Source organism: Marivita sp. GX14005, assembly GCF_023370775.1.
Taxonomy (GTDB): domain Bacteria; phylum Pseudomonadota; class Alphaproteobacteria; order Rhodobacterales; family Rhodobacteraceae; genus Marivita.
In genome coordinates this window covers 1063331-1178673 of the sequence record NZ_JAMCCQ010000001.1, presented here as the reverse complement: position 1 = coordinate 1178673, position 115343 = coordinate 1063331, and the positions used below count along the sequence as shown (strand labels likewise).

General features: G+C 60.9%; 91 protein-coding genes, 1 tRNA gene and 1 pseudogene (2 of these 93 running past the window's edge). 35 read left to right on the top strand and 58 right to left on the bottom strand.

Translation table 11 applies throughout. The features are described 5' to 3' along the window. Together M3465_RS05810 and mutL are read right to left on the bottom strand one after the other, a co-directional pair. Positions 1-681 carry the 5' portion of a DNA recombination protein RmuC gene (locus M3465_RS05810; protein ID WP_249500753.1) on the bottom strand. It extends 486 nt beyond the left edge of the window, so 681 of the gene's 1167 nt are visible here — the first part of the coding sequence; it begins with the start codon at positions 679-681; its stop codon lies off the left edge, out of view. Next, entirely contained in the window at positions 678-2507 is a 1830-nt protein-coding gene (mutL, locus tag M3465_RS05805; RefSeq protein ID WP_249500752.1) for a DNA mismatch repair endonuclease MutL, read from the bottom strand. Before mutL ends, M3465_RS05810 begins: the two co-directional genes overlap by 4 nt. Before the next feature lie 110 nt (positions 2508-2617). Between mutL and M3465_RS05800 the strand changes: the two genes are divergently transcribed. The 4 genes from M3465_RS05800 to M3465_RS05785 are packed head-to-tail and all read left to right on the top strand — an operon-like array spanning position 2618 to position 5776. After that, entirely contained in the window at positions 2618-3544 is a 927-nt protein-coding gene (locus tag M3465_RS05800) for an AEC family transporter (protein WP_249500751.1), read from the top strand. Positions 3545-3556: 12 nt separating this feature from the next. After that, on the top strand, positions 3557-4387 hold the full coding sequence (gene fghA / locus M3465_RS05795) for an S-formylglutathione hydrolase (protein WP_249500870.1): 831 nt from the start codon (positions 3557-3559) through the stop codon (positions 4385-4387). Then, positions 4384-4851, top strand: a complete 468-nt coding sequence (locus tag M3465_RS05790) for a YaiI/YqxD family protein (protein WP_249500750.1) — start codon at positions 4384-4386, stop codon at positions 4849-4851. The genes fghA and M3465_RS05790 overlap by 4 nt, the downstream gene beginning before the upstream one ends. A gap of 10 nt (positions 4852-4861) precedes the next feature. Continuing rightward, entirely contained in the window at positions 4862-5776 is a 915-nt protein-coding gene (locus M3465_RS05785; protein ID WP_249500749.1) for an ornithine cyclodeaminase family protein, read from the top strand. A 12-nt stretch (positions 5777-5788) separates the two neighbouring features. Here M3465_RS05785 and M3465_RS05780 read toward each other — a convergent pair whose 3' ends face one another. Genes M3465_RS05780 through M3465_RS05770 form a run of 3 tightly spaced genes read right to left on the bottom strand, consistent with a single transcriptional unit; the run spans position 5789 to position 8460 of the window. Beyond that, positions 5789-6637 (bottom strand): C40 family peptidase, encoded by an 849-nt coding sequence (locus M3465_RS05780; protein ID WP_249500748.1) that lies wholly within the window; start codon positions 6635-6637, stop codon positions 5789-5791. Beyond that, positions 6634-8016, bottom strand: coding sequence for a leucyl aminopeptidase family protein (locus tag M3465_RS05775; RefSeq protein WP_249500747.1), 1383 nt, complete (start codon positions 8014-8016; stop codon positions 6634-6636). Before M3465_RS05775 ends, M3465_RS05780 begins: the two co-directional genes overlap by 4 nt. Before the next feature lie 60 nt (positions 8017-8076). Further along, positions 8077-8460, bottom strand: coding sequence for a hypothetical protein (locus M3465_RS05770; RefSeq protein ID WP_249500746.1), 384 nt, complete (start codon positions 8458-8460; stop codon positions 8077-8079). A 145-nt stretch (positions 8461-8605) separates the two neighbouring features. Between M3465_RS05770 and M3465_RS05765 the strand changes: the two genes are divergently transcribed. Beyond that, on the top strand, positions 8606-9256 hold the full coding sequence (locus M3465_RS05765; RefSeq protein ID WP_249500745.1) for a carbonic anhydrase: 651 nt from the start codon (positions 8606-8608) through the stop codon (positions 9254-9256). A 9-nt stretch (positions 9257-9265) separates the two neighbouring features. Here M3465_RS05765 and M3465_RS05760 read toward each other — a convergent pair whose 3' ends face one another. Next, complete coding sequence (locus tag M3465_RS05760) at positions 9266-9592, bottom strand: hypothetical protein (RefSeq protein ID WP_249500744.1); 327 nt, start codon at positions 9590-9592, stop codon at positions 9266-9268. A gap of 145 nt (positions 9593-9737) precedes the next feature. Here M3465_RS05760 and M3465_RS05755 point away from each other — a divergent pair, with 145 nt between their 5' ends. Next, entirely contained in the window at positions 9738-10121 is a 384-nt protein-coding gene (locus M3465_RS05755; RefSeq protein WP_249500743.1) for a cupin domain-containing protein, read from the top strand. A 42-nt stretch (positions 10122-10163) separates the two neighbouring features. Here the strand turns inward: M3465_RS05755 and M3465_RS05750 are convergent, their stop codons facing one another. Beyond that, positions 10164-11186, bottom strand: a complete 1023-nt coding sequence (locus tag M3465_RS05750; RefSeq protein ID WP_249500742.1) for an aspartate-semialdehyde dehydrogenase — start codon at positions 11184-11186, stop codon at positions 10164-10166. A gap of 97 nt (positions 11187-11283) precedes the next feature. Next, positions 11284-12153, bottom strand: coding sequence for an LOG family protein (locus M3465_RS05745; RefSeq protein ID WP_249500741.1), 870 nt, complete (start codon positions 12151-12153; stop codon positions 11284-11286). Positions 12154-12317: 164 nt separating this feature from the next. On the opposite strand from M3465_RS05745, the gene dapD reads away from it, so the two are divergent. Both dapD and M3465_RS05735 read left to right on the top strand, forming a co-directional pair. Further along, positions 12318-13145 carry a 2,3,4,5-tetrahydropyridine-2,6-dicarboxylate N-succinyltransferase gene (gene dapD / locus M3465_RS05740; RefSeq protein ID WP_249500740.1) on the top strand — a complete coding sequence of 276 codons (828 nt, stop codon included), beginning with the start codon at positions 12318-12320 and terminating at the stop codon, positions 13143-13145. Positions 13146-13155: 10 nt separating this feature from the next. Then, positions 13156-13500, top strand: a complete 345-nt coding sequence (locus tag M3465_RS05735) for a DUF8846 family protein (RefSeq protein WP_249500739.1) — start codon at positions 13156-13158, stop codon at positions 13498-13500. On the opposite strand, the gene M3465_RS17140 is transcribed toward M3465_RS05735, so the two are convergent. Further along, complete coding sequence (locus M3465_RS17140) at positions 13497-14576, bottom strand: Hint domain-containing protein (RefSeq protein WP_249500738.1); 1080 nt, start codon at positions 14574-14576, stop codon at positions 13497-13499. The genes M3465_RS05735 and M3465_RS17140 overlap by 4 nt on opposite strands. Next, the gene (locus M3465_RS05725) at positions 14573-16165 is read right to left on the bottom strand and encodes a Hint domain-containing protein (protein ID WP_249500737.1); all 1593 of its coding nucleotides are present in this window, start codon (positions 16163-16165) and stop codon (positions 14573-14575) included. The genes M3465_RS17140 and M3465_RS05725 overlap by 4 nt, the downstream gene beginning before the upstream one ends. A 272-nt stretch (positions 16166-16437) precedes the next feature. Between M3465_RS05725 and dapE the strand changes: the two genes are divergently transcribed. From dapE to M3465_RS05705, 4 genes are all read left to right on the top strand, one after another. After that, the gene (dapE, locus tag M3465_RS05720; protein ID WP_249500736.1) at positions 16438-17586 is read left to right on the top strand and encodes a succinyl-diaminopimelate desuccinylase; all 1149 of its coding nucleotides are present in this window, start codon (positions 16438-16440) and stop codon (positions 17584-17586) included. After that, positions 17583-18011: a GNAT family N-acetyltransferase gene (locus M3465_RS05715; protein ID WP_249500735.1), complete on the top strand. Its 429-nt coding sequence runs from the start codon at positions 17583-17585 to the stop codon at positions 18009-18011. Before dapE ends, M3465_RS05715 begins: the two co-directional genes overlap by 4 nt. A 48-nt stretch (positions 18012-18059) precedes the next feature. Continuing rightward, positions 18060-20345, top strand: a complete 2286-nt coding sequence (gene rnr / locus M3465_RS05710; RefSeq protein ID WP_249500734.1) for a ribonuclease R — start codon at positions 18060-18062, stop codon at positions 20343-20345. A gap of 112 nt (positions 20346-20457) precedes the next feature. Then, positions 20458-21774: a lytic murein transglycosylase gene (locus M3465_RS05705; protein WP_249500733.1), complete on the top strand. Its 1317-nt coding sequence runs from the start codon at positions 20458-20460 to the stop codon at positions 21772-21774. Between the two features lie 33 nt (positions 21775-21807). On the opposite strand, the gene M3465_RS05700 is transcribed toward M3465_RS05705, so the two are convergent. From M3465_RS05700 to M3465_RS05680, 5 genes are all read right to left on the bottom strand, one after another. Then, the gene (locus tag M3465_RS05700; RefSeq protein WP_249500732.1) at positions 21808-22290 is read right to left on the bottom strand and encodes an RNA pyrophosphohydrolase; all 483 of its coding nucleotides are present in this window, start codon (positions 22288-22290) and stop codon (positions 21808-21810) included. 52 nt (positions 22291-22342) lie between these two features. Continuing rightward, a complete protein-coding gene (locus tag M3465_RS05695) occupies positions 22343-23683 on the bottom strand; it encodes a S41 family peptidase (RefSeq protein WP_249500731.1) in 1341 nt (446 codons plus the stop codon). Next, the gene (locus M3465_RS05690) at positions 23680-24786 is read right to left on the bottom strand and encodes a murein hydrolase activator EnvC family protein (protein ID WP_249500730.1); all 1107 of its coding nucleotides are present in this window, start codon (positions 24784-24786) and stop codon (positions 23680-23682) included. Before M3465_RS05690 ends, M3465_RS05695 begins: the two co-directional genes overlap by 4 nt. A gap of 23 nt (positions 24787-24809) precedes the next feature. After that, positions 24810-26327: a 2,3-bisphosphoglycerate-independent phosphoglycerate mutase gene (gpmI, locus tag M3465_RS05685; protein WP_249500729.1), complete on the bottom strand. Its 1518-nt coding sequence runs from the start codon at positions 26325-26327 to the stop codon at positions 24810-24812. A gap of 78 nt (positions 26328-26405) precedes the next feature. Continuing rightward, positions 26406-27008, bottom strand: a complete 603-nt coding sequence (locus M3465_RS05680) for a CDP-alcohol phosphatidyltransferase family protein (protein WP_249500728.1) — start codon at positions 27006-27008, stop codon at positions 26406-26408. A gap of 144 nt (positions 27009-27152) precedes the next feature. On the opposite strand from M3465_RS05680, the gene M3465_RS05675 reads away from it, so the two are divergent. The 3 genes from M3465_RS05675 (at position 27153) to M3465_RS05665 (ending at position 30707) form a co-directional block, all read left to right on the top strand. Continuing rightward, entirely contained in the window at positions 27153-28358 is a 1206-nt protein-coding gene (locus M3465_RS05675) for an ABC transporter substrate-binding protein (protein ID WP_249500727.1), read from the top strand. A gap of 74 nt (positions 28359-28432) precedes the next feature. Next, positions 28433-30076 (top strand): ABC transporter permease, encoded by a 1644-nt coding sequence (locus tag M3465_RS05670; protein WP_249500869.1) that lies wholly within the window; start codon positions 28433-28435, stop codon positions 30074-30076. Then, positions 30069-30707, top strand: a complete 639-nt coding sequence (locus M3465_RS05665; RefSeq protein WP_249500726.1) for an ATP-binding cassette domain-containing protein — start codon at positions 30069-30071, stop codon at positions 30705-30707. The genes M3465_RS05670 and M3465_RS05665 overlap by 8 nt, the downstream gene beginning before the upstream one ends. Here M3465_RS05665 and M3465_RS05660 read toward each other — a convergent pair. Further along, positions 30692-31483, bottom strand: coding sequence for a WecB/TagA/CpsF family glycosyltransferase (locus M3465_RS05660; RefSeq protein WP_249500725.1), 792 nt, complete (start codon positions 31481-31483; stop codon positions 30692-30694). The genes M3465_RS05665 and M3465_RS05660 overlap by 16 nt on opposite strands. A gap of 253 nt (positions 31484-31736) precedes the next feature. Here M3465_RS05660 and M3465_RS05655 point away from each other — a divergent pair, with 253 nt between their 5' ends. The 6 genes from M3465_RS05655 to M3465_RS05630 all read left to right on the top strand — a co-directional run bounded on the left by M3465_RS05655 (position 31737) and on the right by M3465_RS05630 (position 39145). Further along, positions 31737-32861, top strand: coding sequence for a Gfo/Idh/MocA family protein (locus tag M3465_RS05655; protein ID WP_249500724.1), 1125 nt, complete (start codon positions 31737-31739; stop codon positions 32859-32861). Beyond that, the gene (locus M3465_RS05650) at positions 32849-33781 is read left to right on the top strand and encodes an NAD-dependent epimerase/dehydratase family protein (RefSeq protein WP_249500723.1); all 933 of its coding nucleotides are present in this window, start codon (positions 32849-32851) and stop codon (positions 33779-33781) included. Before M3465_RS05655 ends, M3465_RS05650 begins: the two co-directional genes overlap by 13 nt. After that, on the top strand, positions 33778-35031 hold the full coding sequence (locus tag M3465_RS05645) for a glycosyltransferase (protein WP_249500722.1): 1254 nt from the start codon (positions 33778-33780) through the stop codon (positions 35029-35031). Before M3465_RS05650 ends, M3465_RS05645 begins: the two co-directional genes overlap by 4 nt. Next, a complete protein-coding gene (locus tag M3465_RS05640) occupies positions 35028-35996 on the top strand; it encodes a glycosyltransferase family 2 protein (protein ID WP_249500721.1) in 969 nt (322 codons plus the stop codon). Before M3465_RS05645 ends, M3465_RS05640 begins: the two co-directional genes overlap by 4 nt. A 13-nt stretch (positions 35997-36009) precedes the next feature. Beyond that, on the top strand, positions 36010-38118 hold the full coding sequence (locus M3465_RS05635; protein ID WP_249500720.1) for an NAD-dependent epimerase/dehydratase family protein: 2109 nt from the start codon (positions 36010-36012) through the stop codon (positions 38116-38118). A 127-nt stretch (positions 38119-38245) separates the two neighbouring features. Beyond that, a complete protein-coding gene (locus tag M3465_RS05630) occupies positions 38246-39145 on the top strand; it encodes a CpsD/CapB family tyrosine-protein kinase (protein WP_249500719.1) in 900 nt (299 codons plus the stop codon). On the opposite strand, the gene M3465_RS05625 is transcribed toward M3465_RS05630, so the two are convergent. From M3465_RS05625 to katG, 16 genes are all read right to left on the bottom strand, one after another. Beyond that, on the bottom strand, positions 39139-40473 hold the full coding sequence (locus M3465_RS05625; RefSeq protein ID WP_249500718.1) for a Wzz/FepE/Etk N-terminal domain-containing protein: 1335 nt from the start codon (positions 40471-40473) through the stop codon (positions 39139-39141). The two genes, M3465_RS05630 and M3465_RS05625, sit on opposite strands and share 7 nt — an antisense overlap. 139 nt (positions 40474-40612) lie before the next feature. Beyond that, entirely contained in the window at positions 40613-41542 is a 930-nt protein-coding gene (locus tag M3465_RS05620; protein ID WP_249500717.1) for a hypothetical protein, read from the bottom strand. 6 nt (positions 41543-41548) lie between these two features. Further along, the gene (locus tag M3465_RS05615; protein WP_249500716.1) at positions 41549-46105 is read right to left on the bottom strand and encodes a MupA/Atu3671 family FMN-dependent luciferase-like monooxygenase; all 4557 of its coding nucleotides are present in this window, start codon (positions 46103-46105) and stop codon (positions 41549-41551) included. Between the two features lie 3 nt (positions 46106-46108). Next, positions 46109-47128, bottom strand: a complete 1020-nt coding sequence (locus M3465_RS05610; RefSeq protein WP_249500715.1) for a glycosyltransferase family 2 protein — start codon at positions 47126-47128, stop codon at positions 46109-46111. A gap of 2 nt (positions 47129-47130) precedes the next feature. Then, a complete protein-coding gene (locus tag M3465_RS05605) occupies positions 47131-53589 on the bottom strand; it encodes a type I polyketide synthase (protein ID WP_249500714.1) in 6459 nt (2152 codons plus the stop codon). Positions 53590-53682: 93 nt separating this feature from the next. Next, entirely contained in the window at positions 53683-55041 is a 1359-nt protein-coding gene (locus M3465_RS05600) for an oligosaccharide flippase family protein (RefSeq protein WP_249500713.1), read from the bottom strand. Next, the gene (locus M3465_RS05595) at positions 55038-55916 is read right to left on the bottom strand and encodes a glycosyltransferase family 2 protein (RefSeq protein ID WP_249500712.1); all 879 of its coding nucleotides are present in this window, start codon (positions 55914-55916) and stop codon (positions 55038-55040) included. Before M3465_RS05595 ends, M3465_RS05600 begins: the two co-directional genes overlap by 4 nt. A gap of 78 nt (positions 55917-55994) precedes the next feature. Then, entirely contained in the window at positions 55995-57704 is a 1710-nt protein-coding gene (locus tag M3465_RS05590) for a hypothetical protein (RefSeq protein WP_249500711.1), read from the bottom strand. Between the two features lie 10 nt (positions 57705-57714). Then, entirely contained in the window at positions 57715-59418 is a 1704-nt protein-coding gene (locus tag M3465_RS05585) for a hypothetical protein (RefSeq protein WP_249500710.1), read from the bottom strand. Further along, entirely contained in the window at positions 59411-60277 is an 867-nt protein-coding gene (motA, locus tag M3465_RS05580; RefSeq protein WP_249500709.1) for a flagellar motor stator protein MotA, read from the bottom strand. The genes M3465_RS05585 and motA overlap by 8 nt, the downstream gene beginning before the upstream one ends. A 21-nt stretch (positions 60278-60298) precedes the next feature. Continuing rightward, entirely contained in the window at positions 60299-61399 is a 1101-nt protein-coding gene (locus M3465_RS05575) for a flagellar basal body P-ring protein FlgI (protein ID WP_249500708.1), read from the bottom strand. After that, complete coding sequence (locus tag M3465_RS05570; protein WP_249500707.1) at positions 61396-62400, bottom strand: flagellin; 1005 nt, start codon at positions 62398-62400, stop codon at positions 61396-61398. Before M3465_RS05570 ends, M3465_RS05575 begins: the two co-directional genes overlap by 4 nt. Before the next feature lie 11 nt (positions 62401-62411). Further along, positions 62412-63851 carry a flagellar hook-associated protein FlgK gene (gene flgK, locus M3465_RS05565; protein WP_249500706.1) on the bottom strand — a complete coding sequence of 480 codons (1440 nt, stop codon included), beginning with the start codon at positions 63849-63851 and terminating at the stop codon, positions 62412-62414. 24 nt (positions 63852-63875) lie between these two features. Continuing rightward, complete coding sequence (locus M3465_RS05560) at positions 63876-65177, bottom strand: flagellar hook protein FlgE (RefSeq protein ID WP_249500705.1); 1302 nt, start codon at positions 65175-65177, stop codon at positions 63876-63878. 101 nt (positions 65178-65278) lie between these two features. Further along, a complete protein-coding gene (locus tag M3465_RS05555) occupies positions 65279-66106 on the bottom strand; it encodes an OmpA/MotB family protein (protein ID WP_249500704.1) in 828 nt (275 codons plus the stop codon). Between the two features lie 167 nt (positions 66107-66273). Then, positions 66274-68481, bottom strand: coding sequence for a catalase/peroxidase HPI (gene katG / locus M3465_RS05550; protein ID WP_283254905.1), 2208 nt, complete (start codon positions 68479-68481; stop codon positions 66274-66276). A 119-nt stretch (positions 68482-68600) separates the two neighbouring features. Between katG and M3465_RS05545 the strand changes: the two genes are divergently transcribed. Both M3465_RS05545 and M3465_RS05540 read left to right on the top strand, forming a co-directional pair. Beyond that, complete coding sequence (locus M3465_RS05545; RefSeq protein ID WP_283254904.1) at positions 68601-69509, top strand: hydrogen peroxide-inducible genes activator; 909 nt, start codon at positions 68601-68603, stop codon at positions 69507-69509. A 32-nt stretch (positions 69510-69541) separates the two neighbouring features. Beyond that, positions 69542-70591, top strand: coding sequence for a glycosyltransferase family 2 protein (locus M3465_RS05540; protein WP_249500703.1), 1050 nt, complete (start codon positions 69542-69544; stop codon positions 70589-70591). A 1-nt stretch (position 70592) separates the two neighbouring features. On the opposite strand, the gene M3465_RS05535 is transcribed toward M3465_RS05540, so the two are convergent. Beyond that, a complete protein-coding gene (locus M3465_RS05535; protein ID WP_249500702.1) occupies positions 70593-72029 on the bottom strand; it encodes an oligosaccharide flippase family protein in 1437 nt (478 codons plus the stop codon). Positions 72030-72167: 138 nt separating this feature from the next. On the opposite strand from M3465_RS05535, the gene M3465_RS05530 reads away from it, so the two are divergent. Then, on the top strand, positions 72168-72389 hold the full coding sequence (locus M3465_RS05530) for a hypothetical protein (protein ID WP_249500701.1): 222 nt from the start codon (positions 72168-72170) through the stop codon (positions 72387-72389). Positions 72390-72397: 8 nt separating this feature from the next. On the opposite strand, the gene M3465_RS05525 is transcribed toward M3465_RS05530, so the two are convergent. The 7 genes from M3465_RS05525 to M3465_RS05495 all read right to left on the bottom strand — a co-directional run bounded on the left by M3465_RS05525 (position 72398) and on the right by M3465_RS05495 (position 84313). Beyond that, a complete protein-coding gene (locus M3465_RS05525; RefSeq protein ID WP_249500700.1) occupies positions 72398-73087 on the bottom strand; it encodes a sugar transferase in 690 nt (229 codons plus the stop codon). Between the two features lie 177 nt (positions 73088-73264). Beyond that, positions 73265-74206, bottom strand: a complete 942-nt coding sequence (locus M3465_RS05520; protein ID WP_249500699.1) for a sulfotransferase — start codon at positions 74204-74206, stop codon at positions 73265-73267. Then, positions 74203-75036 carry a formyltransferase family protein gene (locus M3465_RS05515; protein ID WP_249500698.1) on the bottom strand — a complete coding sequence of 278 codons (834 nt, stop codon included), beginning with the start codon at positions 75034-75036 and terminating at the stop codon, positions 74203-74205. Before M3465_RS05515 ends, M3465_RS05520 begins: the two co-directional genes overlap by 4 nt. Then, complete coding sequence (locus M3465_RS05510) at positions 75033-75803, bottom strand: PIG-L deacetylase family protein (RefSeq protein ID WP_249500697.1); 771 nt, start codon at positions 75801-75803, stop codon at positions 75033-75035. Before M3465_RS05510 ends, M3465_RS05515 begins: the two co-directional genes overlap by 4 nt. A gap of 113 nt (positions 75804-75916) precedes the next feature. Further along, the gene (locus M3465_RS05505; RefSeq protein WP_249500696.1) at positions 75917-77083 is read right to left on the bottom strand and encodes a glycosyltransferase family protein; all 1167 of its coding nucleotides are present in this window, start codon (positions 77081-77083) and stop codon (positions 75917-75919) included. After that, entirely contained in the window at positions 77058-79130 is a 2073-nt protein-coding gene (locus M3465_RS05500) for an acyltransferase family protein (protein ID WP_249500695.1), read from the bottom strand. The genes M3465_RS05505 and M3465_RS05500 overlap by 26 nt, the downstream gene beginning before the upstream one ends. Then, the gene (locus M3465_RS05495) at positions 79127-84313 is read right to left on the bottom strand and encodes a PQQ-dependent sugar dehydrogenase (protein WP_249500694.1); all 5187 of its coding nucleotides are present in this window, start codon (positions 84311-84313) and stop codon (positions 79127-79129) included. The genes M3465_RS05500 and M3465_RS05495 overlap by 4 nt, the downstream gene beginning before the upstream one ends. 700 nt (positions 84314-85013) lie before the next feature. Here M3465_RS05495 and M3465_RS05490 point away from each other — a divergent pair. From M3465_RS05490 to M3465_RS05475, 4 genes and pseudogenes are all read left to right on the top strand, one after another. Beyond that, entirely contained in the window at positions 85014-86192 is a 1179-nt protein-coding gene (locus M3465_RS05490) for a hypothetical protein (protein ID WP_249500693.1), read from the top strand. Between the two features lie 46 nt (positions 86193-86238). After that, positions 86239-86361, top strand: a pseudogene (locus M3465_RS17045) (NAD(P)-binding protein); the annotation flags it as partial. Positions 86362-86832: 471 nt separating this feature from the next. Further along, entirely contained in the window at positions 86833-87837 is a 1005-nt protein-coding gene (locus tag M3465_RS05480; protein WP_249500866.1) for a GMC oxidoreductase, read from the top strand. After that, a complete protein-coding gene (locus M3465_RS05475) occupies positions 87834-89117 on the top strand; it encodes an O-antigen ligase family protein (RefSeq protein WP_249500692.1) in 1284 nt (427 codons plus the stop codon). Before M3465_RS05480 ends, M3465_RS05475 begins: the two co-directional genes overlap by 4 nt. 7 nt (positions 89118-89124) lie before the next feature. Here the strand turns inward: M3465_RS05475 and M3465_RS05470 are convergent, their stop codons facing one another. From M3465_RS05470 to M3465_RS05450, 5 genes are all read right to left on the bottom strand, one after another. Further along, the gene (locus M3465_RS05470) at positions 89125-92847 is read right to left on the bottom strand and encodes a LamG-like jellyroll fold domain-containing protein (RefSeq protein WP_249500691.1); all 3723 of its coding nucleotides are present in this window, start codon (positions 92845-92847) and stop codon (positions 89125-89127) included. Between the two features lie 625 nt (positions 92848-93472). Beyond that, positions 93473-94711 carry a glycosyltransferase family 4 protein gene (locus M3465_RS05465; protein WP_249500690.1) on the bottom strand — a complete coding sequence of 413 codons (1239 nt, stop codon included), beginning with the start codon at positions 94709-94711 and terminating at the stop codon, positions 93473-93475. Then, positions 94704-95666 carry a glycosyltransferase family 2 protein gene (locus tag M3465_RS05460; protein ID WP_249500689.1) on the bottom strand — a complete coding sequence of 321 codons (963 nt, stop codon included), beginning with the start codon at positions 95664-95666 and terminating at the stop codon, positions 94704-94706. Before M3465_RS05460 ends, M3465_RS05465 begins: the two co-directional genes overlap by 8 nt. Then, positions 95647-96495: a sulfotransferase family 2 domain-containing protein gene (locus M3465_RS05455; protein WP_249500688.1), complete on the bottom strand. Its 849-nt coding sequence runs from the start codon at positions 96493-96495 to the stop codon at positions 95647-95649. The genes M3465_RS05460 and M3465_RS05455 overlap by 20 nt, the downstream gene beginning before the upstream one ends. Then, a complete protein-coding gene (locus M3465_RS05450) occupies positions 96492-97400 on the bottom strand; it encodes a glycosyltransferase family 2 protein (protein WP_249500687.1) in 909 nt (302 codons plus the stop codon). The genes M3465_RS05455 and M3465_RS05450 overlap by 4 nt, the downstream gene beginning before the upstream one ends. A gap of 147 nt (positions 97401-97547) precedes the next feature. Here M3465_RS05450 and M3465_RS05445 point away from each other — a divergent pair, with 147 nt between their 5' ends. Further along, a complete protein-coding gene (locus tag M3465_RS05445; RefSeq protein ID WP_249500686.1) occupies positions 97548-98327 on the top strand; it encodes a hypothetical protein in 780 nt (259 codons plus the stop codon). Positions 98328-98355: 28 nt separating this feature from the next. Then, complete coding sequence (locus M3465_RS05440) at positions 98356-99189, top strand: family 16 glycosylhydrolase (RefSeq protein ID WP_249500685.1); 834 nt, start codon at positions 98356-98358, stop codon at positions 99187-99189. Between the two features lie 12 nt (positions 99190-99201). On the opposite strand, the gene M3465_RS05435 is transcribed toward M3465_RS05440, so the two are convergent. Genes M3465_RS05435 through M3465_RS05425 form a run of 3 tightly spaced genes read right to left on the bottom strand, consistent with a single transcriptional unit; the run spans position 99202 to position 103796 of the window. Further along, a complete protein-coding gene (locus tag M3465_RS05435; protein WP_249500684.1) occupies positions 99202-100425 on the bottom strand; it encodes a polysaccharide biosynthesis/export family protein in 1224 nt (407 codons plus the stop codon). After that, complete coding sequence (locus M3465_RS05430) at positions 100422-102746, bottom strand: GumC family protein (RefSeq protein WP_249500683.1); 2325 nt, start codon at positions 102744-102746, stop codon at positions 100422-100424. The genes M3465_RS05435 and M3465_RS05430 overlap by 4 nt, the downstream gene beginning before the upstream one ends. Before the next feature lie 51 nt (positions 102747-102797). Beyond that, on the bottom strand, positions 102798-103796 hold the full coding sequence (locus tag M3465_RS05425) for a sulfotransferase family protein (protein ID WP_249500682.1): 999 nt from the start codon (positions 103794-103796) through the stop codon (positions 102798-102800). 221 nt (positions 103797-104017) lie between these two features. Here M3465_RS05425 and M3465_RS05420 point away from each other — a divergent pair, with 221 nt between their 5' ends. Beyond that, positions 104018-105208, top strand: coding sequence for a glycosyltransferase family 2 protein (locus M3465_RS05420; protein WP_249500681.1), 1191 nt, complete (start codon positions 104018-104020; stop codon positions 105206-105208). A 12-nt stretch (positions 105209-105220) separates the two neighbouring features. Here the strand turns inward: M3465_RS05420 and M3465_RS05415 are convergent, their stop codons facing one another. Genes M3465_RS05415 through M3465_RS05395 form a run of 5 tightly spaced genes read right to left on the bottom strand, consistent with a single transcriptional unit; the run spans position 105221 to position 110179 of the window. Beyond that, positions 105221-106219, bottom strand: coding sequence for a glycosyltransferase family 2 protein (locus M3465_RS05415; protein WP_249500680.1), 999 nt, complete (start codon positions 106217-106219; stop codon positions 105221-105223). Positions 106220-106234: 15 nt separating this feature from the next. After that, entirely contained in the window at positions 106235-106981 is a 747-nt protein-coding gene (locus tag M3465_RS05410) for an SDR family oxidoreductase (RefSeq protein ID WP_249500679.1), read from the bottom strand. Further along, positions 106978-108312, bottom strand: coding sequence for an FAD-binding oxidoreductase (locus M3465_RS05405; RefSeq protein WP_249500678.1), 1335 nt, complete (start codon positions 108310-108312; stop codon positions 106978-106980). Before M3465_RS05405 ends, M3465_RS05410 begins: the two co-directional genes overlap by 4 nt. Continuing rightward, the gene (locus tag M3465_RS05400; RefSeq protein ID WP_249500677.1) at positions 108309-108731 is read right to left on the bottom strand and encodes a GtrA family protein; all 423 of its coding nucleotides are present in this window, start codon (positions 108729-108731) and stop codon (positions 108309-108311) included. Before M3465_RS05400 ends, M3465_RS05405 begins: the two co-directional genes overlap by 4 nt. Further along, positions 108728-110179 carry a UbiA family prenyltransferase gene (locus M3465_RS05395; protein WP_249500676.1) on the bottom strand — a complete coding sequence of 484 codons (1452 nt, stop codon included), beginning with the start codon at positions 110177-110179 and terminating at the stop codon, positions 108728-108730. Before M3465_RS05395 ends, M3465_RS05400 begins: the two co-directional genes overlap by 4 nt. A gap of 342 nt (positions 110180-110521) precedes the next feature. Here M3465_RS05395 and M3465_RS05390 point away from each other — a divergent pair, with 342 nt between their 5' ends. After that, the gene (locus tag M3465_RS05390) at positions 110522-111451 is read left to right on the top strand and encodes a glycosyltransferase family 2 protein (protein WP_249500675.1); all 930 of its coding nucleotides are present in this window, start codon (positions 110522-110524) and stop codon (positions 111449-111451) included. Beyond that, complete coding sequence (locus M3465_RS05385; protein ID WP_249500674.1) at positions 111448-112353, top strand: glycosyltransferase family 2 protein; 906 nt, start codon at positions 111448-111450, stop codon at positions 112351-112353. Before M3465_RS05390 ends, M3465_RS05385 begins: the two co-directional genes overlap by 4 nt. A gap of 34 nt (positions 112354-112387) precedes the next feature. Here the strand turns inward: M3465_RS05385 and M3465_RS05380 are convergent. Next, positions 112388-112474, bottom strand: a tRNA-Leu gene (locus tag M3465_RS05380). A 149-nt stretch (positions 112475-112623) separates the two neighbouring features. On the opposite strand from M3465_RS05380, the gene M3465_RS05375 reads away from it, so the two are divergent. Further along, complete coding sequence (locus M3465_RS05375) at positions 112624-113604, top strand: complex I NDUFA9 subunit family protein (protein WP_249500673.1); 981 nt, start codon at positions 112624-112626, stop codon at positions 113602-113604. Positions 113605-113619: 15 nt separating this feature from the next. On the opposite strand, the gene M3465_RS05370 is transcribed toward M3465_RS05375, so the two are convergent. From M3465_RS05370 to M3465_RS05360, 3 genes are all read right to left on the bottom strand, one after another. After that, positions 113620-113886 carry a DUF6455 family protein gene (locus M3465_RS05370; RefSeq protein WP_249500672.1) on the bottom strand — a complete coding sequence of 89 codons (267 nt, stop codon included), beginning with the start codon at positions 113884-113886 and terminating at the stop codon, positions 113620-113622. 22 nt (positions 113887-113908) lie between these two features. Next, positions 113909-114157: a DUF6455 family protein gene (locus M3465_RS05365; protein WP_249500671.1), complete on the bottom strand. Its 249-nt coding sequence runs from the start codon at positions 114155-114157 to the stop codon at positions 113909-113911. A gap of 78 nt (positions 114158-114235) precedes the next feature. Beyond that, a complete protein-coding gene (locus M3465_RS05360) occupies positions 114236-114961 on the bottom strand; it encodes a M48 family metallopeptidase (protein ID WP_249500670.1) in 726 nt (241 codons plus the stop codon). 132 nt (positions 114962-115093) lie between these two features. On the opposite strand from M3465_RS05360, the gene M3465_RS05355 reads away from it, so the two are divergent. After that, positions 115094-115333 carry a DUF8831 family protein gene (locus tag M3465_RS05355; protein WP_249500669.1) on the top strand — a complete coding sequence of 80 codons (240 nt, stop codon included), beginning with the start codon at positions 115094-115096 and terminating at the stop codon, positions 115331-115333. Here M3465_RS05355 and M3465_RS05350 read toward each other — a convergent pair. After that, positions 115330-115343, bottom strand: the end of a protein-coding gene (locus M3465_RS05350) for a DUF167 domain-containing protein (RefSeq protein WP_249500668.1). It continues 241 nt past the right edge of the window; only the last 14 of its 255 coding nucleotides appear in the window; its start codon lies off the right edge, out of view; its stop codon occupies positions 115330-115332. The two genes, M3465_RS05355 and M3465_RS05350, sit on opposite strands and share 4 nt — an antisense overlap.

Here is a 115343-nt window from a genome sequence, read left to right as displayed (position 1 = left end):
TTGGGCCGCGCGCGTCGCCTGCTCGGCCGTTTCCGAACGGCGCAACTGCTCATAGGCTTCGAGCGGGAATTTGCTGTCTATGGCGATCGGCCCCGGCGGGTTGGGCAGGTGAATCAGGCAATCGGCCCGTTTGCCGTTCGAGAGCGTGGCCTGCAGATCGTAGCTGTCCTTCGGTAATGCCTTGCTGACGATATCGGTGAGCTGGATTTCCCCGAACGCGCCGCGGGTCTGCTTGTTAGAGAGGATATCTTGCAGAGATAGCACGTCGCCCGACAATTTGGTGATATTGTCCTGCGCCTTGTCGATGCTTTGCAGCCGTTGCTGTAGATCGCCGAGCGATTGCGCGGTGCGGCGCGCCGACCCTTGCAGGTTCTCCGTCATCTGCGATTGCACCTGCGCCAAGCGGCGCTCCATCAGTTGGAGCATGGCCGTCTGGCTCTGCGCCTGCGCCTCGCTGACATGCGTCAGTCCGCCGGAAAGCCGCTCCTGCCCGTCGCTGAGCGCCTGAACGCGCTGGCCGACCTGCGCGAGTTGGTAGACCAATGGTTCCGCCAGTTTCGCAGCGCGGCGTGCTGAAAGCACGGACAGGAAGAGAAGCCCCAGAACCGCGGCCATCAGCGCCAGCGCGGCAAGCACGAGCGGGTTCGAAAGATCGAGCGCGGTATCACCAATCTGAATCATGTCCGTCCGAACAGCCTTTCGATATCGGCCAGCTTGAGTTCCACATAGGTGGGCCGGCCGTGATTGCATTGCCCGGAATAGGGCGTCGCTTCCATCTCGCGCAGCAGCGCGTTCATCTCCTCGGCCCTCATCGCCCGGCCCGATCGGATCGAGCCATGACAGGCCACACGGCTCAATATCGCCTCGATCCTGTCTTCAACCGCTCGCGAACGCCCGTTATCGTCAAGCTCATCAAGCACATCGCGCAGCAACGCGTCCGCATTGATCTGGCCCAGAATGGCAGGGGTTTCCCGCACCACGACGGCACCGTTCCCGAATGGTTCTACCACAAGACCCATACGATACAAATCGTGAACATTCTCTAAAAGCCGATCGCAATCTGCTTGGCTCAACTCCACAACCTCGGGAATCAAAAGAGCCTGCGCGGATACGCCGGTCTCGGCCATCTGCGCTTTCAGTTTTTCGTAAACGAGCCGTTCATGCGCGGCGTGTTGATCGACGATCACGATCCCGTCTTCGGTCTGTGCGATAATGTAATTTTCGTGCACCTGCCCGCGCGCCGCGCCGAGGGGCAGAGCGGTGCGCGGCGCTTCGGACTGGCCTGTCTCCTCCACGACGCGGCCGCTAAAGCTTTGGGCCATTTCGGAAAAACCGGGCGCTTGCGCCGCATAGGCCGTTTGTTTCGCGGCGAAATCGGGGCGGTCCATCTGGTAGATGCGCGGCTCGCCCGCTGGCTCCGGGCGCATCGCACCGAGCGTGGCTCCGGCGACGGTGGTCGAGGCGCGATGGCCGGCGTCTGCAAGCGCGTGGCGCAGGCCCGAGACGACCAGGCCGCGCACCAAACCCGGCTCCCGAAAACGGACTTCCGATTTGGCCGGATGGACATTGACATCGACCTTGCGCGGATCGCAATCGATGAAGAGCGCGACCGCCGGGTGCCTGTCGCGCGACAGGAAATCGGCATAGGCACCGCGCAGCGCGCCGATCAGGAGCTTGTCCCGCACCGGGCGCCCGTTGACGAAGAGGAACTGCGCGACCGCCGCGCCGCGCGAATAGGTCGGCAAACCGGCCAGCCCCGTCAGGCGGACGCCCTCGCGTTCGGCATCGATTTGAACGGCATTCTCGACGAAATCGCGCCCCATCACCTGCCGCAAACGCTCGCCCAACGCTTCGAACAGATCACCGCTTGCCGCATCGGCCCGAAAGGTCACGCGCCCCTCGCCGCCACCCGAGACATCGCGCAGCGTGAACGCGATAGAAGGCTCGGCCATTGCAAGGCGCTTGATGACGTCCGAAATCGCCTGCATCTCCGCTCGGTCGGACCGCAGAAACTTCAAGCGCGCCGGGGTGGCGTGAAACAAATCGCGCAGCGAAACGACCGTGCCGCGCGTCAGCGCTGCCGGTTTGATCGGTGCGACGGCCCCGCCGGAAACGGCGATCTCCGCACCCTCGCAGCCGTCGGCACGGCTGGTGATGCAGAGCCGCGCGACCGCACCAAGCGATGCGAGCGCCTCACCGCGAAAGCCGAAACTGTGGATGTCGAGCAAATCCGAACCGTCGATCTTGGAGGTGGCGTGCCGCGCCAGGGCGAGCGGCAATTCCTCGGGCGGGATACCGCAACCGTCATCAGAGACGCGAATGGATGTCTTGCCGCCGTCGGCGACAGCCACCTCGATCCGCGTCGCGCCGGCATCTATCGCGTTCTCCACCAGTTCCTTGACGGCGGAGGCCGGGCGCTCCACAACCTCGCCGGCGGCGATCCGGTTGATGGCGCTTTCCTCAAGCTGTTGAATAGATGCGCGGATATTGGGGCTGTGGGTGTTCATGCCACGAGATGTAGCATGGCGGCACCGATTCTTCCAAGGGGCACCGCGCGAGATCCGCTTCGGCCAGCGCTCTGCATTGACCCGGCATACCGGGCTGCTAACAGTCTGTCATGCTTGACGTTCTGCTCCAGACGCTTCCTTTCTTCGCGCTGATCGCGCTTGGCTATGGTGCGGGCCGCATGGGTTTCTTCCCGCCGGACGCGACAGCCTATCTGACGAAATTCGTTTTTTACTTCGCGCTGTCCGCGATGCTCTTTCGATTCTCGGCCACGCTGTCGCTCGATGCGATCTTCGAGCCACGCCTTGCTGCCGGGTATCTCTTTGGAACGGCGCTGGTCTATTGTCTTGCCGTCGTCGCGGCGCGTCTGCGCGGCATGTCCCTGCCGGTCGCAGCCATCGAAGGGCAGGTCGCCGCGATCGGGAATACCGGGTTTCTGGGCGTTCCCATGCTGGCCCTCTTGATGGGGCCGGAGGCGGTCGGGCCGATCATTCTTGTCCTGACCATCGATCTCGTGGTGTTTTCGTCCTTGCTCGTCATTCTCGTCGTCGGTGCGCAGGAGGGGCGGCTGTCTCTCTCAGTGCTACGGCCGGTCGGTGCCGGGTTGCTCAGAAACCCGATGATCGTGTCGATCCTTCTCGGTTTCGCAGTCTCAACCAGCGGTGCCGTGCTTCCCGTTCCGGCCGATACCTTCCTGGCGATCCTCGCCGCTGCGGCCACGCCCGGCGCTCTTTTCGCCATTGGCGCATCGCTGTCGGACAAATCGGCCGAGCGTCTGAGCACCGCCGCATGGCTCAGCTTCTGCAAGCTTGCGCTGCATCCGCTGGCCGTTTCCATCGGGGTTTATACGCTTTTTTCGGCCGATCCATATAAGGCTGGAGTTGTCGTTGCAGCGGCGGCCTTGCCGGTGGCGGGAAACGTCTTCATGCTGGCGCAACATTACCGCGTCGCGCCGCAGCGCGTGTCCGCCGCGATCCTGATTTCCACGACGTTGAGCATCGTGACGGTGTCGTTCGTAATCTCACTCGTTTCGCAATAGAAAGGGCGCATGATGAAAACCGTATCGGAAAACAAGGCTTTTGGAGGCGTTCAGGGCGTCTATACGCACGGCTCCGAGGCGTGCGGCTGCGACATGACCTTCGGCCTTTACCTTCCGCCGCAAGCCACGCTGCATCCCGTTCCGGTTCTTTGGTATCTGTCGGGCCTGACATGCACCCATGAGAACGCCATGACCAAGGCCGGCGCGCAGGGGTTCGCCGCCGAAGCGGGGTTGGCGCTGGTCTTTCCCGATACATCGCCGCGCGGCGACGATGTGGCCGATGATGACGCCTATGATCTGGGCAAGGGCGCGGGGTTCTACGTCAATGCCACACAAGACCCCTGGGCGCCGCATTACCGGATGTGGGACTACATTGCCGAGGAGCTGCCGAAGCTTGTTGAGCGCAATTTCCCCATCGAGCCCGAGTTGCAGGCCATCACCGGGCATTCCATGGGCGGCCACGGAGCCTTGACGCTGGTGATGGCCGATCCCGGCCGGTTCTCAAGCGTGTCGGCCTTTGCCCCCATCGCCAACCCGAGCCAAAGCGAATGGGGCCAAAAACAGCTTTCCGCCTATCTGGGCGAGGATCGGGACGATTGGGCGCGGCACGATGCGACGCGGCAGATGGAGGCGGCAGGATTCGACGGGCCGGTGCTGATCGATCAGGGCGGAGACGATCAATTCCTCGATCTGCTGAAACCCGAAGCCTTGGCACAGGCAATGACCGCGCGGCGGCAGGATGGGGTGTTCCGAATGCAAAAGGGATACGACCACTCCTATTTCTTCGTTTCGACCTTCATGCCCGACCACATCGCGTTTCACGCCGACGCGCTTGGCCTGTGAGCCGAATTTTCGTCGATGCCGATGCCTGTCCGGTGAAGGCAGAGGTCGAGCGCGTCGCAACCCGGCACCGGGCACCGGTTTATCTGGTGTCCAATGGCGGCTTGCGCCCGTCGCAAAATCCGTTGGTCCAGATCGTCGTCGTTCCCGATGGGCCGGACGTGGCCGATATGTGGATCGCTGAACGCGCCGGGCCGGGTGACGTGGTGATCACCGCCGACATTCCGCTGGCGGCCCGCTGCGTCGAGTCCGGGGCCCGCGTGCTCAAGCCGAACGGTGAAGCGCTGAGCGCGCGCAATGTCGGGCAGGCGCTCGCAACGCGCGATTTGATGACCGATCTGCGCGCCGCCGACCCTTTCCGTCAGGGCGGTGGGCGCGCGTTTTCAAAGGCAGATCGATCCCGTTTCCTCGATGCACTGGAACGGGAGTTGCGCAGCGCGGCGCGCGAGGCGCCGAGAGACACCTGAAAGGACAGCCATGAGTATCGAGATCATCCCCTTTTCCGAAGGCGAGGCGCAGCTGGATTGGCTCGAACTGACCGAGGCCATCGCCCGCGGGCACAATCTTCCCAAAGCCGAAATTTCGGACGGGTTTCTTTATCGCCGCAGCGACACGTTGCTGAACCGGGCGGCATGGATCGACGGGCTCGGTCTTGCTGTCAAGTCGGCGACGATCTTTCCGGGCAATGCGGAGCGGGGCGCGCCGACCGTCAATGGCGGCGTTTCGCTGTATTCCGATGCCGATGGCACGCTTGAGGCCGTCGTCGATTTTCACCTCGTCACGAAATGGAAAACCGCCGGTGACAGCCTGCTGGCGGCGCAGCTGTTGGCACGGGCCGATAGCGCTGTGATCCTGATCGTCGGCGCAGGGACAGTCGCGCATTCGCTGATCGAGGCTTATGGCGCGGCCTTCCCGACTGCACGGTTCGTGCTGTGGAACCGTACGGCTGAAAAGGCGCGCGCCCTTGCAGGGCAATATGACGGAATCGAGGTGGCCGAGGATCTTCCGAAGGCCGTCGCCGCAGCCGATATCGTCGCTTGCGCCACCATGTCGACGGAGCCGGTTCTGCGCGGAGAGTGGCTGAGTCCTGGCACCCATGTCGATCTGATTGGCGCCTATCGGCCCGACATGCGCGAAGCCGACGATGCCGCCCTGCGCCGCGCGCGGATTTTCGTGGACAATATCGACACGACCGCGGGGCATATCGGCGAGTTGAAAGACCCGCTCGCGCGGGGGGTGTTGCAGCGCAGCGATATCGTGGCCGATTATTACGATCTGGATCGGTTCGTTCGCCGTTCGGAAGAAGAGATCACGCTGTTCAAGAATGGCGGCGGCGCGCATCTCGATCTGATGGTCAGCCGCTACATTCTCGACCGTTGGCGCGCGCGGTAGGTCGCGGCGGTTCTAGTGCAGCCGCGCGTGCCGCGTGACCTTACCGTCCCCCTGCGCTTCGATTCTTGCGAGCGCGGGTTTCAGCGGCTCGAACGCCACCGCCATGTGATGCGCATTCGCGTGCAACAGGCTGTCCGGCCCGGCGATCCACCCCACATGACCTTCCCAGAACAGGATATCACCGCGTTCCAGCGGCGTTCCGGCAGGCAGCGTTTCGCCGAGCGATTTTTCCTGCTGATCGCTATCGCCCGGACAGGCGATGCCGCAAGCATGACAGGCGATCTGCACGAGGCCCGAACAATCGATGCCGAAAGCCGAATTGCCACCCCAGAGATAGGGCGTTCCAAAGAGCCGTTCCGCCACTGCGACAGGGTCCCTCTCGGGCGGGTCCAGAGGCGCGATATGCGATGCGGGCACGTAAAGATCGCGTCCGCCGCCGTCGATGGTGGCCCAGCGCCCCTCCAGTTCGATCACAGAAAGCTCCGCACCGAGGGAAAGCGCGAGACCCTGCCCTTCGGTCGCTTTGAAATCAGGGCGCGGCAACGCGACTGTGTGCCGGTTGCGGACCCTATGTGACGGCGCGGCGCGAACCGGGGTCAGCAGATCTGCGTTGATATAGCCGGCATAGCCATCGCGCCTTGCGAAACCGAACGCTTTGCCGTCTGCGCGGTCCAGAACGCAGAACACTTGCCCCCACAAAAGCTCCCGCTCCCGATTGCCGGCCGCATTGCGAAGCGCGGCCACGGGTGCTTCGGTGACGCGAAACTCCTCGCCTTCGGTATAATTTTCGGCGTCGACGTGGCCCTTCAGGCTTGAATGAGCGACAGCCCCATTCGACCAGAGATCCCGTTTGTCGGTCATAGCGACAACACTTCAGGCAATGCGTCGAAAATCGCCCGCGCCCCTTGTAGCGCGCCGCCCTTGGGCTGCGCCGGCGCGGCGGTCGGGGTCCAGCCGTAGATATCGAAATGGACGTAGCGGTCCTTGTCCTCCACGAACCGGCGCAGGAACAAGGCTGCGGTGATCGATCCGGCGAAACCGCCTTTCGGCGCGTTGTCCAGATCGGCGATACCCGGCTCGATCATGGTCTCGTAGGGATCGTGGAACGGAAGTCGCCAGACCGGATCGGCCATGCCGCGCGCCGCTTTGTCGAGCAACGTGGCGAGGCTATCGTCATCGGTGTAGTAGGGCGCGATATCGGGGCCAACGGCGACGCGCGCAGCGCCCGTCAAGGTGGCCATCGACACGATCAAATCCGGCGCTTCCTCCGATGCAAGGGCCAGCGCATCGGCGAGCACCAGCCGGCCTTCGGCATCGGTGTTGTTGATCTCGACAGTCAACCCCTTGCGCGAGGTCAGAATATCCTGCGGACGGAAACTGTTGCCGCTGACAGCGTTTTCGACCGCCGGGATCAAGACCCGCAACTGCACTTCCAGACCGCAGGCCATGATCATCTGCGCCAGCGCCAGCACATTCGCCGCGCCGCCCATGTCCTTTTTCATAAGGCCCATGGACGAACCGGGCTTGAGGTTGAGCCCTCCGGTATCGAAACAGACTCCTTTGCCCACAAGAGTCAGGCGCGGCCCCTTTTGGCCCCAGCGCATGTCGATCAGGCGTGGCGCGCGGTTCGATGCGCGGCCGACCGCATGGATCATTGGAAAGTTCTGCTCGATCAGCGCATCGCCGGTGATCACGGTAAGCGCTGCGCCATAGGTCTCGGCCATATTGCGGGCGGCGATCTCCAACTCGTCCGGCCCCATGTCAGACGCGGGCGTATTGATGAGATCGCGGGCGGTGAACTCCGCTTCGGCCATGTATCTCACGCGGTCCGCATCTATGCCTTCAGGCGCGATCAGCTTCGGCATAGCCGCATCGCTCTTGCGGTAGCGGTCGAACTTGTAAGCCGACAGGAGCCAGCCGAGCGCTTCCTCTTCGGTGCGATCCCCGAGGGCGGTTTCCATCCGGTATGTGCAGGGCGCAAGCCGGGGAAGCGCAGCCGCAAGGGCGAACCTGCCCCGCTTCCGCTGCCGCGCCGTTCCATACCCGGCCAGCGCGAATTCCGGGCGCCCTGCGGCATCGTAACTCACAAGCGCAGTCCCAATATCACCCTTGAACCCGCTCGCTGCCACCCAATTCCGGACACGGTCGCCCTGCTCCTTGAGCCAATCGTCCAACTGGTCCGCATCTACAAGGTGAAGCGGAACGGCATCGGCGCCGCCTGGGGCGAAATCTACTGTCATGGCATCCTCATTCATCGCTTGGCGCGAACCTACGCTGATGCCGCCGCGCTGCAAGCCCAATCAAATGGAAAGATCCACGCCCAGTTCCGCGCAGGAGATCGCCAGTTCACCGCTGCGCAGAAGGCGGCACAAGGTCGCCGCGAGCGCTACCCCTTCGCCGCGATCCACGCAAACCAGAACGTCACGGGCGATCGCGGCCACCCCTTGCAACCCGATCTGCTCGGCAACCGGGATGAGGCCCCGCACCGATTTACGAAGCGCGATTTCCTCGCCCTCGGCATATTGCGCGCGGATCTGCGATAGCCGGACGGCCATATCCTCCAGCGCGCGGCAGACGATGTTTTCCGCCACGCTCGGCCCCAGATCACGACTGAGCATGTCAAGGACATCCTCGTCGAAATACGCGGTATCGCGCGGATGCAATATGGAAACCTGCTGCACCATGATGTGACTCCTTTCTCACCCCGACCTTGGATGAGGCATCGCAGCCAAGCCTTACCATCCGGTAACCCGCCGCTTTGTTTTTCGCTCGAAATTCGATCAAATCCGCACTATCGCAGGTCGAAAGAACAATCGGAGACCGCGATCCATGGATTCAGCAAAGCCGTTGCCTGCTTATCTGGTTCAAAGATATCACGGCTGGAAGGCGACCACGTATCACGACAACAGCGCGTGGTACAAAAGGCTCGCGAACGAAGGCCAGCGGCCGCGCGCGATGGTCATATCCTGCTGCGACAGCCGGGTGCATGTGACGTCGATCTTCGGTGCGGACCAGGGCGAATTCTTCATCCATCGCAATATCGCGAACCTGGTGCCGCCCTATGAACCGAACGGCGACCGCCACGGCACCTCCGCCGCCATCGAATACGCGGTCACCGCGCTCAAGGTGGCGCATCTGCTCGTCCTCGGCCATTCGAATTGCGGCGGCGTTCAGGGATGCCTCGATATGTGCTCCGGCAAGGCGCCGGAACTGGAGGAAACCTCAAGCTTCGTCGGACGCTGGATGGACATTCTCCGCCCTGGCTACGACCGCGTTGCGGATGTGCGGCCCGAGAGCGATCAGGTTCGCGCGCTGGAGAAGGAATCGGTGATTGTCTCGCTTGAGAACCTGATGAGTTTCCCCTTTATCGCCAATGCGGTGAAAGACGAAACGCTGACGCTTCACGGTCTGTGGACCGATATCGGCGAAGGCAGTCTTGAGCATTACGAACCGGCGTCGAGAACCTTCAAGCCGGTGTAGGACGATAATTCAACGCGACAGCGTCGCGGTCGAGCCGGAATGGTCGCTGCGCAGTTTCGGGCGGCCGAGACGATCGGCAAGGCGCGCGAGCGGTGTGCCGAGCGTTGTTCCGGTACAGATCGCGGTGCCGTTTTCGTCGATCAGGACAAGATGGCCGGATCGGAACGCGATCTCGTAGCCCTTGGATTTTAGCCGCCGGCAAAGATCGCCCCAGCTTGTCGCAGATTCGAAATGGCGCAACAGAAAGGTGCGCAGCAGCATCGCGGTTTCCGAATCGAGCGGAGCCGGCAAGGCAGCCGATCCATCGGCGTGGAACGTCCCGGAATGTGCAGTCATGACATCACCTGTGGTTCAGCTTCGACCATCGAAAAACGCTGCGCGCCGATTGAGGCAGAAATTGGGCACGGACTGCTCGCCCACTTTCGGGGAACCGGGTTTGCCGCGCGACTGTTTCCCCATCGTCACAGTGAGGAGGCATCGCATGACGGTAATGGCTCGGAAACTTGGGCCAAAACAGGCTCGGAAACTCGACGCGGCGCGGATCTTTGGTGACAGCCTCTGGGACGGGTCGGTCGATGGCACGGTGCTCGGGTGCGATGCGACGATCCTTTTCGTATCCGCCGAGCCGGGCGAAGGACCGTCATGGCACCTGCATCCCTATGACGAGATCTTCATCATCACCGAAGGATGCGCGTCATTCACCGTCGGGGACGAAAAAATAGACGCGACGGTCGGCGATGTGGTGATGGGGCCGGCGCATGTGCCGCACAAGTTTCACAACTCGGGCAGCGGAACCCTGCGCAGCATCGATATTCACCTGAGCCGCGAATGGATTCAAACCGATCTGGACGATCCGGAGGCATGAACGCGTATCGCGCCCGGAAGCAGGCCGGGCGCGATAGGAGTGTCAGCCCTTCTTGAGAACCTCGCGGCCTAGCGTTTCGGCAATCTGAACCGCGTTCAGCGCCGCGCCCTTGCGCAGGTTGTCGGACACGCACCAGAGGTTGATGCCGTTATCGATGGTCGGATCCTGCCGGATTCGGCTGATGAATGTCGCGAAATCGCCGACGCATTCCTTGGGCGTGACGTAGCCGCCATCCTCGCGCTTGTCGATCACCATGATGCCGGGAGCCTCGCGCAGGATATCGCGCGCTTCATCCTCGTCGAGGAAGTCTTCGAACTCGATATTGATCGCCTCGGAATGGCCGACAAAGACCGGAACGCGCACGCATGTGGCCGTGACCTTGATCGCCGGATCGACGATCTTTTTCGTCTCGGCGACCATCTTCCACTCTTCCTTGGTCTGCCCGTCCTCGAGGAACACGTCGATATGCGGGATCACGTTGAAGGCGATGTCCTTGGGATAGACCTTGCGCTGATAGTCGTCGGTCGGGTTATAAACTGCCTTGGTCTGGTCCCACAGTTCATCGATCGCTTCCTTGCCGGAGCCGGAGACCGACTGATACGTGCTGACGACGACGCGCTTGATATTCGCACGGTCATGCAGCGGCTTGAGCGCCACGACCATCTGCGCGGTTGAGCAGTTCGGATTGGCGATGATGTTCTTTTTCGAATAGCCGTGGATCGCGTCCGCGTTGCACTCGGGCACGATCAGCGGCACGTCCGGGTCGTAGCGGTACAGCGAGGAATTGTCGATTACCACGCATCCCGCCTTGGCCGCCACGGGCGCGTATTTCTTGGTCGCGTCCGAGCCGATGGCGAAAAGCGCGATATCCCAGCCCGAAAAATCGAACGTATCGAGATCCTGCGTCTTCAACGTCGTGTCGCCGAAGCTGACCTCCGTTCCGAGGGACCGGCGCGATGCAAGCGCGGCGATCTCATCGACGGGGAACTGGCGCTCGGCCAGGATACTCAGCATTTCGCGGCCCACATTTCCGGTGGCGCCAACAACAACGACTCTGTAGCCCATGTGGCTCTCCTTTCATCTGCCCCGCGAACGCGCGTCGCGGGCGGGGTCGAGCGTGGCTCATACAGGAAGGCCGCGCAGGACGAAAGGGGGCTTGCCCTCAACCGGTTTTCGCATCATCGCGCTGGGGGCGGCCCGGGATCTCCTCGCGCGGCGGAGCGGGTTGCCAGTTCTCGATCAGTTCCACCGCTTCGGCCGCGCTTTCGACGAAACGGAAGAGATCGAGATCCTCCTCACTGATCGTGCCAGCTTCGGCCAGCGCCTGCCAGTTGATGATCCTCTCCCAGAAATCCCGCCCGAACAGAAGGAACGGGACCCGCTCCATCCGTCCGGTCTGGATCAGGGTCAGCGTCTCGAACATTTCGTCGAGCGTTCCGAAACCGCCCGGAAAGATGCAGATCGCCCGTGCGCGCAGCAGGAAATGCATCTTTCGAATGGCGAAATAGTGGAAGTTGAAACTGAGATCCGGCGTCACGTATTCGTTCGGAGCCTGCTCATGCGGCAGCACGATCCCCAGCCCGATCGACTGCCCGCCCACGTCCATCGCGCCGCGATTGCCGGCCTCCATCACGCCCGGCCCACCGCCGGTGACGATGACGAACTCCTTGCCGCCCCGGTCCATGGACTTGCGCGTCATCAGGCGGGAAAACTCGCGTGCCTCGTTGTAGAAATGCGACAACTCGGCGAGCGTTCTGGTGCGGGCCTGATCAGCCTCGGAGGGCCGCGGGATACGTGCGCCGCCGAACAGCACGACCGTGCTTTCGATCTGGTGCGCATCCATCACCATTTCCGGTTTGAGCAGTTCAAGTTGAAGCCGCACGGGGCGCAGCTCTTCGCGGCACAGGAAATCGTCGTCTGCAAAGGCCAGTCGATAGGAGGGCGACCGCGTCTGCGGCGTATCGGGAACGTCGCTTGCGGTGCTGCGGTCGCGCCCTGCGTCGCGGAAAGGGCTGTTGCGCTGATCGTTCATTCGGGTCTTTTCCTCGTATGTGATCTTTCACACGTAAACCGACGCGGCCAACATGACCAGTGATGGCGCCGGTCAAGGCCGGATCGACGCGGCGCTGATCCGTTGCGATTTGCCCCGCCCCCTCTTATAGGGAAGCGAACGTCACTTACGCTTGGGAACTCCGCATGTCGAACGCACAGCTTGAAACCGCCATCGAAGCCGCCTGGGAGTCCCGAGACAGCATCACCCCGGCAACCACGGGCGAAACGCGCGAGGCCATCGAGGATACGCTCGATGCGCTCGACAGCGGCAAGCTGCGGGTGGCCGAGCGGCAGGACAATGGTGATTGGCATGTGAACCAGTGGGCCAAGAAGGCGGTGCTTCTGGGCTTTCGCATCAAGGACATGGAGCAGCAGGACGGCGGACCGCAAGGTGGTGGCTGGTGGGACAAGGTGGACAGCAAGTTCGCCGGCTGGGGCGACAACCAATGGAAGGCCGCCGGTTTCCGCGCCGTGCCGAACTGCGTCGTCCGCAAGAGCGCCTATATCGCGCCGGGCGTCGTGCTGATGCCGTCCTTCGTAAATCTCGGCGCTTATGTCGATGAGGGCACGATGGTCGATACATGGGCGACCGTGGGGTCCTGCGCGCAGATCGGAAAGAACGTGCATCTGTCGGGTGGCGTCGGAATCGGCGGCGTGCTGGAGCCCATGCAGGCCGGCCCGACCATCATCGAAGACAATTGCTTCATCGGCGCGCGCTCCGAAGTGGTCGAGGGGTGCATCGTGCGCGAAGGATCCGTTCTCGGCATGGGCGTGTTCATCGGCCAGTCCACGAAGATTGTGGACCGCGAAACCGGCGAGGTCATGTATGGCGAGGTGCCGCCCTATTCCGTCGTGGTTGCCGGCTCGATGCCGACCAAGAACAACATCAACCTTTACTGCGCCGTGATCGTGAAGCGGGTGGACGAGCGCACGCGCTCCAAGACCGGCATCAACGAATTGCTGCGCGATTAGGGCCGGGCGCATGAGCGACGGGGCGAAAGCTAAGAAGCCGCAGCATGTCTATACGCTTGTGGTCGAGCTTGGTCGCAAGACCGGCGACGGGCTGCCTGACGGGGCGACGGGCGCCGCGCTCATGTGTTATGCCAGCGGTGTCGATGAGGCGGAGGCCGTGCGCGAGACCGTGGCGATCCTCAAACAGGCCGACATGGCGCCGCTCGATGTGACGGGCTATGGCACGCGCGAGGATCGCGAGGCGCAGGGCCACGAGATCGGCGCGGACGAGGCGGAGCTCATGCAGCAGGCGCTCGATGACAACGCGGTGATCGTGGCGCAGGTCACGCCGCATTTCGACGAAAGAGAAAGCTAGGCAGCGCGTGCCTCGGCAAGCGTGATCGCCTCGAAGGCTCGCAAGACCTGATATCCGGCGCGGTGATGTTCCGGCAATAGCGCGCGTGGCAGCCCGCCAAGGACCGACGCGTCCAGAAGCGCGGTATCGCGGCGCATCCGGCCGATATAAAGCGATTCCAGTGCCGCGCCCGATGTGCGCACGGCGTCATGGTGCGGCAGAAGGATCTGGTGATAGCGGGCAAAACGCGGCGCCGGTTCGAACCGCGCGGCATAGCCGTCGACCAGCGCGGTGGCGGGGATCAGCACCTCTTCGCGCCCGAAAAGGTATTCGACCTCCGGCCCGTTGACGAGCAGGCGCTGATGGCGGGAAACGACCACATCCTGTTGCAGGCCGAAATAAGGCGCACGCAGGCGGATGGGGCGGAACGAGCCAAGCGCGGGAACCTCGCGCGCCGCGGTATGCAGGACCGGCACCAGTGCGCCGCCCGCGGCACGCACCACATCGCCCTGCCTGAGCGACATGACAAGTCGCGGCCCCTGCGCGGTTTCCAGCGGCACCGAAGGCGCAAGCGACGGCATCGGGCCGACCGGCTCGATCCGGCTCGACAGGGCGACGAAAATCACATCGGGATCGATCTCCGTCAGACCTTGCGGATGGGTCAGCGCAACGAGATCGGCGAGCAGCGGCGCACGCGGCATCGTGAAATCGCGCGTCAGCACGAGATCGGTTTCCGGCCGCGCCACGACCAACCGGCCCAACCCCTTGGCGACATCCCAACTCAGCGTGACCTGAAGCGTGTCCGTGCGCGCTTCGCGGCCGCGCTCGATCACCTCATGCACCACGTCACCGCCTTGCGCGATCACGCAGACGACGCTGCCATGGGGCGTGGACATCAGCGAAAAACTCGCCCCGCCCCCATCGCGTCGCGCATAGGACAGGAGCCGTTGCGGCCGCGCATCCGGCGACAGCCGCGTCTCAAGCAGGATCGAGCCCGTGGGAACGCAGGCGCGTGAGCTTCGCCGCAATGCCTCCGCCGCGTCCTCGCGCAACCATGGAGCGCGCGTGCTGCAATCGAGCAGCGCAAACCAGCTCACGCGGCGGCCCCGATGAACATCGCGGCTTCGTGCCGTTTCAGGATCTGCCGCGCCGCATCGCCATAGCCTTCGCCGGTCTCCGGGTCGAGTTCGGGGAAAAGCTGCACAAGTTCGGTTATGATGTCCTCCTCGAACGCGTCCATCGTTTGCGGGCCGGGCAGGAAGCTCTCGGTGGCAAGACCGTTGGCCATGATGATCTCGTGCCGGTCGAACAGGAGATGCACATAGGTGACGCTGCCCCCCTCGACCGATTGGACGTTTCGCCCATCGATCAGATGTTTCGCTGCGACCAGCACCTCGGGCGTTCCGAAAACCAGATCGGCCAGCGGATCGCGCATGAGGATGCGGTGCTGCGGAGAGAGCATCAGATTGGCGTGTTCGCCGAAGGTTCCCGCCGCGACCCGCACAGGCGCGAAGGTTCCCGTTGCCGCGACAGTGCGCTGGCCGATCCAGCGAAGTGGCTGAAACCCGTTATCCATCGTCCAGACCAGATCGCCGGGCTCCAGCCGCTCCACGCGCTTTTGCCCGGCATCCGTGCGGATCATGGTTCCGGCCACGAAACACGGCACGGTCGCGATGGTCACGAACCCGGTATCGATCTCGCCGCTCGCGCTTTCGACCTCGTAGGTGAAATTCACCGTCTCGAAATCTGAATCCGAGGTGACCGAAAGCGTGCCAGCAGGCGTCAGTGTCACGACCTGACCTGTGTTCAGCGTGACGCTGTCGCCGGGCGTCACGGCAATGCCGTTTATATGCGTTATGAAAAGCGCGCTGCCGGTGTTGTTTATGTCGTTTGACAGAACGTCGATCGTCTTGGTGCTGTTGGTGTAGATATTGAGGCTGTCGGCCTCGGCGATCAGATCGGTCTGGATCGAATCCGCAGCAATGAGAAGGTTGGAATCGTAATTCGAATCCACCACGTCCGCGATGCCGATACGGATCGAATTCACCTGCCCCGGGATGACGTTCATCTTCATCGTCAGGGTAACGGTGAAGCCGTCCATCTCGGTATTGTAATCGTCATTCGCGTTGCTGATGAACAGGTTGGAATTGTCATCCTCGTTCAGGTTCGCCGGGTCTACATCGCCATTGCCGGGCAGGATATTGACCTGCGTTCCGTTCACCCATACGCCGACGAAATCCTGATACACGTCATCCGTGAATTCGGGATATTCCTCCGAAGAAAACACGAAACGCATGGTCATCGTGTCTTCATCGGGGATGAAATCGACATCGAGATAGGACGCGTCGTAGGTATTGGTTCCGGCTGCGGCGTTGAAATCGGAATTGTTGTTCTGACCGCTCGTATTGGTGCCGGTCTGCTGGCTGATGTTCGGATCGTTTCCGCCCCACCACCAGGGACCGGGCGAACGGGTAAACGCATCCGCGCGGCCGGTGGACAGAATCACGCCCGTATCTCCCGGCGTCACACCCGGAGACAGCGCGTCGCCATCCTCGTAGATCGCCGAGGATCGGTTGTCGCCGGTATAGCTGGCGTTCACCACCGAAACGCCATTGCCGAAAATTGCGTTGGCCATGTCCATGGCGCTGGCATTGGTGATGTAGGTAAGCTCTGCTGCGGTCGCCATTGCTGCCTCGGTTTCGTCGGGGCACGTGTCAGGCACGGGGCTGTTGCAAGGCCGGTGTGTTCACCGTGCCGCGCTGCCCTTTTCGTTACCTGTCTGCCTCAAGACTTTATTGTTTGTTAACCAATGGCTAACACGGCCCCAGGGCATCTGTCATCTCCACCAGCCGCCATATGTGGCATAGGCCAGCCCGAATTGCGCCTTTTCCGCCACATTTGCCCTCGCGTGTTAGCGCGGATACTCCTGAGCCGAAACATCCCAGGAAGGGCCGCGCCATGCCGCATATCGATCCCGTAGAGCTGACCGCAGCGCTCGTTCGCTGCCCCTCGATCACACCCGAAGAGGGCGGCGCGCTCGCGCTCTTGCAGGAGCTTCTGGAACACGCGGGTTTCGCCTGCACCCGCGTCGATCGCGGCGGGATTTCCAACCTCTTCGCACGCTGGGGTGATATGGGCCATCCGCGCAGCTTTGGGTTTAACGGGCATACCGATGTCGTGCCTCTGGGCGATCCGAAGGACTGGACGAAACCGCCCTTCGGAGCCGAGATCGACGGCGGGTTCATGTATGGGCGCGGCAGCACGGATATGAAATCCGGCGTTGCCGCCTTTGTCGCCGCCGCGGTGGATTTCGTGCAGAATACCCCGCCGGACGGGTCCATCATCCTCGCGATCACCGGGGACGAGGAAGGCGATGCGACCGACGGCACCGTTGCGCTGCTCGACTGGATGAAGGCGCAGGGCGAGAAAATGAGCGTTTGCCTTGTCGGAGAGCCGACCTGCCCCGACCATATGGGCGAGATGATCAAGATCGGGCGGCGCGGGTCGCTTTCGGCGTGGTTCACCGTGACGGGCAAGCAGGGCCATTCCGCCTATCCGCACCGCGCGCTGAACCCGATGCCGGCGATGGCGCGGCTGATGGATGTGCTGTCCTCGCATGAACTGGATCAGGGCACCGAACATTTCGACGCCTCGACGCTGGCGGTCGTGACCATCGACACCGGAAACGGCGCGACCAACGTGATCCCGGCGCAAAGCCGTGCTTGCGTGAATATTCGGTTCAACGACGCACATAGCGGCGCGGCGCTCTCGGACTGGCTGCGGGCCGAGGCGGCGAAGGTGGACGAGGCATTCGGCACGAAAACGCAGGTCGAGATCAAGATCTCCGGCGAGAGTTTCCTGACGCCGCCGGGCGCGCTGTCGGAACTGGTCTCTGCCGCCGTCGAGGCGGAAACCGGCGTCACACCCGCGCTGTCCACCAGTGGCGGCACGTCGGATGCGCGGTTCGTCAAGGATCATTGCCCGGTCGTCGAATTCGGGCTTGTCGGCAAGACGATGCACGAGGTCGATGAACGCGTTTCGGTGGAACAGATCGGCCAGCTCAAGGCGATCTATACGCGCATCTTGACGGAGTATTTCCGCGCATGAGCGTGACCGTCACCCGCCCCGCCGATCCGGCCCCCTGCTATGCGCTGCGCCACACCGTCTTCGTCGAGGAACAGAACGTGCCGCCCGAACTGGAACGCGATGCGCTGGATGCAAGCGCGATCCACCTTCTGGCGAGCGTTGAGGGCACCCCGATGGGGGCCGCTCGCATCGTGTTGACCGGCGACACCGGCAAAATCGGCCGCGTTTGCGTTCTGCCCGAAGCGCGCGGCACCGGCCTCGGTGCTTCGCTCATCCGCGAGGCGCTCCATATCCTGAACGCGCAAACCGGAATCACCCGCGCAGTGCTTGGTGCGCAGCTCAGCGCCCTGACGTTCTACGAAAAGCTGGGTTTCACAGCCTATGGCGAGGTGTTCGACGATGCCGGAATCGATCATCGCATGATGGAATATCGCCTGCCCGACTGAGCCCATTTTCGCCATGACGCGCCTTTTCGCCCGTGCTACGCCAAGGGCATGAGCAAACTGCCGAGCAAGAGCGAGATCCTCGACTGGATCTCCGCCAACCCGACCCTCACAGCAAAGCGCGAGATCGCCAAGGCATTCGGCATCAAGGGCGCGGCGCGGATCGACCTGAAACGCCTGCTCAAGGAGCTTGAGGCCGAGGGGCATCTGGAGAAGCGCAAGAAAACCTATCGCGATCCCGACCGGCTGCCCCCGGTGAGCGTGCTCCAGATCAAGGAGCCGACCGTGGACGGCGATATCTTTGCGCAGCCGCTGGAATGGCATGGCGAAGGGGTGGAGCCGATCGTGCTCTACATTCCCCGTGCCAGCGATCCCGCGCTGGGCGAAGGCGACCGCATCCTCGCGCGACTGACGGTGGTGCACGAGGAAGACCACAATTACGAGGCGCGCCTGATCCGGCGCATCGGGACAAACCCGCGCAAGATCGTCGGCATCTTCAAGAAAGGCTCGGATGGCGGGCGGATCCTGCCCATCGACAAGGGCGCCGACAAGGAATGGACCGTGGCCGCCGACGCGATGGGCGGCGCCAAGGATGGCGAGTTGGTGGAGGCCGAACAGGCCGGCCCGGCGGGCCGCTTGGGCCTGCCCCGCGCGAGGATCGTCGAACGTCTGGGCGATCCGTCCGAGCCGCGAGCGGTATCGCTCATCGCGATCCACCAGCACGGTATCCCGGACACGTTCCCCGACGATGTGATCGCCGAAGCCGACGCGATGAAGCCCGCCGGGCTGAAAGGGCGCGAGGATCTGCGCGAGTTGCCGCTCTTCACCATCGACCCGGCCGATGCGCGCGACCATGACGATGCGTGCTACGCCCATCCCGACGATGATCCGAAGAACGAGGGCGGGCATGTCATCTGGGTCGCCATCGCCGATGTCGCGCATTACGTCACGCCGGGATCGGCCCTGGACCAGGAGGCGCGCAAGCGCGGCAATTCCACCTATTTCCCCGACCGTGTCGTGCCCATGCTGCCCGACCGGCTGTCGGGCGATCTGTGCTCGTTGCACGAGGGCGTGCCGCGCGCCTGTATCGCGGTGCGTATGGTGGTTGACGCACATGGCGAAAAGCTGAGCCATCGCTTCGTGCGCGGGCTGATGCGCTCGCCCGCCTCGCTGAACTACCAAGAGGTTCAGGCCGGCATGGACGGCGCCCCGAATGACAAGGTCGGGCCGCTCATGGACGATCTGATCCGCCCGCTTTATGGCGCCTATGGCGCTCTGGCCGAAGCGCGGAGGAGGCGCCAGCCGCTGGAGCTCGATCTGCCGGAGCGCAAGATCGTGCTGGACGAGAAAGGCAAGGTCGTTTCCGTCGATTTTGCCGAAAGGCTCGACGCGCACAAGCTGATCGAAGAATTCATGGTGCTGGCCAATGTCTGCGCCGCCGAGACACTGATCGCAAAGCGCCAGCCGCTGCTGTTCCGCGTGCACGAGGAACCGCCGCCCGAGAAACTCGAAAGCCTGCGCGAGACCGCCGATGCCTCGGGCTTCACGCTCGCCAAGGGTCAGGTGCTGAAAACCGCGCATCTGAACAAGCTGCTACGCGATGCGGAAGGCACGGATGAGGCCGAACTCATCAACCTCGCCACGCTGCGCTCGATGACGCAGGCCTATTACAACCCGTCCAATTTCGGTCATTTCGGCCTCGCGCTGAAAAGCTACGCGCATTTCACTTCGCCGATCCGGCGCTATTCCGATCTGATCGTCCACCGCGCGCTCATCACCGCGCATGGCTGGGGCAAGGACGGGCTGAGCCGCGACGATATCGAGCGGCTGGAGGCCACCGCGCAGCATATCAGCGACACCGAACGTCGCTCCATGATGGCGGAGCGCGACACGACCGACCGCTACCTCGCCGCGTTCCTGTCGGATCGCATCGGTGCCGAATTCACCGGCCGTATCAGCGGCATCGCGCGGTTCGGCGTGTTCGTGAAACTGGACGAAACCGGTGCGGACGGGCTGATCCCGATCCGGTCGCTGGGCGGCGAGTATTTCCATTTCGACGCCGATGCCGCCACGCTGATGGGGGCCGATACCGGCACGCTCATCTCTTTGGGCCAGCGCGCGCGGGTGAAGCTGATGGATGCCGCGCCGGTGACGGGCGGTATCGGGTTGCAACTTCTCACGCTCGAAGACGAGGAATTGCCCGGCGGTTCCGGCAAGGGCCGCATGGGGCGCGGCAGCCGCAAATCGAAAGGCGGGCCGAAGCGCAGCGCGGCGAAAGCCAGGAAGAAGGACGCCAAGACCAAGCGCAAGGTGAAGCGGCGGCGCTCGAATTCCTGACTTGGCGAAGCCTTGCTTGGCCCCGCGTTCCGCGCTTTGGAAATGCGTCTGATCGCTGTAGACTGCCCGGAAAGTTCGACAAACGGACAAGAGCAGAGAGGATCCGGAGATCATGCGCGTTCAGGCCATTACCGCTATGTTGACCATGTTGATGAGCGGGCAGGCTTTCGCCGGTCCGGTCGACAGTTCGATCCGGCCGTCCAGCCGAAGCGCGCCGGACAAGGTCGCACTGGCCGCTTACGTCGCTCCGCAAATCTCCCTGCGCCCGACCCCGCGACCCGCGCAGGCGCTGGCCGTTCCGCCAGACACTCAGGCGGGATTCGACGCCTGGATCAAGGCGTTCCGCACCCGCGCGTTGGATCAGGGCATCGCGCCGCATGTCTTCGACACCGCCTTTGACGGCGCGCGCTATGACCCGGATGTAATCAAGCGCGACCGGAACCAGTCGGAATTCACCAAGACGATCTGGGACTACCTCGACAGCGCGGCGTCGGACGCGCGGGTGCGCAATGGCAAGGCCGCGCTGGCCCGGCACAGTGCGCTGCTCGACCGGATCGAAGCACGGTTCGGCGTGGACCGGCAGGTCGTCGTGGCGATCTGGGGGCTGGAATCGGCCTATGGCACGTTCCGCGGATCGAATCCGGTGGTCTCTTCGCTTGCGACGCTGGCCTATGACAGCCGCCGCGGGGCGTTCTTCGAAAGCCAGCTCATCGAAGCGCTGCGCATCCTGCAAAGCGGCGACGTGACGCCTGACAACATGACCGGAAGCTGGGCCGGCGCGATGGGGCATACGCAGTTCATTCCAACCTCTTACCAGACCCTCGCCGTCGATTTCACCGGCGATGGCAGGCGCGACATCTGGTCTGACGATCCGGCCGATGCGCTTGCCTCCACCGCGAATTATCTTGCCAAGAATGGTTGGATCAAGGGCGCGCCATGGGGTGTCGAGGTCCAGCTGCCGGTCGGGTTCGACTATACGCTCGCCAACCGCGAGACGAAGAAGATGCCGTCGGACTGGGCCAAGCTGGGCGTTGTCGGGGTTGATGGTGCGCCGGTCCGGGATCATGGCGCGGCGTCTGTATTGCTGCCGGCGGGCGCGAAAGGCGCGGCGTTCCTCATCTTCAAAAATTTCGACGTGATCGAGACCTACAACACCGCCGACGCCTACGTGATCGGGGTCGGCCATCTGGGCGACAGGATCATCGGCGGCGGGCCGATCCGGTCGGATTGGCCACGCGAGGATCGCGCGCTCAGCTTCGACGAACGGATGGAAATGCAGCGCTTGCTGACAGCCAGGGGGTTCGACACGCGCAAGATCGATGGCAAGATCGGCCCCCTGACGATCAACGCGGTGCGCTCGTTTCAGGCCTCGATCGGGCAGGTTCCCGATGGCTACGCGTCCCTCGCGATCCTGAAACAGCTACAGTAACGGCCCGTCCAGACCGGGTCCGCGTTGGCGGCTTCAGAAATGATGCTGAAACGCGGTCAGAACTCGGTCATAGACGTGGCGTTTGAACGGAACGATATGGTTGATGAGCTGATCGGGGTCCATCCATTTCCAGCGGCTGAACTCCTGATGCTCGGTCGCGATATCGACCTGATCGTCACGGCCGTTGAACCGCATCAGAAACCATTTCTGCTCCTGCCCGCGATAGCGTCCGTTCCATAGCTTGCCGACAAGGTCAGGCGGCAGATCATAGGGAATCCAATCCTTCGTCTCCGCCTCGATATTGACGAGGTCGGCTGTGACGCCGGTTTCTTCCCAAAGCTCGCGCAGGGCCGCGTCCCGCGGCGCTTCGCCCCGGTCGATGCCACCCTGCGGCATTTGCCAGGCCGGTCCGGGGTTATCGATGCGCTGTCCGACGAATACATGGCCGTCCCGGTTCACCAACATGACCCCGACGCAGGGGCGATAGGGCAAGCGGGTGATATCGTCAGCGCGCATGGTCGGAGCCTTTTCGAAACGGCGCGGGGATGGCCCCGCGCCGGGATGGTCGTTACTGATCCTGCGGCGCGAGCGCCGTCAATCCCTTGAGAATATCGATCGCATAGGCGAGTTGATAATCCTCCTCGCGCAGCTTTGCCGCCGCTTCGGCCTTGGCGCGATCTTCCTCGATCTGGCGCACCTCGTCTTCGGTCAAGCTGTCATTGTCGAGCCTTCCGCGCAGGTCGGCTTCGGATCGGTTGAAGACAGTGTTCTCTTCCTCCTCCTCTTCACTGGCGACCGGGGTGCGAGGTTGCTCGACCACGATATCCGGGGACACGCCCAGCGCCTGGATCGACCGACCCGATGGCGTGTAATAGCGCGAGGTGGTCAACCGCATTGCCCCGTCACCGCGCAGCGGCATGACCGTCTGGACAGACCCCTTGCCGAAGCTCTTGGTGCCAACAACGATGGCGCGGCGGTGATCCTGAAGGGCACCGGCCACGATCTCGGACGCGGATGCCGAACCGCCGTTGATCAGCACCACGATGGGTTTGCCCTCAGCCAGATCGCCGGGCGTCGCGTTGTAACGGTCGCCATCCTCCGGGTTGCGCCCGCGTGTCGAGACGATCTCGCCCTTGTCGAGAAACGCGTCGCTCACCCGGATCGCCTGGTTGAGCAGCCCGCCCGGATTGTTGCGCAGATCGAGAACGATGCCTTTGACATTCTCCATCCCGCCGGCCGCTTCGATCTGTTCGTTGAGCCCTTCCTCAAGATTGGGAAAGGTCTGATCGTTGAACGTCGTTACACGCAGCACGACGGCATCGCCCTGAAGCCGCGAGCGCACGGCGGTCAGGGTAATCGTGTCGCGCACGATGGAGACGTCGAATGGCTCCGCCTCGCCTTCGCGCACAACGGTGATGAGAATTTCCGATCCGACGGGACCGCGCATCAGATCGACGGCTTCGTCGAGCGTGAGACCCAGCACCGATTCGCCATCGACGTGAGTGATGAAATCGCCCGCTTCGATCCCAGCCGCCGCAGCCGGGGTTCCGTCGATCGGAGAGACGACCTTGACGAAGCCATCTTCCTGCGTGACCTCGATGCCGAGCCCACCGAACTCGCCACGCGTCTGAACCCGCATGTCATCCGCATCGTCCGGCGAGAGGTAGCTGGAATGGGGATCGAGAGAGGTCAGCATCCCGTCGATGGCCGCCTCGATCAGATCGCCCTCATCCACCTCTTCGACATATTGCGAGCGGATACGCTCGAAAATATCCCCGAACAGGTCGAGTTGCTCGTAAACGCTGGTCGAACGCGCGCTTTCCTGCGCGATCAGCGGCCCGACCAGTTGGGTCGTGGCAATCACGCTGGCCAGCGCGCCGCCGGCTGCCGCCATCACTATCTTTTTCATTCGATAAGTTCCTTGTCGTCTGCAAACCACCCAAGCGGATCTTCGGGCGCATCCCCTTGCCTGACCTCTATATAGAGCGTTTCGGACAAGGCTGCGCCAGCCCTTTCACCCATTGGTGATCGAATGTCGTTCTGGCTCCCTTCGGGCCCGCCCATGAGGCCGACCGGGCTGCCCTCGGGCAGAACCTGCCCGGTTTCGCCGAACACGGTATCGAGGCCGGCGAACACGAAAAGAATATCCGGCTCGGGTTCGAGGATCGTCACCAATCCATAATCGAGCAACGGGCCGCGATAGCGGATCGTCGCCGCAGTCGGTGTCGTGACGAGCGCGTGTGGCCGAGTCGCGACCAGCACCCCGGGGCGGGTCACACCGGCCGCATCGGTTTCGCCGGCACGGCGCAGGATTTCGCCTGTCACCGGAAGCGGCAGGCGGCCCTTGCGCCCGCGCAGCGCATCGAGATCGAGGGAAGCCTCGTTCTCGGAAATCTGGCTGAGGCCGGCCGCGAATCCGTCGAGCGTTTCGCTCGCCGCGATGAGAAGCGCCGTGCGCACGGAATCCTCTGTGAACTTGCGCGGCAGATCGGTGCGATCCGCGACAGCCTGGCTCAGCGCTGTGCGGGCGGCCTGAACATCGGTAAGTCCCTGCCGCAGCGTATCGGCAGCGTCCTGTTGCAACTGTCGCAGGGCGATCGCTTCCTCGACATCGTTGCGCAGGCCCTTCGCTGCATCGGACAGCGCAGGCGTCACCGACGCCATGAGCAACCCGGCCCGCGCCGCACCGATGGGGCCATCGGGATGAACGAAGGTCTGTGGACCGGCCTCGGGACCAAGCGACGAGAGCGCCGCAAGCAGTTTCGTCACCTCGCCGTCGCGCGCATCGAGATTGCGGCGCAATTCGGTTTCCCGGATCGACGCGGCGCGCAGGCCGGCGCGCATGGCGGCAAGCCCTGTCTCGAAGGCCTGCACCGTCTCGGTCAGCGCGCGAACACGGTCGCGGGCGGTCTCGGCCTCGTCTAGCTTGATCGTTGCGGCTTCCAGCTCTGCCATTGCCGCGCGCGCGGTTTCCGCCGGGGTTTCGGCCAGCGCGGGTGTCGCAAGGATCATGCCCGCTATAGCTGCCGCGAGCCTCATGCGCGGATCAGGCTTTTGCCGGTCATCTCATCAGGCTTCGGCAGGCCCATCAGGTCGAGCAATGTCGGCGCCAGATCGGCCAGTCGCCCATTTCCCAACCGCGCACCGTCCGGCCCGCCGAACAGCACCACGGGCACCGGGTTGGTCGTATGTGCCGTATGGGGCGTGCCGGTCTCAGGGTCGATCATCGTTTCGCAATTGCCATGATCCGCCGTCACGATCATCGCGCCCCCCGCCTTTTCGAGCGCGTCCAGAACGCGGCCCAGCCCGGCATCGACCGCCTCGCACGCCTTGATCGCGGCATCGAGATCGCCGGTATGGCCGACCATGTCGGGATTGGCGTAGTTGGTGACGATGAGGTCATATCCTTTCTCGATCGCCGCAACGAAAGCCTCCGTCACCTCATCGGCCGACATTTCGGGCTGAAGATCGTAGGTCGCCACGTTCGGGCTCTTCGGCATGAAACGGTCTTCACCTTCTTCCGGCGTCTCGCGGCCGCCGTTCAAAAAGAACGTCACATGGGGATATTTTTCCGTCTCCGCCAGCCTGAACTGTGTCTTGCCGTGCTTCGACACCCAAGCGCCCAGGGTGTTGGCGATTTCCTTCTTCGGATAGGCCGAACTCATGTATTCATTGTGGGATTGCGAATAATCCACCATACCGAGCAGCGCGGAAAGCTCGGGCTTTTCGCGCGCGAACCCGTCGAAATCGGAAGCCCCGATCGCAGCGAGTATCTCGCGCGCGCGGTCGGCGCGGAAGTTGAGACAGAACACCCCGTCACCCGGCTTCAGACCGTCGTAATCGCCGATGACACGCGGTTCGATGAATTCATCCGTCTGCTTGTCGTCATAGGCGTCCTGCACCGCCGATACGGCATCTTCCGCCGCGATCCCGTCGCCGAGCATCATTGCATTATAGGCGCGTTCGACCCTGTCCCATCTCGTGTCGCGATCCATCGCGAAGTAACGGCCGATCACCGTTCCGATCCGCGCGGCTTCGGGCAGGCTTTGCGCAAGATCCCTCATGAACCCTTCCGCCGAACTCGGCGCTACATCGCGCCCGTCGGTGATGGCATGGACGATCACGTCAAGGCCCTGATCCGCCAGAAGCTTCACCGCCGCCTTGATATGCGCGATATGGCCGTGCACCCCGCCATCGGAGACCACACCCATCAGATGCGCCCGGCCACCGGCCTCTTTCACGCTGGACGCGAAATCGAGGATGGCCGGGTTTTCAAAAAACGATCCATCCTCGATGGCAAGATCGATCTGCCCCAGATCCATCGCCACGACGCGCCCGGCCCCGATATTCGTATGGCCGACCTCGGAATTTCCCATCTGCCCCTGCGGCAACCCGACATCCGGTCCGTGCGTGGTCAGGCGCGCGGAAGGGCAAGTGTTCATCAGCCAATCCATGGTCGGCGTTTTCGCCAGCCGCGGGGCGTTGCCATTTTCATCGTCGCGCAGGCCCCACCCGTCGAGGATGGTCAGCACCACGGGTTTGATACTGCTCATAACGCGCCTTTCCGCTCGATGATCGCTTTGCAGGCGGTGTAGCAGAGCGCTCCCGCAATGTGGAGAGGGCGCGCGGTTTCAGGTAAAGACCCGCCACCCGGCCAGCCACCGGGTCAGCGTGGTCACGAAACAAAGCGCGGCAAAGATATAGGCCAGTTCCGCAAAGGCACCGGGCCAGAGGCACATCGCGACAAAAACGGCGATGGTTTCGGTGCCTTCGGTCAAACCACCCAAGTAGTAGATGCCCTTTCTGGGATACTGGTCCGACCTCAGCCCGCGTCGTTCCGCGATGATCGAAAACGCCAGAAACGACGACCCGGTGCCGACGAAACTTGCGATAAGCACCGCAGCCGCAAGCGCGTTCGCCGAGTCGTGCAGCGCAAAGCCCAGCGGAAAAAGCGCGTAGATCATGAAATCGAGCGCGATATCGAGAAAGGCACCCCGGTCTGTTGGCGCCGTGCGCCGCGCGACCTCGCCGTCGATCCCGTCGGCAATCCGGTTGAGCGCAAGGCAAAAAAGGGCGAGCCAGAACGCCCCGCCCCAGAGCGCAGCAACCGCGACGAGCCCGGCTGCGAACCCGGCGAGCGTCACCTGATCGGCGCGCACGCCACGCGTCACAAGCCCTTGCGCGGGCCGCGAGAGCATGCGCCGGACAAATGGAAGGATCGTCGCATCGAGCATTGGCACCTGCAGATTTCCGCGTCAAAACAGGGCTTAGCGGGCCATGCCCGGCGCGTATACTGAAATCTTGCACACTTGCTTGTCATTTGACCTGACGCCCCGGCGCTGCTTTGAACGAACGAAAATTGCAAAGGAGCGCCCCGGATGCGCCATTTTCTCATCGCCGCCCTGACCGTGCTGATCGCTTTTCCCGCCTTTGCAGATCCGGACCCGGCCGATTGGGACAGCGTGACAACACAGGCGCGCGGACAAACGGTATATTGGAACGCATGGGGCGGATCGGACACGATCAACGCTTTCATCGACTGGATCGGCACACGCGTTCAGGAGGAGTTCGACGTGACGGTCGAACATGTCAAACTGTCCGACACCGCCGAAGCGGTCACGCGGGTTCTGGCCGAAAAATCGGCCGGAAAGGATGAGGGCGGCGCTGTCGATCTCATCTGGATCAATGGCGAGAATTTCGCCGCGATGAAGGCGCAAGATCTCCTGTTCGGCCCCTGGGTCGAAGCGCTGCCGAACTGGACGAATGTCGATGTGTCGGGCAAACCCGCCGTAATATCGGATTTCACCGTTCCGACCGACGGGCTCGAAGCTCCCTGGGGCATGGCGCAGGTCGTGTTCTACCACGATACCGCGCGCCTGCGGACCCCGCCCAAATCCATGCGCGCGTTGTTGGATTATGCACAGGCGAATCCGGGGCGTTTCACCTATCCCCAGCCGCCCAATTTCCTTGGCTCGACCTTCCTCAAACAGGCGTTGATCGAATTCGTGCCGGATACGGAGATCCTCCAACAGCCCCTCAACCCCGCTGAATACGATGCGGTCACCCGGGAGTTCTGGACTTTTCTCGACACACTCGCCCCGAACCTCTGGCGAAAGGGGCGCGCCTATCCGCAGAACGAGGCGCGCCAGATTCAGTTGATGGCAGACGGGGAAATCGATCTTGCAATCAGCTTCAACCCCAACGAAGCCTCGAACGCGATTGCGAACTTCCAGCTGCCCGATACCGTTCGCAGCTATGTGTTCGAGGCCGGCAGCCTTGGCAATGCGAGTTTCGTGGCGATTCCCTATAACGCCAATGCCAAGGCCGGCGCGATGGTTCTGGCCAATTTCCTCATCTCGCCGGAGGCTCAGGCGCGGATGCAGGATCCGAACGTATGGGGCCTTGGGACGGTGCTTGATCTCGACAAACTCGGCGATGCCGACCGCGCGCGGTTCGATAAGCTGGATCTCGGTATCGCGACGCTGCCGCCCGATGCGCTCGGGGGCACGCTGCCCGAGCCGCATCCGAGTTGGATGGTGCGTCTTGAGGAAGACTGGATCGAGCGGTTCGGCGTCGCGCGGTAACAGGTCCGGTGAGGTGGGGTGAAACAAAACGGCCGGCGCTGTTGCATTGGGCGCCGCTCGCGACGCTTGCGGTCATGCTTGTCCCTGTGCTGGCCGGTCTGCTCGGAACCCTCGGTCCGGCCTTCGGCTACCTGCCGGCGCTGGGCGGAACCGCGCTGACCCTCGATCCCTTTCGGGATCTTGCGAACACTCCGGGAATCGGCCGTGCCAGCCTCCTCAGCCTGACGACCGGTTTCGCCGCAACGGGCCTGTCGCTTTTCATCGTTGCACTGATCTGCGCCGCGTGGAGCGGCACGCGCGCGTTTCGCGCCATCGAACGCGCCTTGTCGCCGCTTTTGGCCGTGCCGCACGCCGCCGCCGCATTCGGGCTGGCGTTTCTGATCGCACCTTCGGGGTGGATGGCGCGCATCGTTTCACCTTGGCTGAGCGGATGGGTGCGGCCACCCGATTTGCTCGTCCTGCAGGACCCATTCGGCATCTCGCTCACCGCGGGATTGGTGGTCAAGGAAATCCCCTTCCTGCTGTTGATGACCCTCGCAGCCTTGAGCCAGATCCGCGCGGATCAAACGCGGCGCATCTCGAACGCGCTGGGCTATGCGCCGGTGACCGGCTGGTTCAAGACCGTCTTCCCGCTGGTTTACGGCCAGATCCGATTGCCGATTTACGCCGTTCTGGCGTTTTCCATGACGGTGATCGATGTCGCGCTGATCCTCGGACCGACGACACCGCCGCCGCTTGCCGTGCAGATCCTGAAATGGATGAACGATCCCGATCTTTCGATGCGGTTTCTGGCCTCCGCCGGTGCGGTCTGGCAACTTGCGCTTGTCGTTCTTGCCCTGCTTTGCTGGCGCACGCTTGAATGGCTCGCCGCGCGGATTGGCCGCGCGTGGGTCCGTGCGGGATCGCGTGGTGGCGCGACCGGGGCTTTGAAAGCCGCCTCGCTTCTTGCCGCAATCTTGGTCGCGGCTGCGATTGTCTTCGGGCTTCTTGGTCTTTTGATCTGGTCTGTTGCCGGCTTCTGGAGCTTTCCGAACGCTCTGCCAGACAGTTTCACGGCGCGCACTTGGATGCGACATGCGACGGGTCTCTGGCCTGCCATCACGGAAACGCTCCTGATTGCCGCGATCGCAACTGCCGTGGCGCTGTTTCTCACGCTCGCCTGTCTCGAAGCCGAAGAGCGGCACGGGATAAAGCCGAGTACGCGCGCGTTGTTGCTCTTGTATCTGCCGCTGATCGTGCCTCAGATCGCCTTTCTTTCCGGCCTCCAGACACTTGCGATCTTCACCGGCCTTGACGCGGGTCGGACATCAGTCATTTTCGTTCACATTATCTTTGTCCTTCCATACGTTTTCCTGTCCCTCGGCGATCCGTTCCGCTCTTGGGATATGCGATACGGGTTGGTCGCGCGCGCGTTGGGCGCGTCGCCGGACGGGGTTTTATGGCGCGTGCGCTTGCCGATACTACTGCGACCCATCCTGACCGCCGCCGCTGTCGGCTTCGCGGTGTCCGTCGGGCAATTCCTTCCCACCCTTCTGGCGGGCGCCGGGCGCGTCCAGACGCTGACAACCGAAGCGGTCGCGCTCGCCTCCGGCGGCGACAGACGGGTGATTGCGGTCTATGCCCTCACCCAGACGGGCGCTGCATTTCTGCCCTTCGCCATCGCGATCTTCGTTCCGGCCATTCTCTGGCGCAATCGACGGGGGCTGCGCCATGTCTAGAGCCGGGCTGACACTGGAGCGGGTGGCTATACGGCACGGCACGCGAAAGCTTGTCGAAATCGACACCCATGTCGGTCCCGGCGAAACCCTTACCGTTATGGGGCCGTCCGGTTCGGGGAAATCGACGCTCCTTTCTTTTCTCATCGGCAGCCTCGATCCGAGTTTCGCGGCGCAAGGGCGTGTTCTTTTGGACGGAACGGACATCACCGAAACCAGCCCCGAATATCGGCGCATCGGTATCCTGCTGCAGGACGATCTTCTTTTTCCTCATCTGTCTGTCGGCGAAAACCTTGCCTTCGGCCTTGACACGACACGCCTCCCCCGGGCCCGGCGGCGGGAGCAAATTGAACACGCATTGGACGATATCGGCCTGTCGGGTTTCGCCAATCGCGATCCAGCGACGCTTTCCGGCGGCCAAAAGGCACGAATCGCGCTGATGCGCATGCTTCTTTCTGAACCCAAGGCGTTACTATTGGATGAACCCTTTTCGCGTCTCGACGCGCAGCGCCGTGCACAGATCCGCGAGCTCGTATTCGAGCGGGCGCGGGCGAAGGGGTTGCCGGTTTTGCTCGTCACGCATGATCGCGAAGATGCCATCGCCGCAGGCGGGCGTGTTCACTCATTGGACTGAACCGGATTTTCTTTCGCTTCATCTTGCGCGAATCTCAGCCTAAGCGCATGCAGAGTTTCTGCGGGCAGGATCGCGAAACATCTGGCATAGCGGGGCACCAGCCGCGTCGGTTGCGATAGCGCGCGCCACAGCCACTCCATTGCAGTTGCCCGAACCCAACGCGGCGCGCGCCGTTGATGCCCGGCGAAGAAATCGAGCCCGGCGCCGATGGAGGCGAATCCCGCGCGCGGGAGCCTGCGCGCCGCATGAGCGGCAAAAACCTCCTGTTTCGGTGCGCCCAGCGCAATAAAAACCAAATCGGCTTCGGCGTCTTGCAGGGCTTCGATCAGCTGTTCGGCATCCTCTCCCTCCGGGTCGAACCCCATCGCCGGCGAGATCGCGGCAACCACGCACGCGCCGGGAATCCGGGATTCCAGAAAATCCCTGGCAGCGGCCAGCGCCGTATCGGTGCTGCCGACAAGGGCAATCCTCTTGTTTTGAGCCGCCGCGATACGAACAAGCGGCAAAATCGCGTCCGATCCGGGGATCAGTTCGACGGGCCGCGCTGCAAGGCGCGACAGCCAGACGACCGGATTGCCATCGGCGGTAATCAGATCCTGCGCGGCATAGGCCTTTCGGAACGACACATCGCTTCGCAGCTTGACGAGGTGATCGAGATTGAGCGTCGCGAGGCAGAACCCTCGGCCCGCCGCAAGCCGGGCGGCGACAGACCGCTCCAGCTCGCTCCAATCCGTGACATTGACCCGCAGATCGTACCCATCGCCCCAGAAACGCATCAACGGCCTCGTTCGTTGAGAATTTTTGAAGTTTTGGCCACGCATGGGACCAAATCGCGACGAGAGCGCTGCAAATTCAAGACAATTCGCAGCAAACCGCCGAATTGGCCTGAGATTTTCGGGATTTGTCGAATTGTCACCATTATTGTCCGGTCAAACACGCCAGAATATGCACAGAGAAGCCCGGTGATTCCGAAACCTGCCGCCAGTCGATTGTCCCGAAGCGGCCGCCCTCTGACGGGGGTGGCCTGAGATGGGCGTGGTGTCGATCATCGGTTGCGGTTTCGTCGCCGATCTCTACATGCGCTCGCTTCGGGCGATGGAGGGGCTCACCGTGGCGCGGGTGTTCGATCGCGATGCCGAGCGGCTGGCCCGGTTCTGCGACTATTGGAACGTGCCGCGCGCCGCCGGCCTCGACGAACTGCTGAACGCCCATCCGCCGGATGGAATCGTTCTCAACCTGACCAATCCGGCCTCCCATTTCGACGTCAACATGGCCTGTCTGAAGGCCGGTTGCCATGTCTATTCCGAAAAACCGCTGGCCCTCGATCTCGACGACGCCAAGACGCTCTGCAGAGAGGCAAAGGCGGCACGACTGATGCTGGCTTCGGCACCCTGCAGCGTTCTCGGCGAAGCGGCGCAAACGATGGGATATGCGCTGCGCACGGGGATCGCGGGAACGCCGCGTCTGATCTACGCTGAACTCGATGACGGTTTCGTGCCGCAGGCTGCTTACCGCCAATGGCTGTCCGAGACCGGCGCGCCTTGGCCCTTCGAGGACGAGTTCCGCACGGGCTGCACGCTGGAGCATGCCGGCTATTACCTCGGCTGGTTGATCTCATGGTTCGGATCGGTGCGCAGCGTCACCGCAGCCTCGGCGCAAACCATACCTCACAAGGAAGGCACGGGGCCATTCGCACCCGATTTCGCAACCGCGACGCTGTTTTTCGAAAACGGCCCGGTCACCCGGCTGACCTGCTCGATCGTGGCGCCGCATGATCATCGTATCCGTATCGTCGGAGACAAGGGCGTTCTGTCCTGCAACGCGGCTTGGGACAATGGCGCGAAAGTGCGCTTTGCAAAGCGCCTCACAATCCGCCGCAGGCTGCTCGAGTCGCCTTTGCCAAAGCGCATTCGGCTGCCGCAACCCACCCATCCGAAGGTCGCGCGCTGGGGCGCAGCGGCGATGAACTTCATGCTTGGCCCGGCCGAGATGCTGGAGGCGTTGCGCGATGGACGGCCCTCGCGCTTGTCGAGCGAATTCGCGTTGCACATGACGGAAGTGACCCTCGCCATACAGAACGCGGGCGATATGACCGGTGCGCAGCGCATGACAACGCGCTGCGATCCGATGGAGCCGATGTCATGGGCGATGTGAAGCGACTCCTGATCACCGGTGCGTCCGGCTTTATCGGAAGCCGAACGGTTGCCGCCGCAATGGTCGTCGGTTGCGAGGTCGTTGCGGTTCAGCGAATGGTCGGCGAAAGCCGGCAGCATATAAGCCATGCACCGATTGATCTGACGGCGCCAGACGCGCGCGAAAGGCTCACTGAGGCTATGGCGGGCTGCGACGCGGTCATACATCTCGCGGCCGCCATGTCGAACGACGCTGCCGCGCATGAAAGCCTGACCCTGGGCAGCACGCGCGCGCTCCTCGGCGCGATGGAAGACGCGCATGTAGGGCATCTGACGCTCGCAAGTTCCATTGCCGTTTTTGACACTGCGAGAATCCCGCCCGGCGGCGCATTGAGCGACGATTGCCCTCTCGTCGATCCCGTTTTCCCACGCGATGCCTATTCCGGCGCGAAACTCGCGCAAGAGAACATGGCGCGGGCCGCACCTTTGGATAGCCTTGCGATCCTGCGACCCGGCATTGTCTATGATACCGGGCGGCTGATGAACGCGCATCTTGGGCCGGCTGTCGGCCCTGCGCTGCTTCGCTACGGCGCAAACGATCGGCTACCGATGTGCCATGTCGACCGATGTGCGGCGGCGTTGGTGCAGGCGGCACTGGCGCGGACAAGCGGATGCTACGCCGTGCTCGACAGGGTTTTGCCGACCCGCGATCAGGTGATCTCCAACATGCAGAAGGATGGTTGGCCTCGGATCGTATTCCCGCTGCCCTGGCAGCTTTTGCGCGGTGCCGGAATGGTTGCCGGTCTCTGGAAGGCCCGTCCGGGTTTGCTGCGCAAGGACGTTTTGCGCCATCGCGCCGTTCCGATGCGATTTCGCATGACGACCCCCGCAGCGTCGCGCGACTGGCCGAATCCCGCACCTGACTGGGGAGGACGTTCGTGAGCCTTCCGAAACTCGCCTATCTAACCGGAGAATACCCGCGCGCGAGCGATACCTTCATCCAACGCGAAGTTGCGCATTTGCGTGCACTGGGACACGACGTGCTGACCTGCTCCATCCGAACCACCGGGGCGGAACACCTGGTCGGGGATGAACAAAGACGCGAACACGTGCGCACGTTCAAGGTTCTCGCGGCTGCGCGCAATCCGCTGAGCGTCTTGAAAGCCCATGCGCGGTGGATGCGAACGCCGCGCCGTTACCTTTCGGCGCTTCGGTTGACATGGACGACCTCGCCCAAGGGCCTGCGCGGGAGGCTTTACAACCTGATCTATTTCGTAGAGGCCGGCGTGCTGGCCGCGCATCTCGATGACGAGGGCGTTACGCATCTGCACAACCATATAGCGAAAGCGTCCTGCACCGTGGCGATGCTGGCCGGCGCGCTTTCCGGGATCAGGTGGAGCTTTACCATTCACGGACCGGATATCTTCTTCGAACCACTGCATTGGCGGATCGACGAAAAGGCCGCGCGCGCCTCATTCGTGGCATGTATCAGCCAGTTCTGCCGCTCCCAACTCATGTGTTTCACCGATGCACGGCATTGGGATCGCTTCCATATCGTGCATTGCGGTGTCGATCCCGAGCGTTATGAACCGCGCCCGCGAAATGGTATGACGATCCTGTTCGTCGGTCGCCTCGCACCGGTCAAGGGCCTGCCGATCCTGCTCGAAGCGGTCGCCCGGCTGGCCGATTCCTACCCCGATCTTCAACTCGACATCATCGGCGACGGACCCGACCGCGTCGCGCTCGAGGCGGAGGTGGCGCGGCGTGGCCTGGACGAACGGATCGCGTTCCTCGGCTACCGTTCACAATCGGAGGTCGCTGAAGCGCTTGCGGCTGCGGATATCTTTGCATTGCCGAGCTTTGCCGAAGGCGTGCCCGTCGTGCTGATGGAGGCAATGGCCGCCGGTCTTCCGGTGCTGGCGACGCGCATCGCCGGGATACCGGAGCTGGTCGAGGACGGCGTGAGCGGACGGCTTGTTGCGCCGGGTGACGAGAACGCGTTTGTCGATGCCTTGAAAGATCTATTGGGCAATGCCGAACGGCGTGCGGCCTATGGCACCGCCGGTCGCGCCAAGGTTCTGGCGGAATTCGACGCGCGCCGCGAGGCGCAATGGCTCTCGACGCTGATTTACCGATATGCGGAAAACGGCACCTGCCCCGGACTGCGCCCCGATTGTGAGAAGAGCGCATGAGTGTCGATGTCGTTCTCATCGGGCGCAACGAAGGCGCGCGGCTCGTTGCCTCGCTCGCCTCCGTCATGCCGCAGGCGCGGCGTGTCGTCTATGTCGATAGCGGATCGACCGATAACAGCGTGGAGGCCGCTCGCACGGCAGGGGCCGAAGTGGTGGCGCTCGACATGACCGTTCCCTTCACCGCCGCCCGCGCGCGCAATGAGGGCTATGCCGCGCTCGGACGCCATGGTGACCGGGCCGAGATGGTCCAGTTCCTCGACGGTGATTGCATCATGGCGCCAGACTGGCTCCGGCAGGCCGAAGCCGCGATGCGGGACGATGACGGCCTTGGCCTTGTCACCGGCCAGCAGGCGGAGCTTCACCGCAATACGACGGTCTATAGCCAGATGTCCGATTTCGAGTGGAAACGCCCGGTTGGAGAGATCGAGACCTGCGGCGGCAACATGATGCTGCGCGCCGCCGCCTTCGACGCTGTCGGCGGGTTCGACCCACAGGTAATCGCGGCGGAGGACGATGAGATCTGCAACCGTCTGCGCAAGGCGGGCTGGCGGCTGGTTCGCATCACGGCGCCAATGGCGCAGCATGACGGCAACGCGTTTCGGTTCTCCCAATGGTGGAAGCGGGCAGAGCGAACAGGGCATGGTTTTGCGCAGGTCGGCGCGCTTCATCCTGAGTATTTCAGACGCGAACGCTTGCGCGGCTGGCTTTTCGGACTGATCCTGCCGATCACCGCCGTTCTCGGCACTTTCGTCTCGCTTTGGCTTCCTCTCCTGGTGCTGGCGATATACCTGCTGTCCTATCTGAAGGCTGCGCTTGGGCTGCGGCGAGAAGGATTGCCGCCGCGTGAGGCGATGCACCACGCGGTTTTTCTGACACTATCGAAATTTCCCAACGTGATCGGGATGATACGCTATCACTGGCGGCGGCTGCGCCATGCGCAAATGGAAATAATCGAGTATAAATAGGGGGCCAAAGCGGATGGCATCTTCCAAAATGCGGGTCGCCCTCATCGGCGCAGGCTATATCGCCGATTGGCACGCCGACGCGCTGCGCGCCACCGACGGGGTGGAAATCGCGGCAGTTTGCGACCCGTCGAAGCCCGCCGCCGAGGGGTTGTCGCGGCGGCTGGGTGTGCCTGCCTTTACGGACCTGGGCGATCTGCTCGATGCCGGCCTGTGCGATGCCGCGCATATCCTCACGCCGCCGCAGCTGCACCATGCGATTACACTGCGATGCCTGCGCGCGGGTCTGCATGTTCTTGTTGAAAAGCCCGTTGCGACCTCCTGCTCAGAAGCGGCAGAGATGCTCGCCGCAGCCGAAGAAAACGGCGTGCGGTTCCATGCCGGGCACAACTTCATGGGCCTGTCCGCCTACCGCCGGCTTCGGTCGATGCTGAGCCAGGGCGATCTCGGGCGCGTGTCGAGTGCCGAGGTGCATTGGTGTCTGCCCTTTGCCCCGCTGCGCTCCGGACCCTACGGCATTTGGCCACTTCGCGAGCCAAAAAACCTCCTGCTGGAACTCGGGCCGCATCTCGCCGGCTTCGTCGTCGATCTGTTCGGCCCGCCGGAGATAGAGGCGGTTCACCTCTCGAAGCCGGTCGATCTGCCCGGCGATGACACGCGCCAGCAAACCTGGCGCATCATGGCGCAGGCCGGAGGCGTCGATCTGACGCTCACGATCTCGACGGTGGAGATCATCGACGACAGGTCGCTCACCGTCAGAGGATCGTCGGGGCGCGCGCGGCTCGATTTCGCTGCAGATACACTGACGGTCGAACGGGAAAACGCCTCCGATCTGGTCCTGAACCCGCTGCGCAGGCGGCTCGACCAAAGCTGGCAACATCTGCGCGAGGGGCTGCGCAATACAGCTGTCCAGACCCTCTCGCTCAACCGCAAATCCCCCTACGCGCAAAGCTTCCGGGGGATGACGCAAACGATTTACCAAAGCCTGCGCGAAGGCACGCCGCCCGACCGGCGTTTTTCGGGCGAAAGCGCGGTCGAGGTGATGGATGCGCTCGATCGGATCCTGTCGCACGTTCCAGCAAGGGATCTGCAGCCGGCACGGCCAAAGCCCGAAACGCGAAACCCCAAACCGACGGCGATGGTGATCGGCGGCACGGGCTTCATCGGGCGCGCTCTCACGCGTGCGCTTGTGGCCAAGGGGCAGGACGTGCGTGTGCTCAGCCGCGGCGCGTCCGGCCCGTTCCCCGACCTGCCCGACGAAGTCGAGACCGTGGGCGTTTCGCTCTACGACAAGTCCGCGCTTGCGGATGCGATGCAGGGGATCGATGTGGTCTATAACCTCGCCCGCTCGCTTGAAGGCACGTGGCAGGATGCGCTCGAACATGATGTCGGCGTGGCCGTGCGTATCGCCGAGGCGTGCCGGAGCGCCGGCGTCAAGCGACTCGTCTACACCGGCACGATTGCCAGCTACGATATGTCGGACCCCCGGGGCCGGATCACCGAAGACACGGGCTTTGCCGACGACATGAGCGACCGCAATCTCTACGCGCGCTCGAAAGCGGAATGTGAAAGGCGTTTGCTGGATATGCACCGGCAAGAGGGCTTGCCCCTCGTCATCGCTCGGCCGGGGATCGTCGTCGGGCCGGGCGGGCCACTGCAACATTGGGGCATCGGGCGATGGCACGGGGCCGGCGCGGTGCGGATCTGGGGCAATGGGCTCAACATCCTGCCCTTCGTGTTGATCGACGATGTTGCCGAAGGATTGATCCTGGTGGGAGAAACGCCCGGCATCGACGGCGAAAGCTATAACCTGATCGGGGAGCCGATGCTGTCCGCCAGAGGCTATTTCGATGCGATCCACACCGCGCTCGGTGCGCGGATCAGGGTCAGCCCCGGAAACCTGACGATGTTCTGGGCCGCCGATGCGATCAAACATCAGTTGAAAACCCGCGTGCTTGGGCGCACAGGCCTGAGCCGTCCCTCCCTTGTCGATTGGAAGAGCCGCGCGCATCTATCGGCTTTCGTGAACGACAAGCCGAAACGTGAGTTGGGCTGGCGCCCGGAAACGGACAAATCCGCCTTCATCGAAAAGGCGATCGGAAAGGCGAACCTCTTTGGATTCTGACCGTGCGGCCTCAACAATCCCCCAGAAACGGACGTATTTTTGACAGATTGGGGTGTCACTAGGGATAAACGCTGCCCTTATGCGCGATGAAAATCGGAAAGCTCCCTATGCGCCGAGCAGGTGAAACATGACCGAAAAGCGCAAGTTCCAGCGCCGCAAACGTCGTGAGGCGATGCCCGAACGCGCGCCCGAGCGTGACAGCGCGAGCGCGCCAAAACCCGCGGCGGCGCCAAAGACAAAACATCCTTCGAAGCCCTTGGTCCTGGCAAAACCGCCCGCGCCCGAACCTCTGCCCGATAGCGAAGCGCTCTGGCACTCGCTGGACCGGTTCACCCTCGACATTCCGCGCCTTGCGAAGCAGCATATCGTCACAGCGCTACGGGACGATCCCGCGCATACCCGGTTCGACATCCTGCGCACGCGCATGTTGCAGGCGCTTGCCGAAAACGGCTGGCGGCGCGTTGCGATCACCTCGCCCACCAAGGGGTGCGGCAAGACATTCACGGCCGCAAACCTCGCCATCAGCCTGTCGCGTCAGGAACGATGCAGGACCGTCCTGCTTGATCTGGACATGCGCAACCCGGCGCTGCACCGCATTTTCGGCGTCCGCGACCCCGGCGTTATGTCCGACATGCTGCGCGGCGACATTTCTCCCGTGCGGCATCTGCAGGGATTTGCTCCGAACGACATTTCGGCAGGCGCGCATGTCGCCATCGGCTTCAATGGGCTCGCCGAACCTTACGCGGCCGAACTCTTGCAGGATCCGGCGACCGAACTCGCGCTGAAGAAGATCGAGGCTTTGCTGGAACCCGATGTGATGCTGTTCGATCTGCCGCCGGCGCTCGTAAACGATGATGTTCTCGCGATGCGGCCGCATTTCGACGCGCTTCTTATCGTGGCCGGCGGGGGCAAGACGCGCGCCAACGATATCAAGGAAACCGAAAGACGGCTTGGCGAAACGGTGCCCCTGCTCGGCGTCGTGCTGAACATGGCCGATCAGCCCGAACTTGGCGATTACGCCTATTGAGCGTTGCGCGGCGAGAAATTCATCCCGCCAAGCTCGCCAAGCGGTTTGGCGATGAGAGCGAGCAATCCCGCCAGAAGGGCGAGGATCACGCCCCAGCCGAACTTCGAACGCCGATCCTTGCCCGTTCCCCGAACGCTGCGCACGGGGCCGAGATGCGGCACGGTGATCACTGGCCGCACGCCCAGCGCACGCTCCATCTGCGCGGCATTGCGGATCGGCGGGTTCCGGATTTCAAGCAGGAACGCGATGCCGATGGCGACCAGAAGGCTCGCGACCCCGCCGAGCATCGCAATGGATCGTTTGCTGCGCGAGATCGGATAAACCGGCTCAATCGCCCGTTCCAGCACTTCGAACCGCGCCAGTTGCCTCTGCTGTTCGAGACTCTGGCTCATCTGAGCATCGGCCTTGCGGCGCGCGATGACGGTGAATTGTTCGTTCAACCGCGATAGCTCGCGCTCCAGCGCCGCGAGTTCGCGCTCCACCGATGGCGCGCGTGCGAGCATCGCGTTTATTTCGGCGATACGCGCCTCGATCAGCGCGATCTGATCCTCAAGAACACCGACCTGCCGCGCCAGCGCTTCGGGGCGCACGCGGCTGCTGTTGGATTCAAGGCTCAGGATCTGCTGTCGCAGCGTCAGCAAAGACGTGTTCAGCGTGGTCAATTCCCCTTGTAGCACGGCGATATTTGCCGGAAGCACATCGGCCGACGCGCTTTTGAATTCAGCGATTTCAGCCTCGGCCGCAGCGATCTGTTCACGGATCCGCGCCTCTTCCGTATCAAAGAACTCAAGCTCGAACTGCGCGCGATCCACGCTGCGCGCCCGCGCTTCGGCCATCACGCGACCCAACAGATCATTCGCGACCGCGGCGGCCTTTTGAGGATCGTTGAGATTGACCTCGATCACCATTCCCGACACGGACTGGTTCGGCTGCCAAGCCTCGCCGGCCAAGATCGCCTCAATGCTCACCGACTCGCGCATGGCCGTCAGCCGGTCGATGGGGGTCATCGCCGGATCGTCGTTGAACAAGCCATGCGTGTCCATGATTTCGAAAAGCGCGCCGCGCGACATCACGCGCTGTTCGATCAGCCGCACCGTGCGCCGCGCATCGAGGCTCGCGCGGGATTCGGCAATCGCGCCTGCACTTGTATTGGTGCCGGCGACCTGCGCATCCTCGATCTGAACAACCGCTATGGCGTTGTAGACGGGCTCGCGCAGCAACGCGACGACCACCGAAACGACGCAGCCGATAAGCGTGATCGCGACAATCAACCAGATTCGGCGTTTCAGCGCGGAAAGCACCTCATCGAGCGATTGAAAATACAGCATTTACCGGCTCCAATCCAAGGCCCCCACCCTGAACGGCGCAGAAACGCTGCGCCATAGACAGGCCACAATTTAGGCAAGCCTTGCCTTAATTGCCATGAAATTGCCGCATATGTTCGGAAACACTGCGTTTCCCGCCCGGCTAGGGCAGGCCGGTGACGGACAATTCACGCACCACGTCCCAGGCCGTGCGCTGCATCAGGCTCGCCACAGCTGGCCCCGGCGCATCGGCAAGCGTACCATCGGCGCGCCGAAGCTGCCTTGGCAGACCTTCGGGCGAGCGGTGATACAGCACGGCGTAATGGGTCAACGCGATCAGATACGCGCCAAGATCGTTGAGATGCAGCGGATCGACAGAGCCATCGTCGAGCCGCGCGAACAGATCGGAGCGGCTTTGAACACCGTCCAACCCGCCGATCCCCTCGATCCGTCGCACGAACTCCGCCAGAACGCGCCCCGCCGGGATCACGTGAATCGCGCCGGACGCTTCATTCGCCAAAGCCCGCGCCAGCAGCACACCTTCCCAATATCGTGCCGGATCGGTGTCGAGCCGCGTCAGCCAGCCTTGCGGATCGTCGAGCGCATGCCAGGTCTCGAATAGATAAATGCGCATATCGGTGTTGCCCGCGCGGGCAAGACCGACCCATCTTTCAAGGTAGTCCGGTGCCTCGAAATACTCGATTGCAGCTTCGATCTCGACCATCTCAGTCAGAACGAACGCATCGAACGCACCGCTTTCGAGCGCCTCCCGCGCGTCGCGATAGTGGGGATGCGCGTTTTCCGTGGCAAAGCCCTCGATCGGCAGGCTGTCTTCCCAATGCGCCTTGAGCGGCGTGCCCCATCCCAATTGCGATGCGTGATCGTGCCCCGCCAGTTGCGCCAGCATCGCCGGCATGTCACGCCCGACGAGCGAATGGCCGAGGTGAAACACATCGAGCGGCCCGCCCGGCGCGGGAAGCGGCTTCTGATACCGGGCCGCCATCTCTTCCGCCGCCAGCCGGTCGGGCGCGCGCAGCCAAAGTGCGCTCAGGCCCAGCGCCACGACAACGACGAGACTTGCGAAAAGACGCATTGCCGGTCAGGCCGGGCGCCGTGCCCGCATCGCCCTGCGGCGGGCCATGGCATCGGCGCGCTGCCGGGCACGATCTTTCGGCGATGCCTCCTCGATCCGGGCAACCTTTTGCGCTTCCGGGCGCGCTCCGAACCGGGCGATCTTGTCGGACAAAGCCTGAAGAGTCGGGAACTGGAAAATGTCGGTGATCGAAAGTTGTTCGAGATCGAGCCGGCTTTTCAGGATGCGATGCGCCTGCACAGCGAGCAGGGAATGCCCGCCCAAAGCGAAGAAATTCGCATCCGGTGGGATATCTGGCACGCCAAGCACTTCGGACCAGACATCGGCGACCTGCGAGCGAAGATCCGCGTCAGCGATCCCATCTGCCACGGGCGCGGTTTCGACAGGCGCTTTTCGAACGGGAACCGCACCGGGCGCGGGGAGCGCGGCGCGGTCGATCTTCTGGTTCGGGGTCATCGGGAACCGATCCAGCATCACGAACCGCGCCGGCACCATATGGTCAGGCAAGCGGGCCGCCAGCGCCGTGCGAAGCGATTGCGGATCGATCTCGCCCTGCCCTGTTATATAAGCGACCAGTCGCATATCGCCGGGCACATCCTCGCGGGCCAGAACCACCGCATCGGTAATCCCTTCCGATTTCCGCAACTCCGTTTCGATCTCCCCCAGTTCGATCCGATATCCGCGTAGCTTGATCTGCGTGTCAGCGCGGCCGAGGAAGTTCAGCGATCCATCTGTCTCGCGCTGCACCAGATCGCCGGTGCGATAAATCCGCCCCGCCCCGAAGGGATTGGGCCTGAACCTCTCGGATGTCAGGCCCTCCCGATGGAGATAGCCGCGCACGACCCCGGCGCCGCCGATCCACAGCTCGCCTTTTTCGCCGAAGCCCAAGGGCGCCATCGCATCGTTCAGGACGTAAAGCTGCGTGTTGACGATGGGCCTGCCGATACTGACCACCTGTTCCGACGCATCGGCTTCGCAGCAGGAGGACCAGATCGTCGTCTCCGTCGGCCCATACATGTTCGAAAGGCTTGCATCGGTGACTTCGGCCAGATCGGCGACAAGCGTGCCGGGCAAAGCCTCCCCCCCGAGCATGATATGCTTCACACCGCGAAGTCTCGTGCGCGTATCGTCGTCCATCAGGATCATCCGCGCCATGGAGGGCGTGCATTGAAGATGAGTGATTTTGTGTCGTTCCAGCATGGCGGCAAGTGAAAAATCGGTCTCTTCCCGTTCTTCCGTTCTGGACAGGCGCACGACTTCGGCCAGAGGTTTCAGCCCGTCCAGAACCTGATCGGCAGGGATGCCGTAATCGATCAGGCAGGCAATCTCCGATACGCCGATCCGCTTGAGTTGCTGCGTTCGTGCAAGAGCGTCTTCGATCGTTCCGAACAGACCGCTTTCGTTGAAATACCGCTCGAACGCGAATTCGAGGATACTGTCGAGCTCATCTTCTCCCAAATCACCGAGGTCGAGTTCGAACGCGGATTTGACGCCTTCGGGCTTCTTGAAGGCCGGGAAGGTCCAGGCATATTCCTTGATGAGCCCGGCGGCCGAGCGAAGATATGCCTTCATCGGTTCTCGCGCGAGATCGCGTGCAGCCTCGCGCGTTTCGGCAAGGCAGGTGTGCAGCATCAACGTAACCTTGAACGCGTCAGGATCATGCCCGGCATCGCGGAGCGACTGGCGATAAAGGCCGATCTTTTGCTCGACCTCAGCGATCGACTGGCCCAGAAGATGCGTAAGCACATGCGCGCCGTGCCGCCCTGCCTCGCGCCAGGTTTCGGGATTGCCGGCGATCGTTACCCAGACCGGCAGTTCCGGCGAAACCGGGCGCGGCTGGGTGATCACCTCGTGCATCGTTCCGTCACCGCGCGGAAACGCCACCGGCTCCCCGCGCCAAAGTTTGCGGATCGTCGCCAGCGTATCAAACATCGCGGGCTTGTTGGCGGGCGGTGTGTTCTCGGGGCGGAGGATGAAATCGTCGGGCTGCCAACCGCTCGCGAGGCCGATCCCGGCGCGCCCGTTGGTCAGATTGTCGATCACCGCCCATTCCTCCGCGATCCGCGCCGGATGATGCAGCGGCGCGACGCAGCTACCCGCGCGCACCCCGATATTCCGTGTCACGCTCGCGACCGCCGCCCCGGTGACGGACGGATTGGGATAGGGGCCGCCGAACGCGTGGAAATGACGTTCGGGCGTCCAGACGGCGCAGAACCCGTTTTCGTCGGCAAACCGCGCCCCGTCGAGCAGCAGGCGATATTTGTCGCGCCCAATGCCGTCGTCATTTCCCCAATAGTAGATCGAAAACTCCATTCCCGTGCCAGCCTGTCGCACCGCGCGGCGCGAGAGCGTGTCGCGCTGGTTGGAATCTGACAGGACAACCTTGATCCCCCGCGCCATGGTGTAGAACAGTTCGAGCACAGAGATATCGAAGCTTGGGCTTGTCAGCGCGAGCCACGCCGCCTCCGGCTCAGGCTGGACGACGTCATCCATCGCGGCATAGAAATTCATCACGTTGCGATGCTCCACCATCACGCCCTTTGGCGTTCCGGTGGACCCCGAGGTGTAGATCACATAGGCAAGATTTTCGTCGCTGGCTTCGGTGATCGGATCGCCGGTCGCCGCATTTTGCAACCGGGAATCGCGGTCGAGACTGATACGCTCCGCAATGTCTACGGAAAGATCATGTTCGATCCCGCTTTGCGTCAGAACGATGCGCGCGCCGCTGTCCTTGAGGTAGTGCGCCAACCGATCCGCAGGATAATCCGGATCGAGTGGCAGGTAGGCCGCGCCGGCCTTGAGCACGCCCAGCGCGGCGGCGATCATGTCTGGCTCGCGGCGGCAATGCAGGCCGACGATCTCTTCGGGCGCGACCCCCAGATCGCGCAGCACATGCGCAATCCGATTGGCCCGTTCGTTCAACGCAGCATAGCTCAGCGCCATATTTTGATGAACGAGCGCGACGGCGTTCGGCGTTTTTGCAACCTGCGCCTCAAAGGCCGCGTGCATCGTCTGCGGGCCATCGATCGCGCGCTCGGTCGCATTGCACGTCTCGATCACTTTCCGGCGTTCGCCCGGCGGCAGCGGATCGATCGCATCGGGGCGTTTTCCGTCCGCCAACTGATCGGCGATCCAGCGAAGACGGCGCAGCACGATCTCCGCGAACTCGGTCGAAACGCGACTTTCATCGATATGCGCGACGATATGGCCTTCCTTGCGCTCGACCGTAATCGCACATTCGCAGATCGCACCGGCATCGTCGGATAGGCCGAGCGCGGGCGTTTCGAAGGAATGAAGCGCAGGATCGCGAACGATGAGATCGGCGGCGAACCCCGTCCGGATTTCCGGCCAGCCGTCCTGCAAGTGATCCGCCCGAACCGGAACCCAGTCGGCGGCCAAACCGTACGTTTCGGACTGCCGTATCGTACGGTTGGTGAACGCCAGACCCACATCGGGGCCTGGCGACAGGTGTTCGGCAAGAATGCAAAGAGCCGGGGCAAGATGTTCCGCTGGAACGACGAGGGGTTCGGTTTTCAAACCCGCGCCACCCCCGGATTTCAGGGGCAGGGCAACCGGCCGAACCTGCGCAAGTTGCCGGCGCCAAAACGCATCCTTTCCGGCCAAGCCTCGAAACACCTCGGAGATCCTGTCTCGCGCCGTTTGGTCGGGCCCGCTCAGACGCTGCCCGAGATCAACAAGCCCGCGCGGATCGATCGCCTGCCCAGTCGTGCCGCGAAGATCCGATAGCCGCAATGCGCCGTCCGCGAAGGCAACCGTCAAACTGTTCCTGTCGAGATCGATCACCGTTCCCGGCGCGGCGCTGCTGGCGCGTTTCCTGGCCGAACCGATGTGAACGATCTTCGTGCCAAGCAAGAGTTTGGGCGTGCACAGGGGATTCCAGTAGGGACCGTGATCCAAAGCCCGGACGAGCCGAAGGGCGGTATCAGCGGATCGAGCGAAATCCAGCAGACCGTTCGCCTCCGGCCGGTCCTTCAATGCGTGGTAAGAGCGCGCCGACAGATCCTGTGGCTGGCGCCCGGGAAGGCCGTTTTCGAGCTCTGACAGCAGGTCGGGAAAGCTGTTGAGCCCGGCTTCATAGCATTTGGCGTTGAGCGTCAGCGCGGTATCGTCAGGCGTGATCTCGACCCGGCGCGTGACCAGAATATCGCCTGTATCCACGCCCTTTTCGATCACATGCCAGGTGATACCGTGCATCGTCTCCCCATCGATCAGCGCCCAGACGGGCGCATTCAGCCCGGCCCGGCGCGGCAAAGGGCCATCGTGAAAATTGACGCACCCCTTGGACGCCAGCTTCAGAAGCTCGGGCGGTAGCAGCGCAAGGTTCGCGATGCTCAAAATCCAGTCGACGCGCGAACCGGCCAGCGCGTCCGCCAGATCAGGGCCGTGCGGCTGCACGGGTATGTCCCGCGTTTCGGCCCAGCGCAGAAGATCCGGATTATCCGTCACGAACGCACGCAACCGGTGCCTGCGTGCAAGCAGCGTTTCGGCACATTGCAAGGTCAGGCTCTCATCGCCGATGATGATGCAATCGAGTGATGTCATGGTTCAATCCATGCTGGTTTGAAGACGCGCCTCGGCCGGGGACCTGATCGACCGGATTGCGGCATTGGGCGTGGGTTTGAAAAGGGCGCGGGCATCATGGGCGATCATGTCGCGCAGGAAGCGGGGGGCATCGGTGTTGGGCCGTCTTTCAATACGGCGCCGTAGCCGCCAGAGCAGCGTTCCCGTCACGTTGAGAAGCGTAGCCGCCGCCGCAAAAACGCGCCCGTGATTCTTCGAATAGTAATACCAGCGGCTCTGATACCAATAGGGCGGCGTCCGAGCCCAGGAACCCATCCCGGTTGACACCGAACCGATATGCGACACACGGCTCTCGCGAACGAAATGCACTTCGAACCCTGCCCGCTGCGCTCGCAGACAAAGATCGGTTTCCTCGAAATACAAAAAGAAGGTTTCGTCGAACAGGCCAGTCCTGTCCAACGCGTCCCGTCGCACCAGCATCGATGCGCCGACGATCCAGCCGACCGGGCCGGAGCGATCCGGAACATGAAGCGGCAAAACAGAATTTTTCAACACTCGCGTGACTGGCCCCATGCGAATGGCCGCTTCGAATTCCGAGGCGAGGGACGGCAACCGAAAGGCGCTGCAATGGTCGCCTCCATCCTCGCCGGAAATCCAGCTTCCCGCGATTGCCGCTTCGGGGTGCATTTCAAGATGGTTCACGAGCGCCGCGATGCCGCCCGCCTCCACCTCCGCATCCGGGTTGAGCAGGTAGACGAACTTCGCGCCGGGGCATGTCTCCAAGCCGGCACGGATGCCGAAATTGTTGCCCGCGCCGAAGCCGCCATTCCGTCCCGTTTGCAGCACGCGCAGGTCAAGATGCGCGGGCCATTTCGCGCGCGCCACGCCGTCGCGCATCGCCTCGAACGAGCCATCGCCCGAGGCGTTGTCGACCAGAAGGATCGCGCCTCCAAAACCTTCCATCGCGGCGGCAACGGAACGCGCTGCCTTGAGCGCAAGATCGGGCGTTTTGTAATTCAGGATAACGGCGACAATATCGGTCATGGCTATTCCGCCGCTTCGGACGATTGGAAGGGCAGCACTTCGCCCTGCCCGTTCATCACCGCTTCGGTTCTGACGATCACGTCCTGCAACTGCTTGGCGAGAACGCGGACGTTCGGCTCCAGCACCATGCTGTCATGGTCGCCCGGCACTTCGAACACCTCGATCTGTGGCGCGTATTGACCCCAGTCGTTGTCATCGAAAAGGTAAGCGCGTTCATGATTGACCCAGCGGCCAGCGGAGACGCGCCAGGTTCCCGTGAGCGGCGGCCGGAAAAGAACGATGCGGCCGTCCAGCGGCGCGACCTCATATGCCTCGACAGCTTTCAGAAAGGCCGCTTCGATACGCGCGTTGTGAAAGCCGTGCCCGGCTGGATCGTCCTGAGGATAATCGCGCTTCTGAAGTTCCCATCGCAGGCGATTGCGCGCCCAGACGATCGGATAACCGACCCCCTTGCGGCGCAACTCATGCCACTGGATCAACAACCGGTCCCATCGAGACAGTGGACGGCGGCGCGGCAAAGGCGTGTCCAGCAAAACGACCAATGCCACTTCCGCGCCCCCGGCGCGCAGTTGGCGGGCGATTTCGACGGCGATGATCCCTCCGCCGGAAAATCCGCCAACGAAATACGGGCCTTTGGGCTGCACCTGCATCATCTCGGCGATATAATCGCGCGCGGCCGCTTCGACCGAACGGTGCGGCTCCTCATCGCCGAAAAGCCCCTTTGCCTGCAGCCCGTAGAACGGCCGTTCGGTGCCCAGAAGCTGCGCGAGATGGCGTAGGTTGAGGACGTTTCCGAACATACCCGCGACGAGGAAGAACGGGGTTTGTGGACCGCCTTCGCCATCGTGCATTGCGACCAGATGCTTGAAACGGCGCTCATGGGCAGGCGGCTTGCGGGGCGCTTCGCCGCTTGTCGGAGTTTCGTTTTCGTTCGGGATGAGCTCGGCGCAGGCGCGGATTGTCGGGGCTTCGAAGAGAACGGAAATCGGAAAATCGACGTTGTAGACCTTCCTGATCCGGGCGAACAGTCGAACCGCGATCAGGGAGTGACCGCCGAGATCGAAAAAACTGTCTTCGACACCGACATTCTGAACACCCAGCAGATCTTCCCAGATGGCGACGAGGTTCCGTTCCACATCGTTTTGCGGAGCGACATATGCCCCCTCCAGTTTCGGGCGATCGAACTTGTGGACGCTCGATTGCGCATCTGCCCTGTCCGCCTGATCGGTCAACGCCTCGATATCGAGGGACGAAACGACGATTTCGGGCTGGCCGAGCGCAAGCGCGCGCGCGAAGGCATCAGCGCCCAAGCCAGGCGGAATCCCCTGGCTCAGGTTGTATTGCAACCGCTGCTCCGCTGTGGAGAGAGGCTGTTCCGCGCGCTGGTCTTCGGCAGGTTCGAACTCCGACGGGCTTACGCGAAGCGGCGCAGTCAGAACCGAACTGTCTTCAAGCCGTTTGATGGTAAATCCTTCGATCTGGATGCAGACTTCGCCATCGGGGGTCGCCAGCGTAATATCGAACCGCGCGGTATCGCCACCACTCCGGTTATGCGCGGCCGACCGGACCCAACTGACGATCCGGTTTGGCAAGGGGTGATGCAAGTGAACCGTATCGATAGACACTGGCACCCATAAACGCTCCGCGCGATAGCCTTCTATCAGCTCCATCGCCCATCCGGTGGCGATGTCGAGCAGCGCGGGATGGATCAGCCAATCGCGGTCCTGCGCCGCGACCTCGCCCAGCGACAGTTCAGCCAGGCCTTCGCCGTCTCCCAGGCAATAGCTGTCGAGCACTTTCCAGCGCGCGCCGAACCGCAGTTGCGTTTCCTGGGCGGCGTCGAGTTTGCCGCCCTCTTTGCCGGCAGCCCGCCCCGTGCATCGTGCCCGGATTGCGGCGGGATCGATCCGGCCGGGCTGCTTCACGGGCGCCAGGGAGAGCTGTGCCGTAGCAAGGGGCGCGAAACCTTTCTGGCCGTTGAGTTCGCAATCAGCGCTGACGGTAAGGTGATAGCCGTGATCGCGGCGCTCCAATCGCGCCCGAACATCGCGCTGCGCCCGATCACCCACATGTAGCGGGCGCAGGAACGTCATGTCACGTATGGTGAACGCGCGCACATCCTCCTGCGTCTTCAGCGCTTGCGCGGCAAGCGTGACATGCGCGGCGCCAGGGAACAGTGCGGCTCCGTCGCGTGTTCGATGCTCGTCGATGAACCAGTCATCATCGCAATACCGCGCGGTGAACAGACGGTTTCCCGCAGGATCGAAACCCGCTCGGTGCAGAAGCGGCTGGTCAATCGTTTCGAATGTTCCCGGCGCAGCCCGATCTGCCAGCGCATCGGCTGCCATTCCTACATCGGCCCAAATGCCCCAGTTGATCGCGACGACGCGGGTTCGCCCCCCTTTGCGCGATTGAGCGAACGCGTTGAGATATTCGTTCGCGGCGACATAATCGACCTGTCCGGCCGGTGCGATATGCGTGGACGACGAGGAAAAGAGCGCGATGAAATCTGTTTCTCCATCCGCGAATAGCTTGCCCAACACCTTCGCGCCATGGATCTTGGCGGCAAAAACGCGCTCCACCGATGCGGTTGTCTTGGAAAGGAGCGGCGCATCTTCCATCACGCCAGCGGTATGGATGACTCCGTCAATCCTGCCGTGGCGCGCTTTCGCGTCTTCGACAAGCGCGGACATCTCAGTCAGATTGCAGATATCGGCGACATGGCAGAACACCGTCGCTCCGCGATCCTCAAGATCGCGAACGGCCGCGATCCGGCGGGATATCCGGTCATGCGGGGCATGTCGTTGCAGATAGCCGTCCCATTCCGATCGCGGCGGCATGGCCTGTCGGCTTGTCAGATGCAATTTGCATCTATGCGCGGCAAGCGATCTTGCAATGGTCATGCCAATTCCGCCAAACCCGCCGGTGACAAGATAGGCGCCGCCCGGTCGGATCGCAGGTTCGGCCCGTTCGATCAGGCGGGTTGCTCGCAATCTGCGTTCGTAGCGATGCTCCCCCTGAAGCGCGGCGATGGAAGAGCCGGGCGCAGCAAGCATCTCTTCGAGAATCTGCCTGTTCAGACGTTCCATCGCCTCGCTGTATGCGCTCTCTCCGGAACGGCCAAAGAAACGCGTGCGGGGTTTTGGCGGAAGCGCAAGATCGAGGGTCGAGATCGACAATCCCGGTATCTCTCGCGGCGCAACGCGGGCGGGACCGGCAATAACAGCCTTCTCGGGCTCTGCCAGCGGCTCGTCACCAACAGATGCAGCGCCGGTGGTGAATACCGTGATCTGTTTGGGCTTTGGCAGTGTTTCATCGGCGATGGCCTGCGTCAGGAAAAGAAGCGAATAAAAACCCTGCTCCTGCACGCGGTGGAAAAAACTCGATCCCGGACGGTGGCGCCTATCCCGCGTCACCCCCCAGAAATGCGCGATACGGCTTGGCACCAGACCGCGCGAGAGCAGATCGCGGCACAGCATGTCATAGCCTTCGCGCCCCCGCTCGGGAGCAAGGATATAGCGCCGATCCGAAAGCCGGGCGAAGCTGTCTCCGGGTGAGAGTTCGATCACCGTGTGCCCCGCCGCGATCAGCCGGTCCGCCGCCCGCCGGGCGAGGCCCGCGTCATCCATGAAGACAAGCCAGGTTTCGGGATCGATTGCGCCGAGATCATCCATCGTCGCGATTGGCGTATCGGCGTATTTCCGGCTCCAGATCGGGGTCCAGCCCCAGTCCTCCGGTTTCTCTATCCTGGTGAGGAAGTCCGGGGCCGGTTCGATTCGGGGTTCGGCCGGTTCGATGAAATAGCGCGATCTTTGAAACGCATAGCTGGGAAGCGGCACGCGATTGCGCCGCGCATCGCCCCAGATCTGTGCCCAGTCGAATTCGCCGCCGAGCGCCCAGATGCGGCCAAGCACTTCGAGCATGTGCCGATCGTCTTCAATGTCCTCGTCCGGATGCCGAAGGCTCGAAATGGTCTGCTGCGCCGCAATCCCCACGCTTTGGCGAGCGAGGGCGGACAATGCCTTTCCCGGGCCGACTTCAAGATAGATGCGATCCTTTCGTCTGGCGAGCGTATCAAGGCAACTCGCAAAACGCACCGTCGAGCGCAGATGCATGACCCAGTATTCCGGATCGGTGGCCTGGTCGTCGGTCAGGAACTCTCCGGTGAGGTTCGACGTGAGCGGGATCCGAGGCGTGCGCAAATCGATTGACCGCAGATAGTCACGGAACCGATCAAGGATTGGATCGAGCATCCGGGAATGAGCCGCAATATCGATGGGAATCCGCTGGAATTCGACGTCTTTCTCGGACAGAGCGCGTTCCAGTGCCTCCAACGCGCCGGTCGGCCCCGACGCCACGCTGAGCCCGGGCGCATTGATTGCGCCGAGATCGAGAGCATCACTCAACATCGGTTTCAGCTCCGCCGCGGGAAGCGCCACAGACACCATCCCCCCTTCGTTCACACTGTCGAACAGGCGTCCGCGCAGATGAACCAGACCCACGCAATCCTCGAACGACATTACGCCGGCGAGACAGGCGGCCGTATTTTCACCCATCGAATGGCCGGCAAGCACCGATGGCGCGATCCCCCAGCCCATCCAGAGCTGCGCGAGCGCATATTCCACGATCATGATAAGCGGGAGCTGAACAGAGGGTTTGCGAAGCGCCTTTTCGGCGGCGGCCTCCCGGCCCGGTTCAGGACGCCAGAGCGCGCGGATATCGGTGCTTTCCACGGCGGCGAGGCACTCGAACCCGCGATCCATCCAATCGGCGAAAACGGGTTCGGTTTCGTAAAGATCGCGCGCCATGTTGACATATTGCGCGCCGCCACCCGGGAAGAGGAAGGCAATGTCGGGATCGCTCAGCGCGGAATGGGAATGGACGCGCCGCGCGTCCTTGTGCTCGAGCAGTCGCGCTGCATCCTCATGGTCAGACGCGACGACAATCCGGCGTTTTTCGAAAGCACGCCGCCCTTGGGCCAATGTCCAGGCGATGTCGGGCAAAGGTTGGCCGGTATGTTCGCGAAGATGCGCGGCAAGACGTTCGCAATTGGCGTCCAGCGCGGCCTCACTCCGGCCCGAAACGGTGAGAAGCTGAAAAGGCCAATCGCTCGGTTCGGATGCTGGCCGCGGCGGCGCTTCCTCCAGAACGAGATGCGCGTTCGTGCCGCCGACGCCAAGGGAATTGACACCCGCCCGGCGCGGGTGATCGCGGCGGGGCCAATCCGTCAGCCGGTCATTCACGATGAAGGGCGTGGTTTCGAACGCGATTGCCGGGTTCGGCTTTTCGAAGCCGAGGCTCGGCGGCATCTGCCGGTTGTGAAGCGCGAGCGATGCCTTGACCAGGCTGGCGACGCCCGCAGCGGTATCGAGATGGCCGATATTCGTCTTCACGGAACCGATCCGGCAATAGCCAATCCGATCCGCGGTTTCGCGGAAGGCCTGTGTGAGCGCGCTCACCTCGATCGGATCGCCGAGATAGGTGCCGGTTCCGTGGCACTCGACATAATCTATAGTGTCCGAGGTCGTCCCGGCCATCGCCTGTGCTTCGGCGATCGCAGCCGCCTGCCCCTCGACCGACGGGGCGAGATACCCGGCCTTCGCCGCGCCATCGTTGTTGACGGCGCCGCCTTTAATGACAGCCCAGATATGATCGTTATCCGCCACGGCATCGGCCAGCCGCCGCAGCACGACAACCCCGGCGCCCGAGCCGAACACCGTTCCCTGCGCGCGATGATCGAAGGCGTGACACTGCCCGTCGGGCGAAAGGATTTCGTTTTCCTTGTATAGATATCCATGCCCCTGCGGCAATTCGATCGTCACGCCTCCGGCCAGTGCCATATCGCACTCGCCGCTCAGCAGCGACTGGCAGGCGTAGTGGGCCGCGACGAGCGAGGTGGAACAGGCTGTCTGAACGCTGATCGACGGACCGGCGAGATCGAAGATATGACTGACGCGGGTGGTCAGGAAATCCTTGTCATTGCCGGTATGGCGCAGAAGGAACAGCCCGGTTTCATCCACCAGATCGCGGTTGGAACACAGGTTGACGTAGAAATAGCTGCCCATGCCGCAACCGCCGAAAACGCCGATCCTGCCGGAAAATCGCCCCGGCACATGCCCGGCATCTTCCAGCGCCTCCCATGCACATTCGAGGAACTGGCGATGCTGCGGATCCATGATGGCCGCATCTTTCGGCGACAGACCGAAAAACTCCGCATCGAAGTGATCGAACCCGTCGAGGGGCGCGGCGTAGGGAACATAATCGGGGTGACGCAGCAGCGCTTTGGCCACACCGGCGGCGATCAAATTCTCCTCGCTCTGCCGCTTTATCGAGGAAACGCCGTCGCGCAGGTTTCGCCAATATTCCGTGACCGACCGCGCACCCGGCACATGGACAGACATGCCGACAATCGCAATGTCACTTTCCGCGCCATACCCCGGCGCGGTTCCTTGTTCCGTCATACTCGTACCCCGGCCCTCCAGCGTATGGGGACTACCCCACAATTATGAACAAACTTTGGCAGTCATTGCATAGCCATGTGGCATTTTTCCGCGTCAAAGCGCAGCGAGAACGGAAATTTGGTTAGAATTGAACCAGATCGCCAGCGCGACGAGCGCAGCCGCGACAAGTGCATAAGCCCCGTCATGCGCAGGATCCCAAGCGCCTGCGTGGCGCGCCAGCCACACTACGAACGGATAGGCGGCAAGCCCCGCCAAACCCATCCCGATCAATGCACCGAACAACCCGCCGAGCGCCAGTCCGGCCAAGAGAAAACTCACCGTCAGCACGGCGCGGGCGGCGGACAACACGAAGAATCGCCTCGAATCTCCTGTTGCCAAGGCGGCCTGCTCGTAAGTCAGCGCGATGATCTGGGGCATCTGCATGGAAGCGAGCAATACGACAACCGCGCCGGCCATTGCGTATCGATCATCATAGAGCGTATCCACAAGCCACACGCCCGACAGCGCAACCGCACCCGTCAACGCGACGATGCCCGCGGTCAGGACGAAGCGCATCCGCTGTAGTTTTCGAAAATTTGCGTCACTGTCCGCAGGCGGCCGCTCGCGATAAAGCGGTATCAACATCTTGCGCGTCATGACACCGCCCATCAGAAGCGGAAAACTGGCGAGGAAAAAGCCGATATTATAGACGCCGAACTGATCGAGCGGCAGATATTTTCCAAGCAGCAGCTTGTCGCTTTGCATGTAGATAAAGCCGCAGATCGTGCTCAGAAAGATCCATTTCCCGAAATGGATCAACTCGGCCGCGGCACCGCTTTCCCAATGGAACCGATTGCGTTTCCCAGGCAGGTAGAGATCATAGGCCGCAAGTTGCAACACGGAGGCTGCCACGCCGCTGATCACCAGCGCCCAAACAGATTGCATCCACCACGCCAGACCTACGGCGAGCACGATCCCGGCGGCTTGTGCGGCCAGATCGATCCCGGTCAACCGGCCAAGCAGAAGATGGCGGTTGGCCGTCTCCATACGCGTCGGATTGAACCCTGAAACAAGCAGGCTCAAACCCGAAACGGGCAAGATCCAGGCAAGCAGAGGCTCGTTATAGATCGAGGCGACCGGAACGGCGATCAGGCTTGCGAACACCCACAAGACCGCGCCGCGTATCACCTGTATCGTCCAGGCCGTGTCCAGGAACTCAGGATCATCGCCCCGTTTCGATTGCATGATGGCGGGGCTTATGCCGACATCGGAGAACATCGCGAGCCCCTGCATGATGATCGCGACCAGCGCCATCAATCCGAACGCCTCGGGAAACAACAGCCGCGTCAGAACGAGATTCGACAGCAGACGAAGCCCTTGGCTCGCGCCGTACCCGCCCAAGGTAAAGAGCGAGCCGCGCATGAAACGCGCTTGTAATGAGCCGCCGCGCAGCCTGCCGGCAAATCCGTTCATCTCCCGCGGCTCCATTCCGAAGATGGGCGCACGCCCAATCTCACCGCGACGGCAACCGCGGCATAGACCGCGAAACCAATCGGATCCAACAGCGCGAGCCGCGCTTTGGCCCGAACCGAGAAACGCGGTTTATCGTCATTCCCGACAAGCTCCGGAAACAAAGTCTTGATCTCCGTGACGCCCCTGTCCTGCCGCCGCCGGACCCGCACCAGATTGCTCCATCCCTCGACCATCGGCCAAAGATAGGACGCTTCGACCGAAATACGCTCACTCGGAGCAAAACTCAGCCGGACGAACGTATCGTCCGAAACAATTTCGGGAAACACATCCCATCTGAGCCTGCCGGCCGCGTTGACCGCGAACAGGCCCGCACCGGGAACGCCATGCGTCATGAAAGGAACCTTAGCATAGATACGGGCGTAGAATCTGGTCATTCGCGTTTCAGGCGGCGAAATCTCAAGTCTTCCGCTTGCATATCTGGGCTCGGCGCGATCGAGCACCTCGCGCAATTGGCTCAGGAGCTGAGGCGAGACCAAAACATCCGCATCGAGATAAAAGCGCATACCGCCCCGCGCGAGGCGGTCTCCGGCATTGAGCGCCGCGATCTTACCGCCTTTCTCCCTCTCGATCACGCGGAGTTCCCACCCGCGCTCGCAAAACGCAGTCCTCATCTGATGCGCCAGGCCGGCAGTCCCGTCACTGCTTCCATTCGACACCACGATCACCTCGATTGCCTCGCTCCGGTTCCAATCGCTTGCCAGAACGGCGCTCAAGCATGCCTCGATATGCGCCTCCTCGTTGGAGGCGGGTATGATCACCGTCGCAATCGGCGCCAAAACGTTCCTACGCTTGTCGACATGGGTTCGCATAGACATCCCAATGAGCTGCATTTCGAACGACATGTGCCGAAAGATATTGTCTATTGTAAGGAACCGAGCCTGTAGTGGAACAGGCTACTCGCCCAATGCGCGCCGCAAGGCCTGCCATCTGGGATTGTCATCTTCAAGATGCCGGAGCGCACCCCAGTTACCCCATTTGCTGGGCGGTGCGACATCTACGAAAACATTGAACGGAGTGTCGGAAACCTCTCTCCAACTTGAAAGGGCGTGATCATAAAGCTCACCCATATCGTCGGAGTAATTGAATCGCGTCAAAAACTCAGTCAGGCGATTCTCATTGACGGCCCGATCCCTCGCTGCGGCGTGCGATCCGCCCTCATACATTACAAGGTCGAGCCCCGCATCCCGCGCGGCCTTCGCATGATATGGCCAGAGCTTGGTGATTAAAGAGGAAAGCGAACCCTGCCTCACGATTTCAGCCGCTCTTTCGCTCGCCCGCTCAAATCCTCGCTGCCCTACAAACTCCCGCAGAGCGGTGTCGGAAATGCCGTTCTTCGCGCCTTCCTGCATTGCCGCGTGTTCGCTTTCGTCCAATATGCGCCTTAAAACACTTATGTCACCCAGCTCGTGTCCGAAATAGCCGGAAACGGCGTAGGCATCGAAACTCAGAGCTGGCGCTTTCCCAAGCGCTCGCTTCGCCAATGGCCCATAGAGAGTTGCCTTCTCGAGCTCAGGCCAAGCGGTGTGGACCGCAACAACCCGCCTCAAGCGGTCCGGGTTTTCGGAAAATACATCGCCCCAGATGTCCATGACCTGGGCAGCACGCAACCCGTAAAACTCCATCCAACCATCCGGTACCGGCCCCCAAAACGCCTCGGCCCGATCTTTCGCCCAATGCGCCTGTTCGAAGATATAGTTCCACATTTCATTGGAATATTCGACATAAACGGTCAAATGGGGGTCCAAACCGTCTTTCACTCGCGTCGCAATTTCCCGCACCACATCATCATCGGCCTTATGGGGGATCGTAAACCAAGGGTCTGCTCCGGTTTTGTTTGCAAGTTCGACAATCACCTCGATTGGAACCCCGCGCCAGCTATAAGAGAAATCGGAAGGCGAAGCGAGGTCATCCGTTGTGGCAAGTGTTGAGTCATTCGTATTCATCCAGTCCATAACCCGAAACCCGCCAAAATCACGTATTATACGCAGCCATTCGGGACTGAAGACACTCCCGTTCGCCAGGAGCTCGGCGTGTTTTTCGTGAACCACCTGAATGTTTCGAACCGGATCGTCACGATCGGTGCTACTGATTGCAATACCAACCGCTCCCTCGCCCGGGTGATAATCAAACGCGATGAACCCTTCTTTCGCTAAGACGGTATCGCCCAAACCCGTTATCCTGATATCCCCAACCCCATCGTAATACAAATGATACCGCCCTCCAAGATAACCCGCTGTATCCGGCTGATCGGTGAATAGCAGGGCCTCGACTTTTCGCAGACCCGGCGGCACGAATACCGGCCATCCATTGTCACCGATCGCGCCCATAGCCTGAAGTTCGTGAAACGTCATACCCCCCCACTGGCCATTTTTATGGCCGATCCAAGGCCTAGCGGATTTTATGACATTGAGGAATGGATGCTGCGTAGACCAATCCGAGATGGAATTAAGATTCACCAATAGAGATTGCGACGGTTCGCTCGCTGCCGCGAAAGAACCGCTGGGGCACAACATAACGCTCAGTGCCAGAAAGATCGCACCGGCGTAGTTGAGGTGCGACGCGCGATGCAACTTACGTTCAATCCAACATTTGATGCGGATCATCGGTTTGACCCTACTCACGGAACTGTTCGACCAGTGACTCACGAAGCGATGACGCGGTGGATAATCGCTGTCTTGCCTGTTCGACAGTGGGCGCCTCGTATGGAGCCTTTGTATCCGGCGCCGAAATTTCCAAACCCGGCTCAGGAGAAAGTAGCGAACCAGCCGCGTCGAGATTTTCGTTTTTGGCCTTCTGGTACTCCGACGACGGAAACTTGGCAGTAACATCACCTTTTTTTTCAAGGAGTGGCTTCAACTCCTCATCGAACCCATCATTTAACAGTCGAACGATCACCGGCGAGAGGCTATTCACGCTGAAATCGTCACCATGCAAGGCCAAAAATTCGAACACAGCAAGTGGATCGCTGTGCTCTGCAAGATTTGCCAGAAGTCGCCCAACTGCCTCGGCATGATTGTTATCCGGCACGTCAGTCATCATTTCATACGCATCGAAGAACCGATCAGCCTCAAGATAGCTTTCAAAAAGAGCTATCGATACATCTTCTTCATGCTCGGTGTCCCGCGCGGCTACGGAAATGGCCGCAAGTGTATCGGGATCGGCACCGTGTTCCGCGTATGAAGCGTCGCCTTGACGCCGTTTTGTCGGCAACCCCATGAGTTCCTTCTCGACCACTCGATGGGCAAGAATGGCCGTACCGGCTTCGGACCGTGAGATTGCCTCATTTTCCTTCACCAACTCGGCGAGAGTCAACTGCATTCCCAAAGTCAGCTTCGAGAAAGCTTGCATCGCCCTCAGCGTTTCGTCATCTGAAAGCGCTACGCCCGATAACCACCTTGTAAATGATAGTGCCAACCCTGATTTTGGTTTGCAGTTTACCTTGCCGTTATGATCGTTTGTCAGGACCATAATAATTTGTTCGGCGCTCTCTCGCTCTGGCCCGCTTATTGCTTTGCTGCTGAGCAGAGCTTTGGCTTCATGCAATAACCCTTGAGACATAAGATACATCGCTTCTACAAGTTCGACTCCGCCTTCCTCATCAAAGGTGAATAATGCCTCTCGCTGGCGGACCGACTGCTTGGGATCTCCCTCGACCGCCGTAAAAAGCCTCTTCCAAAAGCGCTCTTCCATAGTACAGTCCGATCGAATTGCACCTTCGGTGCTGTCATCATTACCCGTCGGCGTGGTTGATATTTCTTCATGAACGATGGCTGAAATATCAGGTTTCATCATTGGCGTTAGAGACAAGGAGCTTGATACAATTCGAGACACCCTATCGATCAAAGACATGTCCACACGCTCAAACTCCATACTGGCTGAGTCACGATCCGCGGTAGTTTTCTGCGGCAAAAGCGGAGGGAGCGGAAACTGTTGCAAAATCCGCTTTGGCAATTTGGGCCTGTCGTATATATCAATAACAAGTAGCCTTGCATTGTACTGCGAGATTTCAGCATCGCAATCACATGTAGTTAATATTTCAATTGAAGAGTCATCTTTGACGATGTTGTCAACACGTCCATATAGCAGCCGGTCGTGAAGACTGGAAATGTCGAGTTCATTCACTTGAGGGGAGATTTTCAGTGAGACCGCATGATCGGCTATGTTGGACGATTCGAGGTCGAACGGCGAAGAAAATGAAAAAGTTACCCGCGTAAAATTATCGTGCTCACCACCCCTGACAATCGCGGTGTTTGCTGATCCCTTAGATGCTCCGAACATTATCAAAAGCATGATTGCTACAAAAGCTACTTTAAGCATTTATCTTTATTCCTGTTAGAGACTCGTCCAACTCGGAAAATCCTGGTCGCAAATGATGTGGTATATTCTGCCGCGCTACTTCAAGGCACATCTTCGGAGGATGTTGATGCATGTGAGAAACAAGAACTTCCTTTATGGTCCGATAGAAGTTGATATCTTCATCTGCGGCGGCTTTGACCTTCGCGGCAAACGGCGCGACCAGGCAATAGGCCAGAAAAACGCCCAGAAACGTTCCAACCAAGGCACCCCCAATCAATTTTCCGAGAACTTCAGGCGGCTGATCGATCGAACCCATGGTTTTAATAACACCCAGCACCGCGGCAACGATCCCCAGGGCCGGCAAGCCGTCTGCGATTGACTGCAGGCCGTGTACCGAATGTTCGCGATGGTGTTTGGTCTCCTCGATTTTCTTGTCAAGCAGCTCTTCCACTTGCATCGGATCGTTGTAATTCATGGATGCGGACCGCAGCGTATCGCAAATGATATCCAGGGCTGAATGATCATTTTGCAGCTTGGGAAATTGCGAGAAAATCTCCGAGGTTTCAGGTGCGTCGATATGGCTCTCCAACGCGACGGGGTTTTTTCGCGAAACTGCGATCAACTGGTACATCACCTTCAGAAGATCTTCGTAATCATCTGCTTTCCAATGACTTCCTTTGAATACTTTCAATGTGTCCTTGGCGGTTTGCTTCAGGGAGTCGACGGTATTCCCGACGGCGAACGCACCTACAGCTGCCCCTCCTATCATCGTCAACTCGAAGGGTAATGATTTAAGGATTATTCCCAACTTTCCGCCCGCCAGGAGATAGCCGCCGAACACCATTATGAACGTAAACGCAATACCCGCCGTCGCAATCATGTGCTGTCTCCGTTCCTGCCTTCACATCACGACAAATTCGGCGTGCAATGCACCCGCTGCTTTGATTGTTTTAAGGATGTCGATAAGGTCGTTCGGCGAGATACCCAACGCGTTCAATCCGGTGACAACATCGGACAAAGTCGTTCCATCCGGTACTTCCGCCAGGGAAACTTCCGCGCCTTGATTTATCGCCGCGTTGGTGCGCGGGACCACAACGGTCTCTCCTTCCGAAAACGGGTTCGGCTGGCTGACCACAGGAGTTTCCTGCACGGTCAAGGTGAGATTCCCTTTCGAAACGGCCACGCGGGACACGCGGACGTTTTCGCTGATAACGATGGTTCCTGAGCGTTGATCAACGACCACGCGCGCCAAGGTGTCCGGCTCGATCCGGAGATTCTCAATTCGCGCAATCAGGTGGGCGGGCGTGCTGGCCGCGACCCTTTCCAGAGCGACTGAAATCGTCCCAGAGTCCAGCATTCTCGCAATAGGTGAACCGATCGCGGTGTTGACCGCCCTTTCCACGCGGGATGCCGTAGAGAAATCAGGAGATTTCAACGCGATGGTCAAGGACGCCAATTCGTCGAACTGGAAGGCGACCTCCCGTTCCACAGTCGCGCCTGAGGGGATGCTCCCGGCGGTGGGAACACCTTGCACGACCTTGGCGGCATCCCCTTCCGCAACCACGCCACCGGCGATAATCGAACCCTGCGCAACCGCATAGATTTTGCCATCCGCGGCGTTCATGGGTGTCATCACAAGTGTTCCGCCACGAAGGCTTGATGCATCGCCGATCGCCGAGACTGTGACATCAAGTTTGCTGCCGGCGCGTGCGAAAGGTGGCAACTGTCCGGTCACGATGACGGCAGCGACGTTTTTGGCGCGAAATTGCTCTCCCGTGACGTTAACGCCAAGTCTTTCCAGTACATTCGACATCATATCTTCGGTGAAAGGCGAATTTCGCAGCCCGTCACCGGTTCCGTCCAACCCGACAACCAAGCCGTACCCGACAAGATCATTCCCCCGCACGCCCTCAAAACTCGCTAAATCCTTGAGGCGCACGCCCTGAGCCTGCGACAGGGTTGCGACAAGCGCGAATGCCACGGCAGCAATGAATGGTTTCATCTTAGATACTCCGCAAGCGATGCGCGGCCTTGGCGTGCGGCGACCCGGTAAAAGATGTCGAGTTGGCTTTGCGCGGCCTCGAATTTCGAAACCTCTTCAAACTGGTCAACTCCGACGAGGGTCAGGCGGTCGATTTCCAATCGCGCCAATTCCTCGTCTACGGTAGAGGACGCTTCGGCAATCCGCGATTCCGTCAGGCCAAGCGTTCCCCGCTCGGCAACCAGGTTGTCCTTTGCGACAATAAGTTCCGCTCGCGCCTGCCCGAGGAGAGCTTTCTGATCTTCGATGTTCAACCCGAGCGCGGGATCCGAAGCCAAGCTGGCTTTCGCCAGTGCCTTAAGATTGTCACGAATGGTCCGGTCATCCGCACGAAATCCGAAAGTCGCTTTGCCGTCGTCGCCCAGAGGTATGGTAAGATAACCGATAGTGGATCCTGTATAGGCCGAGACCTCGAAGCCGCCGCCGACCGAGTCGAACCAATTGTCGACCGCAAGACTGACGTTATTTGCGGTTGCGACACCGCCCAAGGAAGATTGAACGTTGGATAGAAGCGCGGCGCCGTCAATCAATGGAGGCCGGTTCGTGGCCGTTCCCGCGAACAAATAACGACCCCCAATTTCGGTGTTCAAATTCGCGACGGTGTCTAGAAAAACACTTTTTGCGTCGCGTGACAGTGCCTTGACCCCATTGTCAGTCTGAAGCTGCGACTCCAGACTCAGGGAATTCACAAGGTTTTCCGTTCGGTCCTGAATTTTCCCCATGACCAGTTGGGTCGCCGACGCAATGACATTCGCTTCGTCAATGCCTCGTTTGTGTTGCTGCAGAAGCGTCGACTTTCTCTCCAGTAGCGATAATGACAGCGTCGCACCACCGAGATGTTTGGCCTTGTCTTCGACGATACCGGTTGTTGCAGTTTTGGCTGAAGTCTCTGCAGCATTCTGCAAGTTCGTTTGAAACCTGCTCTTTATGATGAAGGATGCTAGATCTCCGATTGCGCGCATCGATATTCTCCCTATATTCCAAGCAGTTCCGAAAGCATATCGTCGACGACCCGAACGACGCGCGCATTGGCTGCATAGGATTTTTCGAGCTCGATCAGTTTTTGCAGCTCCTGATCCGTGTTTACGCCATTCGACGCGACCGCCTGGCGGGCGATATCCAGTTTTTGTTCCGCCGCCCCGGCATCATCGATCGCCCTCACACGTTCAGCCGCGACCGCTGTCGACGTGTTGTGAACGTGAGAGGTAAGTGAAACGGCTGAGGCTGGCAGAGATCCGGAACCCGGCGTTCGCGGGACATCTATCTGTGCCTTCAGCGCCAGAAGAAGATCGGAGTTTCCGACGTCGCCCTGACCCGGCGCATTCAATCCATCCCTCCAGCGCCACGGGTCAGAGCCGGTCGCGCTTAGATTCGCATTGAGTTCGATGCGGCCTGCCAGTCCGGGTTCGCTTGCGGGAACGAAAATGCCCCCTTGGTCTGTGAAGATCCCCGGTATTCCGGTAGCTACGGTGGGATCAGGTCCGCCCGGGCCGAAACGTTCGATAACGTCGCGCGCGATCGCGTCAACCGTCGCTTGCGCTTTCACGGCTTGATTGTCGCGCAGATCGAAATGAGCAGACAAGGATCCGCCCTGCAGCTTTTGTACATCCACGGGTTTACCGTCGATCCTGAGACCGGACAGAAGGCCGTTCCCCAGCGTCATATGCGGAAGAACGGCACTTTGCTTTTCGAAACTCACTTCCACGGCGCGCGTGTCGAGAAGCGTGCGGCCGTTTGACGAAAACACCGCGACCGCGCCGCTGTCGCGTTCGACAACGTGAAGCGGAACAAATTGCGAGAGCTTTTCCAGCTCGGCCTCGCGACGGTCCATCAGGCCCAGAGTATCCTGGCCCTGATGCCGCGCCGACATGATACTATCATTCAGATCATCGATGTTGGAAAGCGCGCGATTCATTTGATCCACGGCATCGGCGATATGGTTGTCGGCATCCGTTCTGGCCTGCGCGATCCCGTTACTGACATTTCGCAACGCGCCCGCGAATGCTTCAGCCGCATGCCCCACATTTCGCAGCCGAACCGATGCGGATGGGTCCGCGGCCGCCGACAGGATCGCCGTTTCGAAGCGAACGAGTTTTTCGGCGACCGATCCGGGCTGATCCACGCTGCCCCAAAGGCGTTCCAACCCTGTCGCGAAGGCGCTGGAAACGCCGGCTCCGGCCTTTTCCGCGAGAGCCAGGCGTTTTTCATGGGCCAATACGGGATTGGCGTTGCGATGGACATCCACCACTCGCACACCGCCCGAAGATTGGTTGGCATCGGTCGCTAAAACGACGTCGCGACGCGCGTATCCCTCGTTCAGCGCATTCGCGATATTCGCGGAAATGACGCTCGTGCCGCGCGCGTTCGCGGTCAGTCCGCTGATCGCGTTGGAAAGTGCACCGGAAAGGCTCATGAGGTTTCCTTTTCAGCCATTGGATTACCGTTTGATGTTCGTTGCTTCCTGCAACATCTCATCAACGGTCTGGATAACTTTCGCGTTGGAGGAATAGGCGCGCTGCGTGCGAATCAGTTCCGTCAGCTCATTGGCGATATCGGTTGCAGACTCTTCCAGCGCGAATGACAGAATGTCACCGGTAGAGCCGTTCCCGGCATCCCACAGGAAATAGCTGCCGCTTTCCGGCGTCGGCATGTAAAGCTGGCTTCCGACAGCGGCCATGCCATTCGGATTGGGAATATCGACCAGCGGTACCTGATAGAGCGTGCGGGTCGTTCCGGTATCGTAGAAGGCGTTGACGAGCCCGGTTTCATCCACCTCGACCGATGTGACCTTGCCAACCGGCGCGCCATCGCGGCTGATGTTGAAGGGCGCGAAAATGTCGGAAAGTTGAGAAAGGCCTTCATTCGCGCCGGGGCGCCCGATATCGATGTCGATCGGACCGCTCGGCGTTGTCACGGTCAGCGTCCCGGTTGCCGGATCATAAGGTCCGCCCGTGGTGTCGGTCACGCTTAGAAGGGTTCCGCCAAGGGTGCGCGCATCGTCGAATTGCAGCGTGTATTCGCCGATGACTGTCGCGGGATCAGAGCTGTCGGCGATCTGGATCGTCCACTGGTTCGATGTTCCGGGGGCCGTCACATTGGGAGTAAACGTGAATTCCAGCGTTTCGGCGCGCCCCAAGTTGTCGTAATATTCGATGGATTGGGTCAACGGATCACCGGACGCGCCGTTCTGCGTTTCCGTTGCGGGCAGATTGATCCCAAGCTCGATTCGGGTGGTCGGCTCCCCGCTGAACTGATTGACATTAACGCGGACAGGCTCAAGCGCCTCGTTCGTCGCGCGGGGATAATCCGGTATGCTCCCGTCCAGGTCCGCGGGCCATCCAAGAAGCATCTGCCCCGAAGCGGTGCGCAGGTACCCGTTGGCGTCAGTCCGGAACGAGCCGGTCGTCGTCAGGTACATCTGCGGCGATTCGGCGCCCGCGAGAACCTCGGTCGCCTGGGCCACCGGCAAAAAGCCTCGCCCGCTCACGGCCAGATCGGTCGGGTTCGATGTCGTCGTCACAGCGCTGTTCTGATCGATATAGCGCTGGGTCGTGGTGCGAACGCCGCCCGCCGTGTAGGCGCCGCCCCCGGAGGTGACGACCATTGAATGGAAATTCGCCTCCACCCGCTTGTATCCTGGGGTTTGCGAATTCGCGATATTGTCCGAAATCGTGGCCAGACGGGTCGCGTTGGACGCAAGACCCACAACGCCTGCGCTGAGAGAGGAAGAAATCGACATATAGCGCCTTTCGCTTGTATTGGCTTTTTGCCTCGACAGGTCTAGCGCGATGGATTTAACGATACCCTAACAGATAAAATTCGACCTTCTTTCAACACCCGTCAGTATCTCAAAAAGATGACCTCGAGCCGGTTGTTCCGTTCCGACATCGTGTTATCCACAAGCGGCTCCCTATCGCCATAAGCCGTTACGCGGCGGATGCGATCCTCTGAAAATCCATAATCCTCAAGGAGTTGGGCAAATACGAAGGCGCGGTCAGAGGACCAGTCCCAGACAGGATCGACAAGTCGAATGATAGGCACCTCGGCAACGTGCCCTTCCACCGCGACCTCGTTAATCAACATGCGGCTCGCCTCGCGCACGGCATAGGCAATCTGGTGCGTCAGTTCCGTCGGTTCGGCACCGTCTGAGAAAAGGGGCTCACCCGGAGTGTCGAAAAACTCCAGAACAAGTCCTTCATCGGTAATGCGTGTGACGACATGGCGGAGCCAGTTGTCCTCCAGCATGGTCTCGCCGCCTAGCCCGAGAAGAACATCCTCGACCTTCTGGAACGCCTGTGTTTGCTCATCCGTATCGTCGGCCTTTTCGAGACCGCCGCCGGATGCGTCCCCGGTGCTTTCGTGCAGCGAGCTTGCGCCGACGCCCATGCGCGGCAGAACGTCGGCCGCGAATACGCTTTCACCCATCATCATCCCGTCGGATCCGCTCGACAACCGGCTGATCGGGGCGGTCGGGCTGAAGTAATCGGCGATGCCCTTGCGCTGCTTCTCCGTGGTCGCGTTCAACAGCCACATCAGCATGAAAAAAGCCATCATCGCGGTCACGAAATCGGCGTAGGCGACCTTCCAGGCGCCGCCGTGATGCCCCGCTTCGTTGATGATCTTCTTTCGCTTGATGATGACCGGCGCGGCATTCCTGCGCGTCGTCATATCCCTACCTTTCCTAACACCCGGTTCCAAGACTAGCAGGCGGACGTGAACCTTTTCTTAACACTTAAAATTCGAGACGCTTCTCCGTGTCTCTTGCGCAAAAAAAGGGGGCGGCCATGTCGGCCGCCCCCTATGCAGTGCTGCGATCCCGAAGGATCGGTCTGCGGTCACGTCAGATCGAAACGGTCCGCATCCATTACATGCGCCCAAGCTTTCACGAAGGTCTCGACGAATTCCTCCTCGCCATCTTCGGCTGCATACACTTCCGAAACGGCACGCAGCAGGGAGTTCGACGCAAAGACCAGATCGTTGCGCGTTGCGCTCCACTTCACCTCGCCCGTGGCGCGGTCGCGGCCCTCGAAATGCGTCTCGTCGTCGGAGGTCTTCTTCCACTCGGTGCCCATATCGAGCACGTTGACGAAGAAATCGTTGCTCAGCGTGCCGACATTTTCGGTGAACACGCCGTCCTTGGCCCCGCCGTGATTGGCACCCAAGACCCGCAAGCCCCCGACAAGCGCCGTCATCTCCGGTGCGGTCAGGGCAAGGAGATGCGCCTTGTCGATCAACAGTTCCTCGGCCGGACGGTTGAACGCCTTCTTCTGGTAGTTGCGGAACCCGTCTGCCAGGGGCTCGAGCACATCGAACGACGCGGCATCGGTCAGCTCGTCAGTCGTATCCATCCGGCCCGGCGTGAAGGGAACCGTCACATCATGACCGCCGGCCTTGGCTGCCGCTTCGATCGCTGCGCATCCGCCCAGCACGATCAGATCGGCGAGCGACACTTTCTTGCCGTCCGATTGATCGCCGTCGAACTCTTCCTTCAGCTTACCGAGAGTGTCGAGGACCTTGGCCAGAAGCTCCGGTTCGTTCGCCTCCCAATCCTTTTGCGGAGCAAGGCGAATACGTGCGCCATTCGCGCCGCCGCGCTTGTCGGAGGCGCGGAAGGTCGATGCCGACGCCCAGGCCGTCTTGATCAGATCGCTCTTGCTTAGGCCGCAGGTCAGCAGCGCTTCCTTGAGGGACGCAATATCGACATCGTCGATCAGCCGGTGATCGACGGCCGGGATCGGATCCTGCCAGATCATCCGCTCCTCGGGAACGTCATCTCCGAGATAGCACTGGATCGGCCCCATATCGCGATGCGTCAGCTTGAACCAGGCGCGTGCGAACGCGTCCGCGAACTCATCGGGATTGGCGTGGAACCGTCGCGAGATCTTTTCGTAATCCGGGTCCATCCGCATCGCCATGTCGGCCGTGGTCATCATCAGCGGGACGGTTCCGTTGCCATCGACCTGCGGCGCACGATGCTCCTCGGCAAGATCCTTGGCCTGCCACTGATAGGCGCCGGCCGGGCTCTTGGTCAGTTCCCAGTCATAGCCGAACAGCACGTCGAAATAGCTCATGTCCCAAGTTGTCGGCGTGGGGGACCACGGGCCTTCGATACCGCTGGTGATTGCATCGACGCCCCGTCCCGACGCGTGGGTCGATGTCCAGCCAAGTCCCATCGCTTCCATCGGCGCGCCCTCGGGCTCTGCACCGACGAGACCGGCATCGCCGGCGCCATGCGCCTTGCCGAACGTGTGGCCCCCTGCCACCAGCGCAACGGTTTCCTCGTCATTCATCGCCATCCGCGCGAAAGTCTCGCGAATGTCATGCGCCGAGGCGAGCGGATCGGGGTTGCCGTCCGGCCCTTCGGGATTGACGTAGATCAGGCCCATTTGCACCGCGGCAAGCGGGTTCTCCATGATCCGATCACCGGAATAGCGGCTGCCTTCCTTGTCGCTGGTCGCCAGCCACTCGGTTTCGGACCCCCAGTAGATATCCTGTTCGGGCTCCCAAATATCTTCGCGTCCGCCGCCGAAGCCCAAAACCTTGCCGCCCATCGATTCGATGGCGACATTGCCGACGAGGATGAACAAATCCGCCCAGGACAGTGCCCGGCCGTATTTCTGCTTCACCGGCCAAAGCAAGCGCCGCGCCTTGTCGAGATTGCCGTTATCGGGCCAGCTGTTCAGCGGCGCGAAGCGTTGCGATCCCGATCCTGCGCCGCCGCGACCGTCTGCGGTGCGGTAGGTGCCGGCGCTGTGCCACGCCATGCGGATCATCAAAGGGCCGTAATGGCCGTAATCGGCCGGCCACCAGTCCTTCGAATCCGTCAGCAGGGCCTTGATGTCAGCTTTGACCGCATCGAGGTCCAGCGTCTTGAAGGCTTCGGCATAGTTGAACCCCTCGCCCATCGGGTCCGATTTCGAGGAATTCTGATGAAGGATCCCGACATTCAGCTGGTTCGGCCACCAGTCGCGGTTCGTCCGCCCGCGCGTCGTGCCATGCATCACCGGGCATTTGCCGATATCGCCAAGATCGTTTCCGTCCATGTCTGTCTCCCAGTCGGCGGACGAGCCGCCACAAATTTTTCCTGATGCGAGATGCCTACCATCGCAGAGCGATAATACAAAGTTGCATTTACCTATATGATCTATAACCTTACCCTATAATGAATATCACACTGAAACAGCTGCGCTATTTCTCGACACTGGCCCGCGAGGGCCATTTCGGCCGTGCCGCGGATCGCTGCTCCGTGTCGCAACCGGCCCTGTCCGTCCAGATCAGGGAGATGGAGCGCGAACTCGGCACCGCGCTTTTCGAACGCGCCCCGCGATCCGTTCGATTGACCGCCTTCGGCGAAACGCTCCTGCCGCGTGTCGATGGTATCCTTCGCGCGATGAACGATCTGGAGGAACTGGCGAACACCGTCCAGGGCCGGCTTTTCGGGCGTCTGCGTCTTGGCGTGATTCCGACGATTGCCCCTTATCTTCTGCCGGGCATTCTCGCGGCCCTCGCGCGAAGCCATCCCGAGACCGATGTTCAGGTGCGTGAAACGATCACGTCGCGCCTGATTTATGAGCTGTCGGAAAGGCGGCTCGATTGCGCCCTTGTCGCCCTGCCGGTTTCCGAACCGGGGCTGGAAGAGGTGCCGCTTTGCACCGAACCAATGATGCTCGTACGCCCGCGCAGCGCCTCCGGGCAGCCGGTGCCGAGCCTCGATGCGCTGCCGAAGATGCGGCTCCTGCTGCTCGAGGAGGGCCATTGCTTTCGAGATCAGGCGCTGTCCTTCTGCAACGCGAGGCCGGAAACGCAATGGGAAGGGCTGGATGGCAGCTCACTCTCGACCCTCGTTCAGATGGTCGGCGCCGGGCTCGGCGTCACCCTGATCCCCGAGATCGCCATTCCGGTCGAAATCCATTCGGCCGATGTGATCGTCGATCGGTTTCCCGCACCGGAACCGACACGCACGCTTGGCCTCATCTGGCGAAAGAACACGCCGCAGGAAGACGATCTGCGCGTCTTCGCCACATTGGTCAAAGACGTGATCGACAAAGCCCGATCCCGAGATCGGTGCTAGGATGAAACGCGGCTTTCGGTCTAAGCTGGGTCATGGTTGCCCCAGGGGAACACCAAGCCATCGAGCCGGAACCGGCATTGCCGGAAACGCGATACCTGTGTCCACCCGATGCCGTTCTCGTCGTCGTGCCTGCGCTCAACGAAGCGTCTTTCATTGCCGAGTGTCTGACCTCGCTGCGCCGCGAAGATCCGTTCATGGAAACGGTGCAGATCACGGTTGTCGATGGCGGTAGCGATGACGGCACGCAATCCATCGTGACCGCCATGATGCGACGCGACCCTTATCTGGCTTTAATCAACAATCCGGCGCGCCTGCAATCGGCGGGTATCAATCTGGCGGTAGAGACCGCCGAGCCGCAGCATCGGTTTCTCGTTCGTTGCGACGCGCACGCGATCTATCCGCCGGGTTATGTCAGGCGCGTGGCCGAAGCGCTTGCGCGTCACGAGGGTGCCGCATCCGTCACGACCGTCATGGACGCGACAGGCTCCCTTCCTTTCCAGAAAGCAAGCGCCTGGGTCGTCGATACCAAGCTGGGCTCCGGCTGGTCGGCGCACCGCGCGGGCACGCGATCCGGCTGGGTCGATCATGGGCATCATGCCGGGTTTCGGATCAAATGGTTCCGTAAGATCGGTGGCTATGACCCCGATTTCAGCCACAACGAGGATGCCGAATACGACCGGCGTCTCGCGCTGGCGGGCGGCCGCGTCTGGCTGGATGCGTCGATCCGCATGCAATACGTCATGCGCCCCACGCCGCTTGCGTTGGCCAGGCAATACTGGCGCTATGGCAAAGGCCGCGCCCGGACGATCCTGAAGCACCACATGCGCCCTCGCCTTCGCCAGATCGTTCCTGTGGCCAATCTCCTCGGGATCGCCGCTTGCATGTGCCTCGGCCTCATCTGGCCGTGGGCCTGGCTCTGGCCGGCGCTCTACCTGACGGCTTTGATCGTCGTTTCCGCCACGGCCGCGCTACGGCTCGGCGATTGGGCCGGCGTCTGGGCGGGCCCGGCGCTGGGGATCATGCACAACGCTTGGGGTGCCGGGTTTGTCTGGCAAGTTCTGACGCATATCCGGCGCAGCTGACTCAAGGCGATCCGGTCTCTCCGGGCCTATGAGCCGAGCGTCTGAGCAAAGCGATGTCCGATCGCAACTCGCGCCGCGTGAAGACGCCGGCTGCGCAGATTGCCAGAACAGCCATTGCGAGGGTCGAAAACGCCGCAAACGTGGATGACCCGGCCAAGGGGTTCAGCCCGTATCGCTGCACCAATCCGCAGCCGATCCCGGCCATCACCGGTGCAACGAGCAACCGCGCCGCGACCATCCGGTCGAGCGGAACGCAGCGGCGCAGATAGGACCAGTACCGCGGCAAATAAAGAACCGCGAACACACTGCGCGCCAGAATGGCGGGCCCGACACCGAACGGAAAAGCGCCAAGGAAAACCACCAGCCCAAGACTGAAACGCTCGACGGACATGCGCAAGCGCAGGTCGGTTCTGTCCGAAACCATGAAAACCCGGCCTCCGGCGGAGGTCAACGCCTCGACAAGGAAAGCCGGCACCGCAAGCGCGAAAACCCAGGCCACCGGACGCCAGGGTTCCGACAGGAACCAGACGAAAATCGCGTCGCCAGACAATGCGACCGCAACGAACGCCGGGACCAGGACGGTCGCCAGCACGCGGCTGGAAGCAAGATAGATATCGGCCACTTCGGCCGCGCCGTCACCCTGCCGCCACTGGCGAGACATCGACACCAGGGTCACCTGGGACACCGGCCCGGCAAGGCCCGTTCGCGCGAGCCGCGAGGCGCGCTCGGCCATGGACCAGAGCGCGACCGCCGAGGTTCCGAACACCTGCCCGAACGCGAGAATCACCACCTGGCTTTGCGCCGTCATCACGCCGGAGAAAAGCAACGTGTTCTTGCCGAAGTTCAGATGCGGCTTCAGAAGCGGCCAGTCAAAGGCAAGCCCGGGCCTGAAGCGCGAAAGCCAGAGAAAGCCGGCGGCCCGCGCCCCCGCCAGCGCCACCTGCTGCGCAACCAAAGCCCAATATCCGGCCCCGACCAATGCAAAGGCCAAAGCGACGCCAAGCGCGATCACCCCGGAAGCAACCGAAATCGCCGAAATTTCGTGAAAGCGGTAATCCCGTTCGAGCTTCGCCTGATGCGGGGAGACCAACGCTTGCAGAAACGGAACCGAGGCGAGAACGATGACCACCGCCACCAGGTCAGGCTCTCCCATGACAGCGCTGTAAACAGGCGCGCTCGCGATAACGAGCAGGCCCAGCGCGGTCCCGACCGCCGCCAGGAACCAGAACACCGTGCTCCATTCCGCCGGATCGAAATGATCCCGGCGCACCAGTGATCTGCCGAGGCCGGCATCGCTGAACGTGTTGGCGAATAGCGGGATCGCCATGGCCAGCGCCATGATGGCAAAATCACGAACGTCCAGAAGACGGGCAAGCAGAGGCAGACTGAGAAACTGCAAAACCGCCAAGAGGGCGCGCGCGCCGATCAGCGAACGCACGCTCGCAAAGAAGCTCGCGCCGCGGCGGACTTCCTGCCTGCCCCACAAACGAAGGGTCGGACGGGTTTTCGATTGCATGGAACCCATCACGTAAATATGTTCTGGGAACCGGGCAGGCTATGGCAGCGTTGAGTTTCGATGTTTAGAGGGTTCTTTATCATACTGGCCACGCTGGCGGTGTCGCTTCTGCTTTATGCGATATTTGGCGGTTCAATCCTTCTGTGGCTGCTTGGCGGCTGGGTTCTCAGTGGCCCGATCGTAATCGCCGATGCGGCGTATCGCACCTATGGTGCCAAACGCGCAGCCCGCAAATCGGCGGAATACGATGCCGCGAAGGCGCAACGGGTCTCGATCGACTGACGAGCTGATCAATACGTGCCTTTTCCGGGCTGCATCAAAAGCATTGTCGCGGTCTTTGCCACCAGTCTTAGGTCATCGGCCATGTTCCCGTTCTGAATATACTCGACATCCCGCTCCACGCGGTCGCGATAGCTGCTGTCGGACCTCTCGTTCGCTTGCCAAGGACCGGTTAGGCCCGGCAAAACCTGTAGATAAAGCGCCCGCGCCATGCCGTAATATTCCAGTTCCTCGCGCACCACCGGCCGCGGTCCGACAATCGTCATGTCGCCCCGGATCACGTTAAAGATTTGCGGTAATTCATCGAGACTCGATTTACGCAGGAGTGCCCCGATTCCCGGAACGATTCGAGGGTCTTTCTTCAGCTTCCGGGTGGCATTCCATTCCTGCCGCAAACGCGGATCGCGCGCGAGCATCGCTTCGAGCCTTTCATCCGCATCGATCACCATGGTGCGAAATTTCAGGCAGGCGAACTCCCGACCATTGCGTCCTATGCGTGTATGCTTAAAAAAGATCGGACCGCGGTCGCAGGCGAATAACAAAAGACTGAGAAAAAGCATGACCGGCGCGAATGCAATCAACATCACAACGCCGACCGCGAGGTCGAACGTCCGCTTTCCTTTCGAATTGCTGTTCCAGGAACTTACACCTTCGGTTGAAATTTCTCTTTCAAATCCGAATGCGACATGAGACCGCGCCATAAACATCGCCCCCCAAAGGCAAAATGAACGTGCTTAAAAATTGACTTGCGGCGCCTGATAAAAAGGGACGCCTTTTCAAAAAATTGATTCTTCATACAAGTTTACGGTAAGCCCCGGATTCATCAAAGCCATTTCTTCGACTGCCGCGTTCGCACAGCACTAAGCAAATCGCGCGCCCTACTGCAGTTGGGGCATAGGTCGCCGATCCACCGGCATTGGCGAGTCATCATAGACGTCCACCTCGAACTGTCTGAGCACATCCGCCATTCGGTTGATCTGCCGATCCGAAAATTGCTGCTGCCATTTGCCGATTTGCGCCTCCGCATCGCCCAGTTTGCTCGCGTCCTCGGTCATCCGGCTGGCCGTTTCAATCGCGTCGAGCGCGCTTGTCGGCAAAGGTTCTCCCCAAGCCGCGAAAAGGCGAACAAGCTCCGCTTCGGGATTCAGCGTGAGCGTTTCATAGTGCATCCTGACGGCACGCCTTGCAGTCACCGGATCGTCGAGGGCGGGCTTCTGGACCCGGCACCACATCGCGACGATACGCTCCTCATCGCTGGTCAGAGCGCGGATATAGGCCGCGGAGTCCGCCAGATCGGCCGCATACGGGCCGCGCTCCAGATCGTCCGACATTCCGGAAGTTCCGAAATTTCCCATGCGAAGTTGCGACGCTGCAATCGCGAACGGATGGCGCAGGAAATGAACGGGGCGGCGGCGAAATTCGATGCGTCTCAAGAGCCACGGCAGAAAGCCATTTGCACGACAGCATTTCACGATCAGGCGCTCGGCCCGTTGAAACTCTGCCACACGGCTGGCCCAACCGGTCCATCGGTTGATATGCAGGCCCGACAGGATCTCGCGGATCAAGGCTTCGGCTTCTGGCCATTCGGCATCGGGGGGAATGATCTGCCGCCACGCAAAGCCAAGCTCACGCACCTTTGGCGCGTTATCGAGGTGAAACGGCTCCCAGATCACGGCGCTTGGGCGGGCGGCACAGAGCACTTCGCTCAGCCAGGTCGATCCGCTGCGCGGATCGCAGGAAAGCAAAAGCGCGTCCTCGGGCTCGAACCCGCGATAGCGTAAGGTTGCCGCGATGAAGCTGGATCGCAAAACCTGTTTCATCGCGCCTGCCCCGCATGCACGTTGCTCGGGTTTCGCGGGGCCTGGGGGCCGAGATAGCCGAGCTTGGCCAGCAGTTCGGTGCGCAGTTCAAGCGTTCGATCACGACTGCGCCGGGGCCGCCCGCCCCCGGTTTGCGGTTGGACGTGGACATCGCCCTGCAAAACACGCGCCGCGGTATCCGGCACGGTATGAAGCGCTTGAATCAGGTTCCTTGACCGCAACATCTGCGGCGTTACCGAACCCGTCACCTTGGCAGGTACCTGTGCAAGTATGCCGCCCGTATCGACGCCGGCATCGATAAAATGCACGGTGATTCCGCATGTGTGCCACGCACCCTCCAACACCTGCCAGAATTCGGCCTGCGTGCCTCTGTAATGCGGTAGGAGCGAGGAATGCATGTTGATCGTTCCGAGGCGCGGTAGCCCGAACACCGCTTCGCACAAGAGCGGCGCGCCGGTGACGACGATCAGGTCCGGTGCGCGTGCCGATAGCCAATCCACGCATTCGCTCCCGTTCGGATCGGGGGTGTAATGCACGTCCAAGCCATCCGGCCAGCCTCGTGGGGGATCGACGGCGATGTCGAATGCGTGTTCCGCCTCATGCGCAAGCCGCGTTTCGATTCTCCGAATCCGCCGTTCCATACGCGAAGCACGCAGCGCGAACCGTAACCTTGCCGTCCACGCCTTGAGCCGCGATTGCGGGCGGTGGATCGCGAGCACGCCGGCGAAATCGCGGCCCAGCCCTGCCTGCATCGCGCGCGCCATCGCGCGGCCAAAACCGGAATTGTGGCAGATCAGAACCACGCCGCCCGGTTCGGTTCTCGGTGTCATCTGCCGAACTCCTCCGGCCTGATCTCACGGAACAGTTCGTGATCCATTTGAAAATGGCGCAGGAATGACGCGGGCAAACCCGTCCAATACGGCTCCGGCGGGTATGAGCCAAGCTGCGACCGGTGCGCCGCCAGCGCCTCGGCCTTTTGCGCCTGAACCGAGGAAATATCGACCGACCGCATTCGCCAGGTTTTCGCCGACCCGATCATCGCTTCAAGCGCCTTCAGATAGCCCCGGCGGTTCGACATTCCATGCGGACGCCATGATCGGAAATCGTAGCTCCAGACGGGATATTCGAACAGTACGGCACGACTGTACGAACCGTACCGAAGCGCACGCCGCGCCGCCTTTGCAAGAGCTTGGTGATCCGGGTGCCCATCGCGCTCGGCGCAAACAAAGATCTCCGCCGGATCGACGCGCTCGATCACCATCCGGATCGATTGCGCAAGCGCTGCGATATGATCTTCGAGCCGTCCATCCGGCAAACGCGCAAACTCTACCGAAGCTCTGTCCACTCCCAGTGTCGCGCACGCCTTTCGCGTCTCATCTTCCCGAAGCCTGACCAGCGCTTCCCGGCTTGTCGCCAAGCTCTGCTCAAACCGATGCGATGCCGAACCGTCCGTGGCCATGAATATCGTAACGGCGGTGCCGGACGCGCGCTTGAGCGCAATGACCCCGCCGCACCCAAGTGTTTCGTCATCGGCATGGGGCGCAAGAATTACGGCAGGTCTACGTGCAGTCTCGACCGTGATATCCCGCGCGCGCATACGCAGCGCGGAATGCCATAGCCGACAGGTGTTTCGCTCCAAAGCGCTCCACACCCGCTGCCTGATTGCAGGGGCGGGCTTGGCTGAAATGGAAGGTGCCGTGTCAACCATGATCAATTCCGCGTCGGACCGGATCGGGGGAAATATTCGCCGCGGCGGATCATCCCGACCACCTTACGCGCCGCGACCATCGGAGAGACCGCGCGCTCGGGTTCTGCAGAGCGTTTTCTGCCGGCGGCGAGCAAACGCTCCAAGCGCGCGGCAACCGTGTCCGTGGCATGCCGTTCGGCGATCATCGCAGATGCTCGCCGCGCCATCGCTCGGGCTTTCTCGGGATTGCCCCGCAGGGCCTCGATAGCCGATTTCGTTTCCTCCGGCCGGCAATAGATTGCGTTATTCTTGCCGAATGTGGGGGCAAGCCGTGGGTCGAGAACGCAAACCGCCCCGGCGAGCATGGCCTCGGCAACCGTTCGCCCGAAACTCTCGCTCAACGTCGAGTGAAAATGATACACGAACACATCGAGCTCCGCCAAAAAATCGGGAACCGGGCGTTCATCGAACTCCAGAATGTGCCAGTCCGACATGCATACGCCCATCTCTCGGAAAGTCTCGCGGGGGCATCCCATCACCCGAATTTCGGTATCGCCAAGCGAAGGCAGGCTTGCACTGATCTGCGCAGCCGTGTCCGGCCATTTCAACGGATCGGGCCGACCATGCCGCCCGATGACAAGTTTCGGCTCTGAAAAGACCGTCCGATCCGCCTTCCATTCTGAGGGATCGAAAACATTCGGCCAATCGTGTTCGGCAAGGCGGATACAAGGTGCGAAGGACCGAAGCTGCGACCGGCATACGCCCGAAACGGGCAGCCATTCGGGCCACGCCCCCGTCATTCGCTTGATCCGCAACGTCGTGGCGACAGGATCATATTGCAGCGATCCGTCACCGCGAAACGGAAGATGATGCGCCACGACAAAGCACTTTTCCGCGTCGATCCGCACCTCCGGGCGCGCGCCGAAAAAGAACGTCATCGGATGGTGCAGGAACACCGCCCGCGCACGCAGCGGCGTGCCGCCTGACGTATCGATCACCTCGATTCGCGGATCGATCAGCATGTCGGAGATAACCTTGCTGCGGCGCCGGCCACCGGAAAGATAGGCGCTGAACACCTCTACCAGCCCGACGGACAAGCCCGCGCCAAGAAACGCGCGCATATCCTCTGCGAGCGCTGCGGCGGTTCCGCCGGAAAATCGCGGATCAATGACGCAAACGACATCGTGCATCGCCACACCGCTCCTCTGCCAGGGTGTCCGTGCGCGGGCGCGCCATGATCCGGTCGAACTGCGGACCGAAGAGCGCGGCACCTGCCGAGCTTAGATGATCGTCGTCGTAATAGAGCGGAATCCCGTTTCTGATCACGGCGCAATGGCCTTCGGAACACAGCGCGTCGTGCGGCACGATCCGCTCTGCATCGTAGCGCGCGGAAATGGTATCGAGCGCGGCGATGACATCGGCATTGCGCGCGTCGAAAGCTGCTTGGCTCAATCCGAAGCGTTCCGGCGTGCGGCCATGCAGGCTCAGCTTGGCGAGCGTTTCAGGAACCTTATGTCCGATTTCGGGGACAGGATAAACGATCACAACGTCGCGACCCGCCGCTCGCAAACGGGCGACCGTGCTGTCGAACTTGTCCATCAGGCGTTCGAGCCGACGGTCTTCGGGCCAGCGCCCGGTTTGCGCATCGGCGAAAACCGTCGGTCCCCAATCGCGTTCGGCCAGCCCGTAATCGGTAAGATAGCCGCGCGATGCCATCGCATATCGCGACACGAGAATGACGGTCCCGATGCTGTCGGTCCGTATGAGATAGTCGAGTGCGCCGGTGCCGTATTCGTTGCATCGTCCCGTTTTCCCGTCGAGGCGTTCGGTATCGGGAACAGGCAAACATCCCGACCGCGACAGATATGCCAGACGCCGCTGGTTGCGGATTGCGGCGGCCTCGACTTCGGGGAGCAAGGCGGCGGCGTGGCTATCTCCCCAGATCGCGATATCCGGGCCTGCGTCGCCCGACGCTCCGAAAAGGCATGGATCGGACGGCGCACGCCATGCATCCCAGCGCGCGGTGCAGTCGCGCAGGCTCGGGTGGCGATCCTGGCTGAAGCTGGCCAGTCGCACGGCTTCGGCAGGCAGGCGCCCCGGAAGCCCGGCTGACTGAAGGATAATCAGAGACAGCGCGGGAACCGATAGCACACCGGCACCCAGGACATATTCGGGCCGCCCCAACTCCCATCCGGCCAAGCCCCGACCGACAGGCTTGCGGAAAGGACGCTCGACAAAAGCCCAGCTTGCCCAAGCTAGTAAGATCGACACCGAAAAAACGATCAGGCACCCGGCCAGGTCGGGCCGATCGAGCGTGATCTGTTGATAGAAGACGATCACCGGCCAGTGCCAGAGGTAGAGCGAATAGGAGATCAGCCCGATCCAGACGAGCGGAGCGAGAGACAAAAGCCGGAACGATAACGTATCCCGTTCCTTTCCGGCGACGATCAAGAGCGCCGCTCCCGCCACCGGGATCATTGCCGCGGCGCCGGGAAAGACGGTCGTTTTGTCGAAGATGAAAACGGCATAGGCGATGAGCCCGAAACCGACGAAACCCATCACCTCCAGGACTTTGCGGGAAAAGCGCATATCGGCAATCGAAAGCGCGATCAGCGATCCCACGCCAAGCTCCCACGCGCGCCAGGGCAAGAGGTAGTATCCCATATCGGGCCGCATCTGCGTGGTCAGCGCGCTTAGCGCGAAGGACAGGATCGTCAATGCCGCGATCCAGCGCAACGCGCCGCGTCTGAACGCGGCAAGCAGCATCATCAGCGGTGGAAAGAAGATGTAGAACTGCTCCTCGATGGCCAGCGACCATGTGTGAAGCAGCGGCTGATCGTAGATCCCCGGACTGAAATATCCGGTTTCGGTCCAGAAGAGGATATTCGAAACGAAGAGCGATGCCGAAATCGCAGCGCGCGCGGTGTCTTCGTATTCAGATGGCATAAGAAGCCAGTAGCCCAGCGCCAAGGTCGCTGCCATCACGACGGTCAGCGCCGGCAGGATGCGTCGCGCCCGGCGTTCATAGAAGCGCCGGATCGAGAATGTGCCGGCCGCGATCTCGCGGTGAATGATCGATGTGATCAGAAAGCCGGAAATGACGAAGAAGATGTCCACCCCAACGAAACCGCCCGACAGGCCGCTGACATCGGCGTGGAACAGCACGACAGGCAGCACCGCAAGCGCTCGCAGCCCGTCGATATCGGGACGATAGGCGATGTGCCCGGTGGGTTTCACCAGAACAGGCCTTGCGACGAATACTCGACATCGGTGGAGGACCAGGCCAGTGCGCCATAGGCTTCGCCATTGCCTGTCTCGTCCACAATGAAATCGGGATCGTCGAACCGATAGTAGCGGACCAGTCCGGCAGCACCCGGATCGATTGTCCCGCCCCGGCCCGCATCGATCTCGGCCATGGTTCTCGCCACGTCCCAGAACCGGAGCTCATCGATCCCGCCTCCCAGCGATTCCTGGTCCTGAACGCCCGCGGCCAGCCTTTCGACAACCACATCCGACAGGAATTGCGAGCTCTGCGCGGCGTCCGGCTGACCGTCTACATAGACGCTGAGCGCTCCGTTCTCGCGCACCACGGCATAGTGATGCCATGCATCGTCGGCCTGCGCCTGATAGGCGGATACCGCCTGATCTCCGCCATCGTCAAAGGCATAGAGCCGCAGGTTGCCGGAGTGGAAGTTCAGGTCATTTGATCCGGCACCCTGAAAGAGTCCCGCGCCGAAGATGGCATCGTCATTGTTGATCGGGCGGCCAGCGTCGAAACGTGCCAGAAACTCGATTGTGAAATCTCCCGAAAGGGTGAAATCGATAATATCCGCACCTTTCTGGTTCGGTGACGAGGCCAGCGCGCCATTGCCGGAGCTTGGCGGCGGGCCATCAGTGACGGTGATCGAAACGGTCGAAACGTTCGACCACGCGCCGTCGTCGTCCTGGACGCGGTAGGTGAAACTGTCCGTCCCTGCGACGCCCGGCGTCGCGGAGGTGTATTCGATGCGTCCGTAATCCGCAGCCGTCAAACCACGCGCGAGCAATTTGGCCTCGGTATCTATCACCTCGAGCGTGCCGCCTGTCGACCCGGTCACGATCTCGACGGTCTGGGGATCGATGGTGCCATCCGCATCGCTGTCGTTGCCCAGAACGGTCATCAGATTGTCGGCTGGCACGAAGCCGACGGCGAGAACGGCGTTGTCGTCCTGCGTGACCGGAGCGGAATTGCCCGGACCGGTCGGGGTGCCGCTGCCATCACGCGAGATCGCGAGCAGGATCGCCGCCGTGTCCTCGTTCGCGCCATCGCCTATCAGATAGGACAGCCCGGTCGTGATGGTTTCACCCGCCGCAAGACCGGCGAAATCGCCGTCCCGATCACGAAATTCAATCGTTCCATCCTGCCCGATACGGAATTGGCCGCCCTCATCGCCCCAGCTTTTGATCCGTCCGGTCGAATCCTGGTTCGTGGTGGATTTGGCCTGACCGTTCGCCTTGAAACCGTCCAGCCTCAGCAGGTCGAAGGCGCCACCGCTCTGGCTCGTATCGTTGGCGAACGCATTGACGGCCAGGGTCACCCAACCGCGCCCCGCCACCACATCGGTGCTGATCGCGATCATGTCGTCCACGGCATCGAGCGGTTCGGTCGGCGTATCGGTCACATTGATGGAGACCGTAGCAACGTTCGACCACGCGCCTTCATTGTCCTGAACGCGGTAGGTGAAACTATCCGTCAGCGGAACACCGGGGGTGTTCGGCACATATTCCGCATGACCGTAATGCCCCGGCGGCAATCCCCGCGCGAGCAGTTCGGCCTCGGTATCCATGATCTCGACGGTGCCGGCGGTCGGCCCGGTCACGATTTCCACAACCTGCATGTTTAGCATCCCGTCGGGATCGCTGTCATTGTCGAGAATGTGCAGGTGGCTGGCCACCGGATCGAACCCGACCGGCAACTCGATCATGTCATCAACAGCCACGGGCGGCGCATTTCCGATATCGATGGCAACGCCGGCGAACAGCGTCGCGGCGCCGAGTTCATCGGTCACGGTCAGGCTCACATCGTAATAGCCGATCGCGCCATAGGTGTGCGAAGGCGCAGCCTCGGTCGAGGTGGCGCCATCGCCGAACTCCCACAGATAGCTCAGGGCATGACCCTCGGCATCCGAAACGTCGGACTCGAACGTCACCGTGTAGGGCGCCGTATCGCTGCTGTCCTCGCCCGGATCGAGCAAGATACCCGCTCCCGTCGGCGCGGTATTCGGCACCCCGCCTTGCGAGATCGCCAGGGTGATCGGCGCGGCATCGACATCATCGCCGTCGCTGATGCGGTAGTCTATCGCGGTCGTCACGGTCTCGCCGGCTGCGATTCCGGCGAATACACCGTCGCGATCGCGAAACTCGATCTCGCCGTCCTTCGATACCCGGAATTGCCCACCGCCATCGCCCCAGATCTTGAGCCGGTCTGAGGAATCGAAGTTGCCGGTGGACTTCGGCTGGCCCGTAACCTTGAACCCATCGAGCCCTACAATCTCGAACGGGTCGCCGCTCGGGTTCGTGTCATTGGCAAGCGCGTTCACCGGAAGCGCGACCCATTTGCCACTGGCCAGTTCCGCAACGCTGACGGTGAGATTGTCCGCAACCGCATCGACCGGCCCCACCGGCGCGCCCTGGGTATAGATAGGCCGTAGCACCGTGTCGGTTTCCGGCACGATGAACTGCCGCATCGCGGTAGTGATGTTCGGGTCGTCTTCCCAATGCGAGAAATCCCATTGGAACCCGGCATCCTGATAGCTTTGCTGAACACCGATCTGGTGGTTGAAGCCGATCATGTTGTCATAGACAAGATCGCCCTGAAACGCGACGCCATCGATTGTGAAGGTAAACCCGTCCACATCCGGGTTGTCGAACGTGGTGATGGATTCATCGGGCCTGATCTGGACGGATTCCGTTGTCGCGAGCCCGTCGCTGTCGATGGCGGTCAGGAAGATCTCGAAGCCGACATCGCCGAAATAATCATGCCCTGTATCGGGTATGGTAAAGGAGATGCCCCCGGGCACGTTCTCCAAGCCGGCAAATTCAGGGTGCGAATGTTCGTTGTGATTGAGTACCATGGACCAGAACACATCCGGCCCCGTCAGCACCCCATCACTTGGATCCGACGCGCTGCCCGTCAGGAAGATCGTATCGCCCCCGCGGAATCCGTCGGTGGCGCTGGGCGTGTCGATTGTGACCGATGGCGCCTCGCCCACCGTGATCGTGCGGGCGTTGTAGACCGTTTGCGCGCCATGCTCGTCTTCCACGATCAACTCGACGACGTAGGAACCTTCCTCGGTATAGGTGTAGGTTGGCGAACGTTCCGTGGATGTGGCGGTATCGCCGACGCCGTCCCCGTCCAGATCGACGCCGTCTCCGAATGACCAGGTGTAGAACAGATCGTCGCCATCGGGATCGAACGCATCGGTGTCGAAGGTGACCGTATGCGGCGCGGTCAGGTTCGCATCCTCGCCGGGGTCGAGAATGATGCCCTCGCCGCCGGGAGCTTGGTTGTCTGCCGAAAAGGTGATCCGGTTGACCGCACCTTCGAAGGTGAAAAGCGTGCCCGTCGAGAAGGTCGTGATGTAATATAGCGCGCCATCCGGGCCCTCGGCGAAGGTCAGCACCTGACCGCTTGCATTCTTGAAATGCCGGTCCGCGACAACCTCGGGCTCGCCGCTGGAATAATCGAGCTCGAGATAGCGAATCCAGTTGCGCACCCAATCGCCATAGAAATACGCGCCTTCGTATTCGGAAGGCAGCAAATCACCGCGATAGACGATCCCGCCCGAGACCGATGCCCCGGCATCGCCGAATTGCGGCAACTGATCCTGCCCGGGACCAGAGGCGTGGAAATAGGAATGGATCGGGCTGCCCGGATCGTCCGGGTCGGGCAGGTATCCTTCGAAATCCGGCCAGCCGTGATTGGCACCGGGCGCCGCAATGTGGATATCCTCCGACGCACCGCGGAAATTTCCCCCGACCTCGCCGACCCAGAGCGTTCCGCTTTGCTGATCATATTCCGCCCGGAACGGGTTGCGCAGGCCATAGCTGTAGATCGTAGTGATAACGCCCTCGGGATCGATCGCAAGGTTCGCCGCGCTGGTGGAAATCGCGGATTGCGTATGCACGCTGGGGGTATAGCTCGCAGCAACTGCAGCATCGTAATACGGATTGTCCTCCGGCACGGACCCGTCGGTCAGGTTGATCCGGTGAACCTTGCCGTCATCATGCGTCAGGTCCTGCGCGTTCTCGGCATGGAACTCCTCTCCGATGGTGATGTAGAGCTTGTAGGGGCTCGGATCACCCGGCCCTGACGGCTCGTGAGCGATGGCCAGCCCCCCGCCCTGGTGATCCTCACCGGAATAGGTGTCGAACTCGCGCCAGAGCACTTGCTCGCTTGCCAGGTTTCCGGTGCTGGTGGCCCCGCCGCTATTTTCCTGATGTGTGAAGCGCGAGACCGTCGTGCGCTGTTCGTCGGAGTTCGAGTAGAACAGGTAGAAATGGCCGTTCGTTTCGAAATCGGGGTCGATCTCGATGTTAAGAAGCCCGGCCTCCCGGTCGTTCAGCACTTGCGCCGACAAGTCCATGTAAACCGAATTGGCGCTGTTCGCCGCGGTGGGATCTTCGTAAATGCGGATGATGCCGTCTTTCTGGATCACCAGAAGTCGCCCATCGGGCAGGAACGCCATATCGGTCGGGAGCTGCAATCCCGAAACGACTTTTGTGTCGATCAGATTCCCGGCGTCCCCGATATTGACATCGAACACGGTGTCATCCTCGATGATCGAGGTGCCGGCGGGCAGGTGCAGATCATGCCCGGTCTCGGCATTTCCGGTTGCATCGACAATGTGATCCGTATCCTCGTCGAAGCGGTAGTATCGCTCCAGCCCCACCGGACCGCCGGATGTCATGTCGATTGTGCGCGCGGCGAATTCCTGAATTTCGGCCGATGTGCGCGGAACGGTCCAGATCCGCAGCTCGTCTATCGCACCGTCGAGCGCGCCCGTCACGCTGCTGGCGAAACTCTCGATGGTGAAGGTTTCGTCGAAGGTATGGAAAGACGTCGCGTCGTTCACACCGTTCAGGTAAAGGCGGACGAAACCATCCTCCCTCACGAAGGCGACGTGGTTCCATTCACCCGGGCTCAACGTTTCCGCACCGACAACGACATCGCCTTCAGTCGAATCGAACAATCTTGGGCGACCTTGGTGAAAATTTATATCCTGCCCGCTCGCGTTCGTGCCGGATGAGACGGCACCATCGGCCTTGGACAGGGTGTCCAGAGGATCGAAGAAAATGTTGAATTCAATCGTGAAATCGCCGGGCAGAGAGATATCCTGAATATCAACGCCCTGACCATTGGTCTGAAAAACGAGGGACATGGCAAACCTGTTCTCTCGCGCGGAAATGCGCGGGATCTGAAATGGAAAATATAAAAAGTCTTGATTCTATTTTCTAAAAGTTAGACGCTTTACAACGAAAATTGCAAGACTTGCCTCTTTCGAGTGCATTCAGCGGAATTTTACCCGCTGACATTGTTCGAATTTAATACGCTGATTTTACACAGTTTATAGGCTTTTCATGGCTGCTTATTCCGCCGAACATTCCGCAGGCCGGTTTCTTGACACAATTCAGAGAAGCCGCCTGCCATTCGATCTGTTTCTCGCCGTCGGTCTTGTCACGATCATGGCTGCGATCGCCTATGTTCTAGCTGGCGCGCCCGGCATCAACGGTATCGACGATGCTGCGATTACGCGATCCTATTCGGACAATATCGCAAGCGGTCATGGCTTCGTCTACAATATCGGCGGAGAGCGGGTCGAAGGCGCAACATCCTTCCTTTGGACACTAATTCTCGCTGTTCCCTACTTTTTCAACGAGACCCCGGAAGTGCCAATCCTATTGATTTCCAGCGTATTGACGGCAGCTTCGGTGTTCCTTGCGTTCCGGATCACGCGCCGCGCCGCTTCCGGGCACGGCGGTGCCGTCCTGTTGGCGGCGCTTCTGCTGGTCGGCTTTCCGGGATTCTTTATCTGGTCGGTTTGGTCGATGATGGAGATCGCACTTTGGTCCGCGCTTCTCATGCTGCTGCTCGACCGGCTTTCGTTGGTCGCCGAAGAGCCCCGCGCAGGGCAGCCGCTCGATACACTCTTGCTCGGCGTCAGCGTTGCGTTGCCTCTCACACGCCCGGAAGGCATCGCCATCACCCTCGGTTTGTGCCTCCTCGCCGTGGCGCTTCGCCCCTCGATATGGAAACCCGCCATCTGCGGGATCGCCGCCGCGATATTCGCATTCGGGGCGTTGGTTACGTTTCGGATGCTGTATTTCGGCTTTCCGTTTCCGAACACCTACTATGCCAAAGTGTCCGTCGATCGATTGCAAAACGCGATCGACGGCGCAAAATACCTGATGAGTTTCGTGACAGCTCAGCCCTTCGCGGAGGTTATCGTCCTGTCTTGGCTCATCTTGGCACCGGTTGCCCTCGTCGGGGTGGTTCGCAAAGCCACTCCCGGACAACGAACCGCGATTCTGGCAAGCGCGCTGGTTTTGGGCGTCCTGTTCACTTACATGATGCTGGGCGGGGATCATTTCGCGCTTTGGCGCTTTTATCAGCCGGTGATGCCCATTCTCACCCTGCCGTTTGTCCTTCTATCACTGCAGATCAGCCGCGTGATCCCGCTTGCCCGGCGCCGCGAAGCGGTCGGCCTTGGCCTAATTGCCGCGATGTTCTGGATCGCCGTCAATGCCTATGACTATCGGCAGGAGCGGTTCCGTATAGCCCGAGAATTTCAGCTATCCCATCGCGGCGAGGTGTTCGGAATGTTTGCCAACGGACTTGCCCCGCGCCCCAGCATGGGTGTCGTGGCAGCGGGCGGCATTGCATTGACCTATCAAGGCGAGCTGCGCGATCTCATGGGGCTGAATTGGGTCGAAATGGCCCATGCCAAACCCGTGAAAATCGGTTTCCGCAACCACGCGAGCTTCGATGTCGATACTTTCTGGGCTCACCCTCCCGATCTTCTTCCCCAGTTCCACAAACCCGGTTGCCAGCGGGAAGACTGGACAGAAAAGGCAACCGCCAAGGACACCGGGGTCAAGCAGCTTTTCGTTCAGGAGCGATTTCAGGAAACATACAGCCCCATCCTTCTCGAACGCGGCGACGTGTGCACGAATGCCTTCGCGGCCAACGCCTGGCTGGAACAGATCAATGATGGGCGGGTCGTTCGGCTCGGTTGGGACAAGGTAACGATCGTCCCATGATCATCGGCAGTCATCCATCGCCGGATCACCCGGGGGGCGTTGGCCTATGCCCGTGATCTCGCTTCGCGTAGCGTTGCAAAAGGACTACAGCCTTTGCGTCGTCGGATCCGGGCCGGCCGGTCTGGCCTGCGCAATGTCCCTCGCAGAACGCGGCGCTTCCGTTCTCGTTCTCGAAGCAGGCGGGCTCGACCATACACCGCCGCCTCCCGCCGTGTTCGAAGTAGACGGCACGCATCGACCATTGTCTGAGACGCATTGCCAGAGCCTCGGCGGAACGTCCCCCATCTGGGGCGGGCGCATCATTCCATATCTCGACACCGATTTCCAATTCGGTGGCTGGCCGTCAGGCGGTGATGGCCTTTCGAATTATTATGGCAGGGCTGCCACGTTTTTGGGCGCGTCACCCCTCGAAAAGCCGTTCATTCAGGAAGACGCAAAAGAGTCATTCGATTGCGAAGCGGTCGAAATGCTGGCCGCTTCGGGATCACTCATGCAGTGGCATAGAGCCAGCCTAGATGCTGCGACCGGCCCTGATGTCGTGATTTCGGCTCAGGTCGTTGGGCTGGAGATCGAGCATTCCGATGATGGAGCCTCCATTTGCACCGGCGTCCGCATCGCGGCAGGCACGAAGGACGAGGCGGTGACGCTGCGCGCCCGGACGACGATACTTGCCGGGGGCGGGATCGAAACGAGTCGGCTTCTTCTGGCGGAGCAGGCCCGGCGGCCTGAAAAGCTTGGTCATCTGAGGGCTATCGGACGCTACTACGCGGGTCATCTGACCGGGGATATCGCCAGCATCACCTTTGCGAAACGCGCGGATGCAGAGGAATTTACATGGCGCCCGTTGAACGACAGAGGCTTCACACGGCGCATTTTCCGCACGACATCTTCCGGCGCAAAGCAGGATGCCAACTTGTTTTTCTGGGCGCGCAACTGGCCCGAATGGAATGCGGATCACGGGTCCGGGATCCTGTCGGCCAAACACTTGTCGAACGCTTTTCGAAAGGGCAGGATCGCGAGCAAGGGATCGCCGGCTCGTCATCACCTTCGCAATGTCGTTCGTGATATCGGCCCCGGGATACGCGCCGCCGCACAGCTTTGGCACGCAAGGTTCAACACACAGCGCGCCGGACTGGATTACCTCATTCCGAACCGCACGAACTGTTTCCGGCTCAGTTACCATGCCGAACAAGAGCCGCACGCCGAGAACCGTATCGTCGTCGACGATCACGTAGAACCGAACCGGCTTCCGCGACTTCGTATCCGCTATGATTTTTCACAGGCCGATATCTCTCGGGTCATTCGGGGGCACGAACTTCTCGAACAGTCACTCAAAACGTCCGGGATCGCGCAACTGGCTTACGATGCCGAACCAGAAGCGCGCGACGGTCTCATTCAAGAAAAAGCCTGTGACGGGTTTCATCAGTCAGGTCTCGCGCGTATGGGCGACGGCCCGAAGGACAGCGTCGTCAACAGGGATTGCAAGGTTCACGGCATCGATGGTCTGTACTTGGCGGGAGCCGCTGTGTTTCGGACCAGCGGCGCCCCGCAACCGACCCTTTCGATCGTCGCCTTTTCGATGAAACTGGCCGACCATCTCGCGTCAACCGGACGCGCTCCAAGCTTGGAAAGGGCGGTTCAATGACACTGCCGTCGGGCCTTCATCACTCCTCGGCCCTCGCAACCCCGGCGCGAGAAATTGAACTGGTGATGGCGGTCTTGTGGTTTTTGGTCACCTTCACCGTCTTTCCGCATGACGAACTGATTCTCTACCCCCTCGCCCTGTATTTTACTTACGCGCTATACCGCGACCGCCGCGCCACCATTCCGATCCTCGCCGATTGTTGGCCTTTGCTCTTGCTGCCGGCGTGGGCGATCCTCACATCGCCGCTCGCTGTCATCCCGCAAACCGCCTTCCGTTCTGGCGTTCAGATGGCAATGACCATGCTCATCAGCGTTCTTTTCGTCGCATGGATGTCGCCCAGACGCATCGTCCTGACCGCGTTTTTCGCAACCGGGCTTTGCGGTGTATTGAGCCTTTTTATCACCTCTTACCATTCCGGCGCGATGACAGGGATTTTCGCGCATAAGAACATGCTTGGCGCCAAGATGCTGTTGCTGTGGGCCGCCGCGCTTTGCATCGCGTTCGATCCATGGATTCGGATTTGGCTGCGTGCGGTCGCACTCGGGTTCGCCGCACTGGCGCTGTTCCTGATCCTCGCCAGTCAGTCGGCAACCGCTCTCGTTCTGGCAAGCGTGACGATTGCGCTTGTCGGCGGTTTCGCCTTCTTTGCAGGCGGCGGACAAAGAACGCCTGCTGACCGGCTGGCCGGCGCATTCATCACCTTGGGCGTGTTGGCGTTTCTCATACCACTACTTCCCGTGGGCCAGGTATCCCTTTTGGATTATCTCCTCGAAAACCTTGGGAAAAGCCGAACGCTTACGGGCCGGACAGAGCTTTGGGCCTATGCCGAGGATGTCATTCGGCAAAGGCCGCTGATCGGTCACGGCAGCGGCGGGTTCTGGCGTTATCAGGAAAACGATCTCGTGCGCCAAATCTTCGCCGAGTTTCACAAGAGCCCGAACCAGGTTTTTTCCTTTCACAGCTCATTTTACGAAATTGCCGTTCATTTCGGGTTGATCGGGCTTGTTTTCGCCATTGTGACCATTGTCTGGGCAGGTGTCCGCCTCGTCGGACAGCTTGTCCAACGAGGCGGGCTGCCGTTCATATTCTTCCTGACCATCGCGTCGATCGAACTGATCCGGGCCTTTGTCGAAAGCGAACTGATGCGCCCTTTCGTGTTGGCGCACATGCTGATCTGGATGGGAAGCTGCTTTCTGTCGAAGCATCGATCGATGCACGGTGACAGACGAAAGCGCCGGCATCCGTACGAAACGGGTGCCGGCGCCGGTGCGGGGGTTTGAATTCCGCCTAGAACAGATCGTAAACTCCGTTTTCAGCAATGAACCAACTGAGATCTTCGTAGGTATGGGCGATCTCGGCATCGCGGGCCTGCTCCTCCTGCACGAAGAGTGACGCCGATCCATCGTCGAGCCCATCCATCCGCAGGGTGGCGGTGTTGCCTCCTTTCATCGAGGTCATCGACGCGATGAACGCAAATTCCTCGAACGGAACATTAAAACCGACCTTGCTTGCCTCGTGGTTGGCCGATCCTTCGCCGACATGGAAACCGGTGCCTTTTCCGCCAAGCTCGACGGCGATGATATTCACAGTCTCCTGGGCAAACTTGCCGCCCATGCCTTCCTGGCGTTGCAGGTCGATCTCTATGATGCCGTTGGCGTCCACGTCGGTGCGTGCCGTGACGGCCTGATCGTTCTCATGGCTCGCGATCTGAGTGAAGAACGCGAAATCGCCATCGAGCCCTGACAGGTCGAGCGTCGCCTCGCCTGACTTGTTGGTCTGAACGCTCTGCGCGATGATTTGGCGACCGTCTTCGAGCGTATGGCTCCCCTCGCTGACGGACATCCAGCTGACCGTTTCAGCTGCATGACGACCGTCGAGGTAATCCCATTCCTCGATCTGGATCTGAAAGCCCTTGTCGGTTGTGTTCTGTATACGGGCGAACGCTGCTTGGTATCCGTTGTTGGAAAGCGGACCGGCCACGACGATCGCATCGTCGATGGCTTCACCGAAATTCGCCTTGAACCAACCATCCGGATCGGTCTGGTCAAAGGTCGTTGTGCCGATCTCCATGACCGATTTCGGCGCGGTATCGGGTGTGGGCGGCTCACCGTCGCCATTGCCCAATGCCAGCGGGGAGTCGACGTAGTTGGTGTTGGGTCCGTAAGAGGCACCATCCTCGAAGGAGAACACCTTTACGGGCTGTGTTGCTTCCGAAGCGGTCGATCCGCTGAATCGAAGCGCGTCGATCTCGGAGTTCGTCCGGGCGCTATCCCAGACACGCACCTCGTCGAGCGTTCCAACAAGACCGCGGCTATAGTTTTGCCCGTCTGCCAGAGTATCGATCACGACATCCTTGTTCCAACCGGATTTCGAAGTTCCGACCTCCTTGCCGTCGGCCAGAATGCGGATTTGCCCATCATCGCGAACAACGGCGTAATGTGTCCATGCGCCGTCAACGGCATCGACGGAGGCCTTGGCAATGATGTCGCCGTCGGCTTCCACGGTGAGTTGCCCGCCGCGGAAATTGACCTCGAAGCCTTCGCCACTCAGGATTGCGTCGGCCGCCGAAATATTCTTGTTTTCAGCCAGTTGCACCCATGCCTCGAGTGTAAAATCGCCGCTCAGCTTGATATCATCGATTGCGAAGCCTGTCTTCTTGAATTCCAGCGCCTTGCCCTTGCCGGCGCTCGTTCCGCCATCTCCGCTGGCGGGCACATCGCCCGAACCACCGTCGGCCGGCGGGTTCGTGTCCTCGCCGGTGTCAGGCATGTCATCGGACGTATCGGGCGTATCGGGCGTTACCTCGGGCTGCTCGGGCGTAGGCTCGGGCTTCGGATTATGGCCTTCGCCACTTCCGTGTCCACCGCCGTGATTTCCCGCGCCGCCGGCATAGTCGTCAAAAATCTCGACATCATGGGTTGGCAGATCGAACGATTTGATCTCGTATTGTTCCAAGTACTCGTCCGAATAACCCACAAGTTTGATATCGATGCGATAAGCAAAATGTTCACCGGTCACGCGGTCCGTCACCCAAAGGGCGAAGGGCATGGTCCAGCCGCCTTCGCCGTCGCGCATCGCTCCGTGCATTTCGATCAGTTGCTCGGGCTCGGGGTGGCCGAGATGATCGTCACTGGTTTCGATACCGTCATGGTCGGATGTCGTCGTCGACGTCCATTTGTTCGACCCGAGACGCAGCGTGCCGGCGGTATCGGTGATCGTGCCACAGATCAGCAATTCGTGATTGTGCGGCCCCATCGTCAGGTCGGCATAGGAGTCGATTTTGACGATCGGCTTGTCCAGCGGCTTGAGAGAGGAGGATGGGGACGAGTCCAGTCGGCTCTCGTTGTAGAACTTGGCATCGACCTTTTTCTTGACGTCCTTAAAGGTGTTGCCGATGTAAACGCCGTCATTGTTCAGGCCGCGATCGTAGATTGCGGTTTTGAATCCCTCGAAATGACTGTCGATGATCGACGTGCCTTCATGTTTTTCCGGCATCACGATCGCACGGCCCGCACCATCATCGTCGCCGATGAAAAGCCCGTCGCGGATGACGTATTCGCCGGTATAGCTGAAAATATCGAACACGCGATCGACTTCCCATGCCGTCATGCCGACCATATCGCTGCGCAGGTCAGTCGTGGTCACGGCATCCTGACGGTGGCCCGTGTCCAGCACGGTTTCGACTGCGGCGGCGATATTGTCGTGAAAGCCGATGATCGCAGGCTCTTCGTTATTGAGTTGCAGGCTGAGCGGCGCTGGGTCGAACTGGATCGCGTCACGGTCCGGGTTGTCTACGCTTGTCTCCGCGCCGCGGAACATCCAGCCGGTGTTCGAATTGGCGGCGATGTTGTCCTGCTGGATAATCTGGCGCGCCTGATTTTCATAGGCCACACCGCTATGGCCGAAATCAGCCTTCAGCTCGTCGCGTTCAATCGAGAAATCGTCGCCCGCGCCGGGAATGTTGGTGACGAAATTGCCGATCCATTGTCCGGTTTCATCGCCGTCCTCCGAGACGATACCCGCGCCGGCGATGCTATGCACGAAGTTGAAATCAACAGCCGCATTGCTCGAGTGTTGTACGATTCCCCAACCGGGGCCGTCATGCACCGAATTGCCATTCAGAACAGCCATGTCGCTTCCGGCGACCGTTCCGGTCTCGTGCAGATGCAATGGGTAGCGCGCTTCGACATTCGTTCCGACATTGAGCGGCTTCGACTTGTCGGTCCGGCCAAGATCGCCGAATTCGGCGAACTGCACGGAAACATCCGCGTTGTGAAGCATGACATGCCCGCGGATCCCATCGGGATTTTCGGAAGTGAACTTGATGTTGCGGGTCTCGTTCCCGGCATAGATCTTCAGATCATGGCCCGGCGGCGTCGTGTGATCGTGGCTCAGCGCCTTGTCGAAGGTGACGAGAAGACCTTTGGATGTCTCCTTGACATCGACGATTGTGCGCGTTTCGTCCTGAAATTTGTTGAGCTGCGTGCCCATGACGACAATCTTGTCGCCCACCTGCCATCCATCTGTTCCCTTTTCGAAGGTCAGCGTTTTCGAACCGGCCTTCGCGTCACCGATGAGCGCCGCGTAGGGCGATTTCTCGGCCCCGTGGATTTCGACCTTGCCATCGGTGATCAACCCGTGCCCGAGATAGGCCGGATCGGCCTTGGTATCGAACGGGCCGTCGGCGAACTCGATCAGGGTTTGAACGCCGGCGTTCATCGGCTTGTCTGCCGTGCCGACGGTCAGATGAGACATATGTCCGGTCGTCATCGTTTCGACGAGGATATGCGTGTCCTTGTTCGTCGCGAAATGCAGACCGCCATCGACCTTGACCCATTCCAGCCGCGCGTCGGACTGAACGTCATAGGTGACATCAACGCCTTCCGCGATATGGACTTTCGCATTCTTTCCGGGGATTTCGCCGCCTTTCCACGTTGACGAATCGCTCCAATTGCCTGAACTTATTGCGATATGAGTGGCGTCGGAGGCGTCTAGAAGTGCTGATACCATACCAGCATGCTTCCCGGAGTTGTGTGCGTTTTTCATAGTGTTCTTTCTGTATTCTTTGTTCCTGAAGTGCACCTCGGGCTTCTCTACGACGCGTAATGCGACGTGACCTTTAAGGGCAGTTCGTTACCAATGACTTACTCACGCTTCGGTATTTTCGCTTTCGGGCGAGAATCCGGCGTGGATCGGGCAGCTTGATCGCTGCGCATGAGTCAGTTGCCCGCAATCGGATGCAGTGCAGAGGGCCGGAGCCTTTCGGCGCGTCCCGCTTTTTGCCTGACCGTATCGCGGTTTATGGTCTACTGTCCCGTTCGTTCAACACTGAGTCAGGGCTTACGCATCGCACCCGACACAACATCAGAGAAATTGTCTGTTTCCCGCTGGCGCCTCCTTGGTTTTCCTCATCTCGGTGCCCCGTCTTATCCATATCCGGTACATTCTTGACCAGTAGGGCACCGCTCCTTCCTCTCGATTCCGCCGAACCGCAAGCAAGGTTTTGCCAATCGCGCTAAGTCATATGACGCGTTGGAATCACACCTGACAGTTGAGTTTCATTGTATTCGGCTGGCTTGTATCCCGACGGATACCCGCATTCTGGCAAGAATAACGCTGGGTCAAGCCATGGATATCATGCGCGAAATAACGCCTCCACCAGCTCGGAATTGTCGAGCCGGCGCGAAAGTTCCGCATGGTCGGTGGTCATATGTTGCCTATGTGATTCGCTAAGAAGCAAATCACAGACCTTTTCAACGAAGTCAGAATCGCTTTGCGCCGATACCACCACGCCATTCAGAGACGAACCGAATGGTGCAATAGCCTCCTTCGTTGCCACCACCGCCATGCCGAGAGATAGGTAATCGACGATCTTGATAGGAACTCCGCTTCCGAACTGAATCGGCGCCAGTCCGATCGCCTGCTTTCCGCCGAACTCCTCCAGGCGGTCGACCTGTCCGACGAGGATCAATCCTTCATCCTGCGCGTCGATGGTAGCGATTGTCCTTGCGATGGCACCGAGGATGACCAGCTTGACCCCCGGAACCCGTGCACGCACTTTCGGCCAGATCGCCGAACGCAGTTTTTCGAGCGCGGCAACGTTTCCCGAATGGATTGAGCCGATGAAGACAGCACGCGGAACCGGTTTCGATCCTCCGGGCTGCGAAAAGCGCGGTACATCGGGTCGCATCCAGATATGCGCGGCTTTTGGAAGATGGCGTGCGAAAACCTGCTGCTCGACGCAGCTGGCGTGGATAAGAAAATCGGCGTGGCGACACCGCGCTGCCTCGTCTTCGATGGAGATGACAACATGGTCCGGCGTGCGCCCGCCGGCCTCGAATGTGCCCGCACGCATTGAAAACAGATCGTGCAAAAACACAGCCTTCGTGCCGGCCTTGCAACCTGCCAAGAGCGGACCGAGACTGCTGTATTCGACTGTAAGCAAAGATGATGGATGTCGATTGACGCGCTCCACTGTCGCTTTGGCTTCGGTTCCGGTCAACGTAGCGCCGAGAAGGCTGGGATATGGTCTGTCAGCACGTCCGATGAGCTTTCGGCCAACTTCGACCACCATGCGCCGGCCGAAATTGACCCAAACCGACGGTGATCCAGAAATCCAGATCCCGTTCACTTCGAAGGCGTGCGACCAGTCGATTTCGTCAATCAGTTCTCGCAGTTCGGGTGCAATACGCGCCCAAGCCTTGTTTCCGAACGACCGTTTCGGCGCGAAGACCAGCCGCGTTCGAAAACCGGCTTTCCTACAAAGCAGCAGATAAGCCGCAAGAAACGCGTTGTCGCCAGAGCGCATCCGGTCAAGGCGGCGCGCGACGATCAAGGTGGCCGATCGCGCGTCCTTTTCATCGCGGTCAGGCATGGGTGCCGATCCGCTTACGCAGCGCCTCGGCAAGATGCGCAATTAACCGGGCAATTGCGTCCGGGCGCTTGGCAAGAGCCGAAAGCGCTTCAACAGGCTTCCCATTTCGCACGGCCCCCAAAGCCTTTTCCGTCGTCATGAGCCGCGAAAGATTTCGGTGGCGGGCGGCGAAATGGGGCGTGGCAACTGCCGCTTGAGCTGGGTCCAACCGCTGAATTGCCTCAAGATCGGCCGCAAGTAACGCGCGCATGTCCCCGGCTTTCGCCTTGCCAGAAACAGAGCCGTCGCGGCGCGTGTAGCGATAGCCTCGCTGTGCCGTGAACGCCACACGGCCTCCTTCAGTCAAAGCGCCGAGAACCAGATGGAAATCCTCGCCATTCCGCAACCTCTCATCATACTTCAGCCCGATACGTTCTACGAAACGGCGCGCTATGATCGGTTTGGCATATCCGAAGCTGACTTCGCCATACCTGAACGCGTTGCCGCGCAGCCAGTCCTGCAAGTCGATAAGCCCGACCGGCTGTGCGGCGCTCAAAGACGGGCTATTTAGCGGCGCGCCTTTATCATCGACCGAAACGAAATCATCGAGCACCAGATCGGCGCTAAACCGCTGCGCCGCCTCGATCATGCAGGCAAGCCTGCCGGGCTCATAGCTGTCATCGGCGTCAAGAACAGCGATCCAATCGCCGCGCGCAATGCGCAGGGCGGCGTTTCTTGCACCGGCCGGTCCGCGATTGACCGAAGAGCGCATAATGGACACCCGAGGATCGCATGCCGCGATTTTTTCCGCGAGTTCAGCGGTGTCATCGCTTGACGCGTCATCCGACACGATGACATCGACGCAAACGCCGTTTTGGCAAAGGGCCGAGTCGATCGCACGCTCCAGCGAAAGGGCGGAATTATACGCCGCTACAATGACGGAGACGGAAGGAAGGTCAGTGGCACCGGGAAGCATGTTTGACCGCATCCAGCATCGCGTAATCCATCGCGTAAATTCTTCGCAACCGAGCAACAAGCGCATCGCTCAGCAAACTCGCATCGTCGGGCATTTCCGCACGCAAATCGAAGAGGTTCTGCCATTCCCGTACCGGTCGCACGGCGCCGCCGGGAAGGTGAACGAGCGTTGCGTTCGATGTTCGGTTGACAGGTTTCAGAAAGTAGCGATCTGCGAGCGGGGCACCAAGAAGCGCGCTCATAGCGCCATGCAAACCGTCAATCGGAATGGCGTGGGTATAGACGACTCGCTGCAAGTGCATTCGCTGGGGCTGGACATGGCGGTCAAGGTAGCCCGGATCCTGGCCGAGATAGGCTTCTACAAAACTCTGGAAACTTGCGCGCTCGGGGTCCCGTCCGGTTATCCGCCGGAAGCCAGCCAAAATGTCCGTTGCGCCGTTTCGCGCGATGAACTTGTTTCGGAACATCGACAGCACCCGCGCAACAGGATCGCGATAGACGAAAATCAGATCGTCACAACGAAAAAGCTCCTCTACGGGCAGCCGGTGGAACCTCCGTATGAAATCAATGGGGCGCTCGTTTTGCTGTATCCGGGAGCGATGTGGAGAATGGTCGAGGAACAGCTTCTTGAAGCTGGAACACGCGTTTTTGCGAATATAGCAGTAACCGATCCGGCGTCCTTCGATCTCGAGCGCGAAGTGATTTCGCCCAAGCCCACGCACGCCGTCGATCCTCCTTTGCAATCCGGTCAGGCCGACGCGATCGATCGCCGTCCTGTTGTCGAACATCGCCGGCTTTGTCGGCACGCGAATGACAGGCGCGACCGTCACCTCATATACTCCAGCCGCCCGCGTCCGCCGACGAGACCGGAAAGGACCCCCGCAGCACGTGAGAGCATCGCAATGCCATTCGCAAATCCACGACGGCCCTGAAGAATGGAACTGGCGAGCCATCCCAGACCGACAAGAACCATGCCGCTTCCGCGCACCACGCAGTAGACGACACTCTGCGCTTTCGGGCGTCGCATGAGCACGGTCATTGCCCGCGTCGTTCCGCAGCGGAACTGGCGGCTGACGGCCCATCTCCATGTAAGACGATTCGTTTGCTGAATCTCGTACACCCAAGCGTTGGCCGCATAGGCACCGCGACCGCCCGCGCGGATGATATCCTGAAAGAACAGCGTGTCTTCACCGCCATAGAAGCTCAGCCCTTCGTCGAACCTGCATCCCAACCGATTCAATTCCTTCAGATCGACGAGGACATTGTTCGTCCAGCTTTCGCTTCGCCCTTCCCCGTCCGAGAAGCGGCGCTGCAAAAAGAAAAGGGTCTGCAACCACCACTGATCGCGCTCATCTTCCACGCGCATCTCAACCGGTCCCTGAACGAATGTCGCTCCGGTGCGCTCCGCAACCTGCACCAGTTCGAGAACCCAGCGGGGTGAGACGACCTCGTCGTCATCAATAAAGACGGCGAAACCCTCGGAGCCGACCTCGTCCAGGACACGGTTCCGTGCGGCCGGAATGCCGGGCACGGTTTCATGCACATACCTGCAGGCGAATGGATAATCACGGGTCTCCACCGCAAACACCCCGTATGCGGAAGGTGTGTCGTCATTGTCCACGATGATGAGCCGGATATCCATATCCGGTCGCGTTTCAATAGCGCGAATGGATCTCAGAAGTTGAGCAAGACCGTCCGGGCGATTGAACGTGCAGGCACAAATAGCGATTTTCAATGATCGAGCCTCGGTTCAAAAAAATATCCGTGCCAAAAAATCTGCAGCACATGACCTTAGGTTACTCGTGAACAGGCTCGTGTGGCAAGCGCGAAGGCAGAATAGCAGGCGCGGTCCGGCTCGAATGGACGGTAGTCCACAGAAAGATTGCGAAATGGCCCTGCGCCTCTTACCATCGGCGTATTATCGGGCACGTTCGCCCATCAAGTCATATTTGCAAATGCGGGTTTCAGGCGAATGATTGTTTCGCATCGCTACCGACTGATATTCATCAAAACGCTGAAGTCGGCGGGCACCAGTATCGAGTTGGAGCTGTCGCGTCATTGCGGCCCCACCGATATTATCACCCCGATTTTCCCAAAGATCGACGGTCATGTATCGCAGAACTGGCGCGGCGTGTTTCCTCCCTGGCGCGAAGTGCGCTCCGCAGCCGATCTGCGCAAGAACGTGCGTGAATGCGTGCGACGCGACAGGTTCTACAACCATATTCCGGCCCGCTTCGCGAAAGCGCGTATGCCGCCGAAGATCTGGATTTCCTATCTCAAAGTCTGTGTCGAACGGAATCCCTGGGACAAGACGCTATCGCATTATCATATGTTCAGAAATGCGGCCTGGCACCGCCACCATGATCCCGAGCTGACCCTGGATCGGTACCTCGCAAACGGCATCCTGTGCCATAACGCGCCATTTTACTGCGATGCGTCCGGCAAGCCGCTGGTCGATCGGGTTCTGCGTTTCGACCGATTGAACGATGATCTGGCGGAGCTTTGCGATGAGATCGGACTGCCGTTCGGCGGCCTACCCCACGCCAAAGGGGATCTGCGCAGGGATGGGCGGAAGTATAAGGATGTGTTGACCGAAAAGCAGGCCAGCGAAATCGCCAGAGCCTTTACGCATGAGATTGCGCTGCATGGTTGGGAGTATTGATGTGCCAAACGGTGTCGGCAGAATTTTGATGTCAGGCGCGGCGCTCGCCGTCGGCATTTTCGCAACACCCCCCGATGCGTCGGCGAAAGAGAAAGCTGAAGGCGTTCCGTTTCGCACGGTCTTTGCGCTTAGCGGGCTTGGCGATCAATGGTGGATCGCCGATTACGACCATCCGGCCGGTTGGTTCGGCACCGCATGGCGCAAGAGCGCGTTCGAGACCGGTGATGCCGGCGCACTCTTCGCGCTTTCTCCGGTGCCGGAGGACGCGCGTGTCTCGCGCGCGGACATGAAAGAGGATAACGGCTCTCTGAAAGAAGCGGGAAAAACATCGAAAGACTTTTTCAGTGCGCAGCTTCAGCGGCGCAAATGGTATGGTCATGGCCGCTATGAGATCGTCATGCGCCCGGCGAAGGGCGAAGGTCTGATCAGCGCGTTCTATCTCTATACCGGTCCACATTTCGGCGATGAACACGATGAGATCGACATCGAGTTTCTGGGAAAGGATACGACCAAGGTTCAGATCAATCGCTATGATGATGGCGAACCCCTCGCGCAGCCGCCCTGGATCGATCTGGGTTTCGATGCGTCCGACGCGCCCATGCTTTATGCAATAGAATGGTCCGAAGAGTCGATCGTATGGACAGCCGGCGAAGCAGAGATTTTCCGTTTGACAGGCAAAGAGAACCTGCCCCAGCCGCCGATGAAAATATATGTCGATCTCTGGGCCGGTGGCCCGCAACAGGCGGGCTGGTCGGGAGAGGCCCCGCCGCACAGTCGCGCACAGGCCAGCGTGCAATGCGTGTCCTACACGCCGCCGGACAAGAATACTCCGCAATGCAGCGATCTTATGCACACCAATTGAGGAAAACCCCGCCTACTGGCTCGCGATAGCCAGATCGAAGGAGACTTCAAAAACATCGCCGGGCTCGATGGGATCGTCGGATGCCAGTCGGATCACCTCGATCTCGCCATCGATCTCGCGGCGCACTTGCAGAACCGTTTGAACCGGTCCGTCGAGCGCGCTCAGCCCAGTCGCGGCCGCAAGACTGAGGAACATCGCCTCGCGTTTTGTCGCAAGCTCCGTTTTGTGCCTAGTGTCCTGCAATTGCGTGACAATCTCGTGTTGGCGCCTGTCAGCAGCCTGCAACACGTCGCGTTCCGTTTCGCCAATTCCCTGCCGAGCACGAAAGATCGCAGTATTCAGATCGAGTTCCTCGGCGCTGAGATCGGTCAGGGTTCGCTCGGCATTGATCAGCTGCGTCGTGACGACCGTTCCGCGCTCGACCAGAACACGAAGGTTCTCGACACGCTCCCGAGCGCCTTCGAGTTGCCGGCGCACGCCGATCAGCTTGGCTTCGAGCGCGGCGAGCTCGGTTCGATAGAGTGCAATCAACGCCTTGTTTGATTCGATATCCCGTGCTTCGGATTCGCGCCTGATGCCGAAAATCGCGCGCTCTTCGGCCTTGATACGCGCTATTGCCGCCGGGCCGTCCGGGTGAACGAGGGTTTCAGGAAAATCAATCGCGTCCGCTTCCCGCTGCTCTGCTTCCAGACGCGCCTGCCGCGCGCGCAAACGCACCAAATCCACCTGAACGCCGCGCAGCGAACTTAGTTGGCGATATTCCGAAACATCGCCCGCCGCATCGCCGCGCGTTCGATAGAGTCCGCCGGCCAGCGCGAGCGCCTTGCTTGCCGTCAGACCCGGACGCCAGGGATAAGCGCCGGGATTGGCGATATCGCCAAGCATGTAGAACGGCCGATAGGCGGCGATCTGCAACCAGACCTGAGGCGGCTGATAAAGCCCGGTCGCCGCCTGCAATCGCGCGGCGATCGTTTCTCCAAGCTCTTTCACCGTGGCACCGCGCGCCATCACCGTTCCGGCGAAGGGAATAGAGATCGACCCATCGGACGAAACGACATAGTCGCCGATCAGCGCATCCATCGCCTCGAACGATGCGGTCCTGTCGTTCCAGGCGACGGCGCGTAGTGAAACAACGTCCTCGGGACCGAGCCGGTAGCTCTCTGCAAACGCAACTCCGCATAGCGCGATCAGGCTTATTGTCAGGGCAGCCAGTCGAGTTTTGACCATTCTGATCATGACCGTCTCCAACCCGCGGACATGGTCTTGTCGAACCCGCGATATTCGTATTTCCGCTCGATCCGGCGGCGCACATCTGTCATCACGACATAAAGGTTCGGAGCGCGCAGATCGTGTAATCTCTGGATGCAGGATTCCACGGTCTGACGCGCCGTCGCGTTCCAGCGAGAAGCGACAACAACCGTATCGGCATAGGGAAGAAAACGGATCGCGTTCCCGAGCGATAGCACCGGTGTCGTCTCGATGATGATGTAATCGTAACGATCCTTGAGCTTCTGCATCATCGCCTCGGTCCACCGGTTGGACATCTGGCCGAGATCCGTGCCGGAAGTTTTGGAGATCGAGAGCAGATCGAACCCGCCTTTCGTCCGAACGATACTTCCTTCGAAACCACCGTTGATCGACAAATCGGCCGTTTCAAGATTGTCCTGTGCGCCGATGTCGGGCTTTGTCTTGGCGAGTCCATTCGCCGCATCGATCAGGATCACCGAATGGCGACATCCGGCAAGCGCATAGGCCGAAAGCATCGCGGCAGTTTCCGTGCGCTCTTCGGAAACCGCAGACGTGAAGACGATCGTTCCGCGATTGCGGTCGGCGATGCCCGAGAGGAACAGCGCAAGCCTGCGTCCTTCCTCGATGAATTTCTGCTCCCGGTTCGAGAGCAGTTGCGGTGCCTGAACCAGCTTGGTCTGCAGGCTGGAATGGCCGCGACGGGGGATATGGCTGAAGCTTCCGATCACCGGCAGGCCAGTCAGATCGCGCATCTCGCGCGCGGTTTTCACGGTGTTGCTCGTGAGTTCGAGCAGCAGCGCCAGCCCGAAACCGATGGTAAGCCCTGCGAGACCGGCCGTCGCCAGAAGCATCAAGGTTCGCGGCGAACTTGGGGATCGCGGGGTTTCGGCGAAGGACAGCAGCCGGACGGAGGGTTGCTGCAGGGCCTTGAGCTGCGCCGATTCCGTCGCCGCGTTCAGGAATTCCTGATAGGCGATCCGGTTCGCGTCGGCGATACGACGCAACTTGGCCAGCTCGACGGTCACGCGCGAACGCGCATTAACCTTCTCCTCCAGCGAGGCAAGCTCCTTTTCGATCGACGCCACAACCGCGCGCGCGGTGTTCGCACGGGTCTGATACTGCCTCACGATACGGTCGGTTTCGATCACCGCTTCCTGTTCCACCCTGTCGATCACCGCATCCAGCGCCGAGGCTTGAGGTGATGCCTCTCCGAATTGCTCGACTGCCCGGCTGCGTTCGATCCGGTATTCCGAAAGTTGGCGGCGCAGATCGATCAGGATCGGGGATTCCAGCACATCGGACGCCGCGACGGGGCCATCGAGCGCAACGAGTTCGAGCACCCTGCCCCGGCGCGCATCGGCCTCGACAATTTCGGTGCGCGCGGCGATCAGCGAACGGCCCAAATCCTCGATCTGCCGCGTCAACTGATCGGCATTGGCTTCGTTCGCCTCTGTCACGCGGACCTGGAAATCAACGACCGCCGTTTCCGCGTCTTCGAGATTTCGACCCAGTTCATCGACCCGCCCGGTGAGCAGTTCCACCTGCTCCTCTATCGCTTGGCTGCGCAGTTCGAGGCTGAATCGGGTGTATTCCGTAGCGGTCGCATTCGCGATTGCGGCGGCGATGTCCGGATCCTTCGCCTCAGCGGTCACGTAGATAACATATCCGTTTCCCCGCTGGCTGATCTGAAGGAGAGCGGCAAGCAGATCGGCCAATGGACCATATTGGACTGTCTCATCGGCCAGTGTGGCGAGATTGGCGTCGGACTCTGTCAGATCCCCGGAGGCTGTTGCCCCGGTCGCTGTGGCGCCGCCGTCTGTCGATAGCTCTTGAGGATCGAGCTGAACCGGTTCCGGCGGCGGCGTAATCAGACCGGAGACATACCGCTTTACCGTTCTGAACGCGCGAACGGGCCAAGCGGGAGGACCGCCTCTCTGTTGCGCCAGATCGAGACCGTCCGTCTCCAGACGCTTGACGACCTCGATCATGAAGGACCGAGAGCGCATCGTTGCGATTTCCTGCTCGACGACCTGACGGCTGAGGGGCACGCCCGTAAGCAAATCCGCGATGGGCGAACTCTGCTGACGCGGATCAACCAAGGTCAATTCAGCGGTGGCTGTGAAACGGGGTTCGATCTTTGAAAGCATCGCGCCACTGATGACGATCGTCACAATGAAAACCAGTGCGATCAACGTCCAACGCCGGAGGATGAACTGGTAAACGTCCGAAAATGTGACGCCCCCCTGACGCGGGGTTGAATCGAGCGGATCATCAACCATGAAACTGGAAAACGTCCCGCGGCGATTCATTGGAACACCTTTTGTGCGGAAAGTAGCCGGATGGCGGTGCAGAGCGACATATCAGCACTCCATTCCCGGCCAAATCTTAGAAAGATCGCGATCGAGGAGGTCCGACAGCCCGGCGTTCCGGGCGGACAGATGCTGTTCGAGATAGGCTCGTGTCGTATCGCGCATTGCCGGCGGCCGCGTCGCGTTCATGAAGCGCGGGTTTATGTGCCGGAACCACCAGTAGTGAAGCTTGTTTTCGATCCGCCGTGCCGCGCTGTCGCTGTCGCCCATGTGATGCCGATAGCGTCCGGCAACCAATCGGCGGCCAACGTGATTGGCGGCCCGGTGTAGCCTTGGATAGCCGGAATACAATGTGCGGTTGAACCAAGCACGCTGCGGATTGACACGCATTGGCCCGATCTCAAGGAACTGCGTAACCGCGTCGATGGCGCCTTGGGTATCGTCGAGAAAATCCTCGAAGATGCAGATATGAACGCGCTCGGATCCCAGCGCATTCTGAAATCGCCGCAAACCCGAAAGGTAGCTCGATCCGAGCAAGATATGCGGATACCGCAGGATCGCCTTTTCGAAGCTCTCGACAGCGCGGGATGTTTTGACAAGGTGCCAATATTGCGAATACGCCCGCCGAACGGGATGGCGCAGCATGAAGATCATCCGCACTTTCGGTAGCCGCGCAGCAATACGACAGGCCGCCGTTTCGGACATGAGATAGGTCGTCGAATCTTCTCCGATGAGACCGCCATTCGGTCTTTCGGGAAAACGCCCGCCATACCATTCGCGATTTTCGAAAGCCGTCGGCCCCGGATCCCACCATCGCAGCGCGCGCCGGTTCACATGAAGAAAATCGGGATGGGCAATCGGATCGTCCGCGTCGAAGTAGTGAACCTCGTCTTCTGGCAATGAAATGTCGGGATGCTGATCGAGTATGAAGTGAAGCGATGTCGTTCCGCATTTCGGTGCGCCGCCGATGATGAAATCAGGGCCATCCGCAACTGGCTGGGTTTTGACGCGAAGGCTCTGCGATCCTTCGTGCACAGCAATCTTGTTCACCGGAAACGATCTCCAAGCAATATGAAAATAATTTTTGCGCGAAATCATGCGCTTCAACGAATAGGATCGAGGATAGTGCATGATTCCGTTTCAAGCAATGAAATTGGAAAACCCTGAACCGACCGACGTTTCCCAGCGCTCGGAAAACTGGACGAATCACACCGCTTTGCGGTTAAATCCATGCAATTATTTAATTTCGTTTTTCCGTTTAAGGTATTCCCGTGCCCGGCATTTCGGCCATTGTTCCCACATTCAATCGCAGCGCCTATTTGCAGCAGGCGCTCGACGCCTTGCTTGGGCAGACACGAGAGGTGGAGCAGATCATCGTCTGGGATGACGGATCGACCGATGGCACCAGTGAAACGATGAGCCGTCTGAACGATCCGCGAATCGAGTATCGTCGCGCCGGAAACGCCGGCAAAGCGGCGGCTCTCAATCAAGCCATGCAATTGGCGCGGGGCGATTACATCTGGATTTGCGATGACGACGACATTGCGCTTCCCGACGCAGCCGAGAAAATGGCGGCCGTGCTGGAACGCGAGCCGGAAACCGGCATTGCCGGGGGCACCTACAAGCGGTTTCGCGATACAGGCGCTGGCGGCAGAAAATACTTCGATGCCGGGTACTGGCCCGATCTGAACCAAGGCACTCCGCTGCGCCATCTGCTTGAGGATATTTTTCTCTTTCAGAACGCGACTCTCGTGCGGCGGCGTTGCTACGATCGGGTCGGTCCGTTCCGCGAGGATCTTCCCCGTTCGATCGATTACGACATGATCGTGCGACTCGCGACGCGCTATCCCGTGCGCATGCTCAGCGACACGCTTTTTCTTCAGCGCAAACATGATGGAGATCGTGGCCCCCTCGGTCATCGGCACTCAGCCGAGGACTCCGAAACCGTGTGGGCGACGCATGACCAAATCGTATTCGAAAGGCTTCACCGACATTTGCCGCTGTCTCTGATGCAAGCCATGTTCGAGGGCGATCGCCTTGGTATATGCCGCGCGGCCTTGCTGCAGCGCGGAGGCGTTTTTGCGCGCCATCACCTTTGGGACAGGGCGCTCGACGATTTCGAACTCGCCGCAAGGATTTCACCGGAACGCGCTCTTGGTCCCTGTTCCGCCAACATTTGCCGCCGGGCGGTTTCGGGAAAGCATGGCGTTCGCCTGACCGAAGCTCAAATTGCCCGCCTCGTTCGCTTGCGCCGCATCTCGCCCGCGGGCCGCGATATTGCCGCGAGCCTGGGCAGGGGTCTTATCTGGTCCCTGCGCCGCGCATTGCAGACCGGAAATCGGCGCAAGACACTGCAAATGGCGCATCTCGTCTCGAAAACGCGGCTGCGGATGCGCCCGCGTCACGCAACCGACCGTGTTCAGGAACGGCAGGAAATCCGGCTGGATGCCTATGACTGGTAAGACCGCCCGCTCTTACCGCGATCCAAGGCGTCGGTCGATCATCCGAAGCGACCGGAGCCGCGCCTCGGCAGCCAGTTTCCCGGCCAGAGACATTAACACATGCGGTGGCTCCTTCCAGAACGCCGCGATCTGACGCAGATCCCGCATCCTCACGGCATCGATCAACCGCCGCCATGCCCATTCCCGATGCGTGCGCCGACAATGCGTGCGCAGCGCGCGAGTATCCGCTGGGGTAAGGCCCGGCTTACGCATCAAGCGTCGATCCGCCCTGACGAGGGCCCCGAGATCGCGCGTTCCGTGCTGACCGCTGATCGAGCGGGCGCGATGCACGGCGAAATAGCCGTAAGGGTCCGAGAGCCCGAACTTGGCTCCGGCCAGAAGCGCCTCGGAATAGAAGACGTAATCTTCCGCAAGCCGTAGCTCTTCGCAATAGCGCAGCCCATGCGTTTCAAGAAATGCGCGCCGGATCAATGGCTTGATGAACCCAAGCTCTCCCCGTTGACCCCGGTTGCCGTGCAGGTTCCCGGTGACGAACTCCAGAAAGGTCACGTCCATGAACCCGAAATCATCATCGCTCCAAAGCCTTCGGTTCGTTGCGAGCAGATCTTCTTCAGTCACGCGGTAGATGTCATCGGCGAGAAAATCGAACTCGCCCGATTCCGCGCGTGCAAGCAAAAGGGCGATCCGATCCGATGCCATGAAATCATCCGCATCCAGCAACGCAATCCACGGCGCGCCGCTCTCGTCAATCGCCCGGTTTCGCGCGGCCGCCGGACCGGCATTCACCGGCTGCCGAAGAAGCTTCGCAGATGGGCTTTGCGCGCAGAGTGTTTCCGCCAAGGCGGCTGTGCCATCGCTAGAGGCGTCATCGACGATGACGATCTCGACGGACGCAGTCTGGTTCAACGCCGATAGAACCGCGCGTTCCAGCGTGTTTTCTGCATTGAACGCAGGAATGACGACGCTGACTTTCGGCGGTCTTTCTTCAATCTGCGCTCTTTGCTCCACCATCCGCCCTATCTTCCGCTAGAGGCTGGTTTTCTTGAAAACGCGTTCCGGCAGCATGCCGATGATGCCCATGATCCACCGCCAAACCGGTTTTACATAGACAACATCGCGCCGCTTCTCGACAGCGTGCCAGATCGCTTCCGCCACCTCCTCGGGTTGGGCCACCAGACGCTGCGGCAGGTCCATGCCGTCCGTCATCCGCGTGGCAACGAACCCCGGTTTGACCGTGACGACGTGAACGCCTTTCCCGCTCAGACGATTGCGCAATCCCGACAGATATGCGGTGAAACCGGCCTTGGCCGAGCCGTAGACATAATTCGAGCCACGCCCGCGATCCCCGGCGACCGAGCTGACACCGACAAGCACGCCCTCTCCCGCCGCTTCCATAAGCTCCGCATAAAGACCGAGAGCGAGCGCCGGCGCCTCGTAATTCGTGCGCATGACCAGGGCCGCCTGCTCTGCCACGCGCTGGTTTTCGTGCTGATCGCCCATGACGCCGATCACCGACACCACGATGCCCGGCGGCGCCGCGCCTTTCGCGACAAATGCTGCCATAGCTTCGGTGTCGAGCACATCGAGTTCTTCGACCGAAACCTCCACCGCGTTTCTCAACGCAATATCAGCCTTGTCGTCCTCGAGCGTTTGGGCATTGCGCGCGGCGAGCGTGATCGGATGGCCGTCCGCCGCAAAGCGCCGGGCGATCGCGAGCCCGATATCGGACCGCCCGCCCAGGATAAGCACGCGCTGTTTCCCCGTCTCGCTCATAGCAGCAACCTGTCGGATTGCCGTGACCCGAACACCCCGTTCATGCCGCGTTCCGAACGCATCTGCCGGAATAGGCCAGCCCGAGGATCAGCCTCGTGCAGGCTGCGCGCGCCGAGCAGCGCGTCCTTCGCGAGATAGAACCTCCCGCCATGTTCGATCGCGATGGACTCCAGCCTTTCGATCAGGGCAAGCGCGCGTCGGTTGACCGGGAAATCGAGCGCCAGCGTGTATCCCGACATCGGAAACGACAAACCGCCCCGTTCGGGCCCAAGCCGTTTCAGCACCGCAAGAAACGAGCCTTGTCCTGCCTGCGACGTCTCCAGAAGGAGCCGTTCGAGCCCGTCACGCGCCCGGTCGAGCGGCAAAACACATTGGAACTGCACGAACCCGCGCCGGCCGTAGATCCGGTTCCACCCCAGAATGGCATCGAGCGGGTAGAAGTAACTGTCCCAATCCACGAGCGCCTCTCCTTCGCGTTTCGACCCGTTGCGCCAATAGGCGGCGTTGAACGCGCGAACGGTATGGCGGTTGAGCGTGAACCTGGGCGCATCGAAAGGAACGGTCCGTTTGCGCCTCGGGGCCGTACGGAACGGGTGCGCGCGCTGCTCCGGCGGCAAATCTTCGGCCGAGGCATGTTCCCCCAGCAGGATCAGGGAGCGACCCAATTCCTTGCCCGAGGCGAGGCAGTCGATCCAGGCCACCGAATAGGTTGCCTCATCCGCGCGCTCGAACGCATCAAGCGCTGCATCGAGATCCGGTGCCACGAGGGTTTGCTGTTTGATCCAAGCGGTTTCAACCGGCCGCAGCCGGATCGCCGCACGCAGGATGATTCCGGTAAGCCCCATCCCCCCGAGTGTCCATTCGAAGAGCGCGCCGTTGTCGCGCGGACCGGCGCGCGTGACCTCTCCATCCGCGCCCATCACGTCGATCCACTCGACAAACGCGCCGAACGAGCCGTCCTTGTGGTGGTTCTTGCCATGCACATCCGCCGCAATCGCACCGCCGAGCGAGACGAACTTGGTGCCGGGCGTGACGAACGGGAAGAATCCGCGGGGCAGGAACACATCGATGATCTCGGACAGCCGCACGCCGGCCTCCGCCACAAGAGTGCCAGTCTCGTAATCGAAGGCGAGCATCCGGTTCATTCGCCCCATGTCGAGCGTTCGGGAGCTTCCAATCGCGCTGTCGCCATAGGCGCGCCCGCCGCCCCGCGCGATCACGCCGCCGGGAGAAAGCTCGGCTTTCACATCCGTCGGGCCGCGCGGCGCGGCGAGCCTTGTCCAGCATGTCGGGAACCGGCCCCAACCGGACAGCGCGACCGAGGGCGTCATGCGAGCCGCCCGATCCCCGGCCGGGGAAACACGAAGCGGCGGTCCAGCCGGTATTTTATAACGTATCCCGCCGCGAGCCCGAGAACCGCGCCAAGTTCGCGCATCCCGTCGGTTTTCCAGACCACCCAGAACGCCGTTTCCGTTCCCCAGAAGATCGCCGTGGTTATGACACCCATTGCCGTATACATCGAGAATTTGCGGCCATGCGCTGCGACGCCACGGGACAGATCGCCAAAGATCCAGCGCTTGTCCAACGCGTATTTCAACGCCAGACCCGCCAACGTGCCAAGCCCCACCGCAGCCGCGAAGCCGACCGCGCCGCCGTCCACACTCAGAACCATGCGCTGCACCGCCAGATTGAGAAGCGTTGCCAGAATCGCGAAGGCGACATAACGCGTCACGAGCGTCGTGCGGGTCATAGCAAAACGCCTCCCAGCGCGAAGACGAGGATCAGTCCGGCACAGATGATCGAGATGTAGTCGCGCGCGGCGAAGACCACGGGATCGTCATGCATCCATCCGCGATGCGTGATCATGACCATCCGGCTCAGCCAATAGAGCAGCACGAGGCAAATCCCCCAAAGCGAGGCGGGATAGGAGTAGAGGCGTTCGACATCCGGCGTGTTGAGATAAAGCGCCATGACCAGAACCGAGACATAGCCCGACGCCACGGACATATTCGCCACGATGGGTAGGTCGGTTGTCTTGTAATCCCGCCCGGCGATGATCGTGCTTTTGGAATGGGAAGACGCTGCTAATTCCGCCTGACGTTTCATGGCCGCGAGGGAGAAGAAAAAGAAGGTCGAGAACGCGAGAAGCCACACAGACAACGGGATGCCCGTTGCCACCGCACCGGCGATGATCCGCAAGGTGTAAAGCCCGGCGAGCGCACAGATATCCACGATCAGCTTCCGCTTGAGCAAAAACGAATAAACCGTGGTCGCTAGGTAGTAGAACGCCAGAACCGCAGCCAGCATGGGGCTTATGGCAACCGCGATCGCGAAACCGGCCAGCAGTAGGCCCGGCGCGAGGACCGATCCCCAAGACAACGGCAGATCGCCGCTCGCAAAGGGACGCATCCGCTTGCGTGGGTGGGCCCGGTCCGCAGCCAGATCGAGAAGATCGTTCAGCAGGTAAACCGAGGAAGCGATGAGGCTGAACGCTATGAAGGTTGCGAGCGCAAGGCTCAGTGTAACGAAATCGAATTGGTGCGCCGCGAGAAGCGGCAGGAAAACCAGCACGTTCTTGAGCCATTGATGCGGTCGCATGGCCCGGATGACATGCGGCAGACGTGCCTCATGCGGGCTGAGCGTGGTGGCCTCTTGCGAAACCTGCCTCACGCGCTTTTCAAGGCTCGGTGCGATTCCAACTGTCAAGGCTTCGCTGGCATCCTTCCAGACAGCAAGATCCGCTCTGGAATCACCGATATAGGCATAGCCGGCATCGCCGTAGACCGCGTTCAGCCGGGCGGCTTTCGTTGCGCCCTTGAGATTCGATCTTCCGTCCGAACCGATTGCATCGTCGAAAATGCCCAGATGGTCCGCGACGCGGGACACCAGGCGCTGATCCGACGCCGAAACGAGTGCCGTCCGCCCTCCCTGTGCATGCCATTCGGCAACGTATTTCAGGACACCCGAGTTGTAGGGAAGCGCGGAAACGTCGATTTCCCCCAGCTCGGACAGACGCCGCTTGAGCACAGCCCGTCCGCGAAACACGGCCCCCAGAGCTGGAAAAACGTTCAGCCACCGCTTTGATATCGCGGCCCAAAAGGTCTCATAAAGCAAATCCGTTCGGATCAAACTCCCGTCAAGATCGACGACCAGCGTCGTCTGTTTGGAGACGGACTCGAAATACCGTGCATCATCCATCACAATCTCTCTGGCACAAAACGTGCGAATAAAATTTGGTCTTCAAATATAGTGGTGCGAATACGCTGCCGCATTGCGCGCGTCTAATCAAGGTTTTTGCCGCGCAACGCCCCGTTCAAACGGTTTTCCGAATGAGCGTATCCCGGCCCGCTTCATGCTCGTTTCACGCAAAAACTTGACAGGCAGGGCTTCTGCGTCAAACATTCGTCCAGAAGTTATTTTTGTTTCGACACCCTGTATTAGCAGAGGCCACCGGCTCCAGCGTCGGTTCGGTTGTTGTTTTCTAAAGGCTTTCTGCATTTTCGCTGTTTGTTTTCGGCAATTACTCCGGGCTTTCCTACGATGCGAAATTCGCAGCTTCCCCAAATTGATGTTGCCATCGCGATCTGCACCTACGCGAGACAGACGGACCTCGAACTCCTTCTGTCATCGATTCGCGGGCTGGAGATCGACGACCGGATCGCACCCCGCGTGATCGTCGTGGATAACGACATTCGCAAATCCGCCCAGCCTGTGGTCGACAGGTTTCGAAATAGCGCGCCTTGCCCCGTGCATTATGTGCATGAAACGCAGCCCGGTATCCCCTTCGCACGAAACCGCGCGCTCGCCGAAGCGGGCGATGGAGGCTATCTTGCCTTCGTGGACGACGACGAGACGGTCGATCCGCAATGGCTCAACGAACTGGTGAATGTCGCTTTGCAAACAAGGGCCGCCTTCGTGCAAGGTCCGCTATTGATGACGGTCGAGGATACGCGCGATGGCTGGTGGCTACGTAGCGGGTTCTTTCGCCAAAAGGAGTTTTCCAACTTCAGCCACCGTTCTGAAAGCTGGACAAACAATGTCCTGATCGATCTGGCTTTTGTCGCTCGTGCCGGTTGCCGTTTTGATCCGCAACTCCGCTTCGACGGCGGATCCGACACGCTGTTCTTCGCCGATCTGGTTGCCGCTGGCGGAACGGGACGTTTCGCATCGAAAGCCATCGTTTACGAGATACAGAAGAAAAACCGGCTGACGTGGAAATGGGCGACCCTGCGGCAATACCGCTACGGAATCACCCGCGCGAATGTTGTGCTGCTGCGCAAATCCACAGGTTTCGCGGGGCTGTATTGCACGATGCGCGGCATGGTCATGATTGGCCTTGGGGTCGTTCAACTTCCTCGCGCGCTTGTTCGCGGGCGCGCGGGTCTTGGTGACGGTATCGCTCTCATCGCGCGGGGGGCGGGTGTCATTTCCGGTCTTTTCGGAGGCCAGAGGCGGGAATATGCCAGATGAGCGCCGCGATCGACATCTGCATTTGCACCTTCCGCCGGCCTGGATTGGCAGACACGCTTGCATCGCTTCGCGAGATCGACATCCCCGGAGGTACCGCCGTTCGCCTCTTGATCGTCGACAATGACGATACGCCATCGGCCAAATCGCTGGCGAAAGGCTTTGCTCTGCCGTTTCCCGTCACCTACATTCACGCACCGGCGCGCAACATCTCGATCGCTCGAAATGCCGGTCTCGATGCGGCGCAAGGTGATTTCCTCGCGTTTCTGGACGATGACGAGACGGTATCGCGGCAATGGCTGGCGCGCCTCTATTCCGCCGCATATTCAACCGGCGCAGATGTCGTGTTCGGCCCGGCGCGTGCGATCTACCCGGATCAGGCCGATCATTGGCTCGTTGACGGGGATTATCATTCGACAAAGGCACCCGCCATGCGCGCCGCGCTCAAAACCGGGTGTTCGGCGAATGTGCTGATCCGCTTGGCCTCGCCCGCGGTTCGGGGGCTTCGCTTCGACACGGCTCTGGGACGGTCAGGCGGTGAGGACACCGTTCTTTTCCGCCAGGTCCACAGCCGCGGCGGCGTTCTGCGTTTCGCGGAGGACGCCCTGGTTTTCGAAAGGGTCGAGTTCGACCGACTTTCGCTGCGCTGGTTGCTCAGACGAAAGCTGCGGGCCGGTCAAAGCCATGCACGCGCCGAGGTGCTTACCTCTTCGAAACCCATGCGCACGCGTATTGCACTTCTGGCGGGAGCCAGTGCGAAGGCAATCTATTGCGGAGGAATGTCCGCGCTCCACGCCTTCGATCGATCACAAAGAAACCTGTGGCTTATCCGAGGCGCATTGCATTTGGGCGCGGCCGGCAAGTGCATCGGACTTCGCGAGCCCGTGCTTTACGGTCATACCTGAAGCGAAATGCAGAGCGTATTCGGTGCGAAGAAAATGGTGCCCAGGAGAGGACTCGAACCTCCACGGCCTTGCGGCCACTGGCACCTGAAGCCAGCGCGTCTACCAATTCCGCCACCTGGGCAGGTGTCGTGGGCTGGCGTTTAATCCGGGGGCTTGGAGGTGTCAACGGGCTTTTTCGCAGCGCCGAAGCCGCCTTTGCGGCAATCGGGCATCTTGCCCCTGTCGAACGCGCCGGATAGAGGTCGCACAAGGTCTGACCAGGAGCACAGCATGTCCAAACTCGTCACAATTTTCGGCGGCTCGGGGTTTGTGGGGCGCTATATCGCAAGGCGTATGGCCAAGGACGGTTGGCGGGTGCGGGTGGCTGTCAGGCGTCCGAACGAGGCATTGTTCGTACGGCCCTACGGCGTAGTCGGGCAGGTCGAGCCGATCTTCAGCAACATCCGCGACGATGACAGCGTCCGGGCCGCGATGCTCGGCGCGGATGCCGTCGTGAATTGCGTCGGGCTATTGGCGGAATCCGGGAAAAACACGTTCGATTCAATTCAGGTCGATGGAGCCGAGCGTGTCGCGCGGATCGCATCGGAGCTTGGCATCGAACGGATGGTGCATGTTTCGGCCATTGGTGCGGATGCCGATGGGAAAAGCGATTATCAACGCACCAAGTCGCTTGGCGAGCAGGCGGTGCGCGATCACATGCCGGATGCGGTGATCCTTCGCCCCTCTATCGTGTTCGGCCCTGAGGACGAGTTCTTCAACCGCTTCGCCGGTATGACGCGGTTCGGCCCCGTATTGCCTGTCGTCGGCGCGAACACGAAGTTTCAGCCGGTTTACGTCGATGATGTGGCCAAGGCCGCGCAGATGGCAGTCAATGGCAAAGCGGCCCCGGGCATCTATGAACTGGGCGGCCCGGAGATCCAGACATTCCGCGAGTTGATGCATGAGATGCTGGATGTGATCCGGCGGCGGCGGCTTGTCATGAACATCCCGTTTCCCATCGCGTCGGTCATGGGAGCCGGATTCGATCTTCTGAACAAGATCAGTTTCGGACTGATTCCCGGTGCGATCACTCGTGATCAGGTGAAGAACCTGCGGAACGACAACGTGGTGAGCGGACGCTGCAAGACACTCGCCGATCTCGGCATCACGCCGACAGCGCTTGAAACGGTTCTGCCGGAATATCTTTGGCGCTTCCGCCCTTCCGGGCAGTATTCCGATATCAAGAAAAGCGCCAAGAACCTTCGCGCCTGATATCCGGGCGCGCGGTCAGTGGCGGCGCGCCAGTTTTTCCAGAGTCGATGCGTTGCGACATCCTTCCGGTGCGCTTCTTGCGCCTCCGGTCTGCGCGCCGAGCCAATGTTGGCACGTCGCAACGAGCGGACATCCGCGACATGACGTGACCATCTGCGCGTAATCCTGCGCCGTCAACTGACCGGCGGCCATCGCCTCGGACAGGCTGATCCCCATCGTTCTGGCGACGCTGCGGGTCAGCCAGAAATGTAATTCGGGATCGCCCATCGGTCTGTCCAGCATCGTTTTTCTTCCTCTCAAGCTTTCATTCGGCCGACAGCGCATCGAAAAGCATCGAGTTTCTGCAGTAGGGCGGCAAGCCCGTGCTTTCCTGTGCGAGACTCGCCTTGCAGTCGTCCGGGCGCGTACAGCCGACGCATCGCGCCACCGCGCGTTCAAGCTCGTTTTCGGACATCTCGGCGCGCAGGATCTTCTCCTCAAGATCAATGCCCTGCCGATCCGCCATGCCTAGCACCAACGCCGTATGCGTTGCGCGTCTTGTTGCGTTGAACATACCCTCTCTCCCTTTCTTGATGGTCCAAGCGTAGGGACAGAGGGCCTGCGCATCCTTGATGCAAGTCAACCCGGGGCATCAAAGCTGCGCAGCGGTGCGCCGTACGATGTCCATGCGCGCCGAATTGGGCGGATGGGTGCCAAGGAAGCGGTTTCCCGGATCGGGGATGCGGTTGAAGAACTGCGCTCCGCGCACGGCGTTGTATCCAGCGCGTTCGGTGATGATGGTGCCCAGACGGTCTGCATCGAGTTCGAAACCCTTCGAATAGGTCCGGGCGCCAAGCGTCGCGCCAATCTGCTCGGCCGATTGTACGGTTCCGGCGTCGCCGCCACCAAGAGCGGCCAGACCGGACAGGATCACCGCGCCGACGGCCGCATTCTGCTGTGTTCTGCGCAGGTGGCCGAGAACATGATGAGCCGCCTCGTGCCCCATGACGAAGGCCAGTTCGTCGGCATTATCGACCGAAGCGATCAGCGCGAGATTGAACGCGAGGATCGGACGGCCCCGGCGGTCGATCGTCTGGAACGCGTTGGGAGCCTGGCCCATCCGGTCATCGACGACGATCTGGAAATCGCAATTCGCCCGCGGCGCCAGGCGTCTGCATTCCCGCTCGGCCACCGGCTCGACCGTCTTGACCACGGAAACGAACTGCCGCGCCGCGATCCCGGCGCGATCTCGCGCCTCACGCTCTGACATCGCCGGGCGTGTTTCGACTTGGGGGCGCTGGCTGGGCGACGGTGCGGGCACGGTGGTCACGTCGCAGGCCGCGACCAAGGTGAAAGCCAGAACGAGAAGCCAACGCATCGGAATGTCCTTTTTCGTCTTTGCCTCAAGAAATAAGGCGATTTTCGATGATCGGCCAGTCCTCAATTACCGTGAGTGTTATTCCGCACATGGCCCGTGGTCATTGAAAATCCGCTGCGCTAGGCTGGCGGCATGTTTAGCATCGAACACGAATTCGACTCGACCGTCGTGACCCTGGTCGATGAGGGTCAGGCTCCTTTGCAGGAGGATGTGATCGTCAATGGTTTCGAGGAATGTATCACCGTCGAACAATACGACCCGCGCACCGACAAAGTGAACCGGATCACCCTGTCGATGTCGCAGATGCGCGATCTGGTGGCGGCGGTGTCCTTGCCGGAAGGTGTCTATGCCCGCACCGACCCGAAAGACTAATCCAGCCGAA

Excerpts from the sequence above, each read along its gene's own strand:
- mutL (WP_249500752.1), bottom strand. The coding sequence starts at position 2,507 with ATGAACACCCACAGCCCCAATATCCGCGCATCTATTCAACAGCTTGAG.
- M3465_RS05800 (WP_249500751.1), top strand. The coding sequence starts at position 2,618 with ATGCTTGACGTTCTGCTCCAGACGCTTCCTTTCTTCGCGCTGATCGCG.
- fghA (WP_249500870.1), top strand. The coding sequence starts at position 3,557 with ATGAAAACCGTATCGGAAAACAAGGCTTTTGGAGGCGTTCAGGGCGTC.
- M3465_RS05785 (WP_249500749.1), top strand. The coding sequence starts at position 4,862 with ATGAGTATCGAGATCATCCCCTTTTCCGAAGGCGAGGCGCAGCTGGAT.
- M3465_RS05780 (WP_249500748.1), bottom strand. The coding sequence starts at position 6,637 with ATGACCGACAAACGGGATCTCTGGTCGAATGGGGCTGTCGCTCATTCA.
- M3465_RS05775 (WP_249500747.1), bottom strand. The coding sequence starts at position 8,016 with ATGACAGTAGATTTCGCCCCAGGCGGCGCCGATGCCGTTCCGCTTCAC.
- M3465_RS05770 (WP_249500746.1), bottom strand. The coding sequence starts at position 8,460 with ATGGTGCAGCAGGTTTCCATATTGCATCCGCGCGATACCGCGTATTTC.
- M3465_RS05765 (WP_249500745.1), top strand. The coding sequence starts at position 8,606 with ATGGATTCAGCAAAGCCGTTGCCTGCTTATCTGGTTCAAAGATATCAC.
- M3465_RS05760 (WP_249500744.1), bottom strand. The coding sequence starts at position 9,592 with ATGACTGCACATTCCGGGACGTTCCACGCCGATGGATCGGCTGCCTTG.
- M3465_RS05755 (WP_249500743.1), top strand. The coding sequence starts at position 9,738 with ATGACGGTAATGGCTCGGAAACTTGGGCCAAAACAGGCTCGGAAACTC.
- M3465_RS05750 (WP_249500742.1), bottom strand. The coding sequence starts at position 11,186 with ATGGGCTACAGAGTCGTTGTTGTTGGCGCCACCGGAAATGTGGGCCGC.
- M3465_RS05745 (WP_249500741.1), bottom strand. The coding sequence starts at position 12,153 with ATGAACGATCAGCGCAACAGCCCTTTCCGCGACGCAGGGCGCGACCGC.
- dapD (WP_249500740.1), top strand. The coding sequence starts at position 12,318 with ATGTCGAACGCACAGCTTGAAACCGCCATCGAAGCCGCCTGGGAGTCC.
- M3465_RS05735 (WP_249500739.1), top strand. The coding sequence starts at position 13,156 with ATGAGCGACGGGGCGAAAGCTAAGAAGCCGCAGCATGTCTATACGCTT.
- M3465_RS05725 (WP_249500737.1), bottom strand. The coding sequence starts at position 16,165 with ATGGCGACCGCAGCAGAGCTTACCTACATCACCAATGCCAGCGCCATG.
- dapE (WP_249500736.1), top strand. The coding sequence starts at position 16,438 with ATGCCGCATATCGATCCCGTAGAGCTGACCGCAGCGCTCGTTCGCTGC.
- M3465_RS05715 (WP_249500735.1), top strand. The coding sequence starts at position 17,583 with ATGAGCGTGACCGTCACCCGCCCCGCCGATCCGGCCCCCTGCTATGCG.
- rnr (WP_249500734.1), top strand. The coding sequence starts at position 18,060 with ATGAGCAAACTGCCGAGCAAGAGCGAGATCCTCGACTGGATCTCCGCC.
- M3465_RS05705 (WP_249500733.1), top strand. The coding sequence starts at position 20,458 with ATGCGCGTTCAGGCCATTACCGCTATGTTGACCATGTTGATGAGCGGG.
- M3465_RS05700 (WP_249500732.1), bottom strand. The coding sequence starts at position 22,290 with ATGCGCGCTGACGATATCACCCGCTTGCCCTATCGCCCCTGCGTCGGG.
- M3465_RS05695 (WP_249500731.1), bottom strand. The coding sequence starts at position 23,683 with ATGAAAAAGATAGTGATGGCGGCAGCCGGCGGCGCGCTGGCCAGCGTG.
- M3465_RS05690 (WP_249500730.1), bottom strand. The coding sequence starts at position 24,786 with ATGATCCTTGCGACACCCGCGCTGGCCGAAACCCCGGCGGAAACCGCG.
- gpmI (WP_249500729.1), bottom strand. The coding sequence starts at position 26,327 with ATGAGCAGTATCAAACCCGTGGTGCTGACCATCCTCGACGGGTGGGGC.
- M3465_RS05680 (WP_249500728.1), bottom strand. The coding sequence starts at position 27,008 with ATGCTCGATGCGACGATCCTTCCATTTGTCCGGCGCATGCTCTCGCGG.
- M3465_RS05675 (WP_249500727.1), top strand. The coding sequence starts at position 27,153 with ATGCGCCATTTTCTCATCGCCGCCCTGACCGTGCTGATCGCTTTTCCC.
- M3465_RS05670 (WP_249500869.1), top strand. The coding sequence starts at position 28,433 with ATGCTTGTCCCTGTGCTGGCCGGTCTGCTCGGAACCCTCGGTCCGGCC.
- M3465_RS05665 (WP_249500726.1), top strand. The coding sequence starts at position 30,069 with ATGTCTAGAGCCGGGCTGACACTGGAGCGGGTGGCTATACGGCACGGC.
- M3465_RS05660 (WP_249500725.1), bottom strand. The coding sequence starts at position 31,483 with ATGCGTTTCTGGGGCGATGGGTACGATCTGCGGGTCAATGTCACGGAT.
- M3465_RS05655 (WP_249500724.1), top strand. The coding sequence starts at position 31,737 with ATGGGCGTGGTGTCGATCATCGGTTGCGGTTTCGTCGCCGATCTCTAC.
- M3465_RS05650 (WP_249500723.1), top strand. The coding sequence starts at position 32,849 with ATGGGCGATGTGAAGCGACTCCTGATCACCGGTGCGTCCGGCTTTATC.
- M3465_RS05640 (WP_249500721.1), top strand. The coding sequence starts at position 35,028 with ATGAGTGTCGATGTCGTTCTCATCGGGCGCAACGAAGGCGCGCGGCTC.
- M3465_RS05635 (WP_249500720.1), top strand. The coding sequence starts at position 36,010 with ATGGCATCTTCCAAAATGCGGGTCGCCCTCATCGGCGCAGGCTATATC.
- M3465_RS05630 (WP_249500719.1), top strand. The coding sequence starts at position 38,246 with ATGACCGAAAAGCGCAAGTTCCAGCGCCGCAAACGTCGTGAGGCGATG.
- M3465_RS05625 (WP_249500718.1), bottom strand. The coding sequence starts at position 40,473 with ATGCTGTATTTTCAATCGCTCGATGAGGTGCTTTCCGCGCTGAAACGC.
- M3465_RS05620 (WP_249500717.1), bottom strand. The coding sequence starts at position 41,542 with ATGCGTCTTTTCGCAAGTCTCGTCGTTGTCGTGGCGCTGGGCCTGAGC.
- M3465_RS05615 (WP_249500716.1), bottom strand. The coding sequence starts at position 46,105 with ATGACATCACTCGATTGCATCATCATCGGCGATGAGAGCCTGACCTTG.
- M3465_RS05610 (WP_249500715.1), bottom strand. The coding sequence starts at position 47,128 with ATGACCGATATTGTCGCCGTTATCCTGAATTACAAAACGCCCGATCTT.
- M3465_RS05605 (WP_249500714.1), bottom strand. The coding sequence starts at position 53,589 with ATGACGGAACAAGGAACCGCGCCGGGGTATGGCGCGGAAAGTGACATT.
- M3465_RS05600 (WP_249500713.1), bottom strand. The coding sequence starts at position 55,041 with ATGAACGGATTTGCCGGCAGGCTGCGCGGCGGCTCATTACAAGCGCGT.
- M3465_RS05595 (WP_249500712.1), bottom strand. The coding sequence starts at position 55,916 with ATGTCTATGCGAACCCATGTCGACAAGCGTAGGAACGTTTTGGCGCCG.
- M3465_RS05590 (WP_249500711.1), bottom strand. The coding sequence starts at position 57,704 with ATGATCCGCATCAAATGTTGGATTGAACGTAAGTTGCATCGCGCGTCG.
- M3465_RS05585 (WP_249500710.1), bottom strand. The coding sequence starts at position 59,418 with ATGCTTAAAGTAGCTTTTGTAGCAATCATGCTTTTGATAATGTTCGGA.
- motA (WP_249500709.1), bottom strand. The coding sequence starts at position 60,277 with ATGATTGCGACGGCGGGTATTGCGTTTACGTTCATAATGGTGTTCGGC.
- M3465_RS05575 (WP_249500708.1), bottom strand. The coding sequence starts at position 61,399 with ATGAAACCATTCATTGCTGCCGTGGCATTCGCGCTTGTCGCAACCCTG.
- M3465_RS05570 (WP_249500707.1), bottom strand. The coding sequence starts at position 62,400 with ATGCGCGCAATCGGAGATCTAGCATCCTTCATCATAAAGAGCAGGTTT.
- flgK (WP_249500706.1), bottom strand. The coding sequence starts at position 63,851 with ATGAGCCTTTCCGGTGCACTTTCCAACGCGATCAGCGGACTGACCGCG.
- M3465_RS05560 (WP_249500705.1), bottom strand. The coding sequence starts at position 65,177 with ATGTCGATTTCTTCCTCTCTCAGCGCAGGCGTTGTGGGTCTTGCGTCC.
- M3465_RS05555 (WP_249500704.1), bottom strand. The coding sequence starts at position 66,106 with ATGACGACGCGCAGGAATGCCGCGCCGGTCATCATCAAGCGAAAGAAG.
- katG (WP_283254905.1), bottom strand. The coding sequence starts at position 68,481 with ATGGACGGAAACGATCTTGGCGATATCGGCAAATGCCCGGTGATGCAT.
- M3465_RS05545 (WP_283254904.1), top strand. The coding sequence starts at position 68,601 with ATGAATATCACACTGAAACAGCTGCGCTATTTCTCGACACTGGCCCGC.
- M3465_RS05540 (WP_249500703.1), top strand. The coding sequence starts at position 69,542 with ATGGTTGCCCCAGGGGAACACCAAGCCATCGAGCCGGAACCGGCATTG.
- M3465_RS05530 (WP_249500701.1), top strand. The coding sequence starts at position 72,168 with ATGTTTAGAGGGTTCTTTATCATACTGGCCACGCTGGCGGTGTCGCTT.
- M3465_RS05525 (WP_249500700.1), bottom strand. The coding sequence starts at position 73,087 with ATGGCGCGGTCTCATGTCGCATTCGGATTTGAAAGAGAAATTTCAACC.
- M3465_RS05520 (WP_249500699.1), bottom strand. The coding sequence starts at position 74,206 with ATGAAACAGGTTTTGCGATCCAGCTTCATCGCGGCAACCTTACGCTAT.
- M3465_RS05515 (WP_249500698.1), bottom strand. The coding sequence starts at position 75,036 with ATGACACCGAGAACCGAACCGGGCGGCGTGGTTCTGATCTGCCACAAT.
- M3465_RS05510 (WP_249500697.1), bottom strand. The coding sequence starts at position 75,803 with ATGCGCGCGCGGGATATCACGGTCGAGACTGCACGTAGACCTGCCGTA.
- M3465_RS05505 (WP_249500696.1), bottom strand. The coding sequence starts at position 77,083 with ATGCACGATGTCGTTTGCGTCATTGATCCGCGATTTTCCGGCGGAACC.
- M3465_RS05495 (WP_249500694.1), bottom strand. The coding sequence starts at position 84,313 with ATGTCCCTCGTTTTTCAGACCAATGGTCAGGGCGTTGATATTCAGGAT.
- M3465_RS05490 (WP_249500693.1), top strand. The coding sequence starts at position 85,014 with ATGCTGCTGCTCGACCGGCTTTCGTTGGTCGCCGAAGAGCCCCGCGCA.
- M3465_RS05475 (WP_249500692.1), top strand. The coding sequence starts at position 87,834 with ATGACACTGCCGTCGGGCCTTCATCACTCCTCGGCCCTCGCAACCCCG.
- M3465_RS05470 (WP_249500691.1), bottom strand. The coding sequence starts at position 92,847 with ATGGTATCAGCACTTCTAGACGCCTCCGACGCCACTCATATCGCAATA.
- M3465_RS05465 (WP_249500690.1), bottom strand. The coding sequence starts at position 94,711 with ATGCCTGACCGCGATGAAAAGGACGCGCGATCGGCCACCTTGATCGTC.
- M3465_RS05460 (WP_249500689.1), bottom strand. The coding sequence starts at position 95,666 with ATGCTTCCCGGTGCCACTGACCTTCCTTCCGTCTCCGTCATTGTAGCG.
- M3465_RS05440 (WP_249500685.1), top strand. The coding sequence starts at position 98,356 with ATGTCAGGCGCGGCGCTCGCCGTCGGCATTTTCGCAACACCCCCCGAT.
- M3465_RS05435 (WP_249500684.1), bottom strand. The coding sequence starts at position 100,425 with ATGATCAGAATGGTCAAAACTCGACTGGCTGCCCTGACAATAAGCCTG.
- M3465_RS05430 (WP_249500683.1), bottom strand. The coding sequence starts at position 102,746 with ATGAATCGCCGCGGGACGTTTTCCAGTTTCATGGTTGATGATCCGCTC.
- M3465_RS05415 (WP_249500680.1), bottom strand. The coding sequence starts at position 106,219 with ATGGTGGAGCAAAGAGCGCAGATTGAAGAAAGACCGCCGAAAGTCAGC.
- M3465_RS05410 (WP_249500679.1), bottom strand. The coding sequence starts at position 106,981 with ATGAGCGAGACGGGGAAACAGCGCGTGCTTATCCTGGGCGGGCGGTCC.
- M3465_RS05405 (WP_249500678.1), bottom strand. The coding sequence starts at position 108,312 with ATGACGCCCTCGGTCGCGCTGTCCGGTTGGGGCCGGTTCCCGACATGC.
- M3465_RS05400 (WP_249500677.1), bottom strand. The coding sequence starts at position 108,731 with ATGACCCGCACGACGCTCGTGACGCGTTATGTCGCCTTCGCGATTCTG.
- M3465_RS05395 (WP_249500676.1), bottom strand. The coding sequence starts at position 110,179 with ATGGATGATGCACGGTATTTCGAGTCCGTCTCCAAACAGACGACGCTG.
- M3465_RS05390 (WP_249500675.1), top strand. The coding sequence starts at position 110,522 with ATGCGAAATTCGCAGCTTCCCCAAATTGATGTTGCCATCGCGATCTGC.
- M3465_RS05385 (WP_249500674.1), top strand. The coding sequence starts at position 111,448 with ATGAGCGCCGCGATCGACATCTGCATTTGCACCTTCCGCCGGCCTGGA.
- M3465_RS05375 (WP_249500673.1), top strand. The coding sequence starts at position 112,624 with ATGTCCAAACTCGTCACAATTTTCGGCGGCTCGGGGTTTGTGGGGCGC.
- M3465_RS05370 (WP_249500672.1), bottom strand. The coding sequence starts at position 113,886 with ATGCTGGACAGACCGATGGGCGATCCCGAATTACATTTCTGGCTGACC.
- M3465_RS05365 (WP_249500671.1), bottom strand. The coding sequence starts at position 114,157 with ATGTTCAACGCAACAAGACGCGCAACGCATACGGCGTTGGTGCTAGGC.
- M3465_RS05360 (WP_249500670.1), bottom strand. The coding sequence starts at position 114,961 with ATGCGTTGGCTTCTCGTTCTGGCTTTCACCTTGGTCGCGGCCTGCGAC.
- M3465_RS05355 (WP_249500669.1), top strand. The coding sequence starts at position 115,094 with ATGTTTAGCATCGAACACGAATTCGACTCGACCGTCGTGACCCTGGTC.